Genomic DNA, 110,104 nt, shown 5'->3' on the forward strand with positions numbered 1-110,104 from the left:
CAAGTGGTATCCCAGTCTTTAGGGCAGATTGCCCACGTGTTACTCACCCATCCGCCGCTAGCATCCAACAAATCATCCCGAAGGAATCTTTGAATTCAGCTCGCTCGACTTGCATGTATTAGGCACGCCGCCAGCGTTCGTCCTGAGCCAGGATCAAACTCTCAATTTGAAAATTGAGCCTTTTTAATCTGCTCCAGATTATTTGCTTGCGAATTGACTTCGCTTATTTGTTTGGATCAAACATTGTTTGACCCGCACACTGCGAAACTTTGTTCAGTTTTCAAAGTACCAACTTGCGTCAAGTGACGCAACGTTTTATATCTTACTCGCTTGTTTGATTCTTGTCAACAAGTTTTTGATATTTATTTTTGTCTTCACTTGTCTTTCGTTAAGAAAGCGCTTTGTGTCTTGTTTGAAGACATTTACTACTTTACCTCCATTTTTCGTTTTCGTCAATCTTTATTTTCAATTTTCTTCTAATTTTTCTTAGCTTTCATTTGCTAGCTTTTTACAATTCATCCCTGCTCCGTTTTTCGCCACTCCCCTTTCCTAGGTCTAGCCCAGCTTGTAAGAAGTAAAATCGTTCACTATTTTTGCTTCTTTCTGCGCTTTCATCATTCTACTCCAGCACAATTGTAAGCATTTACACGCTTCAGATTCATTGAAACTTATGGCCTTTTTCGGCTTGACAAAGAAAACAAAGGGACTATCATGTTAGGTGAAAAGGTTCACAATAAATACTTAGACCTGACAAAAAATGTAGTAATTTTTAGGAGAGAAAAAATGGTTGATGTAAAGAAAACACAGACCACTGTTACTGCTGCCAAGGAATTGTCAGCTGATGAAAAGATGGAAGAAGCCAAGCGCTATACAGGTGAATTAGTTAACAAAGCCTTGGTCGCTGAAGAAGCCTACGCGACCTACAGCCAGGAACAAGTTGACAAGATTGTCGCTGCCATGGCTTTGGCCGGCAGTGAGGCCTCCCTCGCGCTTGCTCATGAGGCAGTAGACGAAACTGGCCGCGGCGTGGTAGAAGACAAGGATACCAAGAACCGCTTCGCTACCGAAAATGTCTACAACTCAATTAAGCACGAAAAGACTGTTGGCATTATCGAAAGAAACCAGGTTGAAGGCTATATCAAAGTTGCTGCTCCTCTTGGCGTTTTAGCCGGGATCGTGCCAACCACCAACCCGACCTCAACAACCATGTTCAAGATCCTGGTAGCTTTGAAGACCAGAAACGCCATCATCTTCTCCTTCCACCCGAAGGCCCAGAAGTGTTCAATCCATGCTGCCCAGATCTTGTATGACGCTGCTTTAAAGGCCGGTGCCCCAAAGAACATCATTCAATGGATCGACAAGGCCAGCCTGGAAAACACCACCGCCTTGATCCGCAACCCAAAGATCGCTTCTATTTTGGCAACTGGTGGTCCCGGCATGGTGCACGCCGCGCTGCAGTCTGGCAACCCGTCAATGGGGGTCGGGGCCGGAAACGGTGCTGTTTATATCGATCACACCGCCTTTTTGGACCGGGCTGTTGAAGATATCCTTTTGTCCAAGCGCTTTGACAACAGCATGGTTTGCGCGACTGAAAACTCAGCCGTAGTTGAAGCACCGATCTACGACAAGTGGCTGCAAATGATGCAGGACAAGGGTGCCTACCTGGTTCCAAAGAAAGACTACCAAAAGCTGGCCGACTTCGTCTTCAATGACAAGCATGGGGTCAATGGACCAGTAGCCGGGATGAGCGCCCGCTGGATTTGTGAACACGCCGGCGTTACCCTGCCTGAAGGCAAGGATGTCCTCCTCTTTGAACTAGATCCAAAGAATATTGGCGAAAAGCTGTCATCCGAAAAACTCTCCCCGCTTCTGTCAGTTTACAAGGCCAAGGACCGGGAAGACGGGATCAGAATCGTCAAAGCCCTGCTTGACTACCAAGGTGCTGGCCACAATGCTGCCATCCAAATCGGCTCCCAAAACGATCCGTTCATCGATGAATACGGCAAGGCTGTCCAAGCTTCCAGAGTCCTGGTTAACCAGCCGGACGCTTTGGGCGGGATCGGCGATATCTACAGTGATGGCCTGCGGCCAAGCTTGACTTTGGGGACTGGTTCATGGGGGAAGAACTCCCTGTCTCACAACCTGTCGACCAGCGACCTCTTGAACATCAAGACCATTGCCAAGCGGCGGAACCGGCCGCAATGGATCCGCCTGCCGGAGAAGATTTTTTACGAAAAAGACTCCATTACCTATCTTTCAGATGAAAATGAGCAGGAAATCAGCCGGGCCTTTATCGTCGCTGACCCGGGCATGGTCAAGTTCCACTTCGTTGACAAGGTCTATGAACAGCTGGCTTTAAGAGACAAGCAGGTCGACACGGCCATCTACAGTGAAGTCTTGCCTGACCCGCCGCTGAGCCAAGCGATCAAGATTGCCAAGCAGATGAAGAAGTTTGCACCAGATACCATTATCGCCATCGGCGGCGGCAGCGCCCTGGACGTCTCCAAGATCGCCCGCTACATCTACGAATACAGCCTGGACCAGGAAGATGGCTGGCTGGACAACTACGACAATGTGAGCGAGCTCTTCAAGGAACTGCAGCAGAAGTTTGTCGATATCAGAAAGCGGATCGTCAAATTCAAGCATGAGACCCGGACCAGTCTGGTCTGCATCCCTACCACGTCAGGGACTGGGTCAGAAGTCACCCCTTACGCCGTCATCACCGATGACAAGCAGCATGTCAAGTACCCGTTGACTGACTACGAACTGACTCCGCAAGTCGCAATCGTTGACCCGGCCTTCGTCATGACCGTGCCAAAGCATACCGTGGCCTTCTCCGGCTTCGACTGCCTCTCCCACTCTTTGGAAAGCTACGTCTCTGTTGCAGCCAGTGACTTCACCCGGCCATGGTCACTCAAGGCCATCCAGCTGATCATGAATAACCTGGAAGCTTCTTACAAGTACGACCCGCAGCACCCGACTTATGAAGGAGAAAAAGCCCGGGAAAACATGCACTACGCGGCAACCTTGGCCGGGATGGCTTTTGCCAACGCCTTCTTGGGCCTCAACCACTCCATTGCCCACAAGCTGGGCGGGGCCTTCGGCTTCCCGCACGGCCTCTGCATTTCAATTGCCATGCTGCCGGTCATCAAGTTCAACGGTGCCAGTGGCAATGTCAAGCGGACGCCTTACCCAAGATATGAAGTTTACCGGGCCCAAAAAGACTATGCTGATATCGCCCGCAGCTTAGGCCTGCCAGGCAAGAGTGACGCGGAACTGGTTGATTCTCTTTGCAAGCGGATCCGGGAACTGATGAAGGCCTGCGATATTGAACCCTCCCTTTCAGCCAACGGGGTCAGCAAGGAAGCCTTTGACGCCGCCTTGCCAGCCATGATCGACCGGGTCTACGATGACCAGTGCACGGTGCAAAACCCGCGCCAGCCAAGCATGGCTGAAATCAAGCAGCTCTTGCTCAGCATGTATTAAAAATACCTTCCCTGGATTTTTCCTAAAATTTTAGTCATCTGTAATCCACCAATAAAGCAAAACAAGTCCTGTTTGAGTTTATCAAGCAGGACTTGTTTTTTGTGAAAGGAGTTTTCAGTTAATTATTGCTTGTCCTTGGCAGCCAGCCAGTATGGCAAGGCTACAAAGACAATACCGCCGGCCATGTTGCCCAGGGTTACCCAGAGCAGGTTGTAGAACATGCCGCCGGCTGAAGCGGCGCCTGCCCCTTGCACTGGATTCAGCAAGGCAACGATGAAGGTCGTCATGTTGGCCACGCTGTGCTCAAAGCCAGTTGAGAAGAAGGCCAAAAGGCACCAGAAGATCATGATCAGCTTAGCTGAGTCGCTCTTGGTCTGGAAGCCTGACCAAACAGCCAGGCAGACCAAGATGTTACAGAGAATGCCCCGCAAGAAAAGCTGGCCAGCTGGCGCGGCGATCTTAGCAGCTGCCGCCTTGGTGAAGACAGTTGCCGTAACCGGCAGATCCAGGCCGGACTTGACAAACATCCAAGCCAAGATTCCAGCCCCCAGCAAGTTGCCCAGCCAGCAAACCAGCCAGAGAAGACCCGCTTGGCCCAGCTTGACCTTCTTTTCCAAAAGGCCCGCACTCATCACGAAGTTGTTGCCAGTAAAAAGTTCAGCTCCGGGAATGACCACTAGGCTCAAGGCGACCCCGAAGATCATCCCCTTGATCAAGTTGGCGACCGGGTTAGTTCCTAATTGTCCCCCAACCGTGAAGGCCAGCAAGATCCCGAAACCGATGTACATCCCTGCCAAAATGGAAAGCACGACATAGCCGGCTGGATTAGTCTTCAGCAGGTTAAATTTCTTTTGCGCCGCGCTAGCAGCCGCGGCAAATGATTCCTTATACATTATGTTACCTCTTATTCTTTTGCATGAAAGTACCTAATTCCTGTAAATTATTATATGCTTTTCTCCGGACTATGTAAACGCTTTTATTTATATAAATCAAATATTTTCCCAGTCAAAAATATTATCAGTAGGAATATAAGCAAAACGAAGTACCAAAAAAAGCTCAAACCCAGCAGTCATGCGGGATTGAGCTTGTTACAGATTATTAATGAACCAGTCAATGACCTTGTTCCAAAAATGCTTCCAGTGGTATGAGACCAGTTCCCAGCCGGGCTGGTGATGACAAGGTCTTTGAAGGCTCCGTCATAAACGTCGTCAGCGATATTGCGCTGGCTTCGCCAAAGCCGCCGAAAGCACTCTCCAGGGCCACCCCGCCGGCTGCTTGTTCCTTGATCTGCCGCTGGCAGAGCTTTTGGCCTTGATCAGGGCCTTTTTAGGGGCAATTGCCGTCAAGCCGGCTCCCTTCTGTTACCAAGATGCCGCTTCCGATCAGCTGCTGGCGGCTTTTCACCAGGTCTTTGATCAGCACGTCGTTTTCCCGGGCCCGGGCGGCTGGCAGGGCGAAAGATGCAGAAAGGCCAGCTTTTTTGAGGTAGCCCAGGATCTTTTCATTGCTTTCCTGGCTGTCGGTTAAACCAGCGAAGATTAAAGCCACTGACCTTTGCTTAGCCTCCTTTTGGCTGGTCAGGTATTTATTTCCTTCGAGTTATCAAAAAGGTCTTTTAAGAATTACTTGCCGGCGTGGACAAGACCGCTCTTAAAGCCTAAAATAAAAGGGATGAAAATTCTAGAACGAAAAAATGGAGGATGTCATGAAAAAGAAAGTTCTCTTGATTGCTTTTGCGGCCCTGGCTCTGACTGCCTGCTCCAGCAAAAAGGCCACGACTGACAGCGAAAGCGACAAGAAGGCCGCGAGCTCAATTTCCAGCTCCAATGTCGTCAAGCAGACCAGCAACAAGATCAATCTCACTAATTACAAGAAGATCAAGGTCGTTGAAAAGACCGGATCTACTCCCAGCCAGGTAACTGATCTCCTGGGCCGGGAAGCTGACGCCAAGAGCAAGGCCAAAACCAGCAAGCTCAAAGCCACCATCTACACTTGGGAAGGGGTCCAAAACGGCAGTGCCGGCGCCAACCTGGCCGTTGAATTCGCCAACGGGGTGGCTATTGCCAAGCAGATTTCCGGCCTAGTCGTCAACCGGTCCAAGCAAATTACACCCAAAGACTACAAGTCCCTCAAAAAGGGGATGACCCAAGAGGAAGTCGAAGCCATTGTCGGCAAGCCCAACGGCTACTCAGAATCTGACTATTCCAATTCTGACGTGGCCCTCTGGCTCTACACCAGCGGCCTGAAGAGCGACGGCCAGGCCAACTTCTACGTTACCTTCCAGAAGAACAAGCTGGTCGCCAAAAAAGCCCAGAACTTTAACTAAAGCAAAAGAGCTCCCGGATTCCGGGAGCTCTTTTTTGACCTGAAAAATAAGCTGGAGATAGAAAATAAAAAATAAAACAAAAAAGCAAGCATTTCTGCTTGCTCGCGTCATGCCCACTAAAGGAGTCGAACCTTCACTCTGTTGCCAGAACAGCGACCTGAACGCTGCGCGTCTGCCAATTCCGCCAAGTGGGCTTTCCGATGACAGTATTTATAATAGCAAAAGTTTTCGGAAAAGGGAAGGGCTTTTTACAAAAAACTTGTCTTAATTACTTCCCCGCTGGACCAGGCACTGATCTTCCCGCCTTTTTCCAGCAAAAGCCGGCCCTGGTCATCAAAGCCGGCGCAAGTGCCGGAGATGTTCCGCCCAGCAATTTTCAAAGTAACCCTCCTGCCAGTCAAGATGCTCAATTCCCGGTAGCGGGGCAGGCAATCCTGCCAGCTGGCAGCCCGGCAGATCACACAGGCCAAATCATCTGCCAAAAGCGGATCAAAATCCCCCGCTTCCAGCAAGCGGGTAGCTTGGGGCAGGCTGGCCGGAAGTTCCGCGCCTAAGTTGAGGCCCAGGCCAACTACTATCCCGCCTGCCACCTGCTCGGTCAAGATGCCGGCAACTTTTTTCCCTTGATAAAAAAGATCATTGGCCCACTTGAGGCCAATCTCTAAGCCGTACCTGGCCCGCAGGAAGTCAGCTACCGCTGTCCCAACTGCCAAGGTCAGCAAGGGATTCTCTTGCTTTTCCAGGCAAACTGACAGGTAAAGGCCATTTTTCGGTGAATAAAAGGCCCGCCCCTGCTTGCCGTAGCCCTGCGTCTGCTCTAAAGCACTAACGGCAAAAGGCGGTTTTTTCTTTTCCAGCAGCTTTTTAGCCAGATCTTGCGTTGAAGGCAGGACCAGGTAGCAGTAAATCTCCATCGCGGCCTCCTAGGAGAGGTGAACGCCCTTGTCAACGTAGATGATGTCGCCAGTCAGGCCGGTTGACAGGTCACTGAGCAGGAAGGCGCAGCAGTTACCCAGTTCTTCCAGGCTGACATTGACCCCATCAACCGTCAAGGACCGGGACTGCTCCAAGAGATCCTTGTGTCCGCCAATCCCCGTCACGGCCAAAGTCTTCATGGCCCCGGCAGAAATCGCGTTGACCCGGCTGCCAGTCTTGCCCAGGTCCCGGGCCAGGTAGCGGACAGAACTTTCCAAAGCCGCCTTGGCAATCCCCATCGTGTTGTAATTGCTGATGGCTCTTTCCGACCCGATGAAGGTCAAGGTAACGATTGAGGCCTTAGGGGCCAAAAGTTCCTTTTCCTGGGCAGCCTTAGCCACGGCGATCAAGGAGTAGCTGGAAATATTTTGGGCAGTCAAGTAGCCTTCCCGGCTGGAATTGAGGATGGACCCTTCCAGTTCATTTTTCGGGGCAAAAGCTACCGCGTGAACCAGGCCGTCGATCTGGCCGAACTTTTCCTTCACTTGGTCAAAAGCCGCGTCAATGCTCTCATCGCTGGCCACATCACATTCAACCATTTCTTCTTCCGCCAGGCCCAGCTTGAGCAGGCTCTTTTCCAAGCGGTCATTTTGGTAACTGTAGACCACTTCCCCGCCCTGGGCCTTGATTTGCTCAGCGCAGCCCCAGGCAATGGACCGCTTGTTGGCCACGCCCATTACCAAAAACTTTTTTCCAGCTAAAATTCCTGCCATCTTCTTCACCTAAAACTTTCTGAAACGTTCATAGCGCCGGTTAAGCAGACTGCTGACCGGCAGCTTTTGCAATTTTGCTAATTCTTCTTCCAAGACCCGGGCAATTTCCCGGCACTGGGCAGACTTGCTGCCTTCTTGCTTGATCACGCCTTCGATCACCTGCCCCTTGAGCAGGGATTCCGGCGTCAAGCCCAAAAGCTCTGCTGCTTCAGCCGCCCGGCTAGCGTCCTTCCACAGGATGGAGGCAAAACCTTCCGGAGACAGGACTGAATACATGGAATTTTCCATCATCCAAAGCTCATCCCCGCAAGCCAAAGCCAGGGCCCCGCCAGAGCCACCTTCACCGAAAATCACGCTGATAATTGGCGTTTGGGCCTGGCCAATATCCGTCAAGCACTGGGCAATCGCCTGCCCCTGGCCGGCATATTCGGCCTCTTTACCGGGAAAGGCCCCGGCCGTATCAATAAAAAGGAGAACCGGCCGCTTAAAGCGGGCCGCATCTTTGACCAAGCGGGCCGCCTTCCGGTAGCCGGCTGGTTCCGGCTGGCCAAAGTGCTTGGCCAGGCGCTCTTCCAGCTTATGTCCCCGGCTGGTGGTGATCACGGTCACTGGCTGACCGGCAAACAGGCCGATCCCCCCAACGATGGCCGGGTCATCTGCCCCCTGCCGGTCCCCATGCAGCTCCACAAAGTCGCTGAACAAGTGCGCCCGCAGATAGTGAGCCGACAATTTATCACTGGCCCGGGCGGCCCGGACCGTTTCCATAGCATCAGTCATCCTGCATCCCTCCGTACTTTAACAGCCAGGCCAGGGTCTCTTTTTCCTCCTGCCGCAAAACGATCCGGTCGATAAAGCCGTGCTTTAAGACCGTTTCTGCCCGCTGGGCATCTTTTGGCAGCTGCTCATGGATGGTCTGCTCAATCACCCGGCGGCCGGCAAAGGCCACCATGGCGTGAGCTTCAGCCAGAGTAATGTCACCTTCACTGGCAAAGCTGGCCGTCACCCCGCCGGTAGTTGGGTCGGTCAAAATAACCAGGTATAAGAGACCGGCTGCCTTATGCCGGTTAACCGCGTTGACCACTTTAGCCATCTGCATCAAAGAGTAGATCCCTTCCTGCATCCGGGCCCCGCCGCTGGCTGTAAAGACCACGACCGGCAGCCGTTTTTCAGTAGCTGCCTCAATGAGCCGGGTCAGCTTTTCCCCGGTCATCTGGCCTAAAGAACCCATGATAAAAAAGGGATCCATGATGGCCAGGGCTGTCTCCTGCCCGCCAATTTTGGCCAGGCCGGTCCAAACCGCTTCATTTAAGCCAGTCTTTTTCTTTCCAGCGGCAACTTTCACCTCATAATTGGGAAAATGGAGGGGGTCACTGGGCTGAATATCCTTAAACCACTCCTCGCTTTCCTCGCAGAGCCAGGCCAGGCGTTCCCTGGCGGTCAAGCGGAAGCCGTAATCGCAGTCCGGGCAGGTCTTGTACTTGTCCAGGCGGCTGGCGAAAAATTCCAGCCCGCAATTCGGGCACCGCTGCATCAAACCGCTCGGCACCAGGTCTTCCGCCCTTTTATTAGCCTTAACATGCCGCTCAGAGATCGTGTTTCTTTTTTTAAACAGCCTCATGCTTGTCTACCTGCTCCTTCCAGCGGGGCAAAAATTCCCTCTCTAAATAAGTATTGGTGAAAGTCCCCTGCTTAAATTCCGAATCAGCCAAAATGGCCAGGTGAAAGTCCTGGTTGGTCTTGACCCCCCGGATCACCAGCTCCTTTAAAAGCCGCTGCATCCGCGCAACTGCTTCTTGCCGGCTGCTGCCCAAGGCGATGATTTTAGCCAGCATGGAATCGTAAAATGGCGAAACCACCATGCCCTGGTAAAGGGCGGAATCAATCCGCATGCCCGGGTTGCCGACTGGCAAAAAGAGGTAGTCGACCTGGCCGGTTGACGGCATGAAGTCCCGGCTGGAATCTTCAGCGTTGATCCGGCATTCGATAGCATTGCCTTTAAAGCCTAAGTCTGTCTGCTTAAAAGGCAGCTTTTCCCCGGCCGCGACCAGGATCTGGGCCTTAACCAGGTCAACGCCGGTAACCATTTCCGTTACCGTGTGTTCTACCTGCAGGCGGGTGTTCATTTCCATAAAGTAGAAATTATGGTCCTGATCCATCAAAAATTCAATCGTCCCCGTATTCAGATAATCAGCTGCTTCGGCGGCCCGGACAGCAATCTGGCCCAGTTTTTCCCGCTCGCTTTCACTGATCAGTTCACAAGGGCTCTCTTCGATCACCTTTTGCTTGCGCCGCTGCAGGCTGCAGTCTCTTTCCGGGAAGTAGACGCAGCTGCCAAAGCTGTCCCGGATAACCTGGACTTCAATGTGCTTGACATTGGTCAAGACCTTTTCCAGATACATCTGGTCATTGCCAAAATCCAGCCGGGCTTCATTTTGGGCCAGGCTGAAAGCGTCAGCCATTTCACCAGGCTCTTTAACCTGCCGGATCCCCTTGCCGCCCCCGCCGGCCGCGGCCTTCAATAAGACCGGGTAGCCGACTTCAGCAGCAACCTTTTTAGCTTCTTCCGGTGACTTGATAAAGTCCCGGCTGCCCGGGGTAACCGGCACCTTGTGCTTGATCATCAGCTGGCGGGCGTGTTCCTTATTGCCCATCTGGTCGATAGTTTCCGCCTTTGGCCCGATAAAGGTCAAACCGCAGGCCGCGCAAAGACTGGCAAATTCCGCGCTTTCTGACAAAAAGCCATAGCCCGGGTGGATGGCCTGGGCCCCGGTCCCGGTGGCCGCTGAGATGATATTTTTAATGTTCAAGTAGGAGTCGCTAGGGCGGCTAGCGCCCACGCAGACCGCTTCATCGGCCAGCTGGACATGCAGGCTGTCCCGGTCAGCTACTGAGTAGATAGCGACGGACTTGATGCCCATTTCCTTAAGGGTCCGGATGATCCGGACCGCGGCTTCGCCCCGGTTGGCAACTAAAACTTTGTCAAACATTTTTCTCACCTGAAATCATGAAGGTCAATTCCGCCGTGCAGGCCTTCTTCCCGTCGACCCAGGCAATTCCCTGCCCCAGGCCGATATGGCCCTTGACCTTTTCCAAAGTCACTTCCAGCTTGACCTGGTCGCCGGGCTTGACCATCTGGCGGAACTTAGCGTTTTTGATACCGCCAAAATAGGCCGTCTGCCCCTTGAAGCGGTCGGCGCTTAACAGGGCCACGGCCCCGGTTTGGGCCAGGGATTCCACGAGCAAGACCCCGGGCAGGACAGGATTTCCCGGGAAATGTCCCTGGAAAACCGCCTCATTATTGGTCACGTTGCGGATGGCCACGGCGCTTTCGCCGGGAACCAGGTCGATGACCTTGTCAATCAAAAGCATGGGATAGCGGTGGGGGATAATTTCTTGTATTTGGCTGGAATCCAATACAGTCATGCTAGGCCTCCTCAATCAAAAAGAGCGTTTGCTCACATTCAACCAGGTCTTCGTTTTCCACGCAGACCTCCTTGACGGTGCCGGAAACATCACTCTTGATCTCCGTCATCATCTTCATGGCTTCCACGATGCAGACGGTCTGCCCGGCCTTGACCTGGTCGCCGGCCTTCACAAAAGCTGGCTTGTCCGCGGCCGGCTGCAGGTAGATCGTCCCAACCAGGGGCGACTTGATGGCATGACCGGATGCAGCTTTTTCTGCTTGAACAACCGGCGCGGCTTCAGCTGCTTCTTTTGGCAAAAGCGGACTTTCAGCTTTTTGGGCTGGCAAAACCGGGCCTGCTTCTGCCTCTGTCTTTTGCGTGTATTCGTTCTTGCTCAGAAAAAGCTCTGAACCGTCCAAATTCAGCTTCATTTCCCGGATGCTGGACTTTTCAAACTTGTCCAGCAGTCTTTCAACATCTGTTATTTCCAAAATCAGGCCCACTTTCTAAAAGCTAACACGGCATTGTGGCCGCCAAAGCCGAAGGAATTACTCAAAGCATAGTCAACTTCTTGTTCCTGGTTACCAGCCTTTACCAATTTGACCGGGCATTCCGGATCCTGGGCAAAGCAGCCGACATTGGCCGGCAAGATGCCTTTTTCCAGGCTGGCGCAGGTAATGACGGCTTCAACCGCTCCGGCGGCCCCTAAGAGGTGGCCGGTCATCCCCTTGGTTGAGGAAACCAGGACCTGGTCGCCAAAGACTTCCTTAATTGCCTTGGCTTCCCCGCTGTCATTGGCCTTAGTCGCCGTCCCATGGGCATTGATATAGCCGACTTGGTCCGGCTTGATGCCAGCTTCTTCAACCGCCAGCCGCATGGCTCTGGCTGCTCCTTCACCTTTAGGATCAGGACTGGTGATATGGTAGGCATCGCTGGTTGCCCCGTAGCCGACTACTTCAGCCAGAATCTTAGCCCCCCGCTTTTGGGCATGGTCCAAGCTTTCCAGGATCAAGGCCCCAGCCCCTTCGCCTAAGACGAAGCCGTGCCGGTTTTGGTCAAAGGGCAAAGACGCCTTGAGGGGGTCAGTGCTGGTTGACAGGGCGGTCAAGGCCGCGAAACCGGAAATAGCCGTTTCATTGACGCTGGCTTCGCTGGCCCCGGTAATCATGACCTCAGCCCGACCTTCCTTGATCTGCCGGTAGGCTTCCCCGATGGAGTTGGTCCCGCTGGCGCAGGCGGTAACAATGGAGGTAGAAATATTTTTAGCATTAAAGCGGATGGAAATATTGCCCGCCGCCATGTTGGCAATGGCCATCGGGATAAAGAAAGGTGAAATCCGCTTTGGCCCCTTGTCATGCATCTTGATGACCTGCTCTTCAATCGTGGTCAGGCCCCCGATCCCGGAGCCGAAAATCACGCCCAGCTCTTCCGCCTTCACTATTTCCGGAGTCAAGCCAGCCATCTCGTAGGCTTCCTGGCAGGCCTGGATGGCGTATTGGGAATACAGATCCATCCGCTTGCCGTTTTTCTTGCCGACAACCTGACTGACGTCAAAATCATCGATTTCCCCGGCCACGCTGATGCCGGTCTCACTGGCATCAAACTTCTTGATCGGCTTGATGCCGACCACGCCATTTAAAGTATTTTCAACAAAAGCCTGGCAGCCATTGCCGTTCGGACTGACTGCCCCCATGCCTGTAACTACTACTCGCATATCTTCTCCTTAAATGGTCATTCCCCCGTCAACAACCAGGGTCTGGCCGGTAACATAGTCGTTTTCCGCCAAAAAGACTGCCGCCTGGGCAACTTCTTCTGCCTTGCCAAAGCGGGCCAAAGGAATTTGGCTAAGTGCCTGCTCTTTGACCTCATCTGGCAGGACAGCAGTCATTTGGCTGGCAATCATCCCCGGCGCGATCGCGTTCACGCGAACGCCGCGTCCGGCAGCTTCCTTAGCAGCGGTCTGGGTCAAGGCGATTACGCCGGCCTTTGAAGCCGCGTAGTTTGCCTGGCCGGCGTTGCCGTGCTGGCCGACGATGCTGGCCATATTGATGATGGCTCCGGACCGCTTTTTCAGCATTTTCTTCAAGGCCTTCTGGGTCAGCATAAAGCTTGACCACAAGTTGACCTTGATCACCTGGTCAAAGTCAGCCAGCTTCATCCCGATCATAATCTGGTCTTTGGTAATGCCGGCATTGTTGACCAGGATGTCAATCTCGCCAATTTCTTTAAAAAGCTGCTTGACCGCGCCTTCGTCGCTGACGTCAGCGGAAAAATACTGGTAGTCTGCCCCAATTTCTTCCAGCTGGTCAGCGATTTCCTCCGGCAATTCCGGCCGCCGGCCATTTAAGAGCACCCGGCAGCCCTTTTGCGCAAAAGCCAAGGCAGTTGCTGCCCCGATTCCTTGCGTTGACCCGGTCACCAGGACCCGCTTATTTTGTAAATCCATTCTGCTCCTCCTCTACAAACTGCTGGTATTCAGTCAGACTCCCGACCTGCCAGGTCTTTAGGTTCTTGTCCGCCTGCTTGGCAAAAGCTGACAGGGCGTGGCCTGGGCCGATTTCCAGGCTGGCCGTCATGCCTAAGTCCAGCAGGCCTTTGACGCAAGCGTCAAAGTGAGTTGGCACCATCAGCTGAACTTCCAGGATTTTGGCCAGATCTTTTTCGGCAAAAGGCTGGCAAGTGCTATTGCTGATGACTGGGTAAGTTCCCGCATTGAAAACTTCACCCTTCAGCCGCTGGCCCATTTTCCGGCTGGCTGCCTGGTAAAGAGGAGTGTGGAAAGCTCCGGCAACATCCAAGGGAATTGCTCTTTTGGCCAGCTTGCGGTCAGCAATTTCTTGGCCCAGTTCTGGCAAAAGCTGCTTTTCTCCGGCAAGAACAACCTGCTTAGGTGAATTGTAGTTGCCCAGGTAGACTGCTTGGCCAGCTGCCTGCTTTGCTCGCAAAAAGTCTTCCAAGCCCGGAAGATCCGGCTTGGTCAGGGCCAGCATCCCGCTGGCCGTCTTTTCTGAATCAAGCTGCATGTATTCACCCCGGTCGGCGACCAGGGCCAGGCCGGCTGGCCAGGTTAAACAGCCGCTGGCTAAAAGAGCCCCGTATTCGCCTAAGGAGAGGCCGGCCAGACCACATACTGGCAGGTCAGTGTCCCGGACCAGCATTTGCCAGATCCCGTATTCAAAGGCCACCAAAGCCGGCTGCACATACCTGGTTTCATCCAGCTGGCCGCGGTCGTTTTTCCAGATTTCCGGCAAGTCTAAGCCGCATGCCTGGCTGGCCTGGTCAATTGTTTCCTTAAACAAGGGATCACTTAGAAAATCCAAGCCCATCCCGGCCTGCTGGGCCCCTTGGCCGGCAAAGAGAATTCCGAATTTCATGGTCTGGTCCTGTTAGTCCTTTTCAGCTAGCTGCTTTTGCACCAAAGCTACCACGTCGGCAACCGTCTTGGTGTTTTCATCAGCGTCCAGTTCGATGTCATATTCGTCTTCCAATTCGTTGACGATTTCAAACAAGTCCAGGCTGTCCGCTTCCAAGTCATCCTTGATGTTGGCTTCCATGGTCACTTGATCTTCTTCAACGTCCAGTTCTTCAACGGCGATCTTCTTTACAGTTGCGAAAATTTCTGCTTCTGACATGTGTCTGCTCCTTTTTAAAAAATAAAAACTAAAAGTAAAATCAAATCTAACTTATCTAAAACGCCAATATTCTTATAGTCTGACCAGCTGGGCGGCCGCGGTTAAGCCCCCGCCAAAGCCGGCCAACACAACCAGGTCGCCCGCCTGCGCCTTCCCCTCTTCTGCCAGCCCGGCCAAGAGAATGGCTTCACTGGCGGCTGAGGTATTGCCGTATTCGGCAATATTGCAGGGGAACTTTTCCTCTGGCAGATCCAGCCTCCTGGCTACCTGCTTGATGATCCGGTAGTTGGCCTGATGCAAAAGGAAAAGGTCGACTTCCGCTAAACCCACGCCTGCTTCTTCTAAACAAGCGGTGATTACTTCGGGCACCTTGTGGGTGGCAAATTTGTAAACCTCCCGCCCGTTCATCTTGAAGGGGGCCAGGCCCGTTACCGGACCGGGAAAGGGCTGCGGGCTGGTCTGGCCAGCTGACAGGAATTTGGCCAAGTGGCCGTAACTTTTCAGCTGGCTGGCCAAGAAATGCGGCTCAAGCGCGTCATTTTTGATCAAGACCCCGCCGGCGCCATCCCCGAAGAGGACAGCCGTCGTTCTATCCTGCCAGTCAACCAGCTTGGACAGGGTTTCTGCCCCGATTACCAGGGCCATCCCGCCCGGCCGCCGCAGCATTTTTTCCGCCACGTCTAAAGCATAGACGAAACCAGAACAGGCCGCTGACAGGTCAAAGCAGGCCGCGTTTTCCGCCCCAACCGCTGCTTGAACCAGGGCCGCCGTGGCCGGGGTGTAGGCGTCTGGCGACATGGTCGCGACAATGATCAGGTCAACCCCTGCCGGATCCTCGCCAGCCAGGAGCTGCTTGGCCACCTGGATGGCCAGGTCCGAGGTGTTTTCCTGTTGACTGATCCGCCGGCTGGAAATCCCGGTCCGGGTCTTGATCCACTCGTCACTGGTCTCCATGATCTGGCTCAAGTCGTCATTACTGACCGCGAATTCGGGCAGGTAACGGCTGCTTTTTGCAATTCTGGCGTAAGTCAAGGCAATCCTCTTTTCTGTTCAAAACTATAATTTTATCGACATGTACAAAGTATAGTCCTCGCCTAAAAAAAGTCAATACTATTCACGTATTGTATAGTCTACAAAACCCTTATAAGGCTAGTATTCATAAGGGCTTTTAGATAGCAAAAAACTTTTATTTTTTTGCATCCCTGGCCCATGTATAGCTTTTTCTTTTTTGCTTTTTTGCTGGCAAAAAGAAAAGACCCGGAGGCATTTGCTCCGAGTCTGTCGACTAAGTTATTATTTTAAAAAAATCTTATGCTATTTTTCCAGCCGCTTGTGCTCTATCCGCTTCCTGGCCTCCTGCAGCTTCTCCTGCTTACTGTTGATGTTTTTGACCCCCAGGATATCCAAAAAGAAAGTAAAGATCGGGACACTGACGATCAAGCCCCAGGTGCCGAAGAAGTGCTCGCCAAAGAGCAGGACAACGAAGGTGTAGAAGATCGGCAATTCCGTCTTGCTGGACATGAATTTCGGATTCAAGATATAGGTTTCCAGGGTGTGCAGGACAGCGATCATGATCAAAATGTAGATCACGTCCTGGATCCCGCCGACCGTATAAGCCACCAGAGACAGAGGGATCAGGGAAATGATCACCCCAGCCACCGGGACCAGGCTGCAGATGAAGACCATGAGGCCCAGGGCAAAAATCTGCGGCATCTTCATGATGGCCAGGCAGACAATAGTCAAAGCCGTGTTGCAGATGGCAATCAAGAACTGGGCTTCCAGCACCACCCCGAAGGTATTGGTAAACTTGCGGCCAAAGTAGGCAATGTCTTCAAAAAGCCAGCCAAAGAGGTCGGACTTCAAAAAAGACTGGCTGAAGGTCTGCATTTCTTTTAACTCAATCGTGTAAAAGAAGCTCAAGACCAGGGCCATGACAAAGGACATGGTGACTGACCCGAAGCCCTTCAAGGCCGCCGTCAGCGCCGTTAAGCTGTTCTTGACCTGGCTGGAAATCGTTTTTTCAGAGACATACTTGTGTAGCTGGGTCATCAGCCAGCCCACGTCATTGGTCTGGTAATAGTTGATCACCGACTTGGTCATCTTGGTCACCTGCTTGACCAAAACCGGGACATAGTAGCGCAGGCCAAAGTAAAGCAGGACGACAATCAAGAGATAGGTCAAAGCGACAATCAATTTGTCAGAAACATGCTTGAATTTCCCCTGGACGAACCTGACCAGGTGAACGATCAAGTAGGTAAAGATAAAGGAGAGCAGGATCGTGTTCATCATCGCCCGCACATAGTACAGGGCCAGAATGATCATGACCAGGACCGTTGTCCGCCGCAAGTGAATGTTGTTTTTAAATCTGTTCCATAACCTGGCTTCCATAGTGCCTTCCCCAACTAATTAATTTCCGGAAAAATTATTTTGTTTATTGTAAACTTTTTCACCAGAAAAAACAAATCAGAAGGCACCGCCGCCGCTGCCGCCCCCAAAACCGCCGCTGGAGGCGCTGGAGGCCGAGAAGTTGCCGCCTGAGCCAGCTGAAGACGAAATCGCCTCATCAAAGCTGGAGGCAAAGGCCCCGTAGCTGGCACCGGCATAGTAGTAGGTCCAGTAAGGGTCGGCCGCGATCTCTTCCGGGAATTCCAGCTTCAGCTGCTTGAGGACCTTCTTGGCCAGGCCAAAAGCAATGGCATAAGGCATGACCTGCTCCCACAGGGTCAGTTCCCCGATGTCGCGCAGCTTGAACTGGCCAATGTCATCCAGCATGGCTTCAAAGCCTAAAGCCTGTTCAGTTGCCCTTGCCCCCTTTTCCGTCAAGTCGGAGAAGTGGTGCAGGCGCAGGCGGGCTAGACCAAAGGTAGCCAGCACCCAGAGGATGGCGGGCAGGAGCCAGAAGGTGTATTTGTCATAAAGGAAGAAACAGACGACGATGGCTGCCACTGAGACAAACATCAAGCCCAGAGTATAGAGGGATAATAGCTCCTCCCGGTCCTGCAATTTCTGGTCAATGTAGCCCTCCTTGATTAGGGCCTTTTGGCTGGCCTCCTGCCAGTTCTTGTAACTGGAAGTAATCTCCTGGCTGCCGCTATATTGCTTTAAGTCCTTGTTGCTGAAACTTTGCCCGTTGCCGACCTTTTTGAAAAGCCTATTTAAAAGCGGCAGGTCGCCCTTGTACTTGCTGGTCTTGGCATAAGTGAAGTTCTTTCCCTTCTTGCCTGCCTTAATGGTAATTTCACCCCGGCCGGCCCGGAGGGCGATTTCTCCGGCCAAAGCCTTGCCATCCGGGTCTTTCTTGGTCACCAGGATCTGGGCCGTGGTCGGGCTGAAGGCGGGAATTTCAAAATTGTGGCCAATTTCTTTCTTGGCCTTGACCGGGCTGCCCGACTTTCTGCTCTTGATAAAGACCGGCAGATAAAGGAGCGGTGATAAAGCAAAAAGAGCCAGGCCGATCAATTCATAAACGTTGTGGCGGGCCTTTTTTGCGGCAGTTTCCTTAGCCAGCGCTTTTTCCTGGTCCACGACTTTAGCCGCGATTTCTCCGGAATGCTGCTTTTTATTCTGGCTGACTAAACTGTTTGGAAAAAGCAGGTGCAGCTCCAGAAAAGTCGCCTCCGGCAAAGTGGCTACTTCCGCTTTAACCAGGCCCTTTTCCTTGTCAACGGTCAAATGGCCGTTAGCATTGACATGGGCCCACCCTTTCAAGAAGGACAGCTTTTTATCCTGGAAGCGGACAGTCGCCGTGACATTGGAAATCTCTTTATCCCAGCCGTCCCCAACAATCTTGAAGTTCAGTTCAGAAGCGTCCTCGTAGCTGTCAACTGCTCCAGAAATCTTGTAGCGGTAAACCACCTGGACCTTTCCATCGTCAACATGGTGGTAAACCTTGAACTTATAGGAATTGCCGTCTTTATTGAAGTGGTAGACATTGCCGCTGTCCGCCTGGTTGTTCAAGGCCGGCTTGACCGTCTTTCCGCTGGCCAGGTCCTTGACCTCGACGCTCTGCCCGCTGACCTTCTGTCCGCTGGCTAAGTTCTGGGTGTAATAAACCCCGTTAGCTGAATCGTCAAAGTCATAGACGATCTTCCGGATCATTGACAAGGACCCGTCAGAATTAACAATTGCCGTGACATCCATCTTGGTCAGGTCATAATCGGCAAAAACTTTTTCCGGTAAAAAAGCAGCCGAAAAGCTGGCCAAAAATAAAGCCAGGACCCAAAGATACTTCCGTTTCATCTTTTTCTCCCTTTCATTTTTCTATTGTTCAGATAAGCTAGGCTGACTGACGCAATTTGAGAATATTTTTTCTTAAAATCATTATAATTCAAGCGGTAATTGCTTGGCAACGCGGAAAACATCAGCATTTATTGATAGAAAATAAGCCTTTCTTATGCTTATAGCCGCCAGGCGTGGTATACAGTATTTACTAACCTGGTCTAATCGACCAAATTGTGTTGGGAGGAAATACAATGCGCAAACCAATGCTGGCCGGCATCCTTGCCGCTGAACTCGCTTTAGTCGGGGCAGCTGTCTTTTATCACCAAAGCCAGGCTGACAAGAGCAGTCAGTCCGCTGGCAGCAGCAAGACCTACAAGGTCTACAGCAAGGCGGAAAAAGCCAAGGCCGACAAGGAAGACGAAAAGTCTGAATCATCAAGCAAGGCTAAAAGCAAGAGCAAGAAGAGCAAACTCAACTTACAGCTACTCCAGCCCAAGCAGCTCCAAGAGCTCCACTAAGTCATCTACTTCAACTGGCTCTTCCAGCTATATGCCTAAGAAGAGCAGCACGACCACCAGCAAGTCTACGGCTGACGATGATGTCAACACGACTGAAGACCTGCCAGAAGAAACTATCGATAATTCAGATAATTAAAAGTTGGCAAAGAAAAATAGTTCAAGATCTTTTTCGGATCTTGAACTATTTTTTTGCGCTTTTTCAGCTTTTTTATTCTTCGTGGGACTTAACGTCTTCAGCTGCTTCAGCTTCCAAGGAAGCTTCGTACTTTTCAACGCCTTCCTTGGCTGCTTCAGCTACTTCGATGCCCAGGTCGGTCAATTGCTGGTCAGCAACTGGAGCCGGGGCGTGCATCATTGGTTCGCTGGCGCTAGCGTTCTTCGGGAAGGCAATGACGTCACGAATGTTGTCCTTGCCAGCCAAAAGCATGGCAAAGCGGTCCAAGCCGATAGCCAGGCCGGCGTGCGGCGGGAAGCCCATGTCCAGAGCGTCCATCAAGAAGCCGAATTGTTCGTAGGCCCGTTCTTTGGTGAAGCCCAGGGCCTTGAACATCTTTTCCTGGATGTCCCGCTTGTGGATCCGGATGGAGCCGCCGCCCAGTTCGTAGCCGTTCAAAACGATGTCGTAGCTGCGGGCGTGAGCCTTGTGCGGATCAGTTTCCAGGAGTTCAATCCCCTTGTCGTCTGGCATGGTGAATGGGTGGTGGGCAGCAATCCAGCGCTCGTCGCCTTCGTCGTATTCAAAGAGCGGCCAGTCAACAACCCAGAGGTACTTGTAAGTGTCCTTTGGAATGATGCCAGTTTCCTTGGCAGTTTGCCGGCGCAGGTAGTCCAGGGAGTCACAGCAGACCTTCCATTGGTCAGCGATGAAGAGAAGGAGTTCCCCGCCTTCCAGGCTGAATTCCTGAACCAGGCCGGCCTTTTCTTCCTCGCTCAAGAAGCGGGAAACAGGACCGGAGAAGTCGCCGTCTTCATACTTAACCCAGGCCAGGCCCTTGGCGTGGTAACGCTTGATGTAGTCCTGCATGGCTTCGATCTTCTTGCGGGAGTAGAACTTAGCCCCGCCCTTAACTGCGATCCCGCGGACAAAGCCGCCGTTTTCCAGGGCAGAAGCGAAGACCTTGAAGCCAGACTTGGCAAAAACATTGCCCAAGTCGTGGATCAGCATTTCGTAACGGGTGTCCGGCTTGTCGCAGCCGTACTTGTCCATGGATTCCTGCCAAGTGATCCGCGGCAGCGGCAACTGTAGGTCGATCCCCTTAACATCCTTCATAACCTTAGCCAGGAGGCCTTCAGTTACTTCCTGGACGCCTTCTTCATCCATGAAGGAAGTTTCCAGGTCGATCTGGGTGAATTCCGGCTGCCGGTCCCCACGCAAGTCTTCGTCTCTGAAGCAGCGGGCGATCTGGTAGTACTTGTCAAAGCCGGCCCCCATCAAGAGCTGCTTGAAGATTTGCGGTGACTGCGGCAAGGCGTAGAAGGAGCCTGGGTAAACCCGGGAAGGAACCAGGTAGTCCCGGGCACCTTCCGGCGTTGACTTGCCTAGGTCCGGGGTTTCAATGTTAATGAAACCTTCCCCTGACAGGTAGGCATTGGTAGCGGTCATGATCTGGGCCCGCATGATCAAGGCGTTTTGCAGGGTTGGCCGGCGCAAGTCCAGGTAGCGGTACTTCAGCCGTGTCTGTTCGCTGGCAACCAGGTCATCCTTGATTTCAAATGGCGGAGTCTTAGCCTTGTTCAAAACAGTGATTTCGCTGGCAATGACTTCTACGTCCCCGGTCTTCATGTCCGGGTTCTTGCTGGAACGTTCGTTAACGTGCCCCTTGACTTCGACCACGTATTCCTGGCCCAGAGAAGAAGCGACATCCATCAGTTCCTGACCGGAATCATGGTTGACCACGACTTGAACGATCCCTTCCCGGTCGCGCAGGTCGATAAAGATCAGCTGGCCCAGGTTCCGGACTCTTTGCACCCAGCCGTAAAGAAGGACGTCTTGGTCCAGGTACTGGCTGGTAATGTTGCCACAATAATCAGTTCTTTTTTCCATTTGCATCATTTTGCTAAAAATCTCCTATTTTTCGATCTTGGAAAGCAGGTTGGCCTTGTCTTCCAAGTCAGTAAATTCCAGGCTGAACTGCTTCCCATCGCTCAAGCGCTTGACGGTTAATTTCCCTTCAGCCAGTTCCTTGGCCCCCAGGGTCACGACATAGCGGGCCCCGACCCGGTCAGCCTTTCTGAACTGGGCCTTGAGCTTCTTCTGGTCAACGTCGTATTGGGCGCTGAAGCCAAGAGAGCGGAGCTGGCGGGCAACTTCCACGGCCTTAATGTCCGCGCCTTCACCAATATTGGTGATGAAGAAGTCGATCCCTTGATCTTCAAACATTTCCGGATTCTGCTTGGAGAGAACCAGCATCAGTCTTTCTTCCCCGATCCCAAAGCCGACGGCTGGGGTTTCCGGGCCGGAGAATTCTTCAACCAGGTGGTTGTAGCGGCCACCGCCCAGGACAGTTGACGGGCTGGCCCAAAGAGTCGGGTCGTCAACCATGAATTCAAAGATCACGCCGGTGTAGTAGTCCAGGCCCCGGACCAGGTCGTCGTCGATGACGTACTTAACGCCCAACTTGTCCAGGCTGGCCAGGATCTTGTTGAAGTTTTCCTTTGATTCCTCGTCCAGGTAGTCCCTGATTTTCGGGGCTTCCGGCAAAAACTGCTGGTCTTCTTCGGCCTTGGAGTCCAGGATCCGGAGGGGGTTCTTGCCCAGCCGTCTTTGAGAATCTTCTGAGAGCTGGTCCTTAACCGGAGTAAAGTAGTCTACCAGGGCATCGTGGTAGGCCTGGCGGACTTCGCTGTCACCCAAAGTGTTGATGTGCAGTTCGTAGTTCTTGACCCCCAGTTCCGCCAGGAGGTCGTGGCCTAGCAGGATAGTTTCAACATCAGCCAGGTAGCCGTCTGAACCAAAGCTTTCCACCCCGATCTGGTGGAATTCTCTTTGCCGGCCGGCTTGCGGACGTTCATATCGGTACATTGCGGCAATGTAGTAGACATTGAAGGGCTTGACATAGTCTGGCCCGTAGATCTTGTTTTCCACATAGGCCCGCACTACCCCAGCCGTGCCTTCTGGCCGGAGGGCGATGTGGCGGCCTCCCTTGTCTTCAAAATCGTACATTTCCTTTTCAACCACGTCACTGGTTTCACCAGATGACCGGGAAAAGAGTTCGTAATTTTCAAAACTTGGCGTTCTGATTTCATGGTAGTTGGCCCGCTTGAAGAGGTCACGGGCGGTTTGTTCCACCTTTTCCCACTGGCCGGACGTTTCCGGGAGAATGTCGACTGTACCTTTTGGTCTTTGAACTCTCATAATTTCACCTTTGTTTCCTTGTTTTGACTAAGACAATAAAAAGCACCCTTGAATTTAATCAAGGGCGCTTGAAAATAGCGCGGTACCACCTTTTGCTTGCTGTCATTAACGCTGACGAAACGAACCATTATCTGCTAAAGGGTCACAGCTAGCAGCCATCTGCTCTTTCACCAAACGGGCAGTCTCTAAAAAGGCCGGGCTATCTTCATTCTTTGTCATTGATAATTCTCATTAAATTAAGTTTATCCTGTTTTGCCCTCCTAATCAAGGGCTGAGGGGAAAAATTACAGGTCTAAGACAATGGTAAAAGGACCATCGTTTTCCAGTTCGACCTTCATGTCTGCCCCGAATTCACCAGTTTCCACGGTCAGGCCCCGCTTAACCAGCTCCTGGTTAAATTCTTCCCAGAGCTGGCTGGACTTAGGCGGCCGCATGGCGTGGACAAAACTTGGCCGGTTTCCCTTCTTGGTATCAGCCAGGAGGGTAAACTGGCTGACGGACAGGATCTGGCCGCCGACATCCTTGATACCCAGGTTGGTCTTGCCTGCTTCATCTTCAAAGATCCGCATCTTGGCGATCTTGTCAGCGGCCTTAACCACCTGTTCTTCCCCATCGCCTTCAGCAAGGCCGACTAATAAGAGCAGGCCCTTTTGGATCTGGCCGACGGTTTCGCCGTCGATTCTGACGGCGGCATGGTTGACTCTTTGAATTACTACACGCATTTTTTCTAAAAATCTCCCTGCTTCCAGCTTAGTTGTCCGTTCGCTTGGTGTCATAAACGTCTGGAATATCCCGCAGCTTGGCCATGATGTCATTCAGCTGGGCGGCATTCCTGACTTCGACAGTGATGTAGAAGTGGGCAATGTTTTCTTCGTTGACGCTGGCTGAAACATTGGTAATGTTCTTGGTCAAGGCATTCAAGCGGTTGATGACATCGCCCAGCAGCTTCTGCCGGTTGTAGCCAAAGAGCTCGAAGTTGGCGTTGAAGCTGGCCTGCTTGCCTTCGTCAATGTTATTCCATTCAACATCGATCATCCGCCCTTGGGCAGCCGGGTCCGCGCTGACCACGTTCCGGCAGTCAGCCCGGTGGACAGTGACCCCCCGGCCCTTGGTCACGTAGCCGACGATCGGGTCGCCTGGAACCGGGTTGCAGCACTTGGCAAAGTGCATGTCCAAATCTTCCAGCCCCTGGACTCTGACCAAGCTGTCCGGCTTTTTGCCCTTGGTCTTGGACTTGGCATCGTCTTTTTGCGAAGCGGGCTTTTTAACCACGCTGGAAGCTGCTGCCTGCTGGCCGGCGGACATGATCTGGGCTTCAAACTGCTTCTGCTTTTCTTCTTCCTGCTGCCGGCGCAGGTCGGCCGTCAAACGGTTGTAGATGGATACGGCAGACATGTTGCCAAAGCCAATAGCAGCGTACATGTCTTCGTCGGTCTTGAAGCTGAAGTGGCCCAGGACTTCGTCGATGTGGCTCTTGTCCAAAAAGTCCTTGGCGCTTAAGCCATTTTCCTTGAGCAGGTCAACCAGTTCACTCTTGCCCCGGGCCAAGCTCTCTTCTCGGTCAACATCTCTGAAGTAGCGGCGGATCTTGTTCTTAGCCCGGGAGGTCTTGACCATTTCCGCCCAGTCTCTTGACGGCCGGGCATTGCTTTGGGTCAAGATGTCGACCACATCCCCGTTCTTCAGCTTGTAGTCCAAAGGAACCAGCTTGTCGTTGACCTTGGCCCCGATGCCGTGGTCACCGACTTGGGTGTGGATGGCGTAGGCAAAGTCCAAGGTGACTGATCCTTTAGGCAGTTCGTAGACTTCCCCTTTTGGCGTAAAGACATAGACCTTGTCGGCAAAAATATCCGAATGAACGGCTTCCATGAACTCGTCAGCGTTGTTGGAATCCTTCCGCAACTCCAGGATTTCCCGGCCGATATCCAGGGCCCCGCCGTCTTTTTCATCAACGCCTTGGAAGTTGCCCCGCTTGTAGGCCCAGTGGGCTGCCACACCGTACTCAGCAACCTTGTGCATTTCTTCAGTTCTGATCTGGATTTCCAAAGGCTTGCCGCCAGGGCCGATGATGGTCGTGTGCAGGGACTGGTAGCCGTTGGCCTTAGGCATGGCAATGTAGTCCTTAAAGCGGCCAGGCATCGGCTTCCACTTGGTGTGAACCGCCCCTAAAACGGCGTAGCAGTCCTTGACCGTTGGCACGATCACCCGGACAGCCAGCAAGTCATATATTTCGTTGAAGTCCTTGTGCTTGTTGACCATCTTCTTATAGATGGAATAGATGTGCTTTGGCCGGCCGCTGATGTCGTACTTGATCCCTAAAGAATCCAGGGTCTCCCGCAAGTAGTCGATGGCGTCCTTGATGTAGTCTTCCCGCTCACTGCGCTTGGCGTCCATCATGGAGACAATCTTGTAGTACGCTTCCGGGTTCATGTAGTGGAAGGACATGTCTTCCAGTTCCCACTTGATGGTCCCGATCCCCAGCCGGTCAGCCAATGGTGCATAGATGTCCAGGGTTTCAGCGGCAATGCGGCGCTGCTTGTCCGGGCGCAAATGCTCCAGGGTATGCATGTTGTGCAGGCGGTCAGCCAGCTTGACCAGGATGACCCGGAGGTCTTTCGCCATGGCGATCAGCATCTTGCGGTGGTTTTCCGCCAGGAATTCCTTGTGGGACTTGTATTCGTACTTGTTCAGCTTGGTGACCCCGTCAACGATGAAGGCCACGTCGGCGCCGAACTTTTCCTTAATGTCGTCGTTGGTGACCGAAGTGTCTTCAACCGTGTCATGCAAAAAGCCGGCAGCCACCGTGTCCGGGTCCAGGCCTAAATTGGCCAGGGTCCCTGCTACCTGGGTCGGGTGGACGATGTAAGGCTGGCCAGAGGCTCTGGTTTGTCCCTCATGGGCCCGGGCCGCGAATTGATAGGCACTTTCGACAAAGGCCAATTGGTCGGCCGTCATGTATTTCTTGCAGGCGGCCATGACCTGCTCGTGAGTCATTTCAATATACTTTGACATCTAGATCACCAGTTTCTAACATTTAACTAATCAGTACCTGTTATTTTAGCGCAAAAAGTTCCTTAAAAACAAGCCTGAATGCTTGACCGGGCTTACTTATTAAAAAATGAGAGTTTCTTTTGCTTTTATTTTAACGCATTTTAGTCATGCTTGCGGGAAATTGCCAGGCCGATCCAGCGGCCAGCCCGCATCTTAAGGTCGATTTGGAAGCCATTCTCTGCCAGGGCCTGTTCAATTTTTGGCAGCTGCAGGTAGTCGATCCCGGAGAAGATGACCTGGCCGTCTTCGTTTAAGTGGCTGTCCAGCTGCGGAATCAGGTCCAAAAGGATTTCAGCCAGGATGTTGGCTACGATCAAGTCAAACTTGCCGTCAACGCCAGCCAGCAAACTAGTCTTTTGCAAGGCGATGTCGTGGATGCCGTTTAAGGCCGCGTTTTCTTTAGCTGCCGTCATTGATTCATCAGAAATGTCCGTGGCCAAAACGCTCTTGGCCCCCAGCTTATGGGCAGCAATGGCCAAAATGCCGGACCCCGTCCCCACGTCAGCGACAGTAAGCGGCTTGACCATGGCCCGTTCAATGCCCAGCATGGCCAGCTGGGTGGTCTGGTGGTTGCCCGTCCCAAAGGCCAGGCCTGGGTCCAGGCGGATGATTTCCTGGTCCTTAAAGGCCGGCTGGTAGTCTTCCCATTCCGGCACAATGGCCAGGTGGCGGGACAAGTTGATGACGTGGTAGTACTTTTGCCAGACAGTGTTCCAGTCCTGGTCAGCAACATAGTCAACGGAGATTTCACCAGGAGCGGTCTTTAAGCCATAGCCCGCTAGCTCAGCCAGCTTGTCCTTGAAGCACTTGACCGTTTCTTCAGGGTCGGTTTCTTCATCAAAGTAGGCAATGAATTCCAGCTCATCGGGCAGGTTTGGGATGTCATCCATGTCAACAACCGTTGAGTCGTGCAGCCAGCCGGCTTGTTCAAAGTCGCTTCTGCGCCGGGCTTCGGTCCCCAGGGCCTTTAAGTCTTCCGTGGCAAAATAAGCCAGGGCGTCTTCAACGTCGTAGCTGCTTTCAATCTTGATCTCAAGTAATTTCATGATTATATCTTCTTTCTTTAGCTTCTTCTCTTAAAATGGTATCATGGAAAGCGGTGATAACAATGTCAAAAAAGAAAAAGAATAAAGACAAATTAGACAAGACCCTGGTGGAAAAGATTCTCGACCAGCATAAAATTGCCTATGAGCAGCATATCAGCGAAATTTCCGAAGACCACGGGGTAGCCCAGGTTGGGACCGGCAAGCCGGTTTTAGACGGCCACCCGGTTTACAAAACCCTGGCGGTCAATGGCAACAAGACCGGCCCGATTGTCGGCGTGGTGCCTTTGAGCGGCCACTTGGACCTCAAGAAGATTGCCAAGGCTTCCGGCAACAAGAAGTGTGAAATGATTCCCCTCAAGCAGCTGGAAAAGACCACTGGCTACGTGCACGGGGCCAACACGCCGATTGGTATCTACCACAGCAAGAAGTTCCCGATCTTTTTGGATGAGAGTGTCTTAAATGAAGACGGGATCTGGGTGTCCAGCGGCGAAGTGGGCCGCAGCGTCATGGTCAACCCACTTGATCTGCAGAAACTGGTCAAGGCCACGGTGGCTGACCTGCAGGAATAATACGCAAAAACAGCTTTTACCCTTATTTTTGGGCAAAAGCTGTTTTTCTTTCCATGTTAATCGACCCGGCGCCACTTCTTGTCGGTCAAGATTCTGGCGGTCAAGAGGCCGGCAGGCAGGGACATGACCAGCATCAAAGCTTCAGTCATCCAGGTGGCCCCGGCCCCGACATTGGTCAAAACCAAGAGGAAGATCCCCCGGTACATGTAGAGGCCGGGCACCATGATGACGATGGAAGGCACGGTCAAGGCGATCCGCGGGTAGCCAACCTTTTCCCGGACATAGCCGGCCAAAAGGCCAGCCAGCAGGGCGGCTAAAAAGGCAGCCAAGGGAGCCGGGAAATGCGCAAAGTCAACCAGGGACAAGCGCATGGTATTGGCAATCGCCCCCACCAGCCCGGCCGCGGCGGCCATCCGCCGGTGGGAGTTGAACATCAAAGAGAAGCCGAAGACCCCGCAGAAGCTGGCTACCAGGCGACAAGCCGTCAAAATTGCTTTAGACAGGTGCAAGGCCGGCAGGTCGCCAGGCTTGATCTGCAGAGCCGTAGCCATCACCCAGCCAGTACCAGTCGCGATCAAGATAATGAAGATGGCGTAAGCCATCCGCTCCAAGCCAGACCGCATGTCCAGCTTGGAGATGTCCAGACCGGAAGTAATAAAGGGAAAACCTGGAATAACGAAGAGCATGGCCCCAATGTAGCCGCGCATATGGATCATGTCGACGTTAAAGAACAAGTGGCCCAGCATGAAAGCCAGGTAGTAGGACAAGCAAGCCGCTGCCACAGCCACGGCAGTCGTAGCGGCAATCGTGATCCGTCTTTTGGCTAAGCTGCCCCGGGCAAACTGGCCCAGTCCCGCCCCGATAAAGGAGCAGATGATTTCAGGAATCCCCCCGCCCAGGAGGAAAATGAAGCCGCCGCAGGCCAAAGCCGCGGCCAGGCTGGATCCCCAAAGCGGATAGCGGCCTTTCATGTGTTCGATTTCCCCTAAGCGGCGGCGGATTGTCTTGATTTCAAAGTCACCGCCGGCTGCTTCGAACTGGCGGACAAACTTTTCCAATTCGTTCAGCTTGGCCATGTTGACCCCGGTGGTTGGCAGGGCCAGGCTTTGGGAATATGACTGGTTGTCGACATCGAAGTAGGTGCAGACGATGGAGATCAGACCGATGTCAGTGCTGCAGGTTAAGTCCAGGGTTCTGGCCAGGGTGTCCATGGCGTCGCGGACCCGCCAGGCCCCAGTCCCGCAGCTCAGCATCATCATGCCGACCCGGGAGATGATCGACCCTTTTTCAATCAAGGTTGCTTCCTTGATCTTAGTCTCGTCATCGCTTTGGAAGAACTCTTCCCACTGCACCCGCATATGGTGGTGGTGAGAGAGGTGGTGGTGGTACTCTTGCTCAGTACTTTCGGTTTTCATGTTGACCGTGTTTGCCTTCTTTCGTTTTTCTTTGCATTTCTCAACTTTTTTCATTTTAACATAAAAAGAGACTGCAATTTCCCGCCCTCCCTAGTTAAGCGCTTGCTATGCAGACTATTTTTATCAAAAAACCGCCCCAGCAAGCTGAGACGGTTAGCTTCATATTTACTTTTGCTTGTATTGGCGGACATAGCCTTCCTGGCCGGCCAAATACCAGGTGCCGTGGTTAGCGTCGCTAGTAAATTCGACATTTTCCGGCAGGTTTTCCAAGCCTTCGGTGAAGATGTCTTCGTATTGGCCAACGCCAAGGCGGATTCTTTCCTTGAGCATGCGGGCGTGCAAGGCTGGGCGCAGGCGCTTTTGGTAGCCGGCAACTACCTTGCCGCTGAAGAATTCAGCCATGGCGCCAGACCCGTAGGAGAAGAAGCCGATCCGGTCACCGGCCTCAAGGTCGCCGTTTTCCAGCAGGCTCAAGACAGACATGTAGAGGCTGGCCGTGTAGATGTTGCCGACCTGCCGGCTGTACTTGGCTGAGAGCTGGAAGTTGTCGCTGAGGCGCTTGACAGTTTCGTCATCCTGGCCTTCAATGGCAATCTTGTGGGCCTTGTAACCCATCTTGGTGTAAGGCAGGTGGTAGCAGATACCAGCAAAGTCAGAAACTTGCAGCTGCTTTTCTGCAAGGAAAGGCTTGAAAGTGCTCTTGAAGAAGTCCAGGTAGACATCCCGGCTGTAGTGGCCGTCAACAACGGCAGTGGCCAAGTTGTTCGGCCGCCAGAAGTCATTGATGTTTTCAGAGTGGGAAGTGTGCCCGTCTTCCAGGGCGATAATTGCCGGATTCTCCTTGATCAGCATGCTGATGGCCCCGGCGCCTTGGGTAACCTCGCCGGCAGTGGCCAGACCATAGCGGGCGATGTCGCTGCCGATGATCATGGCCGAGTGGTGCGGGTGGGCCCGGACGTAGTCGCGGGCAACCTGCAGGCTGGCAGTCAAGGCAAAGCAGGCTTCCTTGATTTCAAAAGTTCTGATCCGGGCTGGCAGGTTAAGTGCTTCCTTGACAAAAAGGGAGGCTGACTTTGACTGGTCAATCCCGCTTTCGGTCGCAAAGATCAATAAGCCTAATTGCTCCAGATCAACCTGGTCAAGATATTCAGCCGTCGCGTTGATCCCCATGGAAACAGCGTCCTGGGTCTTGTCAGCGACCGCCATCCGGTCCTGGCCAATACCGATCAAAAATTTGTTGGGATCCTGGTTTCTGGCGTTGGCCAGGTCAACCATGTCCACAAACTTATTAGGAGTATAAAAACCTATCTGATCAATACCGATGTCCATTAATTATTGTCCTCGCAATTCTTTCAAAAAATTCTTAGCTGCTGTTTCGCCATACTTTCCCTGGCTAATCATCATTTGATAAACAGCTTCTTTTTCTTCCGCTGCTGCCGGCAGGGTCTGAACCACGTTGCGGCTCTGCAGACGCATGTGGCCAGCCTGGATCCCCTTGGTGGAGATGGCGTTTAAGGCCGCGAAGTTGTTGGCCAGGGCGACGCTGGCGGTCAGTTCTGCCAATTCAGCTGCTTTTATTTTACCTAAAATGGCATAGCTTTGTCTAATATCAGGCCGCGATGAAATGGAGCCGCCGACCACCCCTAAGGCCAGGGGCAGGGTGACTTGGCCAAGGAGATTTTCCCCCTCCAGTTTCCAGGAGCTGAGGCTTCGATACTCGCCGCTTTTGGCGGCGTAGGCATGACAGGCTGCTTCAACTGCCCGGTAGTCATTACCGGTCGCCAGCATAACAGCGTCTACCCCATTCATGATCCCCTTGTTATTGGTTACAGCCCGGTAAGGGTCGCTACTCCCGATTTTAGCCAGCAGGGCCATCTTTTTGGCCACTTCCCTGCCTTCTGCCAGGTCCCCTTTTTTACTGAGGAGGCTAACAGGAATTGCCACCTTAGCTGTAGTCAGCTGGCTGGGATAGTTGGACAGGATGGCGAAGAGCTTAGCTTCAACACCAGGAAAGGCCAGCATCTTCTGGGCCAGGAATTCCAGGATAGCATTGGTCTTGTTGGCCCCCATGGCTTCAGCCGGGTCAACCAGGGCCAGAAGGTAGACCAGGTCAGCTTCCTGGCGGGCGGTCAGGTCTTTTAAGCCGCCCCCGTGCCGGATCAAGCTGGCAAATTCCTTGTTGGCTTCCTTAATATAGGCCGGGAATTTATTTTTAAAGTCAGCCAAGGAAAAAGCTTCCGTGACTTCTAAGACGATTTGCCCGTAGATGCCGTCGCGCTGGCTGGTCGCTTTTACGCCGCCGGCTTTAGCGAAGACGGACATGCCGTGGTTGGCGGCGGCGACGACGGAGGCTTCTTCAGTTGTCATGGGGATCCGCCAATTTTTGCCATTGACCAGGGCGCTGGTCAAACAGCTCAAGGGGAACTTGACCTCACCGACCACGTTTTCGCTCATCTCATCCAGGCGGGCTAAATCAGCTGCAGGGATATCTTCCAGGGCGACCCCATCTTCTTGCAAAAACTGCCGCCTCTCTTCGGGCGGCAACTGATAGAATTTCATTTTATGCCTTCTCAATTTCAAAAGCGATGGCCAGGCCGCCTCCGATGCAAAGGCTGGCGATAGCGCGCTGGCCGCCTCTTTGCAGCTGGCGGGCAGCGGTAGCCAGAAGGCGGGTGCCGGAAGCGCCGAGCGGGTGGCCTAAAGCGATCGCCCCGCCCTGCTTGTTGACCTTGGCTAAAGGAATTTCCAGGTCGCGGGCAACAGCCAAAGTAGTTGCAGCAAAGGCTTCGTTGATTTCAAAGAAGTCGTAATCGGCTACCTGCCGGCCAGTTTCATTAAGCAGCTTACGGATAGCATAGTATGGACCATAGCCCATGAATTCCGGGTCATAGCCTACTTCGGCGTAAGCGCCCAGCTTGGCTAAAGGCGTCAGCTGGTATTCAGCGACTTTTTCCGCGGTAGCCAGGATGATCATGCTGGCCCCGTCGGAGATTGGGGAGGCGTTACCGGCAGTGACGGTCCCGTCTTCAAGGAAGGAAGTTTTAAGACCGGCCAGGGCTTCCAGGCTGGTATCCGGGCGGACGTTTTCATCTTGCTTGAGATCTTCAATTTGAATGATTTCATCGGCAAAAAGTCCTTCAGCTTGTGCTTTGACAGCTTTTTGGTGGGAAGACAAGCTGAAGGCGTCAGCGTCTTGGCGGCTGATGTGGTTGCGCTTAGCTACATTTTCGGCAGTAATGCCCATGGATTTACCTGAGAAGGAGTCAACGAGACCATCGCTGAACATGATTTCCTTTGGGGCGTTGGTCATGCTTTCGCTGCCGCCGACAGCAACCAGGCCCAGGTCACCGATTAACATTTGAGCTTCAGCCAGGCGGGCAGCCTTGAGGCTGGAACCGCAGACTTCGTTGATGGACACGGCGACTGAGTCCTGCCGCATCCCGGCATTTAGGGCAACTTGCCGGGCCATGTTTTGGCCTAAGCCGGCAGACAGGACATTGCCCATGAAGAGGGCATCCAGGGCTTCGGCGTCAAGGCCGGCTTCTTTTAATGCGCCGTGCAGGGCGATTTGGCCCAGGTCGATGGCGGAAAAGTCAGCCAATTGCTTGTGGTAACGGCCAAATGGAGTTCGCTTGGCCGCAACAATATAAATATCTTGCATATGTTTATTCTCCTCAACTAAGTTTTGTTTTGGGGATGCTGAGCTTGACTCAGCTTTTTTATAACCAGTATATTTTACTATAATCTTTTCCTGCTTGCTTGGTGAAGCGTTTGATTTAGCAAAATATTAAAAAGCACCCCGCGAGGGAGTGCTTTTAGTGGAATTTGACCATCAAGCATCCACATATCTAAGCGATATTTCGATCCACACATCTTATGTGGGATGCGACTTGTTGTAACTCTGTTACTTTTGTACCAGCAAATATTTCAATCCACGCATCCCATGCGGGATGCGACGCTTCTTCTTTCTGCTGCTACTTTCCCTTCAGCCTCTCAATCCACGCATCCCATGCGGGATGCGACTCAAGACGCAGTTTACGTGGCAGCGGTCGGCAGTATTTCAATCCACGCATCCCATGCGGGATGCGACATCACCAAATTGCACGTCCCAACAAAGAAAGACATTTCAATCCACGCATCCCATGCGGGATGCGACGGACAGATTCTTGGGCACCTTGCCAGGCTACGGAGAACATTTCAATCCACGCATCCCATGCGGGATGCGACTAGGCGTTGAGGCTGTCGGCTGTTTGTTTAACTATTTCAATCCACACATCCCATGCGGGATGCGACGACACGGAAGACGCGTCTCAGCCTGGAGCAGCAATTTCAATCCACGCATCCCATGCGGGATGCGACACGTGAGTCCTCAAAGGCTGAGCTCGCGGCATGATTTCAATCCACGCATCCCATGCGGGATGCGACAAAAAGTCTTTTGTTTGGGTGCTGGTAGTAGTAGTTATTTCAATCCACGCATCCCATGCGGGATGCGACAAAAAGTCTTTTGTTTGGGTGCTGGTAGTAGTAGTTATTTCAATCCACGCATCCCATGCGGGATGCGACCAAAAAGGTCAAGAAAAGCGTGACGGTGGTAAAATTTCAATCCACGCATCCCATGCGGGATGCGACCGCTATTCAGGTAGATGGCGCTAAGGATCCACAATTTCAATCCACGCATCCCATGCGGGATGCGACCAGGCTGTGACGCGTCTTCCGTGTCGCCGTAGCCATTTCAATCCACGCATCCCATGCGGGATGCGACGCGACCTCTACTTTTCAGACAATGCTGCTTACGTTTGATTTCAATCCACGCATCCCATGCGGGATGCGACACAGCTACGACCAGGACAGCCGCACCGAGCAAGAATTTCAATCCACGCATCCCATGCGGGATGCGACACCGGAACTTTTACATTTCTGCCGTTTTTGATGTTATTTCAATCCACGCATCCCATGCGGGATGCGACTCAAACCAGATCTTCCTACATCACCCAGGTAGAATTTCAATCCACGCATCCCATGCGGGATGCGACTTCTCCTTGGTTCCAACCCCAATGGACATGCCAATTTCAATCCACGCATCCCATGCGGGATGCGACCTGGTTCTGCTTTTTGACCAGACATATTTGTTTCATGTATTTCAATCCACGCATCCCATGCGGGATGCGACGTCGCATTCCAGGTCATAATCCTGGAGTAAAGTTTATTTCAATCCACGCATCCCATGCGGGATGCGACGTAACGGTCAATCATGCTAAATACATCACTGACATATTTCAATCCACGCATCCCATGCGGGATGCGACTAGGCGAGAGTCTAAGCAGTGGAAACACGGTTATGATTTCAATCCACGCATCCCATGCGGGATGCGACAAGCCCGAACTAAGGCTTGCTTACGGGGCCTGGAAATTTCAATCCGCATCCCATGCGGGATGCGACTCACCCCAGTAACTCCAGTCGATCGGTGTGACAGTATTTCAATCCACGCATCCCATGCGGGATGCGACTTGATGTAATTGGCAAGTTGGCTGTTTGGGCGGTAAATATTTCAATCCACGCATCCCATGCGGGATGCGACGCCAACTGAGTTAAAGATTTCCTTGGTCTGCTGGATTTCAATCCACGCATCCCATGCGGGATGCGACCTCTACGTAGAGCTAGAAACGGGGTTAGAGCTCAATTTCAATCCACGCATCCCATGCGGGATGCGACTCACTTCTGTGGGGGTGATCCGGAGGACACTGTATTTCAATCCACGCATCCCATGCGGGATGCGACAAGGATTCAGTTGCCTGGGTGACCATGTCTTTAAAATTTCAATCCACGCATCCCATGCGGGATGCGACCTGGCTTAAAGTATCCACTTTTTGCTTTCTACAATTTCAATCCACGCATCCCATGCGGGATGCGACCTGGCTTAAAGTATCCACTTTTTGCTTTCTACAATTTCAATCCACGCATCCCATGCGGGATGCGACAACCCTCGCTTCAGGGCCGTAGACCTTGACCGTATTTCAATCCACGCATCCCATGCGGGATGCGACCCGGACGCACGACCAGTTTGTCGATGAGGTTAAATTTCAATCCACGCATCCCATGCGGGATGCGACCAGCTTTTTACTTTTACGGTGCAAATGACCCGATATTTCAATCCACGCATCCCATGCGGGATGCGACGGTAGCGCAGAGGAGTTAATTAAGGGCCAAGTCCGATTTCAATCCACGCATCCCATGCGGGATGCGACAGTGCTTCGCCTTTCCTAAGGCCGGTGGTAGCCAATTTCAATCCACGCATCCCATGCGGGATGCGACAGCGGTTGACTTAGTAATCAAGCGCGACGGATTATTTCAATCCACGCATCCCATGCGGGATGCGACCGGGTCAACTGGCCAAAACGCCCTCCTGCAGGCCGATTATTTCAATCCACGCATCCCATGCGGGATGCGACCGCAACATTTAGTTAAAAAAGCATTTTCACAGCTAAATATTGGGCATACAAAATATAAAAAGCATTAAAAAACTGCAATTTTATATTCAAGACTACAAAAAAATAGTCAAAAACAGTGCGAATCCTCTGCCTAATTCTGTTAGCTTCACACTCGCACTGTCTAGATAATTAGAAGACAACTGGCTTTCCCAAGTCTAATACTTGTTTACACCCATAAGACTGAACTTTGTTCTCATATTTTTTGCCTACATTGAAGAAGTACAAGCTGTCGCACTCTTCATCATATACCTTTAGTAAGCGTTCCTTCATTTCCTCAAGCTTTGTAGAATCTACAAGACACTCAAATACTGAATTTTGAACTCTTTGGCCATAGTCGTTACATATTTTGGAAACATTTCTTAGTCTCTTCTTTCCCGAAGCAGTTTCAGTATTCACGTCATAACTGACAATTACCATCATCATCTACAATCACTTACTTCCATAAAAACGGAGGGTATCCGTCCAAGTCGCCTCGTAAATATCTTGCAAGCAACTGCGCTTGTACAAATGGAATGAGTCCCCACTCTATTTTTTCTTTGAGAAACGGGTGCTCAATTGTTGTCACTTTATTATTCTGCCACTCTGCCAAGACTCGCTTACGTGCGCCATCTTTTAGTAAAATTGCTCCACTTTCTTTCTCTACGAAATCATCAGCATGGAGCATTTTCTTGTTGATCAATTTTAAAACAAAGCGATCGGCCATAACCCCCCTAAGCTCTTCCATTAGGTCCAAAGCGAGTGATTCTCTTCCCGGCCTATCCACGTGCATAAACCCTACATACGGATCCAAACCATTTGCTATCAGTCCAGATGCACATTCATTGCCTAATAGCGTGTAGGTCAATGAAAGTAATGCATTCACTCTATCTAGAGGGGGCCTTCTATTTCTACCATGATAGAAAAAATCTTCCTTTTGGTTAATTATCATCTGATCAAAAATAGAAAAATAATCGGTCGCTAAATTTCCTTCTACCCCACGCAATACATCCATGTTCTCAGCATTTCGAATCTCTTCAATACCGTTCTTTAAAGATTCAGAAACTTTCTTAAACATATCAGCATCTATTTGAAACGAGTGGTCACGTATATATCGTTCAACAATCCATCTTTGGTTATAAACTTTACCAATTATAAAGTTTTTCGAAATTTCTAGAGATGCTGCCTGCGTATCTGCCAGACGATATTGAATTCTTCGTAGATACACATTGCCCGTAGGTTTTCCTACAACTCTCCCTTTCAAATAGCCACTCTTTGATATAAAAGAGATAGAAATCCCTTGATCCAGACACTTCTGCATCAACCCAGGACTAACTCCGGAATACCCGAAAGTAACTATTGACTCAAAATTTTGCAATGGGACTTCACCAACGCACTTTTGATCAATAAGAACTTTTACATTGTTCCCATCAGCTGCTAAATAGGCTTCTGGAGTATTGACATACAGAGTATTCAATAATTGTCTCAATCGTCCAATCTCCTCCGTAAATACTCATCAACTGTTTCAGTTTTCAATAAACTCGGAAGACAAATATTTCTAAGAGAGCAAGACTTACACTTTTCTGTTGGTTTAACCTTAGGCGTATACTTCCTATCCCAATACTGATGCATTTCATTCACGGTTCTTACCAACATAGCCCGTAATTCAGGAGTAAACTCTACTTTTGTACGGTGCTTGGTCTTACCATAATACAAATAGCCGTACTCCAAATGACAAAAGAGCATTTCTTCTAAGCATACAGCTTCTGCTAAAAGCTGCAACTCATCAGAATGGTCTGATTTCTTTTGACCGTGCTTATATTCAACGGGAATCGGAAGATATTTCTCCTTCTTTCCTCGAACAGGTACTCCATTCACATCATCTTTAGTAAATTCAACGATATCACATATACCTGTAAGTCCATATTCAACTGAATGAATTGGCATGGCTCGTACGATAAATTTTGACCCTCTTGATTCTTTTAAAAAAGGATCATCTGCCTTTTCATGCAACTGATCTCCCTTTAGTGTAAGGTAATTGTCCTCCCATTGATCCTCAATATGTCCGAGTGCCCACTGCCTTCTGCAAAACACAAAATGCTGAATTCCGGAAATCATTAAGAAATCATCTTCATAGTAGGCCATGATCTTAGTCTTCGAAAATATCTAACTTATCACATTGAATGGTTTTAGCAGCACTATCCGCACTGCCCCAGTCAATATCTTCCGTAGACTTTACCACATCCACACCTTCATTTGGCTTGATTTCAACGGTTCTAAAGATTTTTGCTGGAGATTCATCACCCAACTTGTTCTTGTGTTCCCACCAATATACTCTCAAAACTTCCATACTCCCAGCTGGGCGGGCAGAAGATTCATCATTGTAGAACAAAGTCTTCAATGCTTCATGGATCGCATTGGCATCTTCTTCTGTAAAACCAGTCTTTTCAGCAAGCTGAACATTAATACTGCCATTAAATTGGTAAACCGCGTAGTCAATACTATACTTCATCCCCATAGTATCAGAACTTCTACCGGCAGCGTCCTTTGAGTTCACAGACTTGGTAATCTGCATGTCATTAATCATAATCGGCGTAATTGAACGTGCTGTTTGAATAGAAACCGGACCTCGTACACCAACTGAAGAACCCTTATCAAACGCAAATACTTGACCAAATGCACGCACGTCAAACCAAGTCTGGCAGGCAACTTCTTGGTATTTGGACTCATCTTTTTGTCCCTTTAATTCCTTTACAGAATCTGCTCTGGCCTTAAGGCTCTTAAGACCATCGTCTGCACGGTCTTGTGATTGCACAAAGATCTTTTCTCCCATTTCTTGCAGGCGATTCCGGAGCTTACGCTTAATTGCAACATCAGAAACTTCTCCATAACCGTCACTAGTCTGACGAGGGCGGTTACCATTCAGCGGATCACCGTTTGGATTAGCCCCAGCAACTGAGAAGACAACCTTAAAATCAATTCTATGATTCAACACATTAGCCATTTCGTTCACCATTCCTTAATTACTCATTTGACGTCTTCTTCTTCTGGTACCAGTCATTTCTTTGTTGACTGTAACCAATCAAGAACTTTCCGTTCAATGGATCATTCAAATGCTTATCTTCTGCATCTAAGCTTGCAAAGATTTCATCAATCAGCTTCGAAGCCTTGAAACTGTACTTGCTCTTTCGAAGGTACGGCTGCAGATTCGTATAAATAATCTTCCAAGTGTCCAATGGGCGCTGTGCGAAAGAAGACATGTAGCGCTTCGCATTTGTGACACGCCCTTCGTTATTTTCTGATCCTTGAAGAACACCTTCCTCAATTACATCGGCAATTGCCAACAAGCGTCCGAAGCTGTAACTCCGATCGTGATAACTATCATTAAGCATCGTCTTTATTTCTCCCTCATCATAGTATGCCTTGAAGAGCTTTGAAGCCGTCCTCATCACTCTACGCCAACCCTTATCATCATTAAATGATGCAGGTCTAATTGCACGGTTATAAATCGCAGATAACAGACTCCACGGTACAATTTGACTACCAAGAATCATGTGTGACAATTGGGAAACAGTTGCCGCCATTCTTTTATCATCTACCCTATCGCCGTAAATGTCATAACAGACCTGCTTAAGGTTAAAGAATGATTGCCGATCATCAATTGTAATCTTTCCATACCAAGATGCAAATTTGTTAATATATTGTTGCAAACTCATTGCTTGATAATAAACAACTCCGAAGCGGCCATTTACTGGACTTTCAAGTTCGATCAAATGCACTGATCCCTGCAAGCTATAATCATCTTTATTTGCACCATCAATTAATACTTTGCGAAAATTCTCGGCGATATTAGTATTAGTATCAATTTCAGTCGTTTCTGCAAATTTCTTCTGTGCTAAGGCAAGTAATGGATTCTGAGAAACAATTGATAAATCTGCCGTATTTTCTCCATTTACTTCCCAAGCAAGATAGTATCTGTCACCAATTTTAAAACCTTGCTTTGTCAAAAGCCATTTCATTGCCGCATGTGCTTTTTGAGATGAGTCATACCCAATCGTGACAGCTTCATCTGCAGTTAAGAAACGGCCCTTAAATGTGAAGTTAGTGGTATCATTCGCAGAAATTAATTTTGCATTGGCAGCATTATCTAAAATACCTTTTGGGTGTTTGCTCGTCAGAATGACATTTTCTTCCCCAGTAATATAATCAATTCCTTCATCAGTTCCACCACTAACCGTATCCGTTTGTAATACTTGATGATAGTACTGTGTCCAAGCGTCAAAAAAGCGCCTATTTTCAAATCTTTTAACGTTTTCTGGATTTCTAATATTAAAGCGAACCGTACTCTTAAAAAGGTTATTTCCCGCTACCTTTTCTTTGGCAACATTCTCACCAAAGATCTTTCCAGTCCATAAATCATTGATTATGTCATTTTCAGTAACATAACGGTAGACAGCTTGTAGAGTTCGGTACACATATTGATCCGGATATTCTTTTAAGAAAATAAGGTATGCACGAAATTGTTCCAGGTACTTTTTGTGCGACTCAATATACTTTTCATCGCCACTCCACTTACTGTAATCTCTTGCTAAATACTGAAGTTTATCATCGACAGGAAGAGGAACTAAATATGAACCACTACCTGATCTAATCGAAGACTCTATCGTTGCTGGCACTATTGTTTTCGGATCATCCACTACGAATGCACCAGCAAAAGTACCGTCAGCATTTAAGTCAATCTGAAGAGTGCAGTTCAGGAAAATATGAGAGACTGGCAACATCTGATATGCTTTTTTAGATTCTTCGCCAGACTTGGGGTGGTAAATCCGATAGCTTGTTATACCTAAGTTCTTTTCATTCTTATCATAGACATCTACAAACTCAGAAAGCCAACTCATAAGTCACCCTCCTTTAGCAGCTCCGCATAAAGCGCGTCCACACTCTCGATATTACTCAAACTAAATTGTTTTGCTTTCAGCTTATGAAGACTCCTGCGGACCAAAGTCTCATCATCGGGTCTTGGAAACTCAATAACCCCTTGTTTCATCACAACATTCCAAAGTCTGACACCTAATTCATCTCTCCCTGTTTCATCAGGGTAATCAATACCATGTACCATGGTACCGAAAAGTCGGTCATCAGAATTGTCGTAGAAGCTCTCGCCTTCTCCAAATTTGCACGGCTCAACGTAACCCTGGCATTCACGGGTTCCTAAGAAGATATCGCGTCTGCCACCTTTTTCTATGCACCGTTTCATTATTGCATAGTGTTTCTTTGCATTTCTGTCACCGGCTAAATCTGGTCTGTTCTGATTAAATTCAAAATGAGCTTGAACTTGATATTCAACGTCTTTCAAGTAGGTATACCTAGAAAGGTCCGTTTTTGTCATGTCATTATACTTTGGCACTCTGATGTCTTTTGCCTCTGTAATGATCGGGTTCATTACTCTGACTTTATCAATATAAATTTGAATAGTCGGCTTCCAATAAATACTCTCAGTTATACCCTTCAAGGCCTGGTATGTTGGAACCGGGTATGTAAACTTTTCCCCGCCAATCTTCATGATAGGATCAGTAAACAGCGCATAATCACCATACACTTTAAAGTTGAATGTCGTGTTCTCTTCCATATTTCTCTCCTAATGGTGCGATAACTATGCCCAAAAATTCTAAAATTGAGTGAATTATTGCTTCACAGCCTTAAGTTTACCACTTTGAGCAAATTCAAGAAAGCGCTTTTTATAATTGCGAAGGAGACTATCATTTTTCTCTTCCTAACACCACATTTTAAAAACTAACGAAGTTATTGTTAGTAGGATTTTCAACTAATCCAATCCCATCATCGTAGTGGTCATCTCTAATAGCAAATATCTCATTTTTCTGATATTCGTCTCCTAGAGAAATTACAGCTCCTTTGTCAATTAATTCTTTAAGCTTTGTCCGATAAACACCTACCAAATATGGTTGAGACACTTTCAAGAGTTCTTTAAGTTGTCTGCTTCCTTCTCGTGAATTCAACTTCGTAATAATTTCTTTGCCTAAACCATATGGGGCAATCAAAGACACCATGTCTTCATCGATCACTTCAAAATTCCGTGCTATCGTCTCACTAGCAGACCCTTCAATAGTTTTAGGACCACTATGATATTCGTTAACATATTTTTGCATCAATTTACTGCCATCGATGCAATCTGCCAAATATACTTGATAACCATGATCACTTACCAAGTATTCCTTGTCAGCATCCCTATATAAAACTTGGAAGTAGTAGTTGATTGTCTCATCTTCTAAGAAAGAATCTGCCTTGTACTTTCCATCCAGCATTCCTTGGACGATTTCTTTGCCGTTCTTTATTTCCTGCAAGCTGTTTAATTTCTCTGCAGTTTGATCCATTAAAATTAGGTTTACTGTTCCATATTTCTTTTCAGCATTCCTATTGCACCTTCCGGCTGACTGGACAATTGAATCCAAACCACACAGCGATCTGAAGACGCAGGAGAAACTAATATCTACCCCAGCTTCAATAAGTGCGGTTGAAATGCAAATCACATTTTTTCCTTCCGCCAGCAGTTCCTTTATTTCTTCAATTGCCTTTTTACGGTGTTCTGGGCACATTCTTGTTGTGAGAATGTAAACGTAGTCTTGAGCACCTTTTTTGACCTCATTAAACACTCTTTCTGTCGCTGAAATTGTGTTGAAAATGGCAAGGACAGATCCTTGTGCTCTGGCAGCTTCTAAAATCATTTCTGCTGCTTCAGTTACTGTTAGCTGATGGTCTGCTCCATCCTTTTTAGTGCGATCAATGATTTTCACCCGTTTGAACTGCTGAATTCTACTTGACAAATTAGAAATCATTTCAGGCTTACCAGCCAACTTTAATGAGGTTCCTGATGATAAATTATTAAAGGCCGGTTGTGTTGCCGTACATAGCACAATATTGCATTTTCCAATATTGCTCAAAAAGTTAAGAAGCTTGTTAAACATTGATATAGTCTTTAACGGTAGTTTTTGCACTTCATCGAAAATAATTACTGAGTCACACAAGTTATGAAAGCGCCTGCGATTAACCGTACTCTTGGCATAAATGCAATTTAAGAACTGAACCGTCGTGGTAATTACAATTGGACTGTCCCAGTTATCCTCAGCAAGTCTGACTGTCTTTTCAACCTCAGTATCATCTTCTGTCAGATCATTTGAAACGTTTGAATGAAATTCTAGTATATTAGTAGTATTTTTAGAATTATCATTGAGCATATTCCGAATCACTTCTGCATTTTGCTCAATAATCGTGATATATGGAAGCACATAGATAATATGCTTCTTTTTAGTCTTGATCGCATGCTTCAATCCATAACGCAAACTTGCCAATGTCTTCCCACCACCTGTCGGAATAGACAAGCGGTAAATACCATCTGCTTGGTCTGCAAAAGCATCACATTCATCCGACATTTCGGAACGAGCTTGATTGATTTTCGTGCTCTGGTCAAATTTGCTTATACTGTTTAGCAACTTGCCATAGTACTGCTCAAAGATTTCATCATACTGGTATTCAGTTGCACTCTTACCAAATGAAAACAGAGATGTGTCTGTCCGGTCAGCATCTAACAAACAAGAGTAGATAAACTGGCCCACATAGTAAAGATTGTCAAGTAAGCCATCTTGATCCTTTAGCAACTCCTTAAAAAGTTGGCTAAACTCTCGCATCGCCGTCTTTAAATAGATATTAAAGTCGTTTTCTGCCATCGTTTCTTGATAAAAAAGACTTTCAGCTTGCTTCAGTTCTATTTTTTTCTCGGGATCAATATCAAACTTTTCAACCCTTTCGTAATAGGGACTTTTTAAGCGGGCGTTTAGATAGTCTTTCAATCCTAAACTATTATGGTGAGAGAAAACCGCATTAGAAATGATTTCAGCAAAAAGGCTATCTGCCGAAAATTCTTCCGGCTGTTGCGATAATTCTTTAACTTTCTCTTTGAGGAAAACTGCGCCAAAACTAGAGTGATCAACACTGCCTTTCTTGGCTTTTTCAGAATGCCTAATATACTTTTGGAATTCTTGCCGATATTTACCCAAATCATGTACTAAGGCAGCTACGCCTGTTACATGTGGTATTCCTAAAATATCACCATATTTTTCAGCATACATCTTGCTATTCCAAAGATGATCCCTTAAGGTCTGGATCTCCTCTGAATTTTCTTTTGTGTGAGCAATATAAGTCATATTATTTCTCCTTTTTTAGCAAAAAAGCACCCCGCGAGGGAGTGCTTTTAGTGGACCCGCTTGAAAGTTACCGTAAAGTTCATCACGCCATCCGACCAGCCGGCATTGATTTTGCCGCCAAAAGCAGCGACCAGATCCTGGGCCATAGACAAGCCGATCCCAAAACCATTCTTTTGCTTCTGATCATAATGGTGGGATTCGTCTTCCCGGTAAAAACGTTCAAAGAAGCGGTTGGTATCGATCCCAGCCCCATTCTTATATGAATTGGTGACCGTCAAAACCGCGTTCTGATTAAGCCGGCTCTTGGCCAGGACAACCATGACTTCGCCTTCGGGATCACAATACTTCTGGGCGTTGTCGATCAAGATGTTGGCCAGTTCCAGCAGGCTGTGCTGTTCGGCGTTGATGTAGAGATCCGGATCGATGCTGACCACATACTTTTTATTATCCTTAGCCAGAACCGATTTAAATGAATCTGCTGATTCCTTGGTAATTTCTGAGAAATTGACCTTTGACAAGACCAGTTCTTCCGGTTCACTCATCCTAGTCAAAGTGATCAGCTGGTTGATCAAACCGGTCATCCGCACCACCTGCTCTTTGGTGCTTTCATTCCATTCATCATCATTACCCAGCAGCTCTTCCATTTCAGCGTTAGCGCTGATTACGGCCAGAGGGGTCTTCAGCTCGTGACCGGCATTGGTGATAAAACGCCGCTGTTTGTCGTAGGCATCCTTGATCGGCTGGATTGCCTTGTCGGCAAGCAGGGCCATAATGATGACAAAAACCAAAATCCCGCCGAAAGTGAAAATCAAGGCATATCTCACCAACAAAAGCGCTGACTGCATCAAAGGACTCAAGTCAATAAAGCAGATATAGTACTTGTTGGCAGAAATCTTTTTTGCCAAGTAGCGGAAGCGGACTCCATTAGATTGGATCGTCCCCTTCAACTGGCCAGCTGACAGGCGCATGGAGATCTGCTTTTTCCAGCTGGAAACCGAGTTGATTGAATAGCCGATGATGTGGTCCGCGTCAATTACGGTCAAAGTCTGTTTTTTCGTATTGATGTAGGCCGTGAAGTAGCGGTACTTGAAGATCCCTTCCTTATTGTACTGATCGCCTAGCCGCTTTTTGGCTTGAACCTCGTCCAGTCGGCCGTTATTTTTAACAATAATGGATAGGACTTGGTCAGCTTCATGGTTGGATTCAAAAAGGCTGATGCCGATCAAGCTGGAGAAAGAGAAAAACATGACCAAAAAAAGCGATAGCGTCGCCAGCCAGATAAAGCGCCGCCTGATTTTTTTAATCATGATCAGGCCCTCTCAAGGCAGAACTCGCCGCCCTTCTCGCCGGAAATCTGGACATTTGCACCGATTGAGGCCAGCTTGGACCGGAGGAAGGAGACGTATACCCAAACCACGTCTTCGCTTTCATCTTCATTCTTCCAAACATGGTTGAACAGCTCTTCCGTGCTGATGGCCTTGCCAGGATTGAGCAAGAAGTAGCGCATCAAGCCGGTTTCCTGCTTGGACAGACTGATAGAGTTGTTGCTGGACAGCTCTTGGGAGTTGAGGTCCAGCTTGAGGTTGTCGTAGTTCAGTTCTTGAGTGCTGTTGTAATCCTCGCTTCGGCGCTCTTTTGACCGCAGGCGGGCCAGCAGTTCCTTTAAGGAGAACGGCTTAGTCAAGTAGTCGTCAGCACCGACATCCAGCCCCGTTACCTTGTCGTCGATTTCAGACTTGGCCGTCAACATCATAATGTAGGTTTTGTCGCCAGTAGCGCGGATTTCCTTGACCGCGTCCAGGCCATTTTTGACGGGCATCATGATGTCCATGATGATGACGTCGTAGGGATGCTTTTTGACAGCATCAACGGCTTCTTGTCCGTTAAAAACTGAGTCGACATCATAGCCGCTTTTTTGCATGGCAACCGTCAAAACTCTGTTCAATTGTGCTTCGTCTTCAGCTAAAAGAATTTTCATAGTTACCCTTCCTTGATCAGTTGGCGGATTGTTTGCATGCTTACATCGCAAGATGCCAGTTCGTCAGCAACCCGCTTGAGTTCCTTGCTGATACGTTCAGGATTCTTGATGTCATGCTTGTACTTCATTTCGTGTTCAAGACTGGCCCAAGTCTCCATGGCAATTGTCCGCAGCTGGATTTCAACGTAGTAGGTGCCAGGCTTGTTGCCATGGACGTCTTCAAAGGGAGTGACTACTTCTATGATCAAGTGGTATGACCGGTAGCCGTTTGGCTTGGCATCGGTAATGTAGTCTTTTTCATTAATTATCTTGAAGTTGTCCTGCTTCTTCAACAAGTCAATGCAAGTGTAGATATCGTCAATAAAGTTGCAGACGATTCTGAGGCCGATCGCATCTCGATTTTCGATCAATGCAGACTCTGGCGTCAGCGGTAAACCTTTTCTTTCGCACTTTTGCGTCATGCTTTCTTCGCCTTTGACGCGACCTTTCAGGTACTCGTATAGCTTTTGCCCGTGTTTTGCACTATACTCCTGACCGATGCCTTGGATTTGCTGGAAAACAGAATCCAGGATCTGTGGAAGATAATCGGCGTACTTACCGTAAATGCTCACGCTTGTTCCTCACTCCTTCTCTATTACCTCTACTCTACCAAAGATCCTTGAAATTTGCTTGTGCTTTAACTGAAACTTATGGATAAAAAACATGGCCCAAATTCAGTATTGGGACCATGTTGTCTGCCTTAGCGGCTAATTTTTATTTTTGTGGATTGACTTCAACACGAGCACTTATCACGTTTTTAGGCTTTCGCGTAAGCACTTGCTCCATGTCCGGCAATAACCCCACTACCGATACATGAACCATAACAGAAGCCTGGGATGTCATAATATGGTGAGTACATCATTGAGCCGTTGTCAGTGCCAACTACATACATGCCCGGAATAACCTGGTCATCTTCAGCTAAAGCACGACACTCGTCATCAGTTTTTACTCCACCAAAAGTTGACCAAGCACTTACCTCACATTCAATGGCATAAAACGGCCCTTGCTTGACCGAGCTTAAGTACCATGGATTGGCACCAAATTGCTCATCTTCTCCTTTTTCACAATAACTGTTATAAGACGCTACTGTACCTGTTAAATGATCGAATCCAGTCTTTTTAGCAAGTTCTTCCAAAGTGTCAGCCTTTACAATCCAACCTTCATGAATTCCTTCTTCAAGATCACTATCCAAGCTCTTCAAGGCACCTCTTTGCTTGTAGTAGGAGCCGATAAACCAGTTGTCATGGTTAGCTCCACGCTTGGTTAAGTACTCATACAGGCCTTCATCCCGCATTTTGTCAACATATTCCTGGTCAACAATGGCGTAATATGGTGAGTGGCGCAAGGTCGGCTCTTCACCATATGACATTGGATAATCACATAGCAAGCCTTCATTCATGAAGCGCTTTCCTTGGTTGTCAACTAACAGATTACCGTAAATGCCAAACTTGAATGCTAGGTTCTGGTCATATTTATCTTGGGTTGCTGGGCGACTGGCCTTGGGGTTGGTTCCACCATACTCACAGCCACAATAGCCAAAGGTCTTGTCAAGAATTGTACCTGCCTTTTGCGCGATAGCCAACCCGTCACCGGTGCAGAGACTCTTGCCGCGAGCAGCAACGTTCACGTGTGTTGTGCCTAGATACTTTAAAAGTAGTTCCTTGTTGCCAAGATATCCACCACTGGCGATGATAACGCTCTTGGCATGAACGGTAACTTTCGAACCATCCTTCCGCTGACCAGCAACGCCTGCAATTTTACCGTTTTCCTTCAGAACTTCTTTGGCTGCCGTATTAAAGAACGCATCAACACCATATTTTTCGTAAGCTTCAGTCCAAAGACGGACGCGCTTATCAACATCGGTTAAAATCAAATGGAAGCCGCCCTTTCCATCGACGAAAGGAGTTTTAAAACGGAAGTTTGCTTCCTTAAATTGGTAACCGATCTCCAATAAGTTTTCAACCGCTTCACTCGAATGCTCAAGGTAGTTCCTAATCAAAGCAGAATTCGGTTCCCAGTGAGTGTAATTCATCACATGTTGGAAAACTTCATTAACCGTCAAAGTAGTCCCACGTTCACGCAAGACTGGAGTATTAACGGCAAATGGGCCTGAAACTTTTACTCCGTTAACCGCTGCTAAATTACCAGCTTTTTCCAAAACAACCACCTTACTGCCCGCCTTGGCAGCAGTGATAGCTGACATAAAGCCTAATGCACCACTGCCGATAACTACAACGTCAGCTGTAACATCAGCATCTGGAAGCTTGGTTTCAGTAACATGTGCTGCTTCAGTAAATGTTTTAGGGTCCCCGCCAGCTTCAGTAATTGCTTCTTCTACACTACTGGTCACTGCTTTAGTCAACTTTGTTGCACCACTAATCGCATCTAAGTTTAAAGACTGATTAGCGACAACTTCTGGGATAAATCTGTCTTTTAAATCGTCTACAAAAGCCTGTGTTTCATTTTCTTCAAGAACTTCAATTTTAGTCAGTTTTTCTTCATCAAAAGAAACGCGTAACTTAACCGTAGAATGATGTCCTTCTGCTTCGACTTCATAATCGCCTTTTTTGTACATTATTATGCCTCTTGCTTTACTTCAAGAATATACTTACAAAATACAGATAGCTCCTCAAAGCAGTTGAAATGTCATTATTAGTCCCCAATATCAACTATTTGCTAAAGAGATATTACATTAAACTCTTTAACGAGCATTACCTATTAATTATAACACTTAAGAAAACGGTTTCACCATCTTAAAAAATAATTTGCAAGAAACAAAAATTAAGGTATACTATTATTGTTAATGGAGAGTTGGCAGAGCGGTAATGCAGCGGACTCGAAATCCGCCGAACCAATGTTGAATTGGTGCGCAGGTTCAAATCCTGTACTCTCCTTATTATAGTCAAAATGGCATCCCTATAGGAAGTATTTCAAAGTAGCCAGTAGTTTTAACTACTGGCTTTTTCTATCCTTGTCCCAAAAATTATCTGCATCTATAGAAAATAAATGGAAAGGACATCTAAATCAAATGAACGCGTTGCAAGAATATCTTGATCAAAACGGTGTCACTCGCCACCAAGTAGCTAAACAAACTGGGATTGCTAATACGACCTTAGCCAACGCCGTTAAAGAAACTAAACCATTATCCGGGCAAACCGTCAAAGTCATTACCACGGTTGCACAGGCCCTGGGTAAGACGCCAGGCCAAGATCTTGATGATCTGATTGAACTTGACGAGGATAATTCAAAGTAACCATTTCTCATCTAGTTTTCCATGCAAAAAGTCGCTTAGAAGATCTCTAAGCGGCTTTTTTAACTCCTCAAAATTCTGTGTCAAACCATTATTTAAGTATCTTGTCAATCACCTTAAAAGCCAGTCAAAATAGGGAGATAATACCGCAAATCACAATAAACATGATCACGTCAATGTAGCGCCATATAAACCATATAAGCAATCCCGACAGGATAACTCCTATAATCACAGAGCATCCCCACTTGTGCCACCATTCTTTCACCCTAACACCACCACATTCCTCCAGCTAACTTAAAGAGGCCGCCTGTCGCCCCCCGACTAGAAATTCCCCTTTACTCCTCAAAACTCCCTAAACTTTTTTCTACGTTCCGCAATGTGATATTCCAAATTGTCCAAATCTCCTTCGTTTCAAGCCCAACGGTGGATAAAATCTATCGTAATCCCCCGCCTCATAGCATAGCTCTTTTAAACTCTGATTTTTCTGCGCCGCTTAAACTTTCCCACTTTGCCCTCATCCTTTTGTCTTCTTTAGATTCGCCCATTCCATTACCTCCTAATAATGCGCTTTCTTCCTCCAAATTATATCATCTCCCCGCCCTCTTCCTCTACCTAAAAAGCGGATCAAGCCTTGCAGCCTGGTCCGCCTTTTGCGTCTGTTCTAATTTTCTTCTTCCGCGATCTGCTTTCTGTATTCGCTGACGCCCTTCCAAATGGTAAAAGCCTGTAGGAAGGAATTCTGTCAAAAGATGCAAAAAAGCCAGGACAAATTTGCCCTGGCTTAACAGCGATTAATCCTAATTTTCTTCCGCCAGCTTGCCTCTGACCTCATCAACCTGCTTTTGGACTGACTCCGGCGTCGGTCCTCCCAAAGAAGTCCGCTTGGCCAGGCAGTTATGCAGGTCAATTGCCTGGTACAAGTCTTCCTCAAACAAGTCGCTGTAGCCCTTGTAAGTTTCAAGCGGCAAGTCTTCTAAAACCGTGTCTTGGTCGATACACAAGGCCACCAATTGCCCGGAAATATGGTAGGCATCTCTAAATGGCATCCCCTTCTTAGTCAAATAGTCCGCCAAGTCCGTCGCGTTAATAAAGCCCTTCTGCGCCGCCTGGTGCATAGCCTTCTCATTAGCTTCCAATGTCTTGATCATCGGGATAAAAGTCTCCAGGCACAGCTCAACATTGTCGATGGCGTCAAACAGGGCTTCCTTGTCTTCCTGCATGTCCTTATTGTAGGCCAGGGGCAGTCCCTTCAAAGTCGTCAGAATCGCCATCAAGTCCCCGTAGACCCGGCCGGTCTTCCCCCGGGCCAGTTCAGCCATATCAGGATTTTTCTTCTGCGGCATGATGGATGACCCAGTCGTATAAGCATCCGCCAGGCGGACAAAGTGAAATTCCCAAGATGACCACAAGATCAGCTCTTCGCTTAAACGGGAGAGGTGCATCATCACCAGCGCCAAATCACTTAAATCTTCCACCACATGGTCCCGGTCGCTAACCCCGTCTAAACTGTTGGCTACCGGAGCCTTAAAGCCCAAAAGTTCCGCTTCATAGACCCGGTCGATCGGGTAAGTCGTCCCGGCCAGGGCGCAGCTGCCGATTGGCGAATAGTTCATCCGCTCTTCCATCTGCCCGAGACGTTCCAGATCCCGCATGAACATGTAAGCATAAGCCATCAGCTGGTGGCCAAAAGTGACCGGCTGGGCCCGCTGCAGGTGGGTATAACCCGGCATGAGGCTGGCCTTGTACTTTTCTGCCTGGTCACAAAGAGCCGCCACCAAATCTTTTAAAAGCTGCTTGATCTGCCCGTTTTCTTCCCGCATGTACAAGCGGATATCCAGGGCCACCTGGTCGTTTCTTGACCGGGCCGTGTGCAGCATCTTCCCGTCCTGGCCGATCCGGTCAGTCAGGGTCTCTTCAATGAACATATGAATGTCTTCAGCGGCCGGATCGATTTCCAGCTTGCCGCTATTTAAGTCAGCCAAGATGCCCTCCAAGCCGGCAATGATTTTCGCACTTGCTTCTTCAGGAATAATCCCCTGCTTGGCCAGCATCTTGGCATGGGCAATGGAGCCGGTTATGTCTTCTGGATACATTCTTTGGTCAAAACGGATGGATGAGTTGAAGTCGTCCGCGATCTGGTCAGTCTTACCGGAAGTTCTGCCGGCCCACATTTTTTTCATATCACAATCACCTAATCTAAAAAACTTGTCCCGTCTTACTTCTTCTTGGCGTCCAGCTTGGCTTGCACCTGGATCGGTAGCCCGAAGAGGTTGATAAAGCCAGCGGCTTCCGCCTGGTCGTAGTCTGATTCGTCAAAAGTTGCCAGTTCAGTTGAGTAAAGGCTGTTTGGCGAAGTCACCCCGGCCTTGATGATGTTGCCCTTGTAGAGCTTCAATTTGACCGTCCCGGTCACGCATTCCTGGGTCTTGTCGACAAAAGCAGCCAGTGCTTCTCTTAATGGAGTAAACCATTGCCCGTCGTAAACCAGTTCTCCGTAAGTAATGGCCAGTTCTGACTTCTTGTGCTGAACCTGCTTGTCCAGGGTGATAGTTTCCAGGTATTCGTGGGCAAAGTAGAGAATGCTGCCGCCTGGAGTTTCATAAACCCCTCTTGACTTCATCCCGACCAAACGGTTTTCGACCAAGTCCAAAAGGCCAATCCCATTTTCCCCGCCGACCTTGTTCAGCTTCTCCAGCATTTCCATTAAAGGCATTTCCTGCCCGTTTAAGGCAACTGGTACGCCCTTTTCAAAGTCCAGCTGCAGGTAAGTTGGCTTGTCCGGGGCATCAAGCGGTGACACGCCCATTTCCAAAAAGCCCGGCTTTTCATAAGTTGGCTCAAGACTCGGGTCTTCCAAATCCAGCCCTTCATGGCTTAAATGCCAGAGGTTCTTATCCTTAGAGTAGTTGGTCTCCTTGCTGATCCGCAAAGGAACATTATGAGCGGCGGCATAGTCGATTTCATCTTCTCTGGAAACCAGGTCCCATTCCCGCCAAGGAGCAATGATCGGCATGTCCGGGGCAAAGTGCTTGATCCCTAATTCAAAACGTACTTGGTCGTTGCCTTTACCGGTTGCCCCGTGGGCAATCGCGTCAGCCCCTTCCTTAATAGCTACTTCCGCCAGGGCCTTGGCGATCAAAGGACGGGCGTTGGCCGTCCCCAGCAGGTAGCCTTCGTACTTGGCATCAGCCTTCAGACATGGCAGCAGGTAATCGTTGACATACTCTTCTTCCAAGTTGGCTACGACCAGCTTGGCCGCCCCGGAGTTCTTGGCCTTTTCCTCCAGGCCTTCCAGTTCATCCCCCTGGCCGACATTGGCTGAGACCGCGATGATTTCCGGGTTGTTGTAGTTTTCCTTCAACCAGGGGATAATCACGGAAGTGTCCAGGCCGCCGCTGTATGCCAATACGATTTTCTTGATCTTACTCTTGTCGATGTTCATTAATATTCTCTCCTGTAAAATTCTAACTTGCTTTTAATCTGCTCCGCTAGTCCGCCTCATTTTTATCACCTTTTCTATCAAAAAAGCCGCCCCTTTGCTAATTGCAAAAGGACGACTTGCTCGCGGTACCACCTTTAATTCCCAGCCATATCCGGCTGGACCCTCTTGATTCTTAACGCGAATCAAACGATGGCCGCTTCTCGGTCATTTTCCCGGCTGCGTTCCCCGCGCTGGCTCTGTTTCCTCTCAACTACGAAACTCGCTTGAAGAGTCAGGGGAGCGGGTCTACTTCCTTCGTTTAACTTGTTGGACTTAATTCTAACAGGTCTCTCATTTTATGCAAGCCCCCTTTACAAACTTTTTTGAATTTTTCTGCGAAAATCTACATAAAGTGCTTGCCATTTTCACGGCAAAGCCCACCCTGATCGCCTTTATCCAAAATTGATTACATTTTTTACTTTTTTGATCAATTTTTTAAACCAGTTCTTTGACTCGGACTAAATAATGGGGTATTCTTTCCTCATAACGAGGACAAGCAAAATTAATCAGAAAGACTAATACTATCCATGAATACCGATAAAATCAAAATTTTCCTTGATTTGGCAGAAAGCCTGAACTTCTCGCGGACTGCTCAAAACATGAATATTACCCAGTCGGCTGTTTCCCAGTCAATTTCTTCATTAGAGCGCTACTTAAATACCAAGCTCTTCTACCGCAGCCGCAAAGAAGTCAATTTGACCCCGGCCGGCCAGCTCTTTTACCAGGGGATGCAGCCGGTCATCACCCAGTTCAACAAGGCCGTCACCCATGCCCGGGAAGTGGCCCAGTCAGTTAATACTCTCTTGACCATCGGCTTCTCCGGGTCCGGTTATGACCGCTACGCCATCAACCAGTTGATCCATGAATACCGGAAGGTCAGACCGGAAGTCAAGATCTTCTTGGAAAATTACGACCACCGGACCATGGTTGCCCGCTTAAAGCAGGGCTTTTGCGACGTGATCTTGACCGGACCAGAATCAATCGACTCCGGCATCACCCTAACTTACGACAAGCTGCTGGAAGGACGCTTTTATGCCGTCTGCAGCAAGAACTACTGCTACATGGGCAATTCGCCCGTTACCATGAAGGATTTGTCTAAGGAGCGCTTGATCTTCCTGGACAACAGCTGGTGCCTGCCCAAGCAGAACTCCCTGCAGAATGCTTTAAGCCGGGACCTGGCCAGCCTGGACTATGCCATAGCTAACAACATGGCCGACTACACCCAGATGATTTCCGCCGGCCTGGGCATCGGCATCTGTGCTGACTTTGTCGTTGACCCCAGCGATGACCAGCTGGAGCTTTTCCCTTTGGAAAAGGGAGTTACTGATGAAATCGGCATCGTCACCTTGAAGGACCGGAAGTCACCGGCCACCGACTTTATCGCCTGGGTCAAAGAGCGGGGGCTGCCGGCCACCCACCCGGTCACAAAATAAGGTGCTGGAGAGCAAAGAATGAACACAGAACACTTGGCAATTTTTATTAACCTGGCTGAAACCCTGAGCTTCTCCGGGACAGCCATGAATATGGGGGTCTCCCAGTCGGCGGTCTCCCAGACCATTTCCTCGATGGAGCGCTATATCGGGGCCGACCTTTTCTACCGGACCAGGAAGAAGGTCTCCTTAACCCCAGTTGGCAAGGCCTTTTATGAAGACATCCGCCCTGTCCACCACAATTACGTGGACACTTTAAGGCAGCTGGAAGCCCTAAACGAGCAGGCCAGAGACAAGATCACCATCGGCATCAGCAATTCCCCTTACGAGATCTTTGCCTTGTCTAAAAGCATCAAGGCCTACCAAGCGGAAAATCCCAAGGTCCAATTTTACATCGAAAGCCATAACAACCGGGACCTGGTTGGCCTCTTAAACGAAGGCGCCCTGGATATCGTCTTCTTAAGCCAAGACTCCTTGAGTCCGAGTGCCAATGTCAAATTCAAGCCGCTTTTAACAGGCAAGTACTGTGCCGTTTTCCATCAGGACTATGATTTTGCCATCCGCGGATCGGTCAAGCACAGCGACCTGGACAAGCAAAGAGTTATCTTCTTAAGTGACAATATCTGCACCCCTGGCCAGTACTCTTTGCAAAAGATCCTCTGGCAGAAACTACCCCACCTCAAGGTAACTTCGGCCAACTCCATCAACGCTGCCATGCTCAGCATCAAGGCGGGCCTGGGCATCGGCATCCTGCCCAACTTCCTCTTGCCTGACCAGCTGAAGGACTTGACAGTCGTTCCCCTGTCCGGAAAAAACGAGGTCAACTATGGCACAGCCATCCCCGAGCGGACCATGTCTACCGCCAGCCAGGACTTTTATGACTGGCTGGAAGAGGGCAAATTGCCAGCCATGCATGAACTGGCTTAAATTAAAAGGCTAGAAGCACTTACTGCTTCTAGCCTTTTTGCATGCTATTTCAAATTTTCCTTGGCGGTCAAGGCCAGGTCCCAGGCCAGCCAGTCGCCGCTGCTTTCTGAGCCCAGCCACTTGTCCAGCCTGCCCAGGCTGACCCCGGTCAATTTCACCCAGGCCGCCTTGGTTAAGCCTTTCGCTGCCAAGCTGCCGGCAGGCACTTTTTTAAAAAAGGTCAGGTCAGCTGGGCCAAATTCGTCATTTCCGGTCCTCTTTTCTAGCCAGAGCTTCCTTCAGCGGCTTAAAGCGCTTGTCGCCCGTGGAAAAATCTCTGACCAGCCACTGGAAGTCACCTTCATACTTGCAGTACAAAAAGCAGCAGGCCAGGTAGTCCCCCTGCTCTTCAGTAGCCCGGTCAAAAACTTCCGTGTCCGCGTAATTTTCCAAGACCAATTGGTCTTCATGCTCGTCCCGGTAGTAGGCCCGGCTTTCTTCCGCCGTCTTCCCCAGCCTCTTTAAGTCACCCAAACTGACCAGGGCCAGGACTTGCTCATAATCCTGGTAGTTTTCCTCCAGGATCCGGCCGGCGGTTTCCAAGTCCCCGTCATGGTCCAGGACCAGGCTGGAAACGGTATTGTCTTTTTCTTGAACGGCAATCATGCTTTGCGTGTCGGTCATTTTACTCTTCTTTCTAAAAAAATTACTTGAAAAAGCGGTCGAAGAAGCCGCGGGGCTTCTTTTCCTCGCTCTTGGCGGCCTCCTTGGCCTGGGCCAGTTCATCCTGCAGCTTCTGGATCTGGTCGGCCTGCTCCTTCTTCTCAGCTTCTGCCTGCTGCTGCTTTTCAGCCTGGGCTTCCTTTTCCGCCAAAAGCTGGGCATTCTGCTCGGTGACCTTTATCATCCGGTCCATCATTTTGGCATTCTTCTTCAAGTATGGAGCAATGTTTTCGACCATTCTCTGCCCCTGGACTTCCGCGACGGCTCTGGCCTTTTCAATTTCAAAGCGCTCAGCCGCGATCCCAGTTTCCTTCTCATAGCGCTCAATCAGCAAGTGGTTGCCCTGCCAGAGGTCCATATTGGCCATCTTGACCGTCAGCCCCTGGCTGTTAAAAGTCTTGCAGATCTCAGCTGAAGCCGGCAGGTATGCGAAGTAGCGGTTGATGTCGTTGCCCTTGTTGGGGAAGACCCGGGCGGGAATCATGCATTCCGGATTGTCCCGGGTAAAGGTGATTTCCCGCAAGGTCGCCTCATCGTGCAAAAGAATGCTCCAGTTCCGCCGGCCCAGGTCCTCAACAATATTGTAGTTCTTTATGTGGAAGTAGTACTTGGTTTCCGTGTTGACCAGGCCGTATTCTTCAACCAACTGCCAGAAGGAGTGCTTAACCGGGTAAAGGAAGTCGTGCTTGAGCTTCAAGTAGTCCTCGTCATCCATCTCTTCCAGCCAGCGGTCGATCTGCCGGGTCAGGTAAAGAAAGAGGGTGTTGTTCAACCAGTGGCCGTGGTTGTCGGTATTGCCATCCAGGTATTCAAAAAAGTGGATGTCCGCGTCCGTCTTCTTGCGGAACTGGTTGCCCTGGCTGATCACGTAGCCCCTGCGGCCAACTTCAGTCAAAAGCTCGAGATCCTTGCCCTTGCTGTTCATGCTGAAAATGGCCACCGGTTCCACTCCCAGTTTCTCGCCATGCCGGTTGCTCCGTTTCTTCAAAAAGCTCTGGGCGGCGCTGGAAGAAAAGAGGGAGACTTCCGGGTCATCGATGCAGATCGGGGTGATGACCTGGTCTTCATCCATGTAGTGGTCGATAAAGTTCCAGATATTCTTGTTGATGACCTTGGGGTTGGAGCTGTAGGCGCTGACCCGGTCCTGCTTGCTCAAGCTCTTGCCGGCCAGCAGCTTCTTTCTGACCGCTGCCGTCATCCCGAAGAGCTTGTCTTCTGAACTGGCCTGGACGATCTCCTTGGTATTGCCGATGGTCAAGTTGGAGGCAATTTTAAGTAGGGTCGACTTGCCAGTTTCCCCCTGCCCGACCAGGCCGGCCACGATCGGGACGTCTTCCACGATCCCGTTTCGCTCATCGATGGCCTGGCGGATCTTCCAGATGCTGCCGCTTTCCAGGACATACATCAAGAAGGAGAAGGCAGCCTGGGATTCATTATCCTGCTTGCGGTCCCGGTAGAAGCGGATAATGTCAAAAATTGCTGACACGTCCTGCCGGGTCGGCTTTTGGACCGCGACTGGTTCTTCCTGGTAGGAGCCGATTGCCGGCTTCTCCAGAATCGTCCCGGTTACCGGGTCTTGCAGGTAAAGGGGGCGCGGGTAGTGGGCCTTTTCATCCGGCAAAACAATGGCCTCGCCATTTTCATTGCCTTCGCCAAAGACGATCTGGCTGAGCCGCTTACTCAATTCCTCATCAGCCAGGATCTTTTTTCCCGTCAAGTTCTCCTTGTCAATCCCGCTTTTAAAGCGGAGGAGCTTGGCCGTCTTCTTAAAGGACACGCCGGCCTGACTTTGGCCTAATTGCCCTAGCCGGGTCGCTTCTTTGAAATCCTTTAAAGGTGCCTCAGCCATTTTATCTGCCAAGCCGCTGACTTCCAGCAGGTACTGGGATCGCTTGTCTTCTGCCAGGTCCAAATAGCCCTGGTAGATCTCCTTGTCTAAAATATCTCTGGCCTTGGCCGTCAGCTCTTTGACCAGCTGCTGGACCATGGCCCAGTCGTCACCGGTCTTTTCCCCGCTGCTTAAGGAGTAGGTCGCCCCCTGCCCCCAGTAGAAGCGGTACTGGTCTTTCCCGGTCAGCAGGAAGAAGTTGCTTTCTTTCTGCGGTGAAAAACTAACCGCCAGCCGGCCAGCAGCCAGTTTTTCCTTTAAGTCCGGGCAGTCGCTAGCTAAGAGCGGAAAAAGCCGGGACAGTTCACTTGCCGCGGCAAGTTCGGGAACTTCTTCCTCCCCAAAAAGCAGGCAAAACTTTACCTGCTTAAATAAAGGGCTGAGCTCCCGGTCCAGCAGGGTCCAGTCAGGAGCGGCCAGGGCGGCCGTCAGACTCCCGTATTCCTCCCCTGCTTCCTTGATGTCTTCCAGCAAGCCGTGCTGGATCAGTAACTTTCGCTGAGTATCAATAATCCTTGCCATCTGTCTTATTTCCCATTCATGACTTTTTGCCTGCCATATTGCAGACCTTTAACAAGATTATAGCACTATCCGGCCAGTTTTCGGCAGCGTTTACCCGCTTTACTGGCAAGATTCTGCGGATTTTTGCCAAAAGAAAGCCGGCCTGGATTGGCTGCGGGATCTTCATTCTCTTTGCCTTGATCTGGCTCTTTGGCCTCATCACCAGCCAGTCCCGCCTGCAACTTCTTCTTGGTCGGCGCCTTGTTCATCATGTTGATTGGCTTCGGCGGCCGGCACAAGCAGGTCCTGCTGCAAGAGAAAAGGCAGGCTGCTATCGCCCTTAAGCAAAAGAATTACGACCAGACCGCTAGTGAATTAAGACCACGTTAAGCCCCGGGTCTGGCAGAAGTCCACGATAAAGGAAGCCATCTTCTGGGCAACCTTCGGCTCTTGGGCCAGATTCCGGCTGGCCAGGCTGATGGTGTAAGAAGTATCTTCCCTTACCGGCACGGCAATGGCACCAGCAGATTCGTGGTACTTGGACTTAGGCAAGAGAGCCACCCCTTCACCGATCGCCACCAGGTCAACCAGGGTCCGCATATCGTCAGTCACGCTGCTGATCTGGGGATGGATGTCATTTTTAGCAAAAACGTCAGCGATGATCCCGGCCAAGGCATGTTCTTCCCCAAAAGCCAGGTAAGGATACTGCTCGATCTGCTTCAAGCTGACCGACTTCTGCTTGGCCAGTTCATGACCCGCCGGCAAGAGCAGCTCCAGCTTTCTGTGCATCATTGGTACTAAGTCAAAGCCGGCAATCTTTTCACCCGGCCGGGTTGTGACAATGGCCAGGTCCAGTTCCCCGCTTTGCAGCATGTCCAGGAGCTTGCCGGTCACGGCCCGCTTTAAATTGAAGTCGATCCGGTATTCCGGATTGACCTGCCGGTAGTCCTTGATCACATCGGTAATGAATTTATGGGCCACGATTTCAGCCACCCCGATTGACAGCTTGCCGCTTTCGCCCAGGGCCATCTCAGACAACTGCCGCCGCCCTTCCTGGATCTGCTGGACCCCGGCTTCACTGTACTCTTTGAAGACCTTGCCGTAAACCGTCAGGCGGATGTTGCGGCCTTCTCTTTCAAAAAGGGGAACGCCCAGTTCCTCTTCCAGTTTCTTGACCGCGTAGCTCAAGGTTGGCTGGGAAATCCCCAGTTTTTCCGCTGCCTGGGCCATATACTGGGTCTCAGCCAGCTCGTTGAAGTATTCCAAGTGTTGAAAGTTCATGTCTTTTTCCTCATCGTTAAGTCTTACCTCTTATTTTTGCCAAAATTTAGTTTTTAGCAAGAATTTAGCATTTTTTAAAACGTTTTTTAGTAATTTTCAAACTTTTTTGCCAAAATTTCCTGCTAAAAACCGCCAACATAAGTTCGGAAATATATGATTCAGATTTCATATACCGCTTTTATTCCTCTTTCTTGATTGGAAAAGTCGCATTTATCCGAAAAATCAGCAGTAATTATTTGAATTTCACCGAATATTATGTCAAAATTGAGTAAGCATGATTGGCGTTGACTAATAAGAAAAAGGCGCTATAATAATCTTATTGTAAAATTTATTTTGTAAATTCATTTACTTAAAAGAGAGCCTTAAGATGAAACAAGACGTACTTTACCAAATCTTGACTACTGCTGAAGACTGCCAGACAGTCAGCGATATCGCTAAGAAGCTTTTCTTGAGCCATCCATATGTCAGCCAGGTTTTGAGCAAGGCAGAAAAGAAATACAATGTCGTTCTCCTGGAAAGAAGAACCCTGCCGATTGAACTGACTGAAGCCGGCCGGACCCTTTGCGACGGCTTAGCCAAGCTGCACAGCGACCAGATGAAGATCGAACAGGACCTGCGTCGCTTCACTGAAGAAGAGCAGTCCTACATCAAGATCGGTTTCTCCCCGATCTGGGCACCAGGCGAAAGCAGGAAGATCATCCCCGTTCTGCAAAAGCAGTTTGAAACCACCCGCTTTGAACTGATCAAGACCTTCTCTATCAACTCTGCCAAGCGTTTGATCGACAACCGGATGGTTGACATCTACCTGGGGCCGCTCCTGCGGGGGGAAAACTTGAAGAACTTCTTCCTCTTCCAGCCTCGGATCTTCTTGATCATCCCTGAAACCAGCAAACTTTACCAAGAAGGCAAGCGGGACGTTCCGTTCAGCCAGCAGCTCTTGATGGACCTCAGCGAAGAAAAGATGGTTTCCTTAAGCGATGACTCCGGCTTCCAAAAGGCCGTTGACCACCTGCTTGAAGACCAGAACCTCTCCGTTAACAAGAGTATCAAGGTCAACGACTACGAAGTCGCCCTGCAAATGGCAGTCGGCGGTTTGGGCTGGACGGCAACTTTGGAATACATGCTGCCGGACCTGGACCCAGACCTTAAGTACAACCAGGTTGAACTTCCTCACACCTTGATCCAGTCAGACAACGGTTTGACCATCCACATAGACTCCAACGACCGGGCCAAGGAAGTTGCCCAGGTGATGACCAGACTGATGAAGGATGACCTGGTTGCCCGCAAGCTGATCAAGGAATAAGAGCAGAAATTTAAAAATATGCAGACAAAAAACGAGCCAGCTGGCTCGTTTTTTTATTGGCATTTGACTATTAAAAACTATTTTTCTTTCTTCTTGGCCCGGAATTCCCGCCGCCATTCTTTGTGACTAAACGCGGCATAAACCAAGATGGCTAAAGCCGTCAAGAGTGAAATCAGCAGGCCGCTTCGCAATCCCGGCGTCCGGTAAACCAGGCGGACGCGGTGCTTGCCTGCTGGCATTTTGAAGCCGACAAAGGCCGTGTTGGTCTTAATTACCTTGACTGCCTTGCCGTCAACCGTAGCCGTCCAACCGTTTGAATAAGGGATGGTCGAAGTAACGACACCGGCTTTATTGCTAGTAAAGAGGCCGGTCAGCTGGTTTTGCGCGAGTTTCAGCTGCTTGACCCCCTGCTTTTGAATCTGCCGCACTTCTTTCGTGTATTCTTGATTCAAAGGAATTGCTACAACTTTGATCTTGAAGCGGTAGGTCCCCAGTTTTGAAGGCTGGAAAGTCAGACTATTGGGCAGAGTCTGATAAGTGCCCATGTTCATGACCGCGCTGTCGACCAGGCGGTAAAAAGAAGTCATATCCTGGCTTCTCTGCACAATTGTTTCACTGGCCTTCTTCCCCGTTACCGTCAGCTTGTAGCTGGGGTCTGGTGAACCGGCCAGAAGGTGGTAGCGCCAGTACTTGTAGCGGGTCGCCCGCTCATTAAAGGTCTGCCCGGCCAGGTCGGCCTCCTGCTTGGCCTTCTTCAGCTCCAAGTCCAGCTGCTGGCTTAAAGTGAAAGGCTGGTAGGAAATCTGGCTGATCTCGACATGCAACTCGCTTTTGCCCAGTTTGGCCTTTTCTCTATCTGACAAGTGTAGCTTCAACTTGTAGCTGGCATCAGAGTTCGTATAGGTCAATTTATTCTTGCTCAGCTTCTTACCACTGGCATCGACCAGGCTGGCCTTGATGGTCTTGACCCCGGTCAATTTCGCGGCTTTAAGTCCAACCCCCTTGGCCACCACCCCGCTGGCCAGAGCCCGCTCTTTTTGGCTCGCTGACAGTTTTTGGTAGCGGCTGGGGCTAATTGCCTTATAGCTTAGCCAAAGCAGCGGGAAGGCCTCTGTGGTCTTGTAGAGCTCGGCCTGGTAGACAGACTCCTGATTTTGATCTTTTTTCTCCTTGCCAGCAGCGATCAGGTCGTAAGTCCCGGGCACCTTGCTACCGTTTACTGAGTATTTTTGGTTAAAAATATAGCGGACGCCCAGGAAATTGTTCAATATCGTCCGGTCATCAAGCTGGTGGAAGGGAATGTTGTTGTCATACTGCAGGTTGCCCAGGTCGGTCGAGAACTGACCCAGGTACTGGTTCTGGATGGAATAGTAAGATGACACGTTGGCCAGGCCGCTGGTCAAGTCGTTAAACAGCTTCTTCTGGCTGACAAACTGGTTATTTGACACCGTGTTGACCCGGTAAAAGCCGGCCGGCAGGATATGGTTCAAGCCGCCATAGCGGTCTTCCGCGATTTGCTCATATTCCCCCCTGACCAGCATTTTGGCCGCAAAGTTGCCATTGTATGGAAGAGCCGCGTACAGGGCGTTAAAGGCCAAGTTAGCCGCTACAGTAAGCAATAACGCTCGCTTTAAAGCCCGTCCTTCGTTGACCAGGTAGCTGGCCCCCAGACTGAGCAAGAGGAAGATGACTGGCAAGAAGAGCTTGTAGTCATTTTCCAAAAAGGACATGGCGACCAGGTAGACCAGGTAGATTCCGCTGGTGGTAAAAATCAGCCGCATCTCCTTTTGACTGACCGCCTGCTCACTGATGGCCTTGACAAAGACCATCACGCTGAAGGCAAAAGGCAGGTACAAGAGCAGAGTCCAGCGGTTTGACGCTGACATCCCCCCGTTAAAAACCGCCCCGACTGCCGGGATCAAGAGCATGACTGCCCCTAATAACAGAGAAGCAGCGACCAGCCGGTACTTGCGCCAGTTACGGAAGAGGTAGACCAGGGCCGGCAGGATGATGCTGGCCAGGCCCAAGGCTGACCAGAACATCAACTTCCAGTTGTCCCCGTCAATCAGTTCCTTTGGCAAAAGCAAGTAGTAGTAGGCCGGATAAAAGGTCAAGCCATTGGCAAACTGCGATCCGGTTCGGGTGGAGTTGACCACGGCCAAAAGTTCCGGCAAAAGCAGGCCGGCTGACAGAAGGACCGCTCCTAAACTGGCAAAGAAGAGCTTCTTAATTGTTGGCCAGAAAGGAATCTTTTTCCAATAAGCCAGGCCCCAGCGCAAAAACAGGTAAATGATTGCCCCCAGGCCCAGGACAAAGGCCAGGTAATAGTTGCTGACCAGCATCCAGACAAAGACCCCGAATAAGGGCCAGGCGCTGCCCCCCTGCAAGAGTCGCTCCAGCTGGACCACGATCAAGGGAAAAAGAATAAAGGTCGTGGTGAACATCGGCTGGGCCAGGGCCGCGTACAGCAGGTAGGCATTGACCATGTAGACACCGCTGCCAATCAAGACAACACCGTCTTTAAAGTCAAAATGGCGGGCAAAATAAACAAAGGCCAAGCCCACGCAGTACAGGCGCAACAGCAGGATCAGCTGGTAGGCAAAGACCAGGTGGCTGGTCGGAAATAAAAGGGCCAGATAGGCAAAGACGTCACCAATCGTATAGTAAGAAAAGACTGAAAACAGGTCACTGTCCAGGACCATTCAGCTGGCCCCTGGCTTAAGTGGCGCAGGAAACTGAACACGTACTCCCGGTACTTGACCAGCAAGGGCAGGTGCTGGTTGGCCGTGTCAGTGTTCCAGATCAGGCTATGGCCCGTAACCAAGTAAGGTCCAAAAACACAGGCCGCCAAAAAGAGGAAGAAGACCGAGTACTTCCAGTAGACGGCCCGGTCACGCTTTTTGTTAAAGCTGAATTGCAAAATCATCCCTCCAAAATGTTTAATGGTCTATCTTTTTATTCTACCGCTTTTCTTCCCTGCCCGCTAAAAGGCTAGAAAATATTAAAAAAGAAAAATGACCAGCAAAAGCTGGTCATCATCCAAAATTCTAATTTCTCAGCTGTTCGTAAAGATCCTGCATTTCCTGGTCATCTGGCACAAGCTTCAAGTACTTTTCCAGCAATTGCCGGGCCAGATCGCCATGGGCGCTCTCTTGAGCAAAGGAGATCATTCCCCGCAAGAAGGCAGGACTGGTCTGCAGGCTCTGGTAGGCCAAGAGATATTCCTGCAGGGCCTGGTCATATTTTTTCATTTCCTGGTAGGACCGGGCCATGTTCCAGTGGGCCTGGGGCTCCAGATCGCTGTCAGCCAGAGCAGTAAACAAGGCCAAGGAGTCCTCTGCCCGCCCCTGGGCTAAGTAGAGGTCGCTCAGCAAGAGGCGGAGGCTGGAATTGTCCGGGTTGACCTCAAGGCCCCGCTGCAAGAGGTCCTCAGCATCCTCATCCTTGCCTAATTTGGCAGCTGCCTTAGCCCCAGTCAGGTAAAGCTCTTCATCCAGCTCATTGTAGCCCAGGCCCGTCTGAGCGGCAAAGAGGGCTTCTTCTGGGTTGTCTTCTTCCTGGTAGGCCTTGGCCAGGAAAGGATAAGCGTTAACGTAGTCAGGGCTTTGCTTAATGACATCATCAAGGAAGGAAATGGCCTTGTCAAACTGGCCGGCCTCTTCCATGATTACCCCGGCTTGGTACTTGGCGTCGATGTCCAGGAGGTCTTCTTTATGGTCATTGATAAAAGCAGCTGCTTCTTCATACCGGCCCAGTTTAGCCAGGGTCTGGAAGACCCGCTGGTTAAGATTGACTTCCCCGAACATGGTCTGTCTTTGCCGCAAGTCCTGGTACAGAGGCAGGGCCTGGTCGTTCAAGTCGCTCATGTAGTCCAGTTCCGCCAGGCCAAAAGTAATGGCATCTTCATCCGGGGCCTGCTGCCGGGCCTGCTCCATCTTGGCCCGTGCCGTTTCGATCAGGCCCTCGCTTTGGTAGTAGTCAGCCTGGACCAGGAGGCTTTCCAGATAGGCATCTGAATCAGCCGGCACATTGTAAAGCAGGGTCAAGCCATCGTCCTCTGCTCCGTCATTGAGGAGGATTTCGGCCAGGTAGACCTTGAAGAGGTCTTCATTGGGAAAATCAGCGATCAAGCTGCGGTAGACTTCCTTCGCCAGGTCGGTAAAGCCCAGGTCGGTCAGGTTTTCCGCCAGAGACGCCAGGATCTCCGGATCATCGTTTTCCAGGGCCTGCTTCAAGAGGGCGCGGCTCTCGCTGAAACGGTGACCTTGAATCGCGTCCAACAATTGTTCAGAATATGTCATCTTTGTCCTCACTTTCTGCTTACTATTGTACCGTAACTAGTCAGCTAAATAAGTTTTTTGCCCAAACAAAAAAACGCCAGAAATACCGGCGTTTCTTTATTTTAAAGCGCGTCAATTACTTAACAGCGTCCTTAAGAGCCTTACCTGGCTTAAATGCAGGAACCTTGCTTGCTGGAATTTCAATTTCAGCACCAGTTTGTGGGTTGCGGCCCTTGCGAGCTGCACGGTCACGTACTTCGAAAGTGCCGAAGCCGATCAGTTGCACCTTTTCGCCCTTAGCCAAGTCTTCTTGGATTGCTTCGAAAACCGCGTCAACAGCTTCTGAAACGTCCTTCTTAGTCAACTTAGTCTTTGCAGCTACTTCTGAAACTAATTCTGCCTTATTTGCCATGTGGAATTCACCTCCTATAAATTAGACTCGCGTCTAATCACTTCATTTCTCTTGTAGAAATGAGGGACACTGAGCGCTTGCTGCATTCAATTAATTCCCTGCTCTCTAAAATATCACAAGAACGTTGTCCCTACAAGGCTTTTAGCCCGCGGCTTAGCACTTTTTCAAGAGAATGTCACAAATTGAAAAAGAAAAGCCCGGTCCTACTTCCGCTTACGCGGCAGGATCTTGATCGGGGTCCCGGTGAAGTCGAAATTCTCCCGCAGCTGGTTGATCAAAAAGCGCTGGTAGGAGAAGTGCATCAGTTCTGGATCGTTGCAGAAAACAACGAAAGTCGGCGGATTGGTCTTGACCTGGGTCATGTAGTAGACCCGTAGCCGCTTGCCCTTGACCATCGGCGCCGGCACCAAGCGGCTGGCTTCCAGGAGCAGGTCGTTTAAGACGGATGACTGGATCCGCTGGTTCTTGTTCTCGTAAACTTCCTTGACCATCTTTGGCAATTGGTCGATGTTCTTGCCGGTCTTGGCCGAAACAAAGACAATTGGGGCATAGTCCAGGTAGGAGAATTCTTCCCGGATCACCGCTTCAAAGTCCTTGCCGGATGAAGAGTCCTTCTTCGGCAAGTCCCACTTGTTGACGGCGATAATCATCCCCAGGCCCGCTTCATGGGCGTAGCCGGCCACGTGCTTGTCCTGCTCTCTGATCCCGGTGCTGGCATCCAGGACCAGGATGGCCACGTCTGACCGTTCCATGGCGCTCATCGCCCGCATGACGGAGTACTTTTCAGTCTTCTCATAGACCTTGCCCCGCCGTCTGATCCCGGCTGTGTCAACAACCCGGAACTTGGTTCCATCCTTGACGAATGGCGTGTCAATGGCGTCTCTGGTCGTCCCTTCTTCGTTGGCCACAATCACCCGTTCTTCGCCCAACAGGCGGTTGACGATGGATGACTTGCCCACGTTTGGCCGGCCGATCACGCTGAAGGAGATAACCCCTTCTTCGGTCTTTTCGGCATCGGCCGGGAAGTTCTTGACTACTTCGTCCAGCAGGTCACCGATCCCCGTCCCGTGGGAACCGGAAACCGGGATTGGGTCGCCCAAGCCCAAGCTATAGAAGTCATAGATATCGGTCCGCTGCTCAGGGTTGTCTGCCTTGTTAACGGCCAAAAGAACTGGCTTATCGGCCCGGTAGAGCAGGTGGGCGATCCGTTCATCCAGACTGGTCACCCCCTGGCTGGCATCGGCCAGCATGACGATGACGTCGGCCTCTTCAATAGCGATTTCCGCCTGGGCCCGGATTTCTTCGTCAATCGTACTGTCTTCCCAGGTAATCCCCCCGGTGTCGATGATGCTGAACTGGTGGCCCATCCAGCTGGCCCGGGCATAGTTCCGGTCCCGGGTCACGCCTGGCCGGTCTTCCACGATCGCCACCCGTTCATTGATAATCCGGTTGAACAGGGTTGACTTGCCCACGTTTGGCCGCCCTACGATGGCAACAATTGGTAATGGCATCTTTTCACCTCTTTTGCTTTCTATTGATTATTGTCAAACAAAAAGACCGACCAACGGTCGGTCTTTTTAGTGCTGATTAACGGTTCTTAAGTTGGTCACCGATCATGTCACCAAGCGAGAAGCCGTTGTCGTCGTTGTTCATGTACTTGCGAGCAAATGCGTCGTTGTTTGATGAACGACGTGCGCGAGGTCTGTCGTTTGATGAAGAAGCGTTCTCTGGATCAGCTTGCTTAATTGACAGGGAGATTCTTCTTTTACTTGGGTCAATGTTAAGAACCTTAACCTTGACCTTTTGACCTACAGTCAAGACGTCGCTTGGCTTGTCAACGTGCTTGTATGAAATTTCTGAAACGTGTACCAAGCCTTGGATGCCGTCAGCAACTTCAACAAAGGCACCGAAGTTGGTCAAAGACTTAACTTCGCCTTCAATTACATCGCCTTCGTTCAAGCTTGAAGTAGCTTGTTCGAATGGGGATGGTTCAGTTTGCTTGATTGACAGGGAGATACGGTGACGGTCATTGTCGATGCCAATAACCTTAACCTTAACATCTTGGCCAACCTTCAAGACGTCGCTTGGCTTGTCAACGTGCTTGTATGAAATTTCTGAGATGTGTACCAAACCGTCAACGCCGCCGATATCAACGAATGAACCAAAGTTGGTCAAGCGTGATACCCGGCCTTCAACTACGTCGCCGACAACCAGTTGTGAAGCAACGTTTTCAAAGGCTTGTTCGCGTTCTTCTTCGATCAGTTCCTTGTGGGAAAGGATCAGACGGTTCTTAGCCGGGTCGATTTCAGTAATCTTAACCTTGATAGTCTTACCGATGTAAGGCTTAAGGTCTGAAACGAAGCGGTTTGAGATCAAGCTTGCTGGCAAGAAGCCGCGGGTGCCGACATCAACGAGCAAACCACCGCGAACTGATGAAGTAACCTTACCTTCGATAGTCTTGCCTTCTTCGAAGTCCTTTTGCAGCTTGTCGTAAGCTTCACGTTCCTTAACGCGGGTTACTGAGAAGAAAAATTCACCGTTTTCCTTGTCACCGCCTGCACGACGAACTACGTAAACCTTGAAGGTATCACCTAGCTTAACTTCGTCACGCAAGTTGACACTACGGTCGTTGGTGAAATCACGGCGAGTGATTACACCTTCAACGCCGGCGCCTTGAACACCAACGTTAATTTGGCCATCTTCAACGCTCAAAACGTTAACGTCAACGATGTCGCCTGCCTTAACTTCTTGCATTTGAGCAAGAGCATCTAAAAATTGATTGTTTTCTGACATAAATACAAAATGCCTCCCTGTTTATTCGTTCTCTATTTTACCAAAAAATAGATGAATTTGCTACTATTTTACCAGACTTTTTTTGAATTTACTTGCTGGTATTTGTTTTTTTAGCAATTTCGGCCAAGATAGCGGCAACAACCTGGTCAATCGTTAAATTAGTTGAATCGATTTCGATTGCATCCGCTGCCTTCTTCAAAGGTGAAACTTCACGGTGGGAGTCAAGGTAGTCCCGCTTGGCGATATCAGCTTCGATTTCCTCAACCGTCTGCTTGGCCTCAATCCCCTTTTTCTGCCAGTCCAAAAGCCGTCTTTCTGCTCTAGACCGGGCGCTGGCAACCAGGAAGATCTTGACTTCAGCCTCAGGCAAAACCGTGGTCCCGATGTCGCGGCCGTCCATGATCACGTTGGTTGATCCGGCAAGTTTTCTTTGCAAGTCAACCATCTTGCTTCTGACCCCCGGCAGGGCTGAGACCTGGGAGACATTAGCTGTGATTTCCGGGGTCCGGATTTCCAAAGACACGTCTTCCCCGGCTACCAGAACCTTCTGGCCGCTTTCGCCGGGCTCTAAAACGATGCCGTCTTCGTCGATCGCCTTTAAAATCCCGGCTTCATCCCCATAGTCCAGGCCGTGCTTGCGGGCGATAAAAGTACATGCCCGGTACATAGCACCCGTGTCGATATAAACGAATGACAGCTTATTGGCCACAATCTTGGCCACCGTGCTCTTACCTGCTGAAGCAGGTCCATCAATTGCTACTTGCATAACATCAAAATGAAGCGACTCGTATCGCTTCAATCCTTTCCAATAAATTCAGCTATTTGGCTTGCTTGATCTTCAGTTTCTGACCAACTGCCAGGGTTGAGCTGGTATCCAGACCATTTTGCTCAGCCAGCTCTTCGGCGCTTATGCCGTACTTCTGGGCGATCGCGGCCCAGCTGTCGCCAGCCTTGACCACGTAAGTCTTGACCTTGGGAGCAGGCTTGGCCTTGCTAGTCTTTTCAGCGGCCGGCTTGGGCTTGGCCTGCTCTTTCTTTGCTTGCGGAACGGCGTAGTCACTGTTTTGACTGGTGATCAGCGGCACGGCTGCCAAGGCCATCATAACCGCGATCAAGAGGGCCGTCCACCACGACGCCTGCTTGTTCTTGCGCTCTTCTCTGACCGCTTGCTGGCGGGCCAGACGTGACAAGGGCTTTTGGGCATTTTGATCCATCTAGCTTCCCCCCTTTAAGCTTACATTTTAACATAAAACCAGGTGCTAATTGAAAAGAAAAGGCCTTCCTTAAGGAAAGCCTCATCTAATATTTTATTTGTCTTTTCGCATTAGTACTTGCTGGAAACGCTGAAGTGCTTGATCACGAATGGCTTGATCGTCTTTAAGACAGATTCAAAGAGGATGTAGACCACAACTGAGTTGATGGCCCCCTTGATCAAGTTGAATGGGACGATGATGCCCATGATGTAGCTGGACATGCTTGGAATGTGCAGCATCTTGCCCAGGTAAGTCTGTTCAGTAAAAGTGAGCAGCTGAGCGTAGCTCATGTGCATCCCCGCTGCCTGCGGCACTGAAGTGTAGGCGTAAACCGGAGTCAAGAGGAACTGGTTGGTCAAAGCCATGACCACCGTCAATGACAAAACGCCCAAAAGCAGGCCCAGGGCCGGCAGCAGGTAGCCCTTCAGGCTCTTTCTGTCTTCTTCCTTGACTGAGCCAGCCAGGAAGTAAAACGGCAGGGCAAAGGCCATTGAAGCCAGGAAGGCAGCCAGTTCACCGACCAGTGACGGGAGGGCAAAGCCGGCAAAGATCAAGGACAAGAGGCACTTGATCGCGGCTACGGCCACCCCGCCGCCGATGCCGAAGATAAAGGTGGTAATGACCACGATGACGTCTGAGAAGTCCATCTTCAAAAAGCTGACACCCGGCATGATCGGGAATTCAAACTTCATAACCACAAAGGCGATGGCCCCGATCATGGCATAAGCGAGCCAGTTGCTGACTGATTTATCTGTCCGTTTGTTAGTAGCTTCCATATTAACATACCTCCATTAAAAAAGTCCGTTGCCTCGAAGAGCAACAGACCTTTCTTAGTAAGCATGCTTATTATTCCAGCGTCTGCCTTCTTCCATCTAGACTATAACTATCGGTAGCTTTACAGCATTCAACCACTCGCGTGGCTCGCGGACTTGCACCGCCGGTCGGGATTTTCACCCTGCCCCGAAGACAACTTGTATTTTTTGATTACGTTTACATTCTAATCCACTTGCTTGAGTCTGTCAACTTCTTTGTGGTTTAATTCCCGGTACTGTCCGGATGTAAGGCCTTGCAAGTCCAGGAAGGAGTAGCGTTCTCTGGACAATTTGTCAACCAGGTGATTAACAGCTTTAAACATTTCCTTGACCTGGTGGTAGTGGCCTTCATGGATGGTCAGCTGGACGATCTGGGTCTGGGCCCGGGGATTGGTCTTCAAAACCTTGACTCGGGCCGGCTTGGTCTTGTAGCGGCCGATCTGGACCCCCTTCTTCAAGGCCTTGATTTCATCTGGCTGCAGAATGCCCTTGATCTTAGCCACGTAGACCTTGTCAACTTCGTTTCTCGGGTGCATGAGCAGGTTGGCCAGTTCCCCGTCATTGGTCATCAAGAGCAGGCCGGAAGTGTCGTAGTCCAAGCGGCCAACCGGGTAAAGGCGGTATGGCAAATCTGTAAAGTAGTCTGCCACCGTCTTGCGGCCCTTGTTATCCTTAACCGCGGAGATCACGCCCCGGGGTTTGTAAAAGAGATAAGTATGGTGGCTTTCTCTTTCAATCGGCTGGTTGTCAACAACAACTTGTTCAATCGAGCTGACCTTGGTCCCCAGCTTGGTTACCACTTGCCCGTCGACTCTGACCCGGCCGGCCAGGATCATTTTTTCCGCTTCTCTTCTGGAAGCGATCCCCGCCTGGGCGATCACTTTTTGCAAACGTTCTTCCGCCATTATAAATCCTCCATCTTCTGCAATGCTTTATCAGCCGTGCCGTTTTCGGCAAACAGGTCTACCTGGCCGTCGGCATCAAAGCTGCTGTCTTCAAAATTCTCAATTACCGGCAGATCCGCCAGGGACTTGTAGCCAAAGTACTGGAGGAAATAATCGGTCGTCACGTACAGCTTGGGGTGGCCCGGGGCGTCCTTAACCCCCTGGGCCTTGACCAGGCCCCGCCAAACCAGGGTCTGCAGGGCACCAGAAGAGTTGACCCCCCGGATTTCATCGATCTCAATTCTGGTAATCGGCTGCCGGTAGGCCACGATCGCCAGAATTTCCAAGGCTGACTGGCTGATATTCTTGGTCAGGTCCTTATTGAAATAGGCTTCCACCAGGTCGCTGACTTCCCCGCTGGTCGTTAATTTATATTCGTCGTTGATTTCCAAAAGCTGCAGGCCGCAGTCCGGATCACTGGCCAGTTTTTCCTGCAGCCTTTTGGCCAGACTCTCAATTTCCGGGTCCGCCAGCTGCAGCAGGTCCCGCAGCTGCTCTTTCTTGATCCCGCCGTCGCCGGCCACATAAAGGAGGGCTTGCAGCTGGGCTATTTTACTCGTCATGCTTGCTCCTTTCTATTTCCAAGTCGCCAAAGCGGCGCTTTTGCCTAACTTTCAAGTACTGGTCCTTGGCCAGTTCCAAAATTGCCAAAAAAAGGCCAACTAGGTCGGCCAGGCTTTCCACCTGGTCAGTCAAGGCAAAAAAGCTGACCCGGCCCTGCCGCTCTAAAACTTCCTTTAGCCAGGCAATCATTTCCTGGATCGGCCGGCCGGTCAAGGTCACCTGGGCATGGTCGTTCCTTTTCTTAAAGCGGCGCATAGCCAAAATAAAGCTGGCCGTGAGGTCCTGCTGGCTTATTTGCCCTAAAGGCAGGGGCTGAACCTTGGCCCCTACAGCCACGCTGGGCTCCTTGGCGGCCAAAACTGGTACCTCGTCATTTCTGACCTTGAAGTAGGCCGAAATCTTTTTAAAGACGGAATACTGAACCAGTTGCTCAACCAGTTCTTCCCGGGGGTCGGCAAATTCTTCTTCTGTCTCGACAAAGTCGTTTTTCGGCAGCAGATACTGGGACTTGATCCGCAGCAAGGTTGCCGCCATCACGAAATATTCCCCGGCTAGTTGCAGGTTCAGCCGCTGCATCTGCTGGAGGTAGTCCAAGTACTGCTGGGTAATCCGGGCGATCGGGATGTCATAGATGTCTAATTCCTGCGACCGAATCAGGTGGAGCAAAAGGTCCAGGGGGCCTTCAAAATTCGGTAGCTCAATGGTCATGCCCTCATTCATCATTGTTCAAGTACTTCATCAAATAGGTATATTCCGGAACCGTCATTACTTTCTGCTTGCCAGCTTCCTGGGCCAGTTCCCGCATGATTTCCGAAAAATGCTCATCGTCCCGGAAACCCGGTGCTAAAGACAAATAGCGCAGGACCAGGCAGCCGACCCCGGTCTCGCAGCCCGCCAGGCCGACGATGTTTTGGTTCTCGTCCCGGTAAAGGTAGAGCTGGTGGGCCGGGTCTTCAGCGTAGAGCTGCATCTCTTCCTTCAAATTCTGCAGGTTCTTGAAATCCGGCAGATAGGACAAGAGACCCATGGCGACTTTTTCATAATCTTTCTTATATGGTACTAGCATATGATCACCTCTAAATGCGGGGATGGGTCTTTTGGTAGACGTCCAGGATATGCTTCTGGGTCAGATTAGTATAGATTTGGGTCGTGGAAATGTCTGTATGGCCCAGGATTTCCTGCACCACCCGCAAATCCGCCCCATGCTCCAGCAAATGGGTCGCGAAGCTGTGGCGGAGGGTGTGGGGAGTCACATCCTTAGCAATGCCGGCCTGCTGGCAGTACTTCTTGATCTTCTGCCAGACAGCCTGCCGGGTCAATTGCCCGCCCCGGCTGTTTAAGAACAGGTAGTCGCTGCTCTTGCCCCGCTTTAAAAGCTGCTGGTCCCTGACAGGCAGATAACGCTTAATCCAGTCTAAGGCCAGGGCGCTCACCGGAATAAGCCGTTCCTTATTCCCCTTGCCCAGGACTTTGATCAGCTGCAGGTCGGCATGGACATCGGCTAATTGCAAGTTGACCGCTTCGCTGACCCGCATCCCCGTCGCGTAAAGCAGTTCCACAAGGGCCCGGTCGCGGATTCCTAAATCCGTAGTCAGATCTGGCTGGTCTAAGAGCTTGCCCACTTCAGCCTCAGTCAAAGCCAAGGGCATCCGCTTCTCCCGCTTGGGAGCATCAATCTGGCTCATGGGGTCCAGGGCGATCAGCTGCTGGCGGACCAGCCACTGGTAAAAGCGGCTCAGGGTCGACACCAGCCGGCTGATAGAGCTGTTAGCCTTGCCCAAGTCCCGCTCTTTAGCTAAAAAAGCATCAATTTCCACGGCTTCCAGCGGCCAAGCGGGCATCTGCTCTTCTTTGACAAAGGCCAGAAACTCCAGCAAATCCTGATGGTAGGCCGCGATGGTATTCGGACTGAGTCCCCGCTCAATCTGACTGTAGCGCAGATAATCGTTTATCTGCTCAGCGAGCTTATTCATCCGCCTCATCCTTAATCAGCTTGATCGTGCCGGCTTCCTTGTCCTGGCTGACCAGGCCCCGCTTGATCAAGTTGCCTAAGGCCCGCTTAAAGGCAGACTTGGAGATGCCGAAATAGTCCTTGATGGCCTGGGCCTCGCTCTTGTCGCTAAATGGCAGGGTCTTGTCGCCCTTGCGGCGCAAAGACATCATGATCATAGCCGCGTCATCGTCAATTTTTTCAAAAGACCGGGGCAAAACGCTCATGTTCAAGCGGCCATACTGGCTGACCCCGATTACCCGGGCCTTGACTTCCTCACCCAGCCGCAGCGGCTGCTGCATTTGAGATTCATGGATGAAGCCCAAATAGTAGTCATTGGTCAAAACAAAGCAACCCAGGGACTTGCTGGAGTATACCCGGGCCAGCAGGTTCTTGTTGACCAGGTTGTTGGGGAAACGGACAGCGATTTGGTCAAAGACGTTTTCGTCAGCGGCCTTGGCCCAGATCCGGTCCTTGTCATCAGTTTCCAGCCGCACCAAAAGGCGGTCATCCTTTTGCGGCCAGCGGGCCGGGTCAAGTGGCAGGTCGTCCAGGGACATAACTATATCCTTATCAGGCAAGCCAATGTCCAAAAAGACCCCCAGCCCCCGCTGGACCCTGGTAACCGTGGCCCAGCCGTATTGGTCAGCCTGGGCAAAAGGCAGGAACTGGGTCATTTCCCGTTCATGTTTTTGGTTATCATAAATAAATCCCGTGATTTGCCCGCCAATTTCCGGCGTCTCTTCCTGGGTGATTTCTTCTTTCTTCAATTTGAACGTTAAGCCGTCAATCTGCACGAAATAGGCTTCAGCGTTGCTGTCAATGATTTTACCGGTCCGGATTTCTCCAAGCATAGTCTGCCTCCAACTTTACATAATTCTAACACTAGTATACGGGAACAAAGAAAGAAAATAAAGCAATTAACAATAGTTTTTCCGCCAATTCGCTGATTTTTTTCAATTCACGCATAGTTTTCTCTATTTTAAAGCAAGTTTTGACCAAGTTCTTTAATTAATCTAGGTAATCAACGAAAAGGAGGCTTACATGACCAAGAAAAAACACCTTTACGAAGTTGACCTGATGCGCTGCTTCTTTATGTTCGGCGTCGTGCTCAACCACGTGGCCAGCACATTTGCCGCAGCTTTAGGCAACAAGGCGACCCCTGCCGGCCGCTTTTTAGTATCAACCCACTTGATCCTGCACTTTCCCCGCTTCGGCTTTATGTTCATCACCGGCCTGGTTCTCTTTTTAGGCTACTGGGGCCGGCCTGAAAAACAAAACTGGCCGGTCTTCTGGAAAAAGCGCTATATCGGCAGCGGTATTCCCTACCTCTTCTGGAACGGCCTCTTTTTGGCCTTTCTCTTGCTGACCAGCGGCTCTTTTAGCTGGAACAAGTGGCTGACCGGCTGGCTGGAAGCCATCAGCAAGGGCAGCCAGTTCTACTTCAGTCCACCCTCCTGCGCCTAATCGCCGGCCTGGAAGCACCGACAGCCGGGGAAATCACCATGAACGGACAAAAATTATCCGGCCTCAACCAGCAGGCCCAGGTCATGTTCCAAGATGATCGCCTTTTGCCTTGGAAGACCGTCCTGGTCAACCTGCTCATGACCGGCAATGACCCGGACAAGGCCAAGCGCCTTTTAGCCCGGGTGGGCCTGGAAAAATACGCTGACGCCTACCCGGCCACCCTGTCCGGGGGGCAGCGACAAAGAGCTGCTTTAGCCAGAGTCCTCCTGTCCTCTACCCAGCTCCTGCTTTTGGACAACCCCCTCGGAGCCCTTGATGCCTTGACCAGATCCAAGATGCAGGAGCTCATCCTCCAGGTCTGCAAGGAAGAGGGCATCACCACAGTGCTCGTTACCCACGACGTCCGGGAAGCCACCATCATGACCAACAAGATCTGGGTCATCAAAGCGCTTTTTCCTCCCTGTTAAACAGCCCATATCAGTCTTCTAAGGTCGGCTATGCTTTTTGGGTAGATTAAGTTTGCAGACGATTTAAAGCGGCTCAGCAGTTTAAAATACCTCTTCTGCCTTAGCTATATTCAAGGCAATCATTAAAGAAAGCAGAGAAAAAATTGGCAAAGAAAAAGAGCTCAATCGATTGATTGAACTCTTTCTTCTGTGGTTGTCAGACTTGCAATCCTAGATTACAGGTTTGAAACTTCACCTTGGTAAATTGCGCCGCGACGTGCGTCAACAGTCAAAGTTGAGCCGTCAGCGATCTTTGAAGTTGCGTCAGCAGCACCGACAACAACTGGAATGCCGAGTGATACGCCGACAACAGCTGCGTGGCTGGTCAAGCCGGAAGCTTCAACGATCATACCGCTGGCCTTCTTGATAGCTGGCATGTAGTCCTTGTCAGTAGTCTTAGCTACCAGGATGTCGCCTTCGTGAACCTTATTGTTGGCTTCTTCAGCGCTGTTCGCAACAACAGCCTTGCCGATAACTGAGCCAGTGCCTACGCCCAAACCTTGAGCAAGTTGGTTGCCGATGATTTGCAGCTTCATCAAGTTAGTAGTACCTGATTGGCCGAATGGTACGCCGGCAACGATGATTACCAGGTCGCCATCCTTAACGAAACCGTGTTCCTTAGCTACGCGGGCAGCTTCTTCGAACATTTCGTCAGTGTTTGAAGGTCGCTTTGCCAAAACTGGTTCAACGCCCCAAACGATACCCAATGAGTGTTGGATCTTTTCGTCGAAAGTCAAGGCAACGATGGTTGCGTCTGGACGGTACTTGGAGATCATACGAGCTGTGTAGCCGGAGCTAGTAGCAGTGATGATAGTCTTAACGCCCAGTTCTTGAGCAGTGCGGACAACTGATTCGCCGATAGCTTCAGTAACGTTTGAGCCCTTGTATTCTTCAAAGCGTTGCAGAGCCAGAGTGTTCCGGGTGTCCATTTCCTTTTCAGTCCGAACATTGATGTCGTGCATAGCTTGAACTGATTCTACTGGGTACAAACCGTTTGCTGATTCTCCTGACAGCATAGTTGCGTCAGTACCGTCAAGAACGGCGTTAGCAACGTCAGTTACTTCGGCACGGGTTGGACGTGGGTTTTCTTGCATTGAGTCCAGCATTTGAGTAGCAGTGATAACTGGCTTGCCCAAAGCGTTGCACTTCTTGATCAAAGTCTTTTGAACAAATGGCACGTTGATGAATGGGATTTCAACACCCATGTCACCACGGGCAACCATCAAACCATCTGAAACTTGCAAGATTTCGTCGATGTTGTCAATACCTTCTTGTGATTCAATCTTTGGGAAGATCTTAACGTATGGTGCGTTAGCTTCTTCGCAAAGTGCGCGAATGTCAAGAACGTCTTGAGCCTTACGTACAAAAGAAGCAAAGATGAAGTTAATACCGTGCTTCAAACCAAAGCGGATGTCGTCAGTGTCCTTTTCAGTAATCCCTGGGAGGCGGATTTCAACACCTGGAGCGTTAACACCCTTCTTTGAGCCGATGACACCAGTGTTTTGAGCTTCACAAATCAATTCGCGCTTTTCTTCGTCCTTGGCCTTGATAGTCAAACCAACAGCACCGTCGTCGATCAATACAGTGCCGCCTACGTGAGTGTCGTCGAACAGACCTGGGTAGGTAACGTGGATCATGTCCTTGTTGCCGGCCTTAGTTGCGTCCATTGACACGCGGATTTCGTCACCAGTGTTGATAGTGAACTTGCCGCCTTCTTGGTCAGTGGTTCTGATTTCAGCACCCTTGGTGTCCAAAGCGATGCCCAAAAGCTTGCCAGTCTTCTTTTCAACTTCACGAACCATGTTCATTCTTGCCAAGTGTTCTTCGTGGTCGCCGTGTGAGAAGTTGAAACGGAATACGTTTGCGCCTGCTTCGGCTAACTTGGTAATAGTTTCAATATCGTTTGAAGCTGGTCCTAAAGTACTAACAATCTTTGTTTTTTTCATCTTGAAAAAATCTCCCTAAATCAAAAACTATAAAAATAACTATCTTGATAAATCTGCGTTGAGCTTTAACAAGTCATAGTCACCCTTGTGAGACTCATCAAATAAATCAAGGATGTCGTGTGAAGTAACCTTGCCGTTTTCAATGCCGACAGCCAGGCCGCCCTTGCCTTCCAAAAGAAGGTGAACGGCCTCGCTGCCCAGCTTGGAAGCCAGCACCCGGTCAGAAACAGTTGGCGTGCCGCCCCGCTGCATGTGACCCAAAACATTGGCCCGGACGTCGAAGTCACCATGCTTCTTCAGTTCAGCCATGAATTGGTCAGCGGTCATTACGCCTTCAGCAACGACTACCACACCGTGGTCCTTACCGCTTTCCTGGGCTTGCTTGAGCCGGTTGGCGATTTCTTCGACATCATATGGTCTTTCAGGAATGACGATCGCGTCCGCCCCGCAGGCTACGCCGACGCGCATAGCGATGTCACCACAGTTGCGGCCCATTACGTTGACAATGAAGACCCGGTGGTGGCTGGAAGCAGTGTCACGGATCTTGTCGATCGCGTCCATTGCCGTCATGCAGGCCGTGTCATAGCCGATCGTGGCATCCGTGTAAGGGATGTCGTTGTCGATCGTGCCTGGCAGGCCAATTGAGTTGAAGCCGTGGCGGGTCAGCTGCAGGGCGCCATGGTAGGAACCATCCCCACCAATAACGACAACAGCATCGATGCCGTGCTTCTTCAATTGTTCAATACCAGCCAGCTGTCCTTCTTCTTCTGCAAATTCAGGATAACGCGCAGAGTAGAGGAAGGTACCGGAAACATTGATCAAGTGGGCTACGTCTTCACTTTCCAATGGGAAAATGTCGCCCGCAACCAAACCTGCAAAACCGTATCTGATACCGAAAACTTCCAAACCGTTCGCGATCGCGACTCTGGTTACGGCTCTTACGGCTGCATTCATACCAGGGGCGTCACCGCCGCTAGTCAAAATACCAATCCGTTTCATGAATTCACCTCATCATGATTTAAATTGTGTAATATCTCACATCAAATAAATCATAACATTTTTCCCGCATAAAGTCTTGTAAAATCTGGTTTAAATTCGATTTTTTCAGACTTTCGACCTGTTAGGGCTTACAAATCCCAGCCTGGCGTTTATTATTTATTTCACTAGGAGAGATTTTTTTCAAAAAAGCAAATTGGTCAAGTCATTTTCAGCGCAAATTTACCTGCTTCATGTCCCAAATTTTGAAGTCCAGGCTCTCTCTTTGGCCTAAAGCTTCCAGCTTGAGCAGGTAGTAGTCATTTACCTGTAAATTCAAAGTTAATTTGGCCAGTTCCCCGGCAAAAAGCCAGCACCTGTAGCGGCCGGAAGAATCAGCCAGAATCAAAGTCGCCATCTTCCGTCCCCGCTTGTCTTCCTGGTAGCGGACAGCCAAAAGCTTGGCCAGTGCCAGGCCCCTTTCTTTAACCTGGAAGTCGCCTAAGCGCTTGGTCCGGTAGTGCTGGTCAAAATAACGCTCAAGAGCCAGGTCCTTAGGCTTGACGGTAACCGGCTTGACTTCTTCAGCCTGCTCGAGCTGCTTTAAGTCCAAAAGGCGCAAATCCTGCAAGATCAGCTGGTAGCCCCGGCTGTCCTTTTGGTCTTCTTTTTTGTCAACTTGCAGGAGGTAGACGGCGTTTTCTTTCAGAATTTGGGCAAAGCGGCGGTACTGGCTGGTAAAAATGGTCACCTTCTCGCTGGTCTGTCCGTCGCTAAAGACGGCGTTGCTGCCTAACTCACCGGCCCGGGCTCCCCGCTTGACCCGCCAGTTGTTTTTCTTAATGAACTGGGCAAGCACCTGCCCGGTCTCGTTTAAGGCAAGACCAGCAAAAGGCTTGGCCCCATAACGCTTGGCCAGGGCCTTGCCGGCAATTTCCAGGGGAGATGCCGTTACGGCAAAGCCCATGGCTCTTTCTTCCATAGCCACCTTTTCTGCTGCCGTCGGCATTGGCACGTTTTCTTCCTTGGCGGCTAAAAAGTCCTGCAAGACCAGGCTTTTTTGCGACAAGCGGGCAGTATTGAGCATGTTGCCGCAGTTGACCAAAAGACTGGCCCGGTTGGGACTGACCTGGTCAAAGAGGCCGGCTTCGATCAAGGGGACCAGCTGCTTTTCTTTCAACTCCTTGGTATCCAGCTGCCGCAAAAAAGCCGGGAAGCTGGTTACTGGCCGTTTTAGGGCCAGAAGCTGGTCCAAAAAGGCCGGCGTAATCCCCATAATGTCCTTTAAGCCCAGGTAGATCCGGCCTTCAAACAAGCGGGCCTCTGCCTGGCTCAAGTTGATGTCGGGCCCCAGGATCTCAACGCCGGCCTTTCTGGCCTGGCGGATGATGGCCCCTTTTTCCTTGCCCCGGCTGGCCCGGAGCTTTTCCAAGTAGAACTCCCTAGGGAAATGGACGGACAAGAAGGCCTGCCAGTAGGCCAAAAGGGCATAGGCGACGGCGTGGGAGTGGTTGAAGCCGTAGTTGGCGAAAGGCTCGATTAAGGCGTAGACTGCCTCGGCGGCTTGCCGGCTGTGTCCCTTTCTGACAGCGCCAGCGACAAACTTGCCCTTTTCTTCGGCTAAAAGGCCAGCCTGCTTTTTGGAAATCGCGTTCCGGAAGACGTCAGCCTCCGCCAGGCTGAAGCCCGCGAAAATCCGGGCCGTCTGCATGACCTGCTCCTGGTAGACGAAAATACCATAGGTCGGTCCCAGGACTTCTTTTAAGCTGGGGTCAGGATACTGAACCGGGCTGGTCCCGTTTTTCCGGGCGACGTACAAGGGGATGCTGGCGATCGGGCCCGGCCGGTAAAGGGCCACGGCGACGGACAAGTCGTCAAAAGTCCGGGGTTGGATTTTTCTTAAGACCTCCTGCATCCCGCTGGAATTAAACTGGAAAATCTGCTGGGTCTCCCCGCGGGCAAAAAGGCGCAAGGTATCCGGATCATCCAGGGGCAGCCGGGTCAAATCCAGGGGGCCGCTGGACTTTTGAATCTCTGCTAAAACGCCTTCCAAAAGTTCCAAATTGTCCAGGGTCAGAAAGTCGATCTTTAAGAGACCATACTTTTCAACGTACTTTTTGGTCTGCTCAACCGTCCACAGAGGGGCTTCTTTCCCAGTCATCAAGCCAATCTGCCTGGATAGGGGCTCTTCACTGATGACCAGGCCGGGAGCGTGGGTGCCCGTGTCTTCCGGCAGCCCTTCCAGCCTTGCGGCGGTTTGATAAAGAAGGCGGGTCAAGGGACTGGCAGCGACCAGGGCCTTAAATTCAGCCTGCTGGCCAGCTTCGGCCAAAGTTTTGGCTGCCCCCATGGCCTGCTTGAGGCGGGCGATAGCCGGCAGGGTTAAGCCAAAGACCTGGCCGGTCCGCTCAAGGACGCTTTTGGCCTTCATGGTCGTCAAGGCCAAAATCCGGGCCACCAGGTCAGAGCCCTCGCCAAAGCGGGCTTTAGCACCGTATTTTTCCTGCACGTAAGCAAAAGCCAGCTTTCGTCCGCTCGTGGTAAAGTCCAGGTCGATGTCGGGCATGTCGGCCCGGGCGGGGTTTAAGAAGCGCTCAAAGAGCAGGTCGTATTTTAAGGGGTCAATTTGGGTAATGCCTAAAGCATAGGCTACCAAGGACCCGGCAGCTGACCCCCGGCCCGGGCCGACCAGGGCGCCTCTTTGCCGGCAGTAATTGACGATGTCGCCGACGATCAAAAAGTAGTCAGCAAAGCCCATCTGCTGGATGACGGCCAGTTCCTTTTGCAAGCGGGCGTGGTAAATTCCCTGCCTAAGGCCTAATTTTTCCAGGCCGGCAAAAGCCAGCTTTTCCAAATATTGGTCGGAAGAAAGTCCTGTTGCTTGCGGAAAGACCGGCAGCTGTGGCTCCTTAAAAGGAATCTTAGCATGGCAGCTGGCCGCGATTTTGCCGCTGTTGGCCAAAGCTTCTTCTAAGCCCATTTCCCGGCAGGCATCTTCCAGGACAGGCGCGGGCCGCAGCCAATGTGACCCCTGCCCCTCCGCCATCAAGGTCAGTTCATGCTCATCCAGGACCCGTCTTTCCTTAATGGCCTGCAGGACCTTGCAAAGAAACTGGTCGCCCGGGTCTAAGTAGCGGACGTCCTCAACAACCGTGATGGGCAAGGCTGAAATTTCTGCCAGCTTTTTGACATAGGCATCATAAGCGGCCGCGGATTCAGCCGGGTAAACGCCTAAGTATAAGGGCAGGCCTTTTGGCAAAAAGGCCTGGAGCTTTTTAACATATTCCTCACCACTGTTCCTCAGTTTATTAAGCTGGCGCAGTTCGCTGGTCAGCCCGGCCGGCACGATCACGGTCAAGTCAGACAATTCGGGCAGGTCAGCCAGGCTAGGCGCCGGGCCGGCAAGGTCGCCAGAAGCGATATTTAAAAAGCTGGACAAGCGCATCAAGGACTGGTAGCCTTTTTGACTTTGAGCCAAAAAGACCAGGTCATATTCTGCTTCTTCCAATTCGATTCCCTTAAAGCGGCCCTGCAGGCCCAAAAGGGGCTTGATCCCTGCTTTTACGGCTTCCTGGTAAAAGTCGGCCAGGCCAAAAGTTACATTGATGTCCGTCAGTGCCACGGCGCTATAACCCCGCTCTTTTGCCCCCTGGACCAGGTCAGCCGTTTTCATTGGGCTGGCTAGAATGGTATTGGCCGAAATCGTCTGCAATGCTGCTATGTTCACCTTGCTCGCCCTGCCTTTCGCTTTTTGCTAGTTATTTTAATTATAGCAAAGTCCTTTTTCCACCAATTGAATTTGCTTGCCGATTCTGGTAAAATGCAGAGCGAAAGAAGGAAGATACTATGGGACGTTACATTGTTTGCATCGTCTGGGGGATGATTTTTACTTTCATCATCGGCTTCATCGGAGCCCCTCTGACCCAGAGCACGTATAACCCTGTTACCTTGTTGATCGTCGGTGCCGTATTTGGCCTGCTGTTCTCTTTGATTATTCCAAAGATCACGGCCAAGTCATACAATGACGACTCCGCGTACAGCAAATAAAACAGAGGACCACAGTGGCTAGCCTAACCGGCTAGCCCTTTTTGTTGTAATTTTTTCTATCCACGGGCAAAAGATGCTATGATTTACCTAGTCTAATTTTATTAAGGAAGTTGACTAATGAAAGATAACCTGATCGTTTTTAAAGTAGGAACCTCCTCGCTGACCAGCCCGGCCGGCGACCTGGATCCGGAGAAGATCAAAAAAATTACCCGGCAGCTGGCCCAGCTGCACCAGGCCGGCTACAAGCTGGTCCTGGTAACTTCAGGATCCATCGCGGCTGGCTTCCGCCGACTCGGCTTTGACAAACGACCCAGGAAGGTGGCCGACAAGCAGGCTGCGGCCGCTGTCGGCCAGGGGCTCTTGATCGAGGAATACACCCGCAGCCTTTTGGTCCAGGGCGTGGTTTCCGCCCAGATCCTCCTGACCCAGGACGACTTCGCTGACCAGCGCCGCTACCAAAATGCCCAGACAGCCTTGAACGTTCTTTTGAGCCGGCGGGTCATCCCCATCATCAACGAAAATGACACCATCGCCATCGATGAACTGAAAGTCGGTGACAACGACACCCTGTCAGCCCAGGTAGCCTCCCTTTTAAAGGCTGACCTCCTGGTCCTTTTGACAGATGTGTCTGGCCTGTACAGCGACAACCCCAGAAAGAACCCTGATGCCCGGCCGATCCCGATCATCAACGAGATTACCCCGCAAATTTTTGCAATGGCCGGCGGGACCGGGTCCAGCAATGGAACCGGCGGCATGGCCACCAAGATCAAAGCCGCTGACATGGCGACCAAGTCCGGCGTCCCGGTCTTCATCTGTTCAGCAGACTCCACTGCCCTGGTTGACGCCGTTCACCAGAAGAACCAGGGGACCCTTTTTACAGCCAACGAAAATGCCTTCAACCAGAAGAAGCAGTGGCTGGCCTTCTACGCTCCGGCCAAAGCCCGGGTCTACATCGACCACGGAGCCGTCCACGCCATGGCCAGGGAAGGCTCTAGCCTCCTTATTTCCGGGATCAAACAGGTCCAGGGCAACTTTAAGAAAGATGACATCGTGGAAGTCTACAGCTTGAAGAGCAAGAAGCTGATTGGCAAGGGCAAGGCCCGATTCTCCCGGCCTGTTCTTGAAGAAATTCTGGAGCAAAAGCACCCTGAAGGCATCTTCATCCACCGTGACGACTGGGTTACCACCCTTTGATTTGAGAAAGGAAAAAGAAAATATGACTGAAAGCTCAACTCAGCAACTGATGGACAGCCTGCTGGCAAACAAGGCGGCTGTCAACCTGGCGAATACTGCCGATAAGAACGAAGCCTTGGCCTTGATGGCTGACAGACTGCTGGATCATGAAGCAGAGATCATTGCTGCCAACCAGCTTGACTTGGAAAAGGCCAAGGGGCAGATTCCTGACGTCATGCTGGACCGGCTCCGCCTCACCCCAGACCGCTTAGCCGGCATGGCCAGCGGCATCCGGGCCTTGATCGACCTGCCAGATCCAGTGGGCCGCCTTTTAGGCGAGCACACGGCTGACAATGGCCTTAAGATTGAAAAACGGTCCGTGCCTTTTGGCTTGATCGGGATGATTTATGAAAGCCGGCCAAACGTCACTTCTGACGTGGCGGCCCTGGCTCTTAAGTCCGGCAATGCCGCCCTTTTGCGGTCCGGCAAGGATGCTTTTAATTCTGCTAACGCCATCATGCAGGCCTTAAAGGCGGGCTTAGCCAAAAGCAAGATCTCCCCAAAGGTGATTGAACTGGTGCAAGACACCAGCCGGCAGTCTTCCACCGAAATGATGACGGCCCGGGGCAAGATCGACCTCTTGATCCCGCGCGGGGGCAGGGGCTTGATCAGAGCGGTTGTTGACAACGCCAAAGTTCCGGTAATTGAAACCGGGACCGGGATCTGCCATATCTATGTCAACAAGGCCGCTAATTTGGACGAGGCAGTCAAGATCACGGCCAATGCCAAGATGAGCCGACCATCAGTCTGCAACGCTGCTGAAGTCTGCCTGGTTGACCAGGAAGTTGCCGCTGACTTCCTGCCCCGTTTAGCTGCAGCTTTTGCCGGCAAGGTTGAGATGCGGGCTGACGAAAGAGCCAAGGAATTTTTGCCAGAAGCTAAAGCAGCTGGCCCGGACGACTTCGACACGGAATTTTTGGACTACATTATGGCTATCAAGGTCGTGGACGGAATTGAAGAAGCGATTGACCACATCGCCAAACACTCAACCCACCACAGCGAGGCCATCGTGACTGAAGACCAAGCAGCCGCTGACCGCTTTACCCAAGCCGTCGACTCAGCCGCTGTTTACGTCAACGCTTCTACCCGCTTTACCGACGGGGGTGAATTCGGCCTGGGCTGCGAACTGGGCATTTCCACCCAGAAGATGCACGCCCGGGGGCCAATGGGCTTAAACGAACTTAACAGCTACAAGTACATCGTCCGTGGCCAGGGCCAGGTCAGAGAATAGCAAGGAGTTTTTTATGAAAGTTGGATTTATCGGTTTAGGCAACATGGGAAGCGCGATCGCCAGAGCAGTTGCCAAGTGTGATGACGTCAGCCTACTTTTGAGCAGCCACAACCCGGAAAAAGCCGGCAAGCTGCAGGCGGAAATCGGCGGCCAGCTCTTAGACAACGCGCAAGTTGCTGCTGAAAGCGACGTGGTCTTTTTAGGCGTCAAGCCTTACCAGGTGGCCAGCACCATCAAGGAAATTGGTGAAAACAGCAATAACGGCAGCATCTGGATCTCCATGGCGACCGGGGTCAGCCTGGAAACTTTGGCCAAGCTTTTGCCCGGCCACGACCTGGTCAGAATGATGCCCAACACCCCAGTAGCCATCGGCCAGGGCATGACCAGCTACACCAGCCAGAGCAGCCAGGCCAAAGATGTCTTCAAGGAATTAATGGCTCACTCCGGCAAGGTCGTGGAAATCCAGGAAGGCTTGATGGATGCCGCTACGGCAGTAGCTGGCTGCGGTCCGGCCTTCGTCTACCAGTTTATTGAAGCCCTGGGCGACGCTGGCGTGCAAAACGGTCTCTCCCGCTCCCAAGCCATTGAAATGGCCGCCCAGACGGTTTTGGGCTCAGCCCAGATGGTCCTGGCGACCGGCCAGCACCCGGCCCAGCTCAGAGATGCCGTAACTTCACCAGGCGGCTCAACCATTGCCGGCGTCGTTGAACTGGAGAAGAATGGTTTCCGCTACGCGGCCATCAGCGCAGTTAACGCGGCTCTTAAGCGGAACCAGGAATTGGGCTAAAGAGCTAGTAAATATGATAACAAAGAAATACCCACTGAAGATTTGCTTTCCTTCAGTGGGTATTTTTTCGTAAGTTTAATGGCTGGTTTCGACCATGATATAAGACCAGTTGCTGTAGAGGTTTCTTGACCGAGAATATTCAAGGTTGACCCCGGAATTGGTCCAGACGATCTGCTCGATTTCCAGAATCGGCGTGCTTTCGTTGGCCCCAAGGTACTGCCGGTCATATTTATCTGGCAGATCAGCCTTGATCCGGCGGAAGACCCCGCCAAACTTGATATGCAGCTTCTTGTGCAGGTAAGAATAGATCGACCCTTCCAAGATCCTTTTGGACAGGGCCGGCACCTGGCTGACCGGCATATAGTTATGCTCAATCACCAGGGGCTCGTCGTCCAAAAGGCGCAAGCGGATGATCTCATAAACCGGGTCATTTTCTCGCACAAGTCAGCTGACGGAAAGGCTACTTCAAACTTGATAATCTTGCTGCTCACCCGGTCACTGCCGTTTTCAGCCGACAGGCCGGCAAAAGAATTGACAGGGGAGTCATGCTGGCCCAAAAGGGTCAAGTTGGACAAGACCTTGGTTCCCAGGCCTGACTCCTTATAGACAAAGCCTTCCTGCTCCAGCAAGTCCAAAGCGCTCTTGACCGTAATCTTGCTAACCGAAAACTCCTAAGCCTATGTATTAATAGTATGGCGTCTATTATTTTTAGAAAAAATTAAATATTTTCTTACATCAAAGCCTGATCGTAGATGGCCCGCTGGCCGCCGACATACTTTGGCCGGCGGCGGGCACAGATGATTCTGGCCTCCCCGATCTTGTCCAGGGAAATTCTCAGGGGAACGACCACCGGATGCAGGTGCATCCCAATCAAGGTACCGCCAATGTCAATCCCGGCTTCCCCCCGGGCAGCAATGTCTTCTACAAGTACCGCATTTGGCATTTTCTGGTAGGCTACGGTCGCGAAAGCCCCGCCGGCATGGTTTGGCTGGGGAATAGCGTTGACCTGCTCTAAGTCATACTTTTCCATCGCTTCCCGGCTGACCACCAGGGCCCGGTTCAAGTGCTCGCAGCACTGGGCGGCCAGGAATATCCGCTTTTCCGCCAAAACTTCATTGATCCCCTGGTAAAGGGCTTCAGCAACATCAGTGCTGGTATTGGTGCCGATCGCCTCACCTAAGACCTCGCTTGAAGAGCAGCCAACCACGAAAAACTGGCCGGCCTTGATCCCGGATGCCTCGACAATTTCACTGACGGCCTGCTTGGCCTGCTTTTGAATTTCTGCTAAATCCATCTTTTTCCTCCAATCTTGTTTCTTGCTTTGCTTGCTGCCTTTATTGTAACTCAGTCAGCAGATTCTGCTGCGAGCATAAACAAATCTGTTAAAATATAGAAAAAATAATAAAAATTTCTGTTCATAATTAGTTAGGTGTTCATTACCATGCACAAACAAAGTCTGGCCCTCAAATTTTCTTTTGTCTTTGTCGTTCTTTCAATGGCTATTTCCCTGCTCACTGCTGCCTGGCAATTAGCGCAAGGCAAGTCCGGTAGCCTGCTCCTAGTCCTTGAGACTGGGGCTGGCCTGCTCTTGGTCCTTTTGCCGGCCCTTTTGTCCTTTTGCCGGCCGGGCGGCCTCACTGGACACCATGGGTGACTTGATCGCCGACCTGGCCAGCAGCCTCCTCTTCAGCTGCTGGAGCTACTGGCAGCTGAAAAACGACCGCTCCTGGCTCAAGACCTTCTTTTTCAAGAAATACAGCCCGGACGACTAGGCAAGCGTCCGCCTGACCGCCGCCAGCAAGGCCTGCTGGGAGAGATCTTTCTTTTTCAAACTGTCTAATACATGCCGGTCAATCGTTCCCTTCGTCAAAAGATGGTGAATGATGACCGGCTTTTTCTGTCCCTGCCGGTAAAGGCGGCCATTCATCTGTTGGTACTGCTCCAGGCTCCAGGGCAGGGTAAACCAGATCAGGGTATGGCCCCCTTCTTGCAGGTTAAGGCCCGCCCCGGCGCTGGCCGGCTGGACCAGCATAACCGGGATCTTGCCCTTGTTCCAGCGGCGGATCATGCCAGGTGAGCCGTCAAAAAGCTCAGCCTTGACCCCGTTTTTCCGGTAAAAGGCTAAAAGGCGGGAGGCGTCTGACTTGAAATAATAAGCGACCAGGCTGGGCGTAGCCGTATTGCTGGTTAAGTAGAAGCAGTATTCTATTTTTTCAGCAAAAATCTCCTGGTAATGCTCCCCGTCTTCTTCATAGATGGCACCACTGGCTAGTTGCCGCAGGCGGCCGGCTAAGACAGCCGCGTTTTCGGCGCTAATCTCTTGGCCAGGCAGGTCCAGGACCTGGTCTTTTTTCAGCTGCTGGTAGCTCTTTTTGGCCCTTGGAGGCATTTCCACCCAGTCCAGGCTCTCTGTCAGTTCCGGCAATTTCAGTCGGGTATTTTTCATGGAGATGACGATATCGTCGATGGCTCGGTAGATTTTTTCCTCACTTCCTGGCAAAAGCCGCCACTTGACCGGGTGGTTGTTGACCAGCAAGGTCGGCTCAAAGTACTGCTGCCGGTAGGCCGTGATGCTCCTGCCCAGCCGCTCTCCCTGGTCCAAGAGGTAGATTTGTGACCACAGGTCCTGGAGGGAATTAGGCGCCGGGGTCCCGGTCAGTTCAATCAGGCGCTGGATCCTCCCCCGCACGCTCTTTAAGGCCTTGAAGCGCTGGGAAGCCGGTGACTTGAAGGACTGGGACTCATCGATTACCACGTTTTTAAAAAGCCAGGGACCCAGGTCAACCAGCTTGCTGACCAGGTCCCGGCTGGCAAAATACAGCTGCCAGTCACCCTTGGCGGCCTTGGCCGCGGCAGCTTCATAGAGCTCTTGCCGGCCAGCTGGAGTCAGCTGGCGGCCTTTTTCATCGGTCAAAAAGGAATGGGTCTTAAACGGCAAGTTCCACTTATCAATCTCATCTTGCCAGGTCGACTTAGCCACGGTCTTTGGGGCGATCACCAAAATATGCCCCTTCATCCCCTCTTCCCGCAATTTAGCCAGGGCAGCCAGGGTCGTCAAGGTCTTGCCCAAGCCGATATCCAGGAAAATCCCGCAGTAAGGGTGGTCCATAATAAAGTTCATGCTGTAGAGCTGATAGTCATGCAGGGGCAAAGTCTGCCCGCCCAATTTAACCTGGGCATCAACCATTTTCCCGGCAAAAGACTCAGTCTTTTCTTTTGCTCCTTTCGCTTTTTTAGCTCCTTTAACTCCTTTAACTCCCTTTACTTCTTCTGCTTTATTTGCTTCATTTGGCTTTTGGGCAGCCATGATCACCCCATCCAGCTGCAATTGCCAATCGCCATTTCTCCCGGCTTGGCTGAGAGTCAAAGTCACCACTTTCCCGGCCGGGACTTCCTGGCCAAAAATCTGCTTGAGATTGCCGCCTTCTTCTTTGGCCAGCCAGGGCAGGACCCCTTCGGCCGCCTCAAAAGAAACAATTGCTCCCGGCAAATTCTTTTCTAAATGGCCGGCAACCAGCTCCCAGTCTTTCAAGGTCACGAAAGCATAGGGCTTTTGGTGGACAGGCAGGCCGGCTAATTTTTCCGCTGCCTGCACCTGCCGCAATTCTTCGGCTGAAACGAAGGAAGTCAAATGGCTCTTAACCACTTTCCCTTGCACGCGCACATTTTCTCCTGGCATACTCCACCTCCTTAAATCGCTGCTTTTATTATGCCACAAAGGCATGAAAAAAAGGCCTGGCGGCCTTTTTCTTCGTTATTCGTCACTAATAGAAGCGGTAGTACTTCTTCGTGTCGACCTTGACCTCTCCTTGAGTCAGGTATTCGCTGAACATCTGGACATAGTCCTTGTCCAAGGAGAATTCGATCTTGTCCAAGCTGTATTCCGGGTAGAAACCGCCCCCGTTGGCCCGGTAGTTGTTGACGGCCAGGTGGTAGACCTGGTCATCTTGAATATCCTGGCCCTTGAACTTCAGCTTGGTCAAACGCTGGCCGACCGGCTTGGAGAGGTCAGCCTCGTATTCCAGTGGGTAAAAGACGTCAAAGTGGTAAAGTTCCGGCTTTGGCTTGAGGTAGCGGTCGATAAAGTGGATCTTGCCGTTTTCGTCTTTTTCCAAAAAGCTGGCCGTGTGCTCTACAATGTGACGGAGCTGCTTACCAGTCAATTTGACGCTGACCAATTGGTTGGCATATGGGTAGTTCAAAAGAATGTCCCGCATGGTTACCGTCTTGCCAAAACCCTTGGCCACGTCATTCATCACAGCCGTGGCTGAAAGGTCAGCGTGGGTGAAGTAGAGCTGCATCTGCTGGAGCAGGTTGATGAAAGGTGCCCCTTCAATCCGGCCCTTGTTGGCATCTTCAATCGGGGCTGGCTGGTCCAGGTGGGCAATTGGCTGGTCAAGCCATTTCTGGGTGGCTAGATCGAGCGGCTTAACGATTTCTTCAACTTCCGGGTCTGATGCAAAGTCCTTGGTGTCGATCAATTCGCTGGTCGCTTCTTTGACCTTGTAGCCTGCTTCCGTCTTTTCCAGGTCCAAAACGACTTCCGCAATCGCCTCGCCCCGGTAGCCCGGCTGCACGCAAGGCTTGCCGGACGGGCTGATCATGTTCAGTCTCCGGTGCTGGTGGCCCGTCAGCATGACGTCGACTTCCGGGATCTCAGTCAGAATCCGGTAGCCTTCGTTTTCCCCGTTGTGCGGTTCAGTTGCTTCCCCGCTGGCGATGTCACTTTCAAAGCCGCCGTGGTAAAGGACGGCCAGGACATCGACTTGCGGCTTGATGATCTTGGCAAAATGAGCGATCTGTTCGTAAGCAGACTTAAAGGCCAGGCCCTTGATCCGGTCAGCTGCTTCCCAGTGAGGGATGTACTGGGTGGTAATCCCCAAAACGCCAACCTTGACCCCGCTTCTTTCCAGGATCACGTAGTCCCGGCCCAGAGTCGGCACCTGGGTTTCGGTATCCAAAATATTGCAGTTAACGAATGGAGCCTTGTTGTTGTCCACATAGTAGGCCATGTATTCCTGGCCAAAGTTAAAGTCATGGTTGCCCAGGCAGCGGACGTCGTAGCCGACCGCGTTGTAAGCAGCAGTAAAGCGGGCCAGGTTGTCCAGATTCTTGCTGCCATGGGTGTAAGCAGCCAAAGGAGACCCCTGCAGGCAGTCGCCGGCATCAGTCACGATGACGTGGTCTGCCCCCCACTTGGCCTTCTCCGCCTTGATAGCGCTGGCTACCCGGCTAAGGCCGTAGGGAGCGTCGTAGCCGCCCGTGCTCTGGTAGTCAGTTGGCAGCAAGTAGCCGTGGGTGTCGCTTGAATGTAAAAAAACCAGTTTCATTCTTCGAATTCCTCAATCCTAATTTTTGGCATAAAAAAAGACACCAGAAAAACAGGTGCCTTTTAAATTAGTCGTTATCGCTAGCGCTGTTTTCGCTGACTACTTGACGACCCTTGTAGTAACCCTTAGGGGAAACACGGTGGCTCAAACGGTATTCACCAGTAGTTGCGTCGTAGTGCATTGCTGGCACGCTGAGCTTCAAGTGAGCGCGACGTGACCGTTTCTTTTGCTTAGAAGTATGTCTTGCAGGAACTGCCATTTATAACTGATCTCCTTTATTGTAATATCACAGTATCAAGTCGGTGACCTAAATACTCAAGTAATTAAATAATACTATTGCCTGGCAAATAAATCAAGAAAAACCTTACTTTATTTATTTGCGGGAGGCAAATTCAAGCGACAATTTGTCCCCGATCCCCGGGAACAAGTTGTACAATTTGGCCAAAGCCGCCAGGCTGACCGGGAGGTTGAGCTCACGCTTGTTTGAACCGAAGTAGTGGACTACTTCCCAGGCAACGTCGTCCGGGTCAAGCATGAAGGCCTGGACATTCTTGACGTACTGGCCGCTTGCATCGGCAATGTTGAAGAAGTTGGTGTAAACCGGACCCGGGTTGACGGTCATGACCTTGACGCCAAAAGGCTTGAGTTCAAGGCGCAGAACGTTGGAGAACTGGATTACGGCTGCCTTGGCGGCGCTGTAAGCCGCTGACTTGGTCGTCGGCACCTTACCGGCCATGGAGCCAAAGTTGATGATCTGCCCGCTGCCCTGCTCCAGCATCAGGCGGCCAAAAAGCCGGGTCATGTACATCAAGCCCAGGACGTCAACTTGGAACATTTCCGTGGCGTCTTGCATGTCAGCTTCCATGAATTCCTCAAACTTGCCGAAACCAGCCGCGTTGACCAGGTAGTCGATGTGCTTGACCTTTTCCTTAACTTCGGCAAAAGCCGATTCGATGTCGCTGGCCAGGCCCAGGTCAGCCTTGACGGCGAAAGCTGCTGAAGCAGACAATTCCCGGGCTTCAGCAGCGATTTCCTCCAGCTTGTCCAGGCGGCGGGCCAGCAAAACAACCGTGGCGCCCCGGCTGGCGCTTTCCAGGGCAATTGACCGGCCGATCCCGCTGCTGGCCCCGGTAATAACTACAACTTTATTGCGTAATGAATCACTCATCTTTATCACGTTAACCTTTCATTGGAACTACGAACTTGTCCAGGTCCTTGGCCAAAGTCGTGGCCGGGAAGATCTCCCGCGCCTGTTTGACCATCTGGCTGGCCAGAGGGCCCACGTAGCGGGCCGAAACATGAGTCAGGTACAAATGACCAACCTGGCAGGCAGCGGCCGTCTCAGCGGCTTGTGTGCACGTTGAGTGGTAATAGTCCCTGGCCAGCTTACCTTCGCTGGCGTCAAAGGTCGCTTCATGGACTAAGACGTCGGCGTGGTCAGCCAGGCGGCGGATTGACGGCGTTGACCGGGTGTCGTAGATCACGGTCACTATCCGCCCCTTCTTGGCCGGACCCAGGAAGTCCTTGCCGTTTAACACCGTGCCGTCAGCCAGCTCGACCTGCTCGCCCCTCTTTAGTTTACCAAGGAGCGGCCCATTTGGCACTTTAAATTCCGCCAACTTGTCCATCAAAAGCTCACCGGCCTTGTCAGCCTCAACTACCCGGAAGCCCCAGCTGTCGATCCGGTGATCCAGCTTTTCAGTATAAACTTCAAAGCCCCGCTCACTGACGATCTTGCCGCCTTCTTCCAGGGTAACGAATTTAATTGGGTAGGAAATCTTGGTTTTTGAAATCCTGAGGGATGTCTTGACGAACTGTTCAATTCCCGCTGGTCCATAAATGGTCAAGGGGCCCACGTCACCCTGAAAAGACCTGGTTGACAAGAGGCCCGGCAGGCCGAAAATATGGTCTCCGTGGTTGTGCGAGATAAAGATCTTCGTGATTTTGCGCAGGCGGATGTTGGTGCGCAGAATCTGGTGCTGGGTTGCCTCCCCGCAGTCAAAGAGCCAAATCTCGTTCAGCTCATCCAGTAGTTTTAAAGCCAGGCTCGAAACATTCCGCAATTTTGACGGCTGCCCCGAGCAGGTTCCAAGAAATTCCAGTTCCATTTAACTCCCATTCTTTTCCAAACAAATATAAAAAGGCTAATTCGATCCGCTGGCGCGGACCATTTCTTTGACGATATAAGTGCTGTAGTAGTTTTGCCCCACATTATTCGGGTGGGTCTTGTCGTCGTAAAACCAGCTGGACTGGCTGTGGGCGTAGCCGTACCAGTCAATGACGGTCAAGTTCTTGTACTTCTTGGTCAAGGTCTGCAGCTGCTGGTTGACCTGGTTTTGCCAGGACCGGGTTGGCACGACGACGTTGATCCAAAAGAGCTGGCGCTTCGGCCCGACAATCTGCATGATTTGCTTGACTTCGTCATAAGTAAAAGGCCCATTGGTCCCCAGGCCAATCAAGACATTGTCCTGCAGCTCACCTTTTTGGGCATAAGACTGCAGCAGCTGGGGGGCCACGTCGGCCTGCCGGGAAACCGTGGCGTCGATCACGGCGTGCGGCAAAAGCTGGTGCAAGATGTCACTTGAAGAAGCCATGACCGAGTCGCCAATGGCCGTCACCTGCAGCTTTTGCGCGGCTTGCAAGTCAGCCTGGCTGATCCCGTACTTCTCAAATTCCTGGTTGACCTTTTTTCCGCCGCTCTTAGACTTAGTCGTTTTTGACTTGGTTTTGGCCTTGGAAGTCTGCTTGCTCTTCTTGCTGGATGACTTCTTAGCCGCTTTTCGCGAGCTCTTGATCAATTCCAGGGCCTTCTTGTTCATCTCAGCCTGCTGCTTGGAGTTGTCATTGATCGTCTTGATCAAAGCCCCATCCTTGTTGTCAGCCTTGGCCAGCGGGGAAAAGATGATCCCGCTGCTGCCGATCAAAAAGACCAGGAAGAAGGCCGCCGTCTTCAGCCAGTTTTTGGACAACTTGACTGGCCACTGAAAAAGCTTGGTCAAGTTGTAGCGGATGCCTTCGCTGGTGTAGCGTCTTTTTTCAAAAAGACGGTAAGTAATTTCACTGATCAAGAGGATCAAGACAATCTCGATCACCCGGTAAAGAGTCACATGGTCGGCCAGGTCGCTGACCCGGCTTTCGAAAAAGATCATGACCGGGAACTGGTAGAGGTAGATTTCATAACTTCTTGACCCCAGCCAGTTAAAGACCGGGTTGGTCATCAGCCGGTTCCAGATTCCGACTGGAGCCGCGATTACCGCCGCGAAAACCGTCACGAAGAAGCTGAAGATGAACATCCCACCATAATATGGGAAAGCGGTCTGAGCGTTCATCAAAGGCGAGAACACGAGCAAAAGCATCCCAAACAGGGTCGCCAGCCCCGTCCAGTTGAGAATCACCCCGTCCTTTTGGGTAAAGCGGTTGTCCAGCTCTTCAAAAGGCCAGAGAACTGCCATGGCGCTGCCCAGGCCCAAAGAGAAGAAGCGGGTGTCAGTCCCGTAGTAAATCCGGCTTGTATCCTGGCCCGGCCGGAAAAGCAGGGCCATTTCCAGAGCGGACAAGACCGACAGGCCCACCAGAACCCAGAAGATATTCCGCCGCTTTTTGGCAAATTTGACCAAGAGGGCCATCACCAGCGGCCAGAGCAGGTAGAACTGCCAGTCAATCGCCATCGTCCACAAGTGAGTAAAAGGCGATTCATTATTGGCAAAACGCTCAAAGTAACTCTGCCCGTTGAATATCTGCCACCAGTTATATACCCCCAGCAAGTTGCTGGCGACAATCTGGTAAAGCTTGTTTAAAAGGTTGCGCTGAAAGAGCACGATATATGCACTGGTCAGCCAGAGCATGGCGATCAGCGGGGGATAAAGACGCTTGAAGCGGCGCTGGTAAAAGGACTTGATGTCAAAATAGCCCTGATTGCGGTAGGCAGCCATAATCTGGTCGGTTATCAGATAACCAGTCAAAACCAGAAAGACCGGCACGCCCAGGTAACCTCCGCCAAAGTGGTCCGGATCCAGGTGATACAAAATTACCCCGATTACGGCCAGGGCCCGCAAGCCAGCATAGCCAGTAATGTATCGTTTCTTCATTTTTTCAATTTTCTAACTTTCGTTTCTCTATTCTATTTTTGCAATCTATCCCTTATTGCACGAATTCAAAGCTGAAGTCGCCAATGTAAACGTCGTCTCCATCGACAGCGCCTTGCGCCCGCAGTTCATCATCGACACCCATCTTCTTCAAGCGGCGGGCCAGGCGCATGATCCCGTCCTGGTGGTCCAGGTTGGTCATGGCTACCAGGCGTTCAAGCTGCTCACCGTGAATTTCAAATTCGTGGTCAGCCAGCTTTTCAACCGTGAATTCCATCTTTTCAGGCCGGTGGTACTTGTAGGTCTTAGTCTTGACCTCTTCCTTGGGCTTAACGGCAGCTTCAGCCTCTTGGGCTTCAACCTCGCTGACCAGGTCAGCCGCCCGACTCATCAAGCGGTCAACGCCCTGGTGGGTAACGCTGGAGAGTTCGTAAACTTCCTGGTCAACCCCATGCGCGGCCAGGTCCTTCTTAAACTGGGCCAGTTTCTCATCGGCGCCTGGAATATCCATCTGGCTGGCCACGATGATTTCCCGCTTGCTGGAAAGGTCATCTTCCGTGTATGAGGCCAGTTCGTGCAAGATGGTCTCATAGTCCTCGTAGGCATCCCGGCCGTTGTTCGGGTCCATGGACACCATATGCAGGATAACCTTGGTTCTCTCCACGTGGCGCAGGAACTGAATCCCCAGCCCTACCCCCTGGCTGGCGCCCTTGATCAGGCCCGGCAGGTCGGCCATGGAGAAGTCCCGGCCGTCTGGCAAAAGGACCATGCCTAGGTTTGGCTTCAAAGTCGTAAACTGATAAGCCGCGATCTTTGGCTTGGCACTGGTGACGACTGACAAAAGGGTTGACTTGCCGACAGACGGGAAGCCGACCAAACCGACGTCAGCCAGGACCTTTAATTCCAAACGCAGGGTCCGGAATTCACCCGGTTCCCCGTTTTCAGCGATTTCCGGCGCCGTGTTGACGCTGGTGGCAAAGTGGATGTTGCCCCGGCCGCCCCGGCCGCCTTTAGCGACGACCAGTTCCTGGCCATTTTCAACCAAGTCACCGATTTCTTCACCGGTGAAAAAGTCATAAACGGTCGTGCCGACCGGCACCTTCAGGTACAGGTCTTTGGCTGCCTTGCCGTATTGGGCCTTGATGCGGCCGTTTTCGCCCGGCTCAGCCTTGAACTTGCGCCGGTAGCGGAAATCCATCAAGGTTCTGAGGCCGTTATCGGCCACGAAGATAATGGACCCGCCCCGGCCGCCGTCACCGCCAGCTGGTCCCCCGTTAGGCATGAATTTTTCATGGCGGAAGGCCACCATGCCGTCCCCGCCCTTTCCGGCTTGGACTTCAATTTTAGTTTGATCAACAAATGTTGAAGGAGTTGGCATTCTTGTTTTTACCTTTTCTTTCTTTCGTTAATTGTTACCATTTAATCATAAGCTATTTTGCCCAATAGCTAAAGGGAAATTTTGACTGCCTGCGCCTGGGTTAAAGTCAGTCCCGCCTTGCGCAGATCATCAATAGAAGCTTCCTTGATCTTCTTTAAAGAGCCAAATTCCCGCAAAAGCTTGGTCCGGCTCTTCGGCCCGATACCTTTGATCGAGTCCAGCCGGCTGACCAGGGAGTTTTTTGCATGGGTCTGCCGGTGGAAGGTGATGGCAAAGCGGTGGACCTCATCTTGAATCCGGGTCATTAAGTAAAAGCCTTCTGACTTCGGATCCATTGGAATCAGCTTGAAAGGCTGGCCCTTAAACGGGTCACCGTACAAGAGGTGGTTGGTCCGGTGCTTGTCATCTTTAACCATCCCCGCTACCGGAATATCCAGGTTCAGCTCGTTTCTTAAGACGTCCTCGCAGGCTTCCACCTGGATCTGTCCCCCGTCCATCAAGATCAGGTCCGGCATTCTTTCATGCTCTTTTAACAGCCGGCTGTAGCGGCGGCGGACGACTTCCCGGGTGTTGCCGACTTCATCGGCGCTGTTTTGGTGCTCAACTTCCCCCTTCAGCTTGAACTTCCGGTAGCCGGTCTTAAAGGGTTCTCCGTCTTTAAAGACAACCAGGGCCGAAACTGGGTCTGCCCCTTGAATATGGGAGTGGTCAAAACTTTCAATGTATGACCCGTAAGGCAGACCCAGGGCCTTGAAAATTTCTTCCTGGGCCCCTTTAGTCTTGCGCTGGCCGAGCTCCAGCAGGCGGAATTTGTCATCCAGCTTCAGCTGGGCATTTTCCCGGGCCATCTCCATCAAAGAAGCCTTCTGCCCCCTTTGCGGGGTCCGGACCTTAATACCGATAGCCGCGGCCAGTTCATCCTGGTCGATGCCTTTTGGCACCAGGACTTCCCTTGGCTTGACCCGATTCTTTTGGGCGTAGAACTGGGCAATAAAGGACATGAATTCGTCTTCTGGGTCAGTTTCATCAGTCAAAGGGAACATGTGCGACTCCCGCCGCAAGAGCTTTGCCTGCCGCAAAAAGAAGACCTGTATGGAAATCCAGGACCGGTCCACGTAATAGTTGAAGATGTCTCTTTGGGTATGGTCATTAGAGATGATCTTCTGCTTTTCAACCGTTTCTTCAATATACTTGAGCTGGTCCCGGAGTTCCCCGGCTCTTTCAAATTCCAGGTCAGCTGAAGCTTGCAGCATCTTATTGGTCAAGTCTTTCTTGACCTCCTGGATGTCCCCGTTCAAAAAGCGCTTGATCTTCTTGATCTGCTCGTCATATTTGCTTTGCGGCACTTCCTTAAAGCAGCTGCCCAGGCACTGGCCCATATGGTAGTAAAGGCAGGGCCGGCCGGTATAGCCGCTGCAGCGGCGTAAAGGGAAGACCTTCTGGATGAATTTTAAAGTCGCGCTGGCCGCGTAGACGTTGGGGTAAGGGCCAAAATAGTAGCCCTTGTCTTTGTAGACGATCGAGGTCAAGCGGGTCTGGGGATTTTTCTCATTCGTGATTTCGATATAGGGATATCCCGTCCCCAACTTCAGAGCCACATTGTAATAAGGCTGGTACTTTTTGATTAGGGTGACTTCCAGCAAAAAGGCTTCCTTGTCAGAATCCACCACAATGATGTCATAATCGGCAATATTCTTGACCAGCTCGGCCCGGCGGCCCTCCTGGCTGCTCTTGAAGTAGGACCGGACCCGGTTTTTCAAGTTTTTGGACTTGCCAACATAGATGACCTTGCCTTTGACGTCCTTCATCAGATAACAGCCGGCCTTTTCCGGCAGCAATTTCAATTTGTTTTCAATCAATTGACTCGCCATGTCTGCCTCCCCGCGATTCATTTACCGTACGATTTTATCACGAAAAGTATTATTCTAACACCGATCCGCCTATAATCGCAAAAATATTTTAATGATTTTCCATGACCAAACCGGGACAAAATAAGGTCCTCTTAACAATAATCCTTTTATAGCTAGTCTTGTTCTACTTTTAGTCCAAAATAAACTTTTTTTCTCGGAAAATGGCTGTCTTTTGTCCCTGCATCATGTATGATAATATTGTTAAGACTATAGGATTTAGGAAGGCAAGATTTCATGAAGAACTTCTACTTGAACCATGACAGCAACATGGATGACTTTACTTCACTTTTGCTCATGCTTTTGGCACCAGGCATCAAGCTGATCGGGGTCGGGGTAACCGACGCCGACGGCTACGTTGAACCAGGCGTTTCCGCTTCCCGGAAGCTGATCGACCGCTTCAACCAGCGCGGCGACAAGCTGGAAGTGGCCAAGTCCGACTCCCGGGCAGTCCACCAGTTCCCGGAAGCCTGGAGAGTGTCAGCTTTTTCCGTGGACCACTTCCCGATCTTGAATGAAAAAGGCACGGTTGAAACGCCAGTTGCCGCAAAGCCGGCCCACCTGGACATGATCGACAAGATCCATGCTGCTGACGGCCCGGTTACCCTGGTCTTTACCGGTCCGCTTACTGACTTGGCCCGGGCCCTGGAAATTGACCCAAGCATCCAAGACAAGATCGAGGAACTTTACTGGATGGGCGGGTCTTTGAACGCCCACGGTAACGTTTATGCCCCATGCGCTGACGGGACCCAGGAATGGAATGCCTGGTGGGACCCGGAAGCCTGCAAGACGGTCTGGGACTCCAAGATCAAGATCCAGCAGGTCGGCCTGGAATCAACCGAAGAGCTGCCTCTGACCGATGAAATGCGCCAGCACTTTGCATCCAACCGCAAGTACCCGGCCTTTGAATTCCTGGGCTATGTCTACGCCCTGGTCAACTCCTTTGAAGTCGACTCAACTTACTACCTCTGGGACGTTTTGACCACCATGAGCGCCCTTTACCCGGAAATCGCCACGACCCGTGACACCAAGTCTGACGTCTACACTGACGGCGACCGGGCTGCCCGCTTCTTTGAAACTGAAAATGGCCGGCCAATGACCCTGGTTACTTCCGCTAACTACGACAAGTTCTGGGAACGCTTTGACGACCTGTGCGAAAAGGCCAAGCTTTTCTAAAAAATAAAGCAGTAATAACGATTAAAACCTTCAGAAGATTTCCTTCTGAAGGTTTTTTATCCATATTTTTTGATTACGGCCAGCATGGCCTTTCCATAGTTGGCCAGTTTGGCATCCCCGACCCCGCTGCACTGGAGCAGCTCTTCCGGCGTTTGCGGTTTCCTGGCTGCCATATCCCGCAAAGACAAGTCGGAAAAGATGACAAATGGCGGCACTCCCCGCTTTTGGGCCAGGATCCGGCGGGCCTTTCTGAGCTCTTCAAAGAGGACCTGGTCACCGCCTGTTTCAGCAAGCTGCTCGCTTTTGACTTCCTGGCGCCTTTTGACTCTGGCCTTGCCGTCCAAAACGTCCCAGCCCCGGTTGGTTACATGGACCAAGGGATAGCGGTCCCCCACCAGCTGCAGGTAGCCCTTTGAAACCAAGTAGTCGACCAGGCTGCTTACATCAGCCTGCTTTTTTCCCTTGAGTAGGCCGTAGTGGACACACTCATCAGCCCTGATCTCACTGATCTTCTTGACTTTGGACCCAGTCACGGCCTGGGCAACGACTTTTTTGCCATAGCGGCCGTCTAAGTCATAGACCATGCCGATTATAGCCTGGGCTTCGGCCGTCACCTCCTGGAAGTCGCCGCTGTTTAAGCAGTTGCTGCACTTGCCGCAGGGCGGGCAGTCCTGGCCAAAGTAGCGGACGATAAATTGCTGTAGGCACTCGTCTGTATTGGCATAGTCGCTGATCGTCTGCAGCTTTTGGTACTGGACCTGCCGGTAGGACTCATCAGCTTCAGAATTGTCGATAAACCAGCAGAACTGGCGAAGATCACTGGGGTGAAAAAGCATCACGGCCTCACTCTCCAGACCGTCACGGCCCGCCCGGCCGGCTTCCTGGTAATAGGCCTCCAGGTTTTTGGCGCTGTTTGCATGCAGGACAAAGCGGACATTGCTCTTGTCGATCCCCATGCCAAAAGCATTCGTAGCCACGATCAAGGGAATCCGGTCATACTGGAAGTCGTCTTGGACCTGGGCCCGTTCCTCATTGGACATCCCGGCGTGGTAGGCGGCAACGTTAAAGCCCTCCCGGCGCAAAAATTCGGTCAGCCCCTCCACCTTTTTCCGGGTGTTGGAATAAATAATGCCCGCCTCACCCCGGTGCTGCTTCAAGTAGTTGACGATATAGGCCCGGCTGTTTTTCGGCGCGTTGACCAGCTTGAAGTGGAGATTTTTTCTTTCAAAACTGGTGATGACGAAATTCTCCTCGGAAATGTCCAGCTGCTGGCCGATGTCCTCTCTGACCGCCTTAGTGGCCGTAGCTGTGAGGGCCAGAACATTGGGATGGGTATGGAGGGCATTGATCCCGTCCTTTAGCTTCCGGTAGGCCGGCCGGAAGTCATGCCCCCACTGGGAAATGCAGTGGGCTTCATCGATGGCGACCAGGTTGACCTCCAAAAAGTTGAGCTGGTAGCGGAAATAGTCCATCTCCATCCGTTCCGGCGTCACGTAGAGCAGCTTGATTTTCCCTTCATAGCAGGCTCTTAAGATGGGATTGACGTCTTCCTGGGCTGTGGAGCTGTTAAGTGCCGCGGCCGGTATCCCGTACTCGCGCAGGCTGTCAACCTGATCCTTCATCAAGGAGATCAAGGGTGAGATCACCACAGTCGTACCGGGAATCATCAAGGCCGGGATCTGGTAGCAAAGCGACTTCCCGCCCCCGGTCGGCATGACTGCCAGGACATTTTTTCCCTGGAAAACTTTTTCAATAATTTCACTTTGGCCCGGCCGGAAACTGTCATAGCCAAAATACTTCTTTAAGACCTGCTGTGGATCAAGCAAGCTCTCTACCCCCTTTAATTCGCTTTACAGTAGCTAACACTTAATGATAACAAAAAAGATGCAAAAGCATCTTTTAGTTGACCCGGTTGACCGGCACTCCGTTGACCAGGAAGGAGACAATATTGTGGCTGGCTTCTTTCAAGACGCTGCGCCGGGACTCCCGGGTGGCGCTGCCGGCATGCGGGGTCAAAATCACATTGTCCAGCTGGCAGAACTCCTTGTTGAAGTCCGGTTCTTCTTCAAACACGTCCAGGCCCGCCCCGGCAATCCGCTTGCCCTTTAAGGCCCGCAAAAGCGCCGCTTCATCGACCAGGCTGCCCCGGGAAGTATTGATCAAAAAGGCCGTCGGCTGCATCATGCTCAAGGCTGCTTCATCAATCACGTGGTAGGTTTCCGCCGTGGCCGGAGCGTTCAAGCTGACATAGTCGGCCTGGCTGAGCAGGTCGGCAAAGGGCACGTAGCTGACTCCCAGGGCCCGCTCTTCATTTTCCGGCAATTGGTGGCGGTTGTGGTAGAGAATGTTCATCCCGAAGGTCCGGGCATAGCTGGCCAGGGTCTTGCCGATTCTCCCCATGCCGAAGATCCCCAGGGTCTTGCCGACCGGGCTCTGCCCCTGGTTTTCGAGCAAGCCTGTGTCCAAAAAGTTCCCTTGCCGCATCTCTTGATTGTAGAGGGCCAATTTCCGGCTGAGAGCCAAAAGGAGGGTAAAGGCCATTTCCGCCGTCGGCTGCATGACGCTGGCCGGGCAGTTGGAGACGATGATCCCCTGGCTGCTGGCATAGTCCACGTCGATATGGTCATAGCCAACTCCGGTCGCGGAAACGATCTTGAGCTTTTTGCCCGCGTCCAAAAGTTCCTGGTCAACTGGCAGCTTGCCGGTGATCAGGGCATCAAAATCCCCTAGGTTAGCCAGGTACCAGTCCTTGCCGGCACCTGCCGGAGCAAAGGTCACTTCACATACTTTTTCCAATTCGGGCAGCTGCTTGACCGCCAGGCCCGCCACCAAAACTTTCGCATTTTCCATCTTAAGCATCTCCCTCAAACAGCGGATCGCGGCTGGCCCTTAAAGCCGCCACGTGGTCTGCCTTGAAATAAATTCTTTTCGCGTTGCGATAATAAACATCAGCCAGTTCCGCTTCTGAAAAAATCCCTGCGTCTTCCAGCCAGGAATAAAGCTGGCCGTAATCATTGAAAGTGGCTGACCAGGGTGCGTCGCTGCCCCATAAGAGCCTTTTGGCCCCCACGATTTCCTTGGCCAGGCCCACCGCTTCCTGGCAGAAGGGGTAAGGATAAGTCTGCTCACCCGCGATGTCTTGCAGGGCGGCCAGGTCAAAGCTGATATTCGGCAAAGGAGCAAAAAGAGCCAGTTCTTTTTCCAGCAAGTCCAACTTGCCAGGCTTTGGGAAGGACAAATGGCAGAGGACAAAGTCCAAATCTGGATAACGCTTAGCCAGCCGGGCCAAGGACCGGGGCTGGTGGCTGGCCTGGCTGCTGTCGCCGTAGTCCACGGCCACCGCGAAGCCTGGGTAAGAACTGAGATAGTCCAAAATTTTGCCCAAGCGGTCGTCTTCTGCCAAGTCAAAAGGCAAATGGTAGCCCATAAGGCCGCCGGCCTGGCTGACTTCCAGTTTCAAAGCCCGAAAGCCCAGGTCTTCAACATGGCGCTTGACGATTTTTTCCGCTTCACTGGCAAAGGGATCAACGGAAAAAGCCGGGGCAAAGCGGTCCGGGGCGGCCTTGGCTGCCTGCCAGCTGTAATAATTTTGAAAGCCATACAGGCTTCCCTGCAAAAGGACGGCCTTGGCCACATCATGGTCTTCCATTACTTTCCTGGCGGCGTCTGCTCGAAAAGCGTCATCACCCCAGCCGGCGGGAAAGAGGCGGGTCTTAAAGCCGCTGTCCCAGACAACCAGGCCATTTCCCAAGGCATTGCTGCGGCCATTTCCCTTGTAGCTAGCCAGGTCCCGCACCAGGTGCAGGTGGACATCAATTTTCTTCATTATTCGTCTTCCAATCTTTTTCGCGAAACTCTTACCCTTATTATAGTGAAAGCGGTTCATTTTAGCAAAAGTTTCAGAAAAAAATAAAAGGTCTTTCACCAGGTAAAAGGCCTCTTACTTCATTTCTTTTTATTCTTCTTTTCTGCCAGCCTAGCCAAAGTCAGTTCGATCAAGCGGTCAGCCACGGCCTGCTTGCTCATCCGCGGCCAAGGGTCCAGCTCCTTGCCTTGTTCCAGGATCGTTACCTGGTCCTCGTCGCCGCCAAAGGCATCCCCGCTGACGTCATTGGCCACGATCAAGTCAGCGCCTTTCTCTGCCAGCTTCCGGCTGGCATTGGCCAGAAGGTCATTAGTTTCAGCCGCAAAGCCGATGACCACTTGGTCCGGCCTTTTCTTTTGGGCCATTGTCTTTAACAGGTCCGGATTCTTAACCAGCTGCAGGGTCATTTCCTCTACCCCGGCCTGCTTCTTCAGCTTGTGGTCAGCGGCTTCCTTTGGCCGCCAGTCGCTGACGGCTGCCGCCATCAACAGGGCATCAGCAGCCGGGAAAAGTTCTTCCAGCTTCTCCAGCATGGCCTGGGCCGACAACAGGGCGGGATGGAGGTGAATCCGGGCATCCCTTGGCAGGGAAACTGAGACGTTGCCGTAAATCAAGTCCACCTCGGCCCCTCTTTTGGCCGCGGCCTCTGCCAAGCGGAAGCCCATCTTGCCGCTTGACCGGTTGCCGATGAAGCGGACCGGGTCAATAGCTTCCAGGTTGCCCCCCGCAGTGACGACGATTCGCTTGCCTTTGGCTGGCAAGTCAAGCTGGTCATTAACCCAGGCCAGGATCTCTTCAGCTTCCGGCATCCGGCCCTTGCCGGCATAGCCTTCAGCCAGTCGGCCCACGGCCGGTTCCATGATCCGGTCGCCGCCCTCCTTTAACAAGCGGAGATTGCGCTGTACAGCAGGATTTTCCCACATATGGCTATTCATTGCCGGCACGATCAAGCGCGGGCAGTGCAAGGCCAAAAGGGTGGTTGAAACGGCATCATCCCCGATCCCCTGGGCCAGCTTGGCCAAGATATTGGCATCAGCCGGCACGACCAGGGCCAGCTGGCTCCAGTCAGCCAAGTCGATATGGGCGATTTCCGCCTGCCGGCCTGGACTGAACAAGTCGTCTAAAACCGGCCATTTCGTTAAGGCCGCCAAAGTTGCCGGACCAACAAAACGTTCACTCTTGGCCGTCATCGCTACCCGGACTTCATGGCCCGCCTTCTGCAGGCCCCGGACAACGCTCACGGCCTTATAGGCAGCTATGCCGCCAGTCATATAGACCGAAATTCTTGCCATTATCGCTCGCCTTAGTAGATTTTGCGTTCCTTAACGATGGCTTGTGCCCAGTCCGCGAAGCTGGCAGCTGCTTCAGCGTCCTTCAAGATAACCAAAAGAGTATCAGTCCCGGCGATCGTGCCGACCACGTCATCGTTGTCAATATCGTCAATTAATCCTGCCAAAATTGGCGCGTAAGTCAATTTCATGCTGGTTTGAATGACAACGGTAAACTGAACGGCAGTTACAGTTGCCGCCCGTTCGCGGATCGCGTCTTTCAGCTGCCTTTCCCGGTTAACAGCAGCTGATGGCGCCTTGACGTAGTAGCTGCGGCCGTCATCATCTGGCACCTTGCTGATGTGCAAGGCGCGAATGTCCCGGGAAATAGTAGCCTGGGTCGCGTTCGCGCCATGGGCTTGCAACAAGAGCAGCAATTGTTCCTGGGTTTCAATCTTGTTGGTCTGAATCAGTTCGTAAATCAGCTGTCTTCTTTCTTTGTAGTTCATAATTATTGCCCCTTAATATTATATTTAAGCGTTTTATATACCTTTAATTTTAACGCACTTTTATATTTCAATAAAGCTGTTATTTAATTCTTCTTGAATTATCCGACTTTCTTCGATCAATTTTTTCTGCAATTATCCCAAACAACATTGACATTAGCCAATAAAAAATGCCTTGAAGCAAGTTCAAGGCATTTAATATCATTTATGTAAAATGAAAAACTACATTTCGTCTGGTGCCTTGACGTCCAGCAAGTCCAGGGCTGACTTGATGACATGGCTGACCGCTTGGACAACGGCCAAACGAGCCTTCTTGACATCTTCGTCAACGTCATCAACCAAAATTCTGGTGTGAGCGTAGTACTTGTTGAAGCGCTTGGCCAATTCCAGGGCGTACTTGGCAATTGCGCTTGGGTCGTAGGTTTCCATGGCCTTTTGGATGGTGTCGGCGTAGCGGCCCATGAAGGAGACCAGGTCCCATTCTTCAGCACCGATCTTGGTCAAGTCAGCGTCTGAGAAGTCGGTAATGCCGCTCTTTCTCAAGAGGCTTTCGCCACGGGCCCGGGAATATTGCACGTAAGGGCCGGTTTCACCTTCGAACTTAACGACTTCTTCCAGGTTGAAGTCGACTGGGTTGCGGCGGTAGTTCTTCAAGTCGTGGAAGACAACCGCTCCGATACCGACTTGCTTGGCAACTTCGTCAGCGTTCTTCAAGCCGACGTTCTTTTCAGAAATCTGCTTACGGGCCAGGTCAACTGATTCGTTCAAAACGTCTTCCAGGTTAACGACGTTACCCTTTCTGGTAGACATCTTCTGGCCGTTGATGCTCATCAGACCGAAGCTGATGTGAACAATGTCGTCAGCCCAGTCAAATCCCATTTCCTTCAAGCAGGCACGCAGCTGCTGGAAGTAGACTTCCTGTTCCTGGCCGACAACGTAGATGGACTTGTAGAAGTCATAAGTCTTCTTCCGGTACATGGCAGTTGCTAGGTCACGGGTGATGTAAGTTGAAGTCCCGTTACTCTTGATAACCATCAAAGGCGGCAGGTTGTACTTTTCAAGGTCGACGATTTCAGCACCTTGGCTCTTAACCAAGAGACCCTTTTCCCGCAGGATTTGGATTGGTTCATCCATCATTTGGGCACTGAAGGCTTCACCAGTGAAGGAGTCGAAGTGAACGTCCAGCATGTTATAAACCTTCTTGAACCGTTCCAGGGAAACTTCTCTGAACCAGCTCCACAAGCGCTTGGCTTCTTCATCGCCGTGTTCCAGCTTGGAGAACCATTCCCGGCCCTCTTCATCGTATTCCGGGTGTTCTTCAGCTTCCCGGTTGATTCGGACATAGTAAGACAAAAGGGTGTTGATTGGGTCCTTTTCGATGTCGGCGTCGTTGCCCCACATCTTGTAGGCAGCCATCATCTTCCCGAATTGGGTGCCCCAGTCACCCAGGTAGTCGATTCTGATCGGCTTGAAGCCTTCCTTGGCCAGAATGCGGGCAATAGCTTCACCGATCATGGTTGACCGCAGGTGACCCATCCCCATTGGCTTGGCAATGTTAGGTGATGAGTATTCAGTTGAAACGTTCCGGCCGTGGCCCAGGTCACGGGCACCGTAGTTTTCAGGGTCAGCCAGGATTTCCCGCAAGATGGCCGCCCCGGTCTGGCTCTTGTCCAGGAAGAAGTTGATGTATGGGCCAACTGCTTCCACCTTTTCAAAGCTGCCTTGGTCGATCTTCTCAGCCAGTTCAGCCGCGATCAGGTTTGGCGCCTTGCGCATGGTCTTGGCTAAAGTAAAGGTTGGAAAAGCGTAATCCCCCAGCTTTTCGTCCTTTGGCCGTTCAATCTTGACATCAATGTCATCCAGTGACCAGTCAGGCAAAACCGCCTGTAAAGCTTCTGCAACAAGTTGTTTACCGTTCATAAAATACCTTCTTTATTTCCTATGTCTAAAAAATTGAATAAAAATTACTCAGCGCCCGCTTGCCCCATCGCTGATGAAAATTTTAGTTTATGCTTCCTATTAATCTCATGGAGTGTGACAAAACGCTTTGTAGTCTCATTTATTTTTACTTTGTATATTATAGCAAGAGATTAGAGGATATGACAACAGATTTTAACAATTTTATTATACTATTTATACAGACTGCATGCATTCTATGCGTTTTCCGCTTCCATCGTCAAGCGCCCGCCCGGATGCTGGCGTCTGATCAGTTCATGCACATTCTTGATCATCTGCCTGCTTGAAGGAGCCAGCCGTTGCTGGTTTGAGGTTACCAGGGCGATCTTCCGGTAAAAGGGAGTGCTGAAAGGCAGGATTCTGACTTCCCCCTGCATCTTCTGCAGGGCCAAAGCCGGCAGGATCCCCAGCCCCAGGCCCGCTTCCACCATAGCCACGATTGACTGGTCGTCGATGGAAAAGCGAATAGCCGTTGACTTAATTGAGTAGTGGTCAAGCGCGGCCTTGGTATCCAGGTCGTAGTCGCTTTGCTGGAGGATAAAGTTGCAGTTGACCAGGTCTTCCTCACTGACGCTGTGGCCGTTTTTGACCTGGAAGTCTTTGGGGGCAATGCAGTAGATTTCGTCTTCCAGAATTTTTTCGCAGCTAATCCCCTGCTCATTTTCCGGCAGCATAGTCAGGCCCAGGTCCAGCTGGCCGCTTTTCACAGCCTGGGTAATTTCACTGAAGCCAGCCTGGCGGACGGAAATCTTGATCTGGGGGTACTTTTTAGCAAAATTCCGGATTAAAGGCGGCAGCCAGTTGATGCAGGCCGAAGAGAAGGCCCCGATCCGGATCAAACCGGTGTCCAGGCCCTGAATCTGCTGGGCGACCTGCTCCAGTCGGCTCTGGTCATTGATGATTTCCTGGATCAAGGGAAGGATTTTCTCCCCATCCGGGGTCAGTTTAACCCCGTTTCTTGACCTAACAAAGACCGGAAAGCCCAGTTCGGTTTCCAGCTGGTTGACCGAGTGGCTGATGGCCGACGGGGTCACGTTCAAGACTGCGGCAGCCTTGTTGAAGGTTCCCTGGTCGATCACTGTCTGGAAGACTAGATATGGAAATGGCAGCATTTGCCCCTCCTAACATGAAAATATTTCACTTAAAACCAAAAAAGTTTAGTTTTATTATTCTTACTCCAGCAATTATAATATAGTCAACGCGGAAATGACAATATAATTTAGGAGCAAAGAAAAATGTTAAGCAAGCTTTTTGCCAAAAGAATCAAAACTCAAAATCCATCCCGCCTGCAAGGGCTCTTCCCGGAAAGCAATTTTTCCGACAACATCTCCTTTGGGGGCGGCTGCCCGGACGAAAGCCTCTTCCCAAGCCAGGCTTTGCAAGCTGCTTACCAGAAGGCGGTTGACCAGGAACAGGCCCACTCCTTCCAATACCACGACGTTAAGGGGCCAGGCAACTTGCGCGACTACCTGGCAAACCGGGCAGGGCAGCAGGGAATCAAGGCTAACGCTGATGACATCCTGCTGACGGCTGGCGGCCAGCAAGGGATCGACCTGGTGGCCAAGCTTTTCCTGGGGGCAGGTGACGAAATGGCCGTTGAAGCACCAAGCTATGTCGGCGCCCTGGCTGCTTTTGACAATTACGAACCAGTCTACCATGAAATTCCTTTGGAAGACGACGGGGTCAACCTGGACTACTTTGAAGAAGTGCTGAAAGAGCACCCGGCAATCAAGCTCTTCTACACGGTGCCAGACTTCCACAATCCAACCGGGATCACCATGTCCCTGACCAAGCGCCAGCGCCTGGTTGACCTGGCCAACCGCTACAACTTCGTCATCTTGGAAGACACTCCTTACCGGGACCTGTGCTATCATGGGGAAAGCCTGCCAAGCATCAAGAGCTTTGACACGGAAGGCAGAGTGATTTTCCTGTCCACCTTCTCTAAGATTCTTTCCCCAGCCTTCCGTTTAGGCTGGCTGGTAGCTAGTCTGGAAATCAAGGAACAGCTGGTCAACCTGAAATTGTCAGCTGACCTGGAAGTGCCATACTTAGCTGCTGGTACCGTAGCTGCCTACCTTGCAGACAATGACCTGGACCAGCATATTGATCAGTTGAAGCAGGTCTACCGGGTCAAGCTGGATGCTATGGCTAAAGCCTTAAAGACTTACCTGCCAGCTGATGCCAAGATAAGCCAGCCGGAAGGCGGCTTCTTCTTCTGGGTTGAACTGGACGATGAAATTGATACCAGACAGCTTTTGCTTAATGAAGCCGTTCCAAAAGAGCACCTCATCTACGTGCCTTCGGCTAGCTTCTATCCTAACTGGGACAAGAATAACGGCCTCCGGGTCAGCTTCACCGGCTCTAGCCTCAGCCAGATCGATGAAGGAGCTGAGCGCTTAGGCAGAATCCTCAGCCCGGCCCAGCTGAAAATGTCAATCTAGATAAAGTAAATACTATTTGCAACCGTCCAAGACTTGGGCGGCTTTTTGCGGCTAACTATCTGTCAATCTATTGTAGGCTATTTTCTGGCTAAAAAGCAATTTCTATTCTTTTAATCTTACCCTAATTTTAATTTAAAAAATAAGATCCACCAGGCCGGCTTTGATTCGGAAGAAGTACGGCAGTTTTTCTTTGAAACTGCCAAGGAAATCCTGGCCTCTAAGCCAGCTGACATGGACATCACCCTGCATTTCTGCCAGGGCAACCTGCGGTCAAAGAAATTCTATGACGCCAAATATGATGGCCTGGTCGACACCATCTTCCAGCTACCCTTCAGCGGCTTCTTCATGGAATTCGATGATGAAAAATACTGTAACTTCTCACTTTTAGAAAAGCGGCAGGGGCAAAAGATCGTGCTTGGCTTGATCAACAGTCAGACGAGTTGGAAGACAAGGAAGTCTTGCTTAAGCGCCCGGAGGAAGCCAATAAGCACGTTGATCCAAAGCAGATCTGCATTGCTACCCAATACTTTTTTGCCTCACCAATACGTTTTTGCCTCAACAGAAGTCGGCAATTTAATCAGCGAAGAAGGACAGTGGCGTAAGCTCGACCTGGTTCATGAACTGGTCGAAAGTCTTAATGCCTAATATGCTCTCAGGCCCTCCTAAATGGAGGGCTTTTTACTTGGTAAGAAGAAGAAAGAGAGAAAACAAAAAGAGCCAGACTTCCGTCTGACTCTTGATTCGCGCGGCAGCTTCCTATCCTCGCAGGCAGTTTCC

The 110,104-nt window shown here is 50.9% G+C and carries 97 protein-coding genes, 2 tRNA genes, 1 rRNA gene, 1 pseudogene, 2 CRISPR repeat arrays and 1 riboswitch; of the genes and pseudogenes, 20 read left to right on the forward strand and 81 right to left on the reverse strand.

From position 1 onward, the window contains the following. A 16S ribosomal RNA gene (locus DS743_RS06615) occupies positions 1-169 on the reverse strand; the annotation flags it as partial. A 614-nt stretch (positions 170-783) separates the two neighbouring features. Here DS743_RS06615 and adhE point away from each other — a divergent pair. Next, positions 784-3,486: a bifunctional acetaldehyde-CoA/alcohol dehydrogenase gene (adhE, locus tag DS743_RS06620; protein ID WP_072544207.1), complete on the forward strand. Its 2,703-nt coding sequence runs from the start codon at positions 784-786 to the stop codon at positions 3,484-3,486. Between the two features lie 122 nt (positions 3,487-3,608). Here adhE and DS743_RS06625 read toward each other — a convergent pair whose 3' ends face one another. Beyond that, positions 3,609-4,379, reverse strand: a complete 771-nt coding sequence (locus tag DS743_RS06625; protein WP_035185391.1) for a formate/nitrite transporter family protein — start codon at positions 4,377-4,379, stop codon at positions 3,609-3,611. 433 nt (positions 4,380-4,812) lie between these two features. Continuing rightward, positions 4,813-5,034: a hypothetical protein gene (locus DS743_RS06630; RefSeq protein WP_035182949.1), complete on the reverse strand. Its 222-nt coding sequence runs from the start codon at positions 5,032-5,034 to the stop codon at positions 4,813-4,815. Positions 5,035-5,191: 157 nt separating this feature from the next. On the opposite strand from DS743_RS06630, the gene DS743_RS06635 reads away from it, so the two are divergent. Continuing rightward, a complete protein-coding gene (locus DS743_RS06635) occupies positions 5,192-5,812 on the forward strand; it encodes a DUF3862 domain-containing protein (protein WP_003611793.1) in 621 nt (206 codons plus the stop codon). Between the two features lie 110 nt (positions 5,813-5,922). Here DS743_RS06635 and DS743_RS06640 read toward each other — a convergent pair. The 15 genes from DS743_RS06640 to DS743_RS06710 form a co-directional block, all read right to left on the reverse strand. Further along, positions 5,923-6,006, reverse strand: a tRNA-Leu gene (locus DS743_RS06640). A 54-nt stretch (positions 6,007-6,060) separates the two neighbouring features. Further along, positions 6,061-6,726 carry a biotin--[acetyl-CoA-carboxylase] ligase gene (locus DS743_RS06645; protein ID WP_035185392.1) on the reverse strand — a complete coding sequence of 222 codons (666 nt, stop codon included), beginning with the start codon at positions 6,724-6,726 and terminating at the stop codon, positions 6,061-6,063. Between the two features lie 9 nt (positions 6,727-6,735). After that, positions 6,736-7,500, reverse strand: a complete 765-nt coding sequence (gene fabI, locus DS743_RS06650; protein WP_035185499.1) for an enoyl-ACP reductase FabI — start codon at positions 7,498-7,500, stop codon at positions 6,736-6,738. Positions 7,501-7,509: 9 nt separating this feature from the next. Continuing rightward, positions 7,510-8,277, reverse strand: a complete 768-nt coding sequence (gene accA, locus DS743_RS06655; RefSeq protein WP_013439442.1) for an acetyl-CoA carboxylase carboxyltransferase subunit alpha — start codon at positions 8,275-8,277, stop codon at positions 7,510-7,512. Continuing rightward, positions 8,270-9,118, reverse strand: a complete 849-nt coding sequence (locus DS743_RS06660) for an acetyl-CoA carboxylase carboxyltransferase subunit beta (RefSeq protein WP_035185393.1) — start codon at positions 9,116-9,118, stop codon at positions 8,270-8,272. Before DS743_RS06660 ends, accA begins: the two co-directional genes overlap by 8 nt. Next, a complete protein-coding gene (gene accC, locus DS743_RS06665; RefSeq protein WP_072544208.1) occupies positions 9,105-10,487 on the reverse strand; it encodes an acetyl-CoA carboxylase biotin carboxylase subunit in 1,383 nt (460 codons plus the stop codon). Before accC ends, DS743_RS06660 begins: the two co-directional genes overlap by 14 nt. Next, positions 10,480-10,923 (reverse strand): 3-hydroxyacyl-ACP dehydratase FabZ, encoded by a 444-nt coding sequence (fabZ, locus tag DS743_RS06670; protein WP_035185394.1) that lies wholly within the window; start codon positions 10,921-10,923, stop codon positions 10,480-10,482. The genes accC and fabZ overlap by 8 nt, the downstream gene beginning before the upstream one ends. Position 10,924: 1 nt before the next feature. Beyond that, a complete protein-coding gene (accB, locus tag DS743_RS06675) occupies positions 10,925-11,395 on the reverse strand; it encodes an acetyl-CoA carboxylase biotin carboxyl carrier protein (RefSeq protein ID WP_003611778.1) in 471 nt (156 codons plus the stop codon). Between the two features lie 2 nt (positions 11,396-11,397). Continuing rightward, entirely contained in the window at positions 11,398-12,618 is a 1,221-nt protein-coding gene (gene fabF, locus DS743_RS06680; protein WP_035185395.1) for a beta-ketoacyl-ACP synthase II, read from the reverse strand. 9 nt (positions 12,619-12,627) lie between these two features. Then, positions 12,628-13,350 (reverse strand): 3-oxoacyl-ACP reductase family protein, encoded by a 723-nt coding sequence (locus DS743_RS06685; RefSeq protein WP_035185396.1) that lies wholly within the window; start codon positions 13,348-13,350, stop codon positions 12,628-12,630. Continuing rightward, on the reverse strand, positions 13,334-14,278 hold the full coding sequence (locus DS743_RS06690) for an ACP S-malonyltransferase (RefSeq protein WP_035185398.1): 945 nt from the start codon (positions 14,276-14,278) through the stop codon (positions 13,334-13,336). Before DS743_RS06690 ends, DS743_RS06685 begins: the two co-directional genes overlap by 17 nt. A gap of 12 nt (positions 14,279-14,290) precedes the next feature. Next, on the reverse strand, positions 14,291-14,536 hold the full coding sequence (locus DS743_RS06695; protein ID WP_002877474.1) for an acyl carrier protein: 246 nt from the start codon (positions 14,534-14,536) through the stop codon (positions 14,291-14,293). A gap of 72 nt (positions 14,537-14,608) precedes the next feature. Next, positions 14,609-15,568, reverse strand: a complete 960-nt coding sequence (locus tag DS743_RS06700) for a beta-ketoacyl-ACP synthase III (protein WP_035185400.1) — start codon at positions 15,566-15,568, stop codon at positions 14,609-14,611. A gap of 282 nt (positions 15,569-15,850) precedes the next feature. Then, the gene (locus DS743_RS06705; RefSeq protein ID WP_035185403.1) at positions 15,851-16,924 is read right to left on the reverse strand and encodes an AI-2E family transporter; all 1,074 of its coding nucleotides are present in this window, start codon (positions 16,922-16,924) and stop codon (positions 15,851-15,853) included. Between the two features lie 75 nt (positions 16,925-16,999). Beyond that, positions 17,000-18,775: a DUF2207 domain-containing protein gene (locus DS743_RS06710; protein WP_035185405.1), complete on the reverse strand. Its 1,776-nt coding sequence runs from the start codon at positions 18,773-18,775 to the stop codon at positions 17,000-17,002. A 233-nt stretch (positions 18,776-19,008) separates the two neighbouring features. On the opposite strand from DS743_RS06710, the gene DS743_RS06715 reads away from it, so the two are divergent. Beyond that, positions 19,009-19,275 (forward strand): hypothetical protein, encoded by a 267-nt coding sequence (locus tag DS743_RS06715; RefSeq protein ID WP_231128319.1) that lies wholly within the window; start codon positions 19,009-19,011, stop codon positions 19,273-19,275. 208 nt (positions 19,276-19,483) lie between these two features. On the opposite strand, the gene aspS is transcribed toward DS743_RS06715, so the two are convergent. From aspS to prmA, 5 genes are all read right to left on the reverse strand, one after another. Next, positions 19,484-21,328: an aspartate--tRNA ligase gene (gene aspS / locus DS743_RS06720; protein WP_003619909.1), complete on the reverse strand. Its 1,845-nt coding sequence runs from the start codon at positions 21,326-21,328 to the stop codon at positions 19,484-19,486. 15 nt (positions 21,329-21,343) lie between these two features. Beyond that, a complete protein-coding gene (gene hisS, locus DS743_RS06725; RefSeq protein WP_141372442.1) occupies positions 21,344-22,630 on the reverse strand; it encodes a histidine--tRNA ligase in 1,287 nt (428 codons plus the stop codon). A gap of 284 nt (positions 22,631-22,914) precedes the next feature. Next, positions 22,915-23,352 carry a D-aminoacyl-tRNA deacylase gene (gene dtd / locus DS743_RS06730; RefSeq protein ID WP_003613864.1) on the reverse strand — a complete coding sequence of 146 codons (438 nt, stop codon included), beginning with the start codon at positions 23,350-23,352 and terminating at the stop codon, positions 22,915-22,917. 28 nt (positions 23,353-23,380) lie between these two features. Continuing rightward, complete coding sequence (locus DS743_RS06735; RefSeq protein WP_035185409.1) at positions 23,381-25,642, reverse strand: RelA/SpoT family protein; 2,262 nt, start codon at positions 25,640-25,642, stop codon at positions 23,381-23,383. Between the two features lie 140 nt (positions 25,643-25,782). Further along, entirely contained in the window at positions 25,783-26,727 is a 945-nt protein-coding gene (prmA, locus tag DS743_RS06740) for a 50S ribosomal protein L11 methyltransferase (protein ID WP_013439432.1), read from the reverse strand. A 62-nt stretch (positions 26,728-26,789) separates the two neighbouring features. On the opposite strand from prmA, the gene DS743_RS06745 reads away from it, so the two are divergent. After that, a complete protein-coding gene (locus tag DS743_RS06745; protein ID WP_013439431.1) occupies positions 26,790-27,296 on the forward strand; it encodes an aminoacyl-tRNA deacylase in 507 nt (168 codons plus the stop codon). Positions 27,297-27,352: 56 nt separating this feature from the next. On the opposite strand, the gene DS743_RS06750 is transcribed toward DS743_RS06745, so the two are convergent. From DS743_RS06750 to DS743_RS06820, 15 genes are all read right to left on the reverse strand, one after another. Further along, entirely contained in the window at positions 27,353-28,711 is a 1,359-nt protein-coding gene (locus tag DS743_RS06750) for a threonine/serine exporter family protein (RefSeq protein ID WP_035185500.1), read from the reverse strand. A gap of 165 nt (positions 28,712-28,876) precedes the next feature. After that, positions 28,877-30,040 carry a hydroxymethylglutaryl-CoA synthase gene (locus DS743_RS06755; protein ID WP_003613854.1) on the reverse strand — a complete coding sequence of 388 codons (1,164 nt, stop codon included), beginning with the start codon at positions 30,038-30,040 and terminating at the stop codon, positions 28,877-28,879. Positions 30,041-30,043: 3 nt separating this feature from the next. Then, the gene (locus tag DS743_RS06760; RefSeq protein ID WP_035185411.1) at positions 30,044-31,270 is read right to left on the reverse strand and encodes a hydroxymethylglutaryl-CoA reductase, degradative; all 1,227 of its coding nucleotides are present in this window, start codon (positions 31,268-31,270) and stop codon (positions 30,044-30,046) included. A gap of 1 nt (position 31,271) precedes the next feature. Beyond that, entirely contained in the window at positions 31,272-32,372 is a 1,101-nt protein-coding gene (locus DS743_RS06765; RefSeq protein ID WP_035185414.1) for a thiolase family protein, read from the reverse strand. A 196-nt stretch (positions 32,373-32,568) separates the two neighbouring features. Continuing rightward, positions 32,569-34,086: a CRISPR direct-repeat array (repeat unit 33 nt; unit sequence ATTTCAATCCACGCATCCCATGCGGGATGCGAC). A gap of 100 nt (positions 34,087-34,186) precedes the next feature. Then, positions 34,187-35,161: direct repeats of the CRISPR family, unit length 33 nt; unit sequence ATTTCAATCCACGCATCCCATGCGGGATGCGAC. 168 nt (positions 35,162-35,329) lie between these two features. Next, positions 35,330-35,620 carry a CRISPR-associated endonuclease Cas2 gene (cas2, locus tag DS743_RS06770; RefSeq protein ID WP_035165464.1) on the reverse strand — a complete coding sequence of 97 codons (291 nt, stop codon included), beginning with the start codon at positions 35,618-35,620 and terminating at the stop codon, positions 35,330-35,332. A gap of 13 nt (positions 35,621-35,633) precedes the next feature. Continuing rightward, positions 35,634-36,665 carry a type I-C CRISPR-associated endonuclease Cas1c gene (gene cas1c, locus DS743_RS06775; RefSeq protein ID WP_035185415.1) on the reverse strand — a complete coding sequence of 344 codons (1,032 nt, stop codon included), beginning with the start codon at positions 36,663-36,665 and terminating at the stop codon, positions 35,634-35,636. Then, on the reverse strand, positions 36,662-37,321 hold the full coding sequence (gene cas4, locus DS743_RS06780; protein ID WP_035164811.1) for a CRISPR-associated protein Cas4: 660 nt from the start codon (positions 37,319-37,321) through the stop codon (positions 36,662-36,664). The genes cas1c and cas4 overlap by 4 nt, the downstream gene beginning before the upstream one ends. 4 nt (positions 37,322-37,325) lie before the next feature. Continuing rightward, positions 37,326-38,192, reverse strand: a complete 867-nt coding sequence (cas7c, locus tag DS743_RS06785) for a type I-C CRISPR-associated protein Cas7/Csd2 (protein ID WP_003617697.1) — start codon at positions 38,190-38,192, stop codon at positions 37,326-37,328. 7 nt (positions 38,193-38,199) lie between these two features. Further along, entirely contained in the window at positions 38,200-40,074 is a 1,875-nt protein-coding gene (cas8c, locus tag DS743_RS06790) for a type I-C CRISPR-associated protein Cas8c/Csd1 (protein WP_035185416.1), read from the reverse strand. Next, entirely contained in the window at positions 40,071-40,805 is a 735-nt protein-coding gene (cas5c, locus tag DS743_RS06795) for a type I-C CRISPR-associated protein Cas5c (protein ID WP_035185417.1), read from the reverse strand. Before cas5c ends, cas8c begins: the two co-directional genes overlap by 4 nt. 157 nt (positions 40,806-40,962) lie before the next feature. Continuing rightward, entirely contained in the window at positions 40,963-43,395 is a 2,433-nt protein-coding gene (locus DS743_RS06800; RefSeq protein WP_035185418.1) for a CRISPR-associated helicase/endonuclease Cas3, read from the reverse strand. Positions 43,396-43,442: 47 nt separating this feature from the next. Beyond that, complete coding sequence (locus tag DS743_RS06805) at positions 43,443-44,702, reverse strand: sensor histidine kinase (RefSeq protein ID WP_035185419.1); 1,260 nt, start codon at positions 44,700-44,702, stop codon at positions 43,443-43,445. 2 nt (positions 44,703-44,704) lie between these two features. Beyond that, complete coding sequence (locus DS743_RS06810) at positions 44,705-45,373, reverse strand: response regulator transcription factor (RefSeq protein ID WP_035185420.1); 669 nt, start codon at positions 45,371-45,373, stop codon at positions 44,705-44,707. A 2-nt stretch (positions 45,374-45,375) separates the two neighbouring features. Continuing rightward, complete coding sequence (locus DS743_RS06815) at positions 45,376-45,984, reverse strand: GTP pyrophosphokinase (protein WP_035185421.1); 609 nt, start codon at positions 45,982-45,984, stop codon at positions 45,376-45,378. A 185-nt stretch (positions 45,985-46,169) separates the two neighbouring features. Further along, positions 46,170-47,987, reverse strand: a complete 1,818-nt coding sequence (locus DS743_RS06820; protein ID WP_141372440.1) for an FAD-binding protein — start codon at positions 47,985-47,987, stop codon at positions 46,170-46,172. 230 nt (positions 47,988-48,217) lie between these two features. Here DS743_RS06820 and DS743_RS06825 point away from each other — a divergent pair. Together DS743_RS06825 and DS743_RS06830 are read left to right on the forward strand one after the other, a co-directional pair. Beyond that, positions 48,218-48,306, forward strand: a tRNA-Ser gene (locus DS743_RS06825). A 134-nt stretch (positions 48,307-48,440) separates the two neighbouring features. Then, positions 48,441-48,665 (forward strand): helix-turn-helix domain-containing protein, encoded by a 225-nt coding sequence (locus tag DS743_RS06830; protein ID WP_035185423.1) that lies wholly within the window; start codon positions 48,441-48,443, stop codon positions 48,663-48,665. 449 nt (positions 48,666-49,114) lie between these two features. On the opposite strand, the gene DS743_RS06835 is transcribed toward DS743_RS06830, so the two are convergent. The 3 genes from DS743_RS06835 to DS743_RS06845 form a co-directional block, all read right to left on the reverse strand. Further along, positions 49,115-49,243, reverse strand: a complete 129-nt coding sequence (locus DS743_RS06835) for a hypothetical protein (RefSeq protein WP_257786137.1) — start codon at positions 49,241-49,243, stop codon at positions 49,115-49,117. 216 nt (positions 49,244-49,459) lie between these two features. Next, entirely contained in the window at positions 49,460-50,842 is a 1,383-nt protein-coding gene (argH, locus tag DS743_RS06840) for an argininosuccinate lyase (protein WP_072544209.1), read from the reverse strand. 35 nt (positions 50,843-50,877) lie between these two features. Continuing rightward, the gene (locus DS743_RS06845; protein ID WP_003611079.1) at positions 50,878-52,104 is read right to left on the reverse strand and encodes an argininosuccinate synthase; all 1,227 of its coding nucleotides are present in this window, start codon (positions 52,102-52,104) and stop codon (positions 50,878-50,880) included. Positions 52,105-52,670: 566 nt separating this feature from the next. On the opposite strand from DS743_RS06845, the gene DS743_RS06850 reads away from it, so the two are divergent. Beyond that, a complete protein-coding gene (locus tag DS743_RS06850) occupies positions 52,671-53,576 on the forward strand; it encodes a LysR family transcriptional regulator (protein ID WP_035185426.1) in 906 nt (301 codons plus the stop codon). 18 nt (positions 53,577-53,594) lie between these two features. Next, positions 53,595-54,500: a LysR family transcriptional regulator gene (locus DS743_RS06855; protein ID WP_003611089.1), complete on the forward strand. Its 906-nt coding sequence runs from the start codon at positions 53,595-53,597 to the stop codon at positions 54,498-54,500. A 44-nt stretch (positions 54,501-54,544) separates the two neighbouring features. Here the strand turns inward: DS743_RS06855 and DS743_RS06860 are convergent, their stop codons facing one another. From DS743_RS06860 to DS743_RS06880, 5 genes are all read right to left on the reverse strand, one after another. Beyond that, on the reverse strand, positions 54,545-54,691 hold the full coding sequence (locus DS743_RS06860) for a hypothetical protein (protein ID WP_155114311.1): 147 nt from the start codon (positions 54,689-54,691) through the stop codon (positions 54,545-54,547). A 52-nt stretch (positions 54,692-54,743) separates the two neighbouring features. Next, on the reverse strand, positions 54,744-55,163 hold the full coding sequence (locus DS743_RS06865) for a hypothetical protein (protein ID WP_002877544.1): 420 nt from the start codon (positions 55,161-55,163) through the stop codon (positions 54,744-54,746). 22 nt (positions 55,164-55,185) lie between these two features. Then, positions 55,186-57,612: an Aq_aa27 family P-loop NTPase gene (locus tag DS743_RS06870; protein ID WP_072544210.1), complete on the reverse strand. Its 2,427-nt coding sequence runs from the start codon at positions 57,610-57,612 to the stop codon at positions 55,186-55,188. Between the two features lie 65 nt (positions 57,613-57,677). Further along, positions 57,678-57,863: a hypothetical protein gene (locus tag DS743_RS06875; protein ID WP_171031064.1), complete on the reverse strand. Its 186-nt coding sequence runs from the start codon at positions 57,861-57,863 to the stop codon at positions 57,678-57,680. Positions 57,864-57,966: 103 nt separating this feature from the next. After that, positions 57,967-58,872 carry a LysR family transcriptional regulator gene (locus DS743_RS06880; protein ID WP_072544211.1) on the reverse strand — a complete coding sequence of 302 codons (906 nt, stop codon included), beginning with the start codon at positions 58,870-58,872 and terminating at the stop codon, positions 57,967-57,969. A gap of 367 nt (positions 58,873-59,239) precedes the next feature. On the opposite strand from DS743_RS06880, the gene DS743_RS06885 reads away from it, so the two are divergent. Then, the gene (locus DS743_RS06885) at positions 59,240-60,175 is read left to right on the forward strand and encodes a LysR substrate-binding domain-containing protein (RefSeq protein ID WP_035185430.1); all 936 of its coding nucleotides are present in this window, start codon (positions 59,240-59,242) and stop codon (positions 60,173-60,175) included. A 77-nt stretch (positions 60,176-60,252) separates the two neighbouring features. On the opposite strand, the pseudogene DS743_RS06890 reads toward DS743_RS06885, so the two are convergent. The 14 genes and pseudogenes from DS743_RS06890 to DS743_RS06960 all read right to left on the reverse strand — a co-directional run bounded on the left by DS743_RS06890 (position 60,253) and on the right by DS743_RS06960 (position 74,077). Further along, a pseudogene (locus tag DS743_RS06890) lies at positions 60,253-63,101 on the reverse strand (YfhO family protein). Positions 63,102-63,222: 121 nt separating this feature from the next. Continuing rightward, positions 63,223-64,476, reverse strand: a complete 1,254-nt coding sequence (locus DS743_RS06900; RefSeq protein ID WP_035185432.1) for a tetratricopeptide repeat protein — start codon at positions 64,474-64,476, stop codon at positions 63,223-63,225. Between the two features lie 115 nt (positions 64,477-64,591). Further along, on the reverse strand, positions 64,592-64,867 hold the full coding sequence (gene hbs / locus DS743_RS06905; RefSeq protein ID WP_002877566.1) for a non-specific DNA-binding protein Hbs: 276 nt from the start codon (positions 64,865-64,867) through the stop codon (positions 64,592-64,594). A 203-nt stretch (positions 64,868-65,070) separates the two neighbouring features. Beyond that, positions 65,071-66,378, reverse strand: a complete 1,308-nt coding sequence (gene der, locus DS743_RS06910) for a ribosome biogenesis GTPase Der (RefSeq protein ID WP_003617643.1) — start codon at positions 66,376-66,378, stop codon at positions 65,071-65,073. A gap of 76 nt (positions 66,379-66,454) precedes the next feature. Then, positions 66,455-67,660: a 30S ribosomal protein S1 gene (rpsA, locus tag DS743_RS06915; RefSeq protein ID WP_003617641.1), complete on the reverse strand. Its 1,206-nt coding sequence runs from the start codon at positions 67,658-67,660 to the stop codon at positions 66,455-66,457. Between the two features lie 88 nt (positions 67,661-67,748). Beyond that, a complete protein-coding gene (cmk, locus tag DS743_RS06920; protein WP_035185434.1) occupies positions 67,749-68,426 on the reverse strand; it encodes a (d)CMP kinase in 678 nt (225 codons plus the stop codon). A 52-nt stretch (positions 68,427-68,478) separates the two neighbouring features. After that, a complete protein-coding gene (locus DS743_RS06925; RefSeq protein WP_035185436.1) occupies positions 68,479-68,874 on the reverse strand; it encodes a LysM peptidoglycan-binding domain-containing protein in 396 nt (131 codons plus the stop codon). Positions 68,875-68,984: 110 nt separating this feature from the next. Then, positions 68,985-69,689 carry an ECF transporter S component gene (locus DS743_RS06930; RefSeq protein WP_035185438.1) on the reverse strand — a complete coding sequence of 235 codons (705 nt, stop codon included), beginning with the start codon at positions 69,687-69,689 and terminating at the stop codon, positions 68,985-68,987. Positions 69,690-69,769: 80 nt separating this feature from the next. Next, positions 69,770-69,885: riboswitch (FMN riboswitch) on the reverse strand. A 25-nt stretch (positions 69,886-69,910) separates the two neighbouring features. After that, positions 69,911-70,630, reverse strand: coding sequence for a pseudouridine synthase (locus DS743_RS06935; RefSeq protein WP_002877577.1), 720 nt, complete (start codon positions 70,628-70,630; stop codon positions 69,911-69,913). Next, entirely contained in the window at positions 70,630-71,232 is a 603-nt protein-coding gene (gene scpB, locus DS743_RS06940; protein WP_013439396.1) for an SMC-Scp complex subunit ScpB, read from the reverse strand. Before scpB ends, DS743_RS06935 begins: the two co-directional genes overlap by 1 nt. Continuing rightward, positions 71,222-71,956: a segregation and condensation protein A gene (locus DS743_RS06945; RefSeq protein ID WP_035185440.1), complete on the reverse strand. Its 735-nt coding sequence runs from the start codon at positions 71,954-71,956 to the stop codon at positions 71,222-71,224. Before DS743_RS06945 ends, scpB begins: the two co-directional genes overlap by 11 nt. Further along, a complete protein-coding gene (locus DS743_RS06950; RefSeq protein ID WP_035185442.1) occupies positions 71,946-72,299 on the reverse strand; it encodes a hypothetical protein in 354 nt (117 codons plus the stop codon). Before DS743_RS06950 ends, DS743_RS06945 begins: the two co-directional genes overlap by 11 nt. Positions 72,300-72,309: 10 nt before the next feature. Continuing rightward, positions 72,310-73,206: a site-specific tyrosine recombinase XerD gene (gene xerD / locus DS743_RS06955; protein WP_080730918.1), complete on the reverse strand. Its 897-nt coding sequence runs from the start codon at positions 73,204-73,206 to the stop codon at positions 72,310-72,312. Further along, the gene (locus tag DS743_RS06960) at positions 73,199-74,077 is read right to left on the reverse strand and encodes a CvfB family protein (RefSeq protein ID WP_035185446.1); all 879 of its coding nucleotides are present in this window, start codon (positions 74,075-74,077) and stop codon (positions 73,199-73,201) included. The genes xerD and DS743_RS06960 overlap by 8 nt, the downstream gene beginning before the upstream one ends. Before the next feature lie 190 nt (positions 74,078-74,267). On the opposite strand from DS743_RS06960, the gene DS743_RS06965 reads away from it, so the two are divergent. Beyond that, complete coding sequence (locus DS743_RS06965) at positions 74,268-74,690, forward strand: acyltransferase family protein (protein WP_003617623.1); 423 nt, start codon at positions 74,268-74,270, stop codon at positions 74,688-74,690. Further along, complete coding sequence (locus tag DS743_RS06970) at positions 74,618-75,157, forward strand: ATP-binding cassette domain-containing protein (RefSeq protein WP_231128323.1); 540 nt, start codon at positions 74,618-74,620, stop codon at positions 75,155-75,157. The genes DS743_RS06965 and DS743_RS06970 overlap by 73 nt, the downstream gene beginning before the upstream one ends. A 215-nt stretch (positions 75,158-75,372) precedes the next feature. Here the strand turns inward: DS743_RS06970 and pyk are convergent, their stop codons facing one another. From pyk to dnaE, 3 genes are all read right to left on the reverse strand, one after another. After that, on the reverse strand, positions 75,373-77,142 hold the full coding sequence (pyk, locus tag DS743_RS06975) for a pyruvate kinase (protein ID WP_035185448.1): 1,770 nt from the start codon (positions 77,140-77,142) through the stop codon (positions 75,373-75,375). 39 nt (positions 77,143-77,181) lie between these two features. Further along, entirely contained in the window at positions 77,182-78,141 is a 960-nt protein-coding gene (pfkA, locus tag DS743_RS06980) for a 6-phosphofructokinase (RefSeq protein WP_002877605.1), read from the reverse strand. A gap of 208 nt (positions 78,142-78,349) precedes the next feature. After that, positions 78,350-81,844, reverse strand: a complete 3,495-nt coding sequence (dnaE, locus tag DS743_RS06985; RefSeq protein WP_035185450.1) for a DNA polymerase III subunit alpha — start codon at positions 81,842-81,844, stop codon at positions 78,350-78,352. 119 nt (positions 81,845-81,963) lie between these two features. Here dnaE and DS743_RS06990 point away from each other — a divergent pair, with 119 nt between their 5' ends. The 4 genes from DS743_RS06990 to proC all read left to right on the forward strand — a co-directional run bounded on the left by DS743_RS06990 (position 81,964) and on the right by proC (position 85,415). Next, positions 81,964-82,164: a YjzD family protein gene (locus DS743_RS06990; protein ID WP_003617612.1), complete on the forward strand. Its 201-nt coding sequence runs from the start codon at positions 81,964-81,966 to the stop codon at positions 82,162-82,164. Between the two features lie 117 nt (positions 82,165-82,281). After that, positions 82,282-83,358, forward strand: coding sequence for a glutamate 5-kinase (gene proB, locus DS743_RS06995; RefSeq protein WP_072544212.1), 1,077 nt, complete (start codon positions 82,282-82,284; stop codon positions 83,356-83,358). Between the two features lie 22 nt (positions 83,359-83,380). Beyond that, on the forward strand, positions 83,381-84,628 hold the full coding sequence (locus tag DS743_RS07000) for a glutamate-5-semialdehyde dehydrogenase (protein WP_035185454.1): 1,248 nt from the start codon (positions 83,381-83,383) through the stop codon (positions 84,626-84,628). Between the two features lie 13 nt (positions 84,629-84,641). Then, on the forward strand, positions 84,642-85,415 hold the full coding sequence (gene proC / locus DS743_RS07005) for a pyrroline-5-carboxylate reductase (RefSeq protein ID WP_002877626.1): 774 nt from the start codon (positions 84,642-84,644) through the stop codon (positions 85,413-85,415). A 75-nt stretch (positions 85,416-85,490) separates the two neighbouring features. Here proC and DS743_RS07010 read toward each other — a convergent pair whose 3' ends face one another. From DS743_RS07010 to DS743_RS07020, 3 genes are all read right to left on the reverse strand, one after another. After that, positions 85,491-85,856, reverse strand: coding sequence for a GntR family transcriptional regulator (locus DS743_RS07010; RefSeq protein ID WP_072544213.1), 366 nt, complete (start codon positions 85,854-85,856; stop codon positions 85,491-85,493). Beyond that, positions 85,790-86,044, reverse strand: coding sequence for a hypothetical protein (locus DS743_RS07015; protein WP_231519810.1), 255 nt, complete (start codon positions 86,042-86,044; stop codon positions 85,790-85,792). The genes DS743_RS07010 and DS743_RS07015 overlap by 67 nt, the downstream gene beginning before the upstream one ends. A gap of 101 nt (positions 86,045-86,145) precedes the next feature. Next, entirely contained in the window at positions 86,146-86,709 is a 564-nt protein-coding gene (locus DS743_RS07020) for a TIGR01440 family protein (protein WP_002879208.1), read from the reverse strand. A 147-nt stretch (positions 86,710-86,856) separates the two neighbouring features. Here DS743_RS07020 and DS743_RS07025 point away from each other — a divergent pair, with 147 nt between their 5' ends. Next, positions 86,857-87,069 (forward strand): hypothetical protein, encoded by a 213-nt coding sequence (locus DS743_RS07025; RefSeq protein ID WP_035185463.1) that lies wholly within the window; start codon positions 86,857-86,859, stop codon positions 87,067-87,069. After that, positions 87,062-87,187: a hypothetical protein gene (locus DS743_RS07030; RefSeq protein ID WP_013439384.1), complete on the forward strand. Its 126-nt coding sequence runs from the start codon at positions 87,062-87,064 to the stop codon at positions 87,185-87,187. The genes DS743_RS07025 and DS743_RS07030 overlap by 8 nt, the downstream gene beginning before the upstream one ends. On the opposite strand, the gene DS743_RS07035 is transcribed toward DS743_RS07030, so the two are convergent. The 8 genes from DS743_RS07035 to uvrC form a co-directional block, all read right to left on the reverse strand. Next, positions 87,184-89,094: an SNF2-related protein gene (locus DS743_RS07035; protein ID WP_035185466.1), complete on the reverse strand. Its 1,911-nt coding sequence runs from the start codon at positions 89,092-89,094 to the stop codon at positions 87,184-87,186. The genes DS743_RS07030 and DS743_RS07035 overlap by 4 nt on opposite strands. An 85-nt stretch (positions 89,095-89,179) precedes the next feature. Beyond that, positions 89,180-90,745 (reverse strand): bifunctional metallophosphatase/5'-nucleotidase, encoded by a 1,566-nt coding sequence (locus tag DS743_RS07040; RefSeq protein ID WP_035185470.1) that lies wholly within the window; start codon positions 90,743-90,745, stop codon positions 89,180-89,182. A gap of 67 nt (positions 90,746-90,812) precedes the next feature. Then, a complete protein-coding gene (rpmF, locus tag DS743_RS07045) occupies positions 90,813-91,004 on the reverse strand; it encodes a 50S ribosomal protein L32 (protein ID WP_003614010.1) in 192 nt (63 codons plus the stop codon). 114 nt (positions 91,005-91,118) lie between these two features. Beyond that, entirely contained in the window at positions 91,119-91,913 is a 795-nt protein-coding gene (locus tag DS743_RS07050) for an SDR family NAD(P)-dependent oxidoreductase (protein WP_013439381.1), read from the reverse strand. 10 nt (positions 91,914-91,923) lie between these two features. Further along, positions 91,924-92,853, reverse strand: a complete 930-nt coding sequence (gene rnz, locus DS743_RS07055) for a ribonuclease Z (protein ID WP_035185473.1) — start codon at positions 92,851-92,853, stop codon at positions 91,924-91,926. 36 nt (positions 92,854-92,889) lie between these two features. After that, positions 92,890-94,833, reverse strand: a complete 1,944-nt coding sequence (locus DS743_RS07060; RefSeq protein ID WP_035185476.1) for an acyltransferase family protein — start codon at positions 94,831-94,833, stop codon at positions 92,890-92,892. 52 nt (positions 94,834-94,885) lie between these two features. Beyond that, complete coding sequence (gene obgE, locus DS743_RS07065) at positions 94,886-96,208, reverse strand: GTPase ObgE (protein ID WP_003614004.1); 1,323 nt, start codon at positions 96,206-96,208, stop codon at positions 94,886-94,888. Positions 96,209-96,276: 68 nt separating this feature from the next. Then, entirely contained in the window at positions 96,277-98,079 is a 1,803-nt protein-coding gene (uvrC, locus tag DS743_RS07070) for an excinuclease ABC subunit UvrC (RefSeq protein ID WP_035185477.1), read from the reverse strand. Between the two features lie 273 nt (positions 98,080-98,352). Between uvrC and DS743_RS07075 the strand changes: the two genes are divergently transcribed. Beyond that, on the forward strand, positions 98,353-99,291 hold the full coding sequence (locus DS743_RS07075; RefSeq protein ID WP_003617587.1) for a nucleoside hydrolase: 939 nt from the start codon (positions 98,353-98,355) through the stop codon (positions 99,289-99,291). A gap of 56 nt (positions 99,292-99,347) precedes the next feature. On the opposite strand, the gene recQ is transcribed toward DS743_RS07075, so the two are convergent. The 7 genes from recQ to DS743_RS07110 form a co-directional block, all read right to left on the reverse strand. Beyond that, the gene (gene recQ, locus DS743_RS07080) at positions 99,348-101,117 is read right to left on the reverse strand and encodes a DNA helicase RecQ (RefSeq protein WP_035185480.1); all 1,770 of its coding nucleotides are present in this window, start codon (positions 101,115-101,117) and stop codon (positions 99,348-99,350) included. A gap of 73 nt (positions 101,118-101,190) precedes the next feature. Next, positions 101,191-102,141, reverse strand: a complete 951-nt coding sequence (locus DS743_RS07085; RefSeq protein ID WP_035185483.1) for a 2-hydroxyacid dehydrogenase family protein — start codon at positions 102,139-102,141, stop codon at positions 101,191-101,193. A gap of 1 nt (position 102,142) precedes the next feature. Continuing rightward, positions 102,143-103,117 carry an amidohydrolase family protein gene (locus tag DS743_RS07090; protein ID WP_035185486.1) on the reverse strand — a complete coding sequence of 325 codons (975 nt, stop codon included), beginning with the start codon at positions 103,115-103,117 and terminating at the stop codon, positions 102,143-102,145. 119 nt (positions 103,118-103,236) lie between these two features. Then, positions 103,237-104,448, reverse strand: coding sequence for a bifunctional phosphopantothenoylcysteine decarboxylase/phosphopantothenate--cysteine ligase CoaBC (gene coaBC / locus DS743_RS07095; RefSeq protein ID WP_141372436.1), 1,212 nt, complete (start codon positions 104,446-104,448; stop codon positions 103,237-103,239). Positions 104,449-104,459: 11 nt separating this feature from the next. Then, on the reverse strand, positions 104,460-104,933 hold the full coding sequence (locus tag DS743_RS07100; protein WP_035185491.1) for an arginine repressor: 474 nt from the start codon (positions 104,931-104,933) through the stop codon (positions 104,460-104,462). A 219-nt stretch (positions 104,934-105,152) separates the two neighbouring features. Continuing rightward, positions 105,153-106,850 (reverse strand): arginine--tRNA ligase, encoded by a 1,698-nt coding sequence (gene argS, locus DS743_RS07105; RefSeq protein WP_035185493.1) that lies wholly within the window; start codon positions 106,848-106,850, stop codon positions 105,153-105,155. Positions 106,851-107,083: 233 nt separating this feature from the next. Then, positions 107,084-107,998: a LysR family transcriptional regulator gene (locus DS743_RS07110; RefSeq protein WP_035185495.1), complete on the reverse strand. Its 915-nt coding sequence runs from the start codon at positions 107,996-107,998 to the stop codon at positions 107,084-107,086. Positions 107,999-108,121: 123 nt separating this feature from the next. Here DS743_RS07110 and DS743_RS07115 point away from each other — a divergent pair, with 123 nt between their 5' ends. Then, on the forward strand, positions 108,122-109,327 hold the full coding sequence (locus DS743_RS07115) for an aminotransferase-like domain-containing protein (RefSeq protein ID WP_035185497.1): 1,206 nt from the start codon (positions 108,122-108,124) through the stop codon (positions 109,325-109,327). Positions 109,328-109,558: 231 nt separating this feature from the next. Beyond that, positions 109,559-109,972 (forward strand): uroporphyrinogen decarboxylase/cobalamine-independent methonine synthase family protein, encoded by a 414-nt coding sequence (locus DS743_RS07120; RefSeq protein ID WP_231541422.1) that lies wholly within the window; start codon positions 109,559-109,561, stop codon positions 109,970-109,972. The last annotated feature ends 132 nt before the right edge of the window (positions 109,973-110,104 follow it).

The sequence above is a fragment of the Lactobacillus leichmannii genome (assembly GCF_024701915.1).
In the GTDB taxonomy this organism is placed as follows: domain Bacteria; phylum Bacillota; class Bacilli; order Lactobacillales; family Lactobacillaceae; genus Lactobacillus; species Lactobacillus delbrueckii.

Bases quoted from the DNA above. Each gene is read 5' to 3' on its own strand.
- adhE (WP_072544207.1), top strand. From the start codon at position 784: ATGGTTGATGTAAAGAAAACACAGACCACTGTTACTGCTGCCAAGGAA.
- DS743_RS06625 (WP_035185391.1), bottom strand. From the start codon at position 4,379: ATGTATAAGGAATCATTTGCCGCGGCTGCTAGCGCGGCGCAAAAGAAA.
- DS743_RS06635 (WP_003611793.1), top strand. From the start codon at position 5,192: ATGAAAAAGAAAGTTCTCTTGATTGCTTTTGCGGCCCTGGCTCTGACT.
- DS743_RS06645 (WP_035185392.1), bottom strand. From the start codon at position 6,726: ATGGAGATTTACTGCTACCTGGTCCTGCCTTCAACGCAAGATCTGGCT.
- fabI (WP_035185499.1), bottom strand. From the start codon at position 7,500: ATGGCAGGAATTTTAGCTGGAAAAAAGTTTTTGGTAATGGGCGTGGCC.
- accA (WP_013439442.1), bottom strand. From the start codon at position 8,277: ATGACTGATGCTATGGAAACGGTCCGGGCCGCCCGGGCCAGTGATAAA.
- DS743_RS06660 (WP_035185393.1), bottom strand. From the start codon at position 9,118: ATGAGGCTGTTTAAAAAAAGAAACACGATCTCTGAGCGGCATGTTAAG.
- accC (WP_072544208.1), bottom strand. From the start codon at position 10,487: ATGTTTGACAAAGTTTTAGTTGCCAACCGGGGCGAAGCCGCGGTCCGG.
- fabZ (WP_035185394.1), bottom strand. From the start codon at position 10,923: ATGACTGTATTGGATTCCAGCCAAATACAAGAAATTATCCCCCACCGC.
- fabF (WP_035185395.1), bottom strand. From the start codon at position 12,618: ATGCGAGTAGTAGTTACAGGCATGGGGGCAGTCAGTCCGAACGGCAAT.
- DS743_RS06685 (WP_035185396.1), bottom strand. From the start codon at position 13,350: ATGGATTTACAAAATAAGCGGGTCCTGGTGACCGGGTCAACGCAAGGA.
- DS743_RS06690 (WP_035185398.1), bottom strand. From the start codon at position 14,278: ATGAAATTCGGAATTCTCTTTGCCGGCCAAGGGGCCCAGCAGGCCGGG.
- DS743_RS06695 (WP_002877474.1), bottom strand. From the start codon at position 14,536: ATGTCAGAAGCAGAAATTTTCGCAACTGTAAAGAAGATCGCCGTTGAA.
- DS743_RS06705 (WP_035185403.1), bottom strand. From the start codon at position 16,924: ATGGAAGCCAGGTTATGGAACAGATTTAAAAACAACATTCACTTGCGG.
- DS743_RS06710 (WP_035185405.1), bottom strand. From the start codon at position 18,775: ATGAAACGGAAGTATCTTTGGGTCCTGGCTTTATTTTTGGCCAGCTTT.
- DS743_RS06715 (WP_231128319.1), top strand. From the start codon at position 19,009: ATGCGCAAACCAATGCTGGCCGGCATCCTTGCCGCTGAACTCGCTTTA.
- aspS (WP_003619909.1), bottom strand. From the start codon at position 21,328: ATGATGCAAATGGAAAAAAGAACTGATTATTGTGGCAACATTACCAGC.
- hisS (WP_141372442.1), bottom strand. From the start codon at position 22,630: ATGAGAGTTCAAAGACCAAAAGGTACAGTCGACATTCTCCCGGAAACG.
- dtd (WP_003613864.1), bottom strand. From the start codon at position 23,352: ATGCGTGTAGTAATTCAAAGAGTCAACCATGCCGCCGTCAGAATCGAC.
- DS743_RS06735 (WP_035185409.1), bottom strand. From the start codon at position 25,642: ATGTCAAAGTATATTGAAATGACTCACGAGCAGGTCATGGCCGCCTGC.
- prmA (WP_013439432.1), bottom strand. From the start codon at position 26,727: ATGAAATTACTTGAGATCAAGATTGAAAGCAGCTACGACGTTGAAGAC.
- DS743_RS06745 (WP_013439431.1), top strand. From the start codon at position 26,790: ATGTCAAAAAAGAAAAAGAATAAAGACAAATTAGACAAGACCCTGGTG.
- DS743_RS06750 (WP_035185500.1), bottom strand. From the start codon at position 28,711: ATGAAAACCGAAAGTACTGAGCAAGAGTACCACCACCACCTCTCTCAC.
- DS743_RS06755 (WP_003613854.1), bottom strand. From the start codon at position 30,040: ATGGACATCGGTATTGATCAGATAGGTTTTTATACTCCTAATAAGTTT.
- DS743_RS06760 (WP_035185411.1), bottom strand. From the start codon at position 31,270: ATGAAATTCTATCAGTTGCCGCCCGAAGAGAGGCGGCAGTTTTTGCAA.
- DS743_RS06765 (WP_035185414.1), bottom strand. From the start codon at position 32,372: ATGCAAGATATTTATATTGTTGCGGCCAAGCGAACTCCATTTGGCCGT.
- cas2 (WP_035165464.1), bottom strand. From the start codon at position 35,620: ATGATGGTAATTGTCAGTTATGACGTGAATACTGAAACTGCTTCGGGA.
- cas4 (WP_035164811.1), bottom strand. From the start codon at position 37,321: ATGGCCTACTATGAAGATGATTTCTTAATGATTTCCGGAATTCAGCAT.
- cas7c (WP_003617697.1), bottom strand. From the start codon at position 38,192: ATGGTGAACGAAATGGCTAATGTGTTGAATCATAGAATTGATTTTAAG.
- cas8c (WP_035185416.1), bottom strand. From the start codon at position 40,074: ATGAGTTGGCTTTCTGAGTTTGTAGATGTCTATGATAAGAATGAAAAG.
- cas5c (WP_035185417.1), bottom strand. From the start codon at position 40,805: ATGGAAGAGAACACGACATTCAACTTTAAAGTGTATGGTGATTATGCG.
- DS743_RS06800 (WP_035185418.1), bottom strand. From the start codon at position 43,395: ATGACTTATATTGCTCACACAAAAGAAAATTCAGAGGAGATCCAGACC.
- DS743_RS06805 (WP_035185419.1), bottom strand. From the start codon at position 44,702: ATGATTAAAAAAATCAGGCGGCGCTTTATCTGGCTGGCGACGCTATCG.
- DS743_RS06810 (WP_035185420.1), bottom strand. From the start codon at position 45,373: ATGAAAATTCTTTTAGCTGAAGACGAAGCACAATTGAACAGAGTTTTG.
- DS743_RS06820 (WP_141372440.1), bottom strand. From the start codon at position 47,987: ATGTACAAAAAAGGCGATTATGAAGTCGAAGCAGAAGGACATCATTCT.
- DS743_RS06830 (WP_035185423.1), top strand. From the start codon at position 48,441: ATGAACGCGTTGCAAGAATATCTTGATCAAAACGGTGTCACTCGCCAC.
- argH (WP_072544209.1), bottom strand. From the start codon at position 50,842: ATGAAAAAAATGTGGGCCGGCAGAACTTCCGGTAAGACTGACCAGATC.
- DS743_RS06845 (WP_003611079.1), bottom strand. From the start codon at position 52,104: ATGAACATCGACAAGAGTAAGATCAAGAAAATCGTATTGGCATACAGC.
- DS743_RS06850 (WP_035185426.1), top strand. From the start codon at position 52,671: ATGAATACCGATAAAATCAAAATTTTCCTTGATTTGGCAGAAAGCCTG.
- DS743_RS06855 (WP_003611089.1), top strand. From the start codon at position 53,595: ATGAACACAGAACACTTGGCAATTTTTATTAACCTGGCTGAAACCCTG.
- DS743_RS06865 (WP_002877544.1), bottom strand. From the start codon at position 55,163: ATGACCGACACGCAAAGCATGATTGCCGTTCAAGAAAAAGACAATACC.
- DS743_RS06870 (WP_072544210.1), bottom strand. From the start codon at position 57,612: ATGGCAAGGATTATTGATACTCAGCGAAAGTTACTGATCCAGCACGGC.
- DS743_RS06875 (WP_171031064.1), bottom strand. From the start codon at position 57,863: ATGATGAACAAGGCGCCGACCAAGAAGAAGTTGCAGGCGGGACTGGCT.
- DS743_RS06880 (WP_072544211.1), bottom strand. From the start codon at position 58,872: ATGAACTTTCAACACTTGGAATACTTCAACGAGCTGGCTGAGACCCAG.
- DS743_RS06885 (WP_035185430.1), top strand. From the start codon at position 59,240: ATGAAACAAGACGTACTTTACCAAATCTTGACTACTGCTGAAGACTGC.
- DS743_RS06900 (WP_035185432.1), bottom strand. From the start codon at position 64,476: ATGACATATTCTGAACAATTGTTGGACGCGATTCAAGGTCACCGTTTC.
- hbs (WP_002877566.1), bottom strand. From the start codon at position 64,867: ATGGCAAATAAGGCAGAATTAGTTTCAGAAGTAGCTGCAAAGACTAAG.
- der (WP_003617643.1), bottom strand. From the start codon at position 66,378: ATGCCATTACCAATTGTTGCCATCGTAGGGCGGCCAAACGTGGGCAAG.
- rpsA (WP_003617641.1), bottom strand. From the start codon at position 67,660: ATGTCAGAAAACAATCAATTTTTAGATGCTCTTGCTCAAATGCAAGAA.
- cmk (WP_035185434.1), bottom strand. From the start codon at position 68,426: ATGCAAGTAGCAATTGATGGACCTGCTTCAGCAGGTAAGAGCACGGTG.
- DS743_RS06925 (WP_035185436.1), bottom strand. From the start codon at position 68,874: ATGGATCAAAATGCCCAAAAGCCCTTGTCACGTCTGGCCCGCCAGCAA.
- DS743_RS06930 (WP_035185438.1), bottom strand. From the start codon at position 69,689: ATGGAAGCTACTAACAAACGGACAGATAAATCAGTCAGCAACTGGCTC.
- DS743_RS06935 (WP_002877577.1), bottom strand. From the start codon at position 70,630: ATGGCGGAAGAACGTTTGCAAAAAGTGATCGCCCAGGCGGGGATCGCT.
- scpB (WP_013439396.1), bottom strand. From the start codon at position 71,232: ATGACGAGTAAAATAGCCCAGCTGCAAGCCCTCCTTTATGTGGCCGGC.
- DS743_RS06945 (WP_035185440.1), bottom strand. From the start codon at position 71,956: ATGATGAATGAGGGCATGACCATTGAGCTACCGAATTTTGAAGGCCCC.
- DS743_RS06950 (WP_035185442.1), bottom strand. From the start codon at position 72,299: ATGCTAGTACCATATAAGAAAGATTATGAAAAAGTCGCCATGGGTCTC.
- xerD (WP_080730918.1), bottom strand. From the start codon at position 73,206: ATGAATAAGCTCGCTGAGCAGATAAACGATTATCTGCGCTACAGTCAG.
- DS743_RS06960 (WP_035185446.1), bottom strand. From the start codon at position 74,077: ATGCTTGGAGAAATCCGGACCGGTAAAATCATTGACAGCAACGCTGAA.
- DS743_RS06965 (WP_003617623.1), top strand. From the start codon at position 74,268: ATGACCAAGAAAAAACACCTTTACGAAGTTGACCTGATGCGCTGCTTC.
- pyk (WP_035185448.1), bottom strand. From the start codon at position 77,142: ATGAAAAAAACAAAGATTGTTAGTACTTTAGGACCAGCTTCAAACGAT.
- pfkA (WP_002877605.1), bottom strand. From the start codon at position 78,141: ATGAAACGGATTGGTATTTTGACTAGCGGCGGTGACGCCCCTGGTATG.
- DS743_RS06990 (WP_003617612.1), top strand. From the start codon at position 81,964: ATGGGACGTTACATTGTTTGCATCGTCTGGGGGATGATTTTTACTTTC.
- proB (WP_072544212.1), top strand. From the start codon at position 82,282: ATGAAAGATAACCTGATCGTTTTTAAAGTAGGAACCTCCTCGCTGACC.
- DS743_RS07000 (WP_035185454.1), top strand. From the start codon at position 83,381: ATGACTGAAAGCTCAACTCAGCAACTGATGGACAGCCTGCTGGCAAAC.
- proC (WP_002877626.1), top strand. From the start codon at position 84,642: ATGAAAGTTGGATTTATCGGTTTAGGCAACATGGGAAGCGCGATCGCC.
- DS743_RS07020 (WP_002879208.1), bottom strand. From the start codon at position 86,709: ATGGATTTAGCAGAAATTCAAAAGCAGGCCAAGCAGGCCGTCAGTGAA.
- DS743_RS07025 (WP_035185463.1), top strand. From the start codon at position 86,857: ATGCACAAACAAAGTCTGGCCCTCAAATTTTCTTTTGTCTTTGTCGTT.
- DS743_RS07030 (WP_013439384.1), top strand. From the start codon at position 87,062: ATGGGTGACTTGATCGCCGACCTGGCCAGCAGCCTCCTCTTCAGCTGC.
- DS743_RS07035 (WP_035185466.1), bottom strand. From the start codon at position 89,094: ATGCCAGGAGAAAATGTGCGCGTGCAAGGGAAAGTGGTTAAGAGCCAT.
- DS743_RS07040 (WP_035185470.1), bottom strand. From the start codon at position 90,745: ATGAAACTGGTTTTTTTACATTCAAGCGACACCCACGGCTACTTGCTG.
- rpmF (WP_003614010.1), bottom strand. From the start codon at position 91,004: ATGGCAGTTCCTGCAAGACATACTTCTAAGCAAAAGAAACGGTCACGT.
- DS743_RS07050 (WP_013439381.1), bottom strand. From the start codon at position 91,913: ATGAGTGATTCATTACGCAATAAAGTTGTAGTTATTACCGGGGCCAGC.
- rnz (WP_035185473.1), bottom strand. From the start codon at position 92,853: ATGGAACTGGAATTTCTTGGAACCTGCTCGGGGCAGCCGTCAAAATTG.
- DS743_RS07060 (WP_035185476.1), bottom strand. From the start codon at position 94,833: ATGAAGAAACGATACATTACTGGCTATGCTGGCTTGCGGGCCCTGGCC.
- obgE (WP_003614004.1), bottom strand. From the start codon at position 96,208: ATGCCAACTCCTTCAACATTTGTTGATCAAACTAAAATTGAAGTCCAA.
- uvrC (WP_035185477.1), bottom strand. From the start codon at position 98,079: ATGGCGAGTCAATTGATTGAAAACAAATTGAAATTGCTGCCGGAAAAG.
- DS743_RS07075 (WP_003617587.1), top strand. From the start codon at position 98,353: ATGAAGAACTTCTACTTGAACCATGACAGCAACATGGATGACTTTACT.
- DS743_RS07085 (WP_035185483.1), bottom strand. From the start codon at position 102,141: ATGGAAAATGCGAAAGTTTTGGTGGCGGGCCTGGCGGTCAAGCAGCTG.
- DS743_RS07090 (WP_035185486.1), bottom strand. From the start codon at position 103,117: ATGAAGAAAATTGATGTCCACCTGCACCTGGTGCGGGACCTGGCTAGC.
- coaBC (WP_141372436.1), bottom strand. From the start codon at position 104,448: ATGGCAAGAATTTCGGTCTATATGACTGGCGGCATAGCTGCCTATAAG.
- DS743_RS07100 (WP_035185491.1), bottom strand. From the start codon at position 104,933: ATGAACTACAAAGAAAGAAGACAGCTGATTTACGAACTGATTCAGACC.
- argS (WP_035185493.1), bottom strand. From the start codon at position 106,850: ATGAACGGTAAACAACTTGTTGCAGAAGCTTTACAGGCGGTTTTGCCT.
- DS743_RS07110 (WP_035185495.1), bottom strand. From the start codon at position 107,998: ATGCTGCCATTTCCATATCTAGTCTTCCAGACAGTGATCGACCAGGGA.
- DS743_RS07115 (WP_035185497.1), top strand. From the start codon at position 108,122: ATGTTAAGCAAGCTTTTTGCCAAAAGAATCAAAACTCAAAATCCATCC.
- DS743_RS07120 (WP_231541422.1), top strand. From the start codon at position 109,559: ATGGACATCACCCTGCATTTCTGCCAGGGCAACCTGCGGTCAAAGAAA.